The 100,345-nt window shown below is 72.7% G+C and carries 88 protein-coding genes and 4 pseudogenes; 46 read left to right on the plus strand and 46 right to left on the minus strand.

What is annotated here, in order from left to right; genetic code table 11:
- Positions 1–122 (minus strand): annotated as a pseudogene (locus tag ACIGG8_RS29505) (acyl-CoA dehydrogenase); the annotation flags it as partial.
- A gap of 258 nt (positions 123–380) precedes the next feature.
- Between ACIGG8_RS29505 and ACIGG8_RS29510 the strand changes: the two are divergent.
- The 3 genes from ACIGG8_RS29510 (at position 381) to ACIGG8_RS29520 (ending at position 2,806) form a co-directional block, all read left to right on the plus strand.
- Complete coding sequence (locus tag ACIGG8_RS29510) at positions 381–1,718, plus strand: UDP-glucose dehydrogenase family protein (RefSeq protein WP_396551818.1); 1,338 nt, start codon at positions 381–383, stop codon at positions 1,716–1,718.
- A gap of 144 nt (positions 1,719–1,862) precedes the next feature.
- Positions 1,863–2,327, plus strand: coding sequence for a hypothetical protein (locus ACIGG8_RS29515; protein WP_396551819.1), 465 nt, complete (start codon positions 1,863–1,865; stop codon positions 2,325–2,327).
- A 65-nt stretch (positions 2,328–2,392) separates the two neighbouring features.
- Positions 2,393–2,806, plus strand: a complete 414-nt coding sequence (locus ACIGG8_RS29520) for a CoA-binding protein (RefSeq protein ID WP_396551820.1) — start codon at positions 2,393–2,395, stop codon at positions 2,804–2,806.
- A 25-nt stretch (positions 2,807–2,831) separates the two neighbouring features.
- Here the strand turns inward: ACIGG8_RS29520 and ACIGG8_RS29525 are convergent, their stop codons facing one another.
- The 3 genes from ACIGG8_RS29525 to ACIGG8_RS29535 are packed head-to-tail and all read right to left on the minus strand — an operon-like array spanning position 2,832 to position 5,740.
- The gene (locus tag ACIGG8_RS29525; protein ID WP_396551821.1) at positions 2,832–4,046 is read right to left on the minus strand and encodes a dipeptidase; all 1,215 of its coding nucleotides are present in this window, start codon (positions 4,044–4,046) and stop codon (positions 2,832–2,834) included.
- Positions 4,047–4,079: 33 nt separating this feature from the next.
- Positions 4,080–4,604, minus strand: coding sequence for a 5-(carboxyamino)imidazole ribonucleotide mutase (purE, locus tag ACIGG8_RS29530; RefSeq protein ID WP_396551822.1), 525 nt, complete (start codon positions 4,602–4,604; stop codon positions 4,080–4,082).
- Complete coding sequence (locus tag ACIGG8_RS29535) at positions 4,601–5,740, minus strand: 5-(carboxyamino)imidazole ribonucleotide synthase (protein WP_396551823.1); 1,140 nt, start codon at positions 5,738–5,740, stop codon at positions 4,601–4,603. The genes purE and ACIGG8_RS29535 overlap by 4 nt, the downstream gene beginning before the upstream one ends.
- A 258-nt stretch (positions 5,741–5,998) precedes the next feature.
- Here ACIGG8_RS29535 and ACIGG8_RS29540 point away from each other — a divergent pair, with 258 nt between their 5' ends.
- Positions 5,999–6,559: a GtrA family protein gene (locus ACIGG8_RS29540; RefSeq protein ID WP_350520048.1), complete on the plus strand. Its 561-nt coding sequence runs from the start codon at positions 5,999–6,001 to the stop codon at positions 6,557–6,559.
- Positions 6,560–6,722: 163 nt separating this feature from the next.
- Complete coding sequence (locus ACIGG8_RS29545; RefSeq protein WP_396551824.1) at positions 6,723–7,418, plus strand: ester cyclase; 696 nt, start codon at positions 6,723–6,725, stop codon at positions 7,416–7,418.
- Positions 7,419–7,466: 48 nt separating this feature from the next.
- Here the strand turns inward: ACIGG8_RS29545 and ACIGG8_RS29550 are convergent, their stop codons facing one another.
- On the minus strand, positions 7,467–8,714 hold the full coding sequence (locus ACIGG8_RS29550; protein ID WP_350520046.1) for an ATP-binding protein: 1,248 nt from the start codon (positions 8,712–8,714) through the stop codon (positions 7,467–7,469).
- 63 nt (positions 8,715–8,777) lie between these two features.
- The gene (locus tag ACIGG8_RS29555) at positions 8,778–9,452 is read right to left on the minus strand and encodes a response regulator transcription factor (RefSeq protein ID WP_030058577.1); all 675 of its coding nucleotides are present in this window, start codon (positions 9,450–9,452) and stop codon (positions 8,778–8,780) included.
- A 329-nt stretch (positions 9,453–9,781) separates the two neighbouring features.
- Here ACIGG8_RS29555 and ACIGG8_RS29560 point away from each other — a divergent pair, with 329 nt between their 5' ends.
- Positions 9,782–11,302: a peptide MFS transporter gene (locus ACIGG8_RS29560; protein ID WP_396551825.1), complete on the plus strand. Its 1,521-nt coding sequence runs from the start codon at positions 9,782–9,784 to the stop codon at positions 11,300–11,302.
- 271 nt (positions 11,303–11,573) lie between these two features.
- Here ACIGG8_RS29560 and hutI read toward each other — a convergent pair whose 3' ends face one another.
- The 4 genes from hutI to hutU form a co-directional block, all read right to left on the minus strand.
- Positions 11,574–12,749 carry an imidazolonepropionase gene (gene hutI / locus ACIGG8_RS29565; RefSeq protein WP_396551826.1) on the minus strand — a complete coding sequence of 392 codons (1,176 nt, stop codon included), beginning with the start codon at positions 12,747–12,749 and terminating at the stop codon, positions 11,574–11,576.
- A 74-nt stretch (positions 12,750–12,823) separates the two neighbouring features.
- On the minus strand, positions 12,824–14,176 hold the full coding sequence (locus ACIGG8_RS29570) for a formimidoylglutamate deiminase (RefSeq protein WP_396551876.1): 1,353 nt from the start codon (positions 14,174–14,176) through the stop codon (positions 12,824–12,826).
- Positions 14,173–15,354 (minus strand): allantoate amidohydrolase, encoded by a 1,182-nt coding sequence (locus ACIGG8_RS29575; protein ID WP_350520100.1) that lies wholly within the window; start codon positions 15,352–15,354, stop codon positions 14,173–14,175. Before ACIGG8_RS29575 ends, ACIGG8_RS29570 begins: the two co-directional genes overlap by 4 nt.
- Positions 15,355–15,374: 20 nt before the next feature.
- Positions 15,375–17,045, minus strand: coding sequence for a urocanate hydratase (gene hutU, locus ACIGG8_RS29580; RefSeq protein ID WP_396551827.1), 1,671 nt, complete (start codon positions 17,043–17,045; stop codon positions 15,375–15,377).
- 172 nt (positions 17,046–17,217) lie between these two features.
- Here hutU and ACIGG8_RS29585 point away from each other — a divergent pair, with 172 nt between their 5' ends.
- Positions 17,218–17,790 carry a Uma2 family endonuclease gene (locus tag ACIGG8_RS29585; RefSeq protein ID WP_396551828.1) on the plus strand — a complete coding sequence of 191 codons (573 nt, stop codon included), beginning with the start codon at positions 17,218–17,220 and terminating at the stop codon, positions 17,788–17,790.
- Between the two features lies 1 nt (position 17,791).
- On the opposite strand, the gene ACIGG8_RS29590 is transcribed toward ACIGG8_RS29585, so the two are convergent.
- The gene (locus ACIGG8_RS29590) at positions 17,792–18,112 is read right to left on the minus strand and encodes a hypothetical protein (RefSeq protein WP_396551829.1); all 321 of its coding nucleotides are present in this window, start codon (positions 18,110–18,112) and stop codon (positions 17,792–17,794) included.
- An 89-nt stretch (positions 18,113–18,201) separates the two neighbouring features.
- A complete protein-coding gene (locus ACIGG8_RS29595) occupies positions 18,202–19,071 on the minus strand; it encodes a MurR/RpiR family transcriptional regulator (RefSeq protein ID WP_396551830.1) in 870 nt (289 codons plus the stop codon).
- A gap of 262 nt (positions 19,072–19,333) precedes the next feature.
- On the opposite strand from ACIGG8_RS29595, the gene ACIGG8_RS29600 reads away from it, so the two are divergent.
- On the plus strand, positions 19,334–19,756 hold the full coding sequence (locus tag ACIGG8_RS29600) for a hypothetical protein (protein WP_396551831.1): 423 nt from the start codon (positions 19,334–19,336) through the stop codon (positions 19,754–19,756).
- A gap of 28 nt (positions 19,757–19,784) precedes the next feature.
- Here the strand turns inward: ACIGG8_RS29600 and hutH are convergent, their stop codons facing one another.
- Both hutH and ACIGG8_RS29610 read right to left on the minus strand, forming a co-directional pair.
- Positions 19,785–21,362, minus strand: coding sequence for a histidine ammonia-lyase (gene hutH / locus ACIGG8_RS29605; RefSeq protein ID WP_396551832.1), 1,578 nt, complete (start codon positions 21,360–21,362; stop codon positions 19,785–19,787).
- Positions 21,363–21,502: 140 nt separating this feature from the next.
- Positions 21,503–21,781: pseudogene (locus ACIGG8_RS29610) on the minus strand (glycosyl transferase); the annotation flags it as partial.
- A 20-nt stretch (positions 21,782–21,801) separates the two neighbouring features.
- Here ACIGG8_RS29610 and ACIGG8_RS29615 point away from each other — a divergent pair.
- Positions 21,802–22,002, plus strand: coding sequence for a TetR/AcrR family transcriptional regulator C-terminal ligand-binding domain-containing protein (locus ACIGG8_RS29615; RefSeq protein ID WP_396551877.1), 201 nt, complete (start codon positions 21,802–21,804; stop codon positions 22,000–22,002).
- Here ACIGG8_RS29615 and ACIGG8_RS29620 read toward each other — a convergent pair.
- A complete protein-coding gene (locus tag ACIGG8_RS29620; RefSeq protein ID WP_396551833.1) occupies positions 21,999–22,349 on the minus strand; it encodes a hypothetical protein in 351 nt (116 codons plus the stop codon). The two genes, ACIGG8_RS29615 and ACIGG8_RS29620, sit on opposite strands and share 4 nt — an antisense overlap.
- A 358-nt stretch (positions 22,350–22,707) precedes the next feature.
- Here ACIGG8_RS29620 and ACIGG8_RS29625 point away from each other — a divergent pair, with 358 nt between their 5' ends.
- Together ACIGG8_RS29625 and ACIGG8_RS29630 are read left to right on the plus strand one after the other, a co-directional pair.
- Positions 22,708–23,142 carry a Pycsar system effector family protein gene (locus ACIGG8_RS29625; RefSeq protein ID WP_396551834.1) on the plus strand — a complete coding sequence of 145 codons (435 nt, stop codon included), beginning with the start codon at positions 22,708–22,710 and terminating at the stop codon, positions 23,140–23,142.
- On the plus strand, positions 23,139–23,849 hold the full coding sequence (locus tag ACIGG8_RS29630; protein WP_396551835.1) for a Crp/Fnr family transcriptional regulator: 711 nt from the start codon (positions 23,139–23,141) through the stop codon (positions 23,847–23,849). The genes ACIGG8_RS29625 and ACIGG8_RS29630 overlap by 4 nt, the downstream gene beginning before the upstream one ends.
- Before the next feature lie 10 nt (positions 23,850–23,859).
- On the opposite strand, the gene ACIGG8_RS29635 is transcribed toward ACIGG8_RS29630, so the two are convergent.
- The 9 genes and pseudogenes from ACIGG8_RS29635 to ACIGG8_RS29675 form a co-directional block, all read right to left on the minus strand.
- Entirely contained in the window at positions 23,860–25,464 is a 1,605-nt protein-coding gene (locus ACIGG8_RS29635; RefSeq protein WP_396551836.1) for a hypothetical protein, read from the minus strand.
- Positions 25,461–26,306 (minus strand): protein phosphatase 2C domain-containing protein, encoded by an 846-nt coding sequence (locus ACIGG8_RS29640; RefSeq protein ID WP_350520033.1) that lies wholly within the window; start codon positions 26,304–26,306, stop codon positions 25,461–25,463. Before ACIGG8_RS29640 ends, ACIGG8_RS29635 begins: the two co-directional genes overlap by 4 nt.
- A gap of 227 nt (positions 26,307–26,533) precedes the next feature.
- Positions 26,534–27,211 carry a hypothetical protein gene (locus ACIGG8_RS29645; RefSeq protein ID WP_350520032.1) on the minus strand — a complete coding sequence of 226 codons (678 nt, stop codon included), beginning with the start codon at positions 27,209–27,211 and terminating at the stop codon, positions 26,534–26,536.
- Between the two features lie 62 nt (positions 27,212–27,273).
- The gene (locus tag ACIGG8_RS29650; RefSeq protein WP_396551837.1) at positions 27,274–29,016 is read right to left on the minus strand and encodes a hypothetical protein; all 1,743 of its coding nucleotides are present in this window, start codon (positions 29,014–29,016) and stop codon (positions 27,274–27,276) included.
- Entirely contained in the window at positions 29,013–31,190 is a 2,178-nt protein-coding gene (locus ACIGG8_RS29655) for a hypothetical protein (RefSeq protein ID WP_396551838.1), read from the minus strand. Before ACIGG8_RS29655 ends, ACIGG8_RS29650 begins: the two co-directional genes overlap by 4 nt.
- A 101-nt stretch (positions 31,191–31,291) precedes the next feature.
- Positions 31,292–32,068, minus strand: a complete 777-nt coding sequence (locus tag ACIGG8_RS29660; RefSeq protein ID WP_350520029.1) for a hypothetical protein — start codon at positions 32,066–32,068, stop codon at positions 31,292–31,294.
- Positions 32,069–32,892: 824 nt separating this feature from the next.
- Positions 32,893–34,050: pseudogene (locus ACIGG8_RS29665) on the minus strand (diguanylate cyclase domain-containing protein); the annotation flags it as partial.
- A gap of 347 nt (positions 34,051–34,397) precedes the next feature.
- Entirely contained in the window at positions 34,398–35,522 is a 1,125-nt protein-coding gene (locus ACIGG8_RS29670; RefSeq protein WP_396551839.1) for an adenylate/guanylate cyclase domain-containing protein, read from the minus strand.
- Positions 35,523–35,695: 173 nt separating this feature from the next.
- A complete protein-coding gene (locus tag ACIGG8_RS29675; protein WP_396551840.1) occupies positions 35,696–36,589 on the minus strand; it encodes a biotin--[acetyl-CoA-carboxylase] ligase in 894 nt (297 codons plus the stop codon).
- Positions 36,590–36,831: 242 nt separating this feature from the next.
- Between ACIGG8_RS29675 and ACIGG8_RS29680 the strand changes: the two genes are divergently transcribed.
- The 6 genes from ACIGG8_RS29680 to ACIGG8_RS29705 all read left to right on the plus strand — a co-directional run bounded on the left by ACIGG8_RS29680 (position 36,832) and on the right by ACIGG8_RS29705 (position 42,516).
- Entirely contained in the window at positions 36,832–38,421 is a 1,590-nt protein-coding gene (locus tag ACIGG8_RS29680) for an acyl-CoA carboxylase subunit beta (RefSeq protein ID WP_350520026.1), read from the plus strand.
- A gap of 29 nt (positions 38,422–38,450) precedes the next feature.
- Entirely contained in the window at positions 38,451–38,672 is a 222-nt protein-coding gene (locus ACIGG8_RS29685) for an acyl-CoA carboxylase subunit epsilon (protein WP_350520025.1), read from the plus strand.
- A gap of 241 nt (positions 38,673–38,913) precedes the next feature.
- Positions 38,914–39,054 carry a morphogenic membrane protein MmpB gene (gene mmpB / locus ACIGG8_RS29690; protein ID WP_350520024.1) on the plus strand — a complete coding sequence of 47 codons (141 nt, stop codon included), beginning with the start codon at positions 38,914–38,916 and terminating at the stop codon, positions 39,052–39,054.
- Between the two features lie 48 nt (positions 39,055–39,102).
- The gene (locus ACIGG8_RS29695) at positions 39,103–39,705 is read left to right on the plus strand and encodes a nucleoside triphosphate pyrophosphatase (RefSeq protein WP_396551841.1); all 603 of its coding nucleotides are present in this window, start codon (positions 39,103–39,105) and stop codon (positions 39,703–39,705) included.
- Positions 39,706–39,769: 64 nt separating this feature from the next.
- Positions 39,770–40,504 (plus strand): hypothetical protein, encoded by a 735-nt coding sequence (locus tag ACIGG8_RS29700; RefSeq protein WP_396551842.1) that lies wholly within the window; start codon positions 39,770–39,772, stop codon positions 40,502–40,504.
- 236 nt (positions 40,505–40,740) lie between these two features.
- Entirely contained in the window at positions 40,741–42,516 is a 1,776-nt protein-coding gene (locus ACIGG8_RS29705; RefSeq protein ID WP_396551843.1) for an acetyl/propionyl/methylcrotonyl-CoA carboxylase subunit alpha, read from the plus strand.
- 102 nt (positions 42,517–42,618) lie between these two features.
- On the opposite strand, the gene ACIGG8_RS29710 is transcribed toward ACIGG8_RS29705, so the two are convergent.
- On the minus strand, positions 42,619–43,575 hold the full coding sequence (locus tag ACIGG8_RS29710) for a DeoR/GlpR family DNA-binding transcription regulator (RefSeq protein ID WP_396551878.1): 957 nt from the start codon (positions 43,573–43,575) through the stop codon (positions 42,619–42,621).
- Between the two features lie 237 nt (positions 43,576–43,812).
- A complete protein-coding gene (locus tag ACIGG8_RS29715; RefSeq protein WP_396551844.1) occupies positions 43,813–45,330 on the minus strand; it encodes an NAD(P)H-quinone dehydrogenase in 1,518 nt (505 codons plus the stop codon).
- A gap of 98 nt (positions 45,331–45,428) precedes the next feature.
- On the opposite strand from ACIGG8_RS29715, the gene ACIGG8_RS29720 reads away from it, so the two are divergent.
- A complete protein-coding gene (locus tag ACIGG8_RS29720; RefSeq protein WP_189916169.1) occupies positions 45,429–45,866 on the plus strand; it encodes a gamma-glutamylcyclotransferase in 438 nt (145 codons plus the stop codon).
- Between the two features lie 51 nt (positions 45,867–45,917).
- Here the strand turns inward: ACIGG8_RS29720 and ACIGG8_RS29725 are convergent, their stop codons facing one another.
- Positions 45,918–46,880 (minus strand): hypothetical protein, encoded by a 963-nt coding sequence (locus tag ACIGG8_RS29725; protein WP_396551845.1) that lies wholly within the window; start codon positions 46,878–46,880, stop codon positions 45,918–45,920.
- Positions 46,881–47,104: 224 nt separating this feature from the next.
- Between ACIGG8_RS29725 and ACIGG8_RS29730 the strand changes: the two genes are divergently transcribed.
- The 6 genes from ACIGG8_RS29730 to ACIGG8_RS29755 all read left to right on the plus strand — a co-directional run bounded on the left by ACIGG8_RS29730 (position 47,105) and on the right by ACIGG8_RS29755 (position 55,316).
- On the plus strand, positions 47,105–49,330 hold the full coding sequence (locus ACIGG8_RS29730; RefSeq protein WP_396551846.1) for a cache domain-containing protein: 2,226 nt from the start codon (positions 47,105–47,107) through the stop codon (positions 49,328–49,330).
- Between the two features lie 21 nt (positions 49,331–49,351).
- Positions 49,352–50,881 carry a poly-gamma-glutamate synthase PgsB gene (pgsB, locus tag ACIGG8_RS29735; RefSeq protein ID WP_396551847.1) on the plus strand — a complete coding sequence of 510 codons (1,530 nt, stop codon included), beginning with the start codon at positions 49,352–49,354 and terminating at the stop codon, positions 50,879–50,881.
- Positions 50,878–51,360 carry a poly-gamma-glutamate biosynthesis protein PgsC/CapC gene (locus ACIGG8_RS29740; RefSeq protein WP_189916166.1) on the plus strand — a complete coding sequence of 161 codons (483 nt, stop codon included), beginning with the start codon at positions 50,878–50,880 and terminating at the stop codon, positions 51,358–51,360. Before pgsB ends, ACIGG8_RS29740 begins: the two co-directional genes overlap by 4 nt.
- A gap of 17 nt (positions 51,361–51,377) precedes the next feature.
- Complete coding sequence (locus ACIGG8_RS29745) at positions 51,378–52,472, plus strand: C40 family peptidase (protein ID WP_396551848.1); 1,095 nt, start codon at positions 51,378–51,380, stop codon at positions 52,470–52,472.
- Between the two features lie 142 nt (positions 52,473–52,614).
- Entirely contained in the window at positions 52,615–53,436 is an 822-nt protein-coding gene (locus ACIGG8_RS29750; protein WP_350520014.1) for a purine-nucleoside phosphorylase, read from the plus strand.
- Positions 53,437–53,597: 161 nt separating this feature from the next.
- Positions 53,598–55,316 (plus strand): phospho-sugar mutase, encoded by a 1,719-nt coding sequence (locus ACIGG8_RS29755; RefSeq protein ID WP_396551849.1) that lies wholly within the window; start codon positions 53,598–53,600, stop codon positions 55,314–55,316.
- Between the two features lie 161 nt (positions 55,317–55,477).
- On the opposite strand, the gene ACIGG8_RS29760 is transcribed toward ACIGG8_RS29755, so the two are convergent.
- Positions 55,478–56,158, minus strand: a complete 681-nt coding sequence (locus ACIGG8_RS29760; protein ID WP_396551850.1) for a PH domain-containing protein — start codon at positions 56,156–56,158, stop codon at positions 55,478–55,480.
- Positions 56,159–56,264: 106 nt separating this feature from the next.
- Between ACIGG8_RS29760 and deoC the strand changes: the two genes are divergently transcribed.
- From deoC to ACIGG8_RS29785, 5 genes are all read left to right on the plus strand, one after another.
- Positions 56,265–57,251 (plus strand): deoxyribose-phosphate aldolase, encoded by a 987-nt coding sequence (gene deoC / locus ACIGG8_RS29765; RefSeq protein ID WP_396551851.1) that lies wholly within the window; start codon positions 56,265–56,267, stop codon positions 57,249–57,251.
- 5 nt (positions 57,252–57,256) lie between these two features.
- Positions 57,257–58,744 (plus strand): aldehyde dehydrogenase family protein, encoded by a 1,488-nt coding sequence (locus ACIGG8_RS29770; protein WP_396551852.1) that lies wholly within the window; start codon positions 57,257–57,259, stop codon positions 58,742–58,744.
- Between the two features lies 1 nt (position 58,745).
- Entirely contained in the window at positions 58,746–59,651 is a 906-nt protein-coding gene (locus tag ACIGG8_RS29775) for an aldehyde dehydrogenase family protein (protein WP_350520010.1), read from the plus strand.
- Positions 59,652–59,898: 247 nt separating this feature from the next.
- A complete protein-coding gene (locus ACIGG8_RS29780) occupies positions 59,899–60,300 on the plus strand; it encodes a hypothetical protein (RefSeq protein ID WP_396551853.1) in 402 nt (133 codons plus the stop codon).
- Positions 60,301–60,362: 62 nt separating this feature from the next.
- Complete coding sequence (locus tag ACIGG8_RS29785; protein ID WP_350520097.1) at positions 60,363–60,986, plus strand: ATP-binding protein; 624 nt, start codon at positions 60,363–60,365, stop codon at positions 60,984–60,986.
- Between the two features lie 180 nt (positions 60,987–61,166).
- Here ACIGG8_RS29785 and ACIGG8_RS29790 read toward each other — a convergent pair whose 3' ends face one another.
- Positions 61,167–62,141, minus strand: a complete 975-nt coding sequence (locus tag ACIGG8_RS29790; protein ID WP_396551879.1) for a SigE family RNA polymerase sigma factor — start codon at positions 62,139–62,141, stop codon at positions 61,167–61,169.
- A gap of 279 nt (positions 62,142–62,420) precedes the next feature.
- Here ACIGG8_RS29790 and ACIGG8_RS29795 point away from each other — a divergent pair, with 279 nt between their 5' ends.
- The 4 genes from ACIGG8_RS29795 to ACIGG8_RS29810 all read left to right on the plus strand — a co-directional run bounded on the left by ACIGG8_RS29795 (position 62,421) and on the right by ACIGG8_RS29810 (position 65,720).
- Positions 62,421–63,098: a response regulator transcription factor gene (locus tag ACIGG8_RS29795; protein ID WP_030257458.1), complete on the plus strand. Its 678-nt coding sequence runs from the start codon at positions 62,421–62,423 to the stop codon at positions 63,096–63,098.
- 56 nt (positions 63,099–63,154) lie between these two features.
- Entirely contained in the window at positions 63,155–64,702 is a 1,548-nt protein-coding gene (locus tag ACIGG8_RS29800) for an ATP-binding protein (protein ID WP_396551854.1), read from the plus strand.
- Positions 64,699–65,016: a hypothetical protein gene (locus ACIGG8_RS29805; RefSeq protein WP_396551855.1), complete on the plus strand. Its 318-nt coding sequence runs from the start codon at positions 64,699–64,701 to the stop codon at positions 65,014–65,016. Before ACIGG8_RS29800 ends, ACIGG8_RS29805 begins: the two co-directional genes overlap by 4 nt.
- Positions 65,017–65,096: 80 nt before the next feature.
- Positions 65,097–65,720 carry a VanZ family protein gene (locus ACIGG8_RS29810; protein ID WP_396551856.1) on the plus strand — a complete coding sequence of 208 codons (624 nt, stop codon included), beginning with the start codon at positions 65,097–65,099 and terminating at the stop codon, positions 65,718–65,720.
- Here the strand turns inward: ACIGG8_RS29810 and ACIGG8_RS29815 are convergent.
- Positions 65,690–65,911 (minus strand): annotated as a pseudogene (locus ACIGG8_RS29815) (PhzF family phenazine biosynthesis protein); the annotation flags it as partial. The gene ACIGG8_RS29810 and the pseudogene ACIGG8_RS29815 sit on opposite strands and share 31 nt — an antisense overlap.
- Positions 65,912–66,168: 257 nt before the next feature.
- On the opposite strand from ACIGG8_RS29815, the gene ACIGG8_RS29820 reads away from it, so the two are divergent.
- Positions 66,169–66,699, plus strand: a complete 531-nt coding sequence (locus ACIGG8_RS29820; protein WP_396551857.1) for a hypothetical protein — start codon at positions 66,169–66,171, stop codon at positions 66,697–66,699.
- 118 nt (positions 66,700–66,817) lie between these two features.
- On the opposite strand, the gene ACIGG8_RS29825 is transcribed toward ACIGG8_RS29820, so the two are convergent.
- Complete coding sequence (locus tag ACIGG8_RS29825) at positions 66,818–68,176, minus strand: hypothetical protein (protein WP_396551858.1); 1,359 nt, start codon at positions 68,174–68,176, stop codon at positions 66,818–66,820.
- A 366-nt stretch (positions 68,177–68,542) separates the two neighbouring features.
- Here ACIGG8_RS29825 and ACIGG8_RS29830 point away from each other — a divergent pair, with 366 nt between their 5' ends.
- The gene (locus ACIGG8_RS29830; RefSeq protein ID WP_350520002.1) at positions 68,543–68,728 is read left to right on the plus strand and encodes a PspC domain-containing protein; all 186 of its coding nucleotides are present in this window, start codon (positions 68,543–68,545) and stop codon (positions 68,726–68,728) included.
- A gap of 103 nt (positions 68,729–68,831) precedes the next feature.
- Here the strand turns inward: ACIGG8_RS29830 and ACIGG8_RS29835 are convergent, their stop codons facing one another.
- The 3 genes from ACIGG8_RS29835 to ACIGG8_RS29845 all read right to left on the minus strand — a co-directional run bounded on the left by ACIGG8_RS29835 (position 68,832) and on the right by ACIGG8_RS29845 (position 71,696).
- Positions 68,832–69,203: an ATP-binding protein gene (locus ACIGG8_RS29835; RefSeq protein WP_396551859.1), complete on the minus strand. Its 372-nt coding sequence runs from the start codon at positions 69,201–69,203 to the stop codon at positions 68,832–68,834.
- Positions 69,204–69,428: 225 nt separating this feature from the next.
- On the minus strand, positions 69,429–70,586 hold the full coding sequence (locus ACIGG8_RS29840; RefSeq protein ID WP_350520000.1) for an adenosine deaminase: 1,158 nt from the start codon (positions 70,584–70,586) through the stop codon (positions 69,429–69,431).
- 141 nt (positions 70,587–70,727) lie between these two features.
- Positions 70,728–71,696: a LysR family transcriptional regulator gene (locus tag ACIGG8_RS29845; RefSeq protein ID WP_396551860.1), complete on the minus strand. Its 969-nt coding sequence runs from the start codon at positions 71,694–71,696 to the stop codon at positions 70,728–70,730.
- A 100-nt stretch (positions 71,697–71,796) separates the two neighbouring features.
- Here ACIGG8_RS29845 and ACIGG8_RS29850 point away from each other — a divergent pair, with 100 nt between their 5' ends.
- A complete protein-coding gene (locus ACIGG8_RS29850; RefSeq protein WP_396551861.1) occupies positions 71,797–73,077 on the plus strand; it encodes an MFS transporter in 1,281 nt (426 codons plus the stop codon).
- A gap of 25 nt (positions 73,078–73,102) precedes the next feature.
- Complete coding sequence (locus ACIGG8_RS29855) at positions 73,103–73,657, plus strand: Uma2 family endonuclease (protein ID WP_396551862.1); 555 nt, start codon at positions 73,103–73,105, stop codon at positions 73,655–73,657.
- A gap of 30 nt (positions 73,658–73,687) precedes the next feature.
- On the opposite strand, the gene ACIGG8_RS29860 is transcribed toward ACIGG8_RS29855, so the two are convergent.
- The 8 genes from ACIGG8_RS29860 to ACIGG8_RS29895 form a co-directional block, all read right to left on the minus strand.
- On the minus strand, positions 73,688–74,965 hold the full coding sequence (locus tag ACIGG8_RS29860) for a thymidine phosphorylase (RefSeq protein ID WP_396551863.1): 1,278 nt from the start codon (positions 74,963–74,965) through the stop codon (positions 73,688–73,690).
- A 107-nt stretch (positions 74,966–75,072) separates the two neighbouring features.
- Positions 75,073–75,465 carry a cytidine deaminase gene (locus tag ACIGG8_RS29865; RefSeq protein ID WP_396551864.1) on the minus strand — a complete coding sequence of 131 codons (393 nt, stop codon included), beginning with the start codon at positions 75,463–75,465 and terminating at the stop codon, positions 75,073–75,075.
- Complete coding sequence (locus tag ACIGG8_RS29870) at positions 75,462–76,727, minus strand: ABC transporter permease (RefSeq protein ID WP_396551865.1); 1,266 nt, start codon at positions 76,725–76,727, stop codon at positions 75,462–75,464. Before ACIGG8_RS29870 ends, ACIGG8_RS29865 begins: the two co-directional genes overlap by 4 nt.
- Positions 76,724–77,878: an ABC transporter permease gene (locus ACIGG8_RS29875; RefSeq protein WP_396551866.1), complete on the minus strand. Its 1,155-nt coding sequence runs from the start codon at positions 77,876–77,878 to the stop codon at positions 76,724–76,726. Before ACIGG8_RS29875 ends, ACIGG8_RS29870 begins: the two co-directional genes overlap by 4 nt.
- 4 nt (positions 77,879–77,882) lie before the next feature.
- Entirely contained in the window at positions 77,883–79,406 is a 1,524-nt protein-coding gene (locus ACIGG8_RS29880; RefSeq protein ID WP_396551880.1) for an ABC transporter ATP-binding protein, read from the minus strand.
- Positions 79,407–79,752: 346 nt separating this feature from the next.
- On the minus strand, positions 79,753–80,811 hold the full coding sequence (locus ACIGG8_RS29885) for a BMP family ABC transporter substrate-binding protein (RefSeq protein ID WP_350519992.1): 1,059 nt from the start codon (positions 80,809–80,811) through the stop codon (positions 79,753–79,755).
- Between the two features lie 255 nt (positions 80,812–81,066).
- Positions 81,067–82,320 carry an amidohydrolase gene (locus ACIGG8_RS29890; RefSeq protein WP_350519991.1) on the minus strand — a complete coding sequence of 418 codons (1,254 nt, stop codon included), beginning with the start codon at positions 82,318–82,320 and terminating at the stop codon, positions 81,067–81,069.
- 212 nt (positions 82,321–82,532) lie between these two features.
- Entirely contained in the window at positions 82,533–84,122 is a 1,590-nt protein-coding gene (locus tag ACIGG8_RS29895) for a methylmalonyl-CoA mutase (protein WP_396551867.1), read from the minus strand.
- A 113-nt stretch (positions 84,123–84,235) separates the two neighbouring features.
- On the opposite strand from ACIGG8_RS29895, the gene ACIGG8_RS29900 reads away from it, so the two are divergent.
- From ACIGG8_RS29900 to ACIGG8_RS29930, 7 genes are all read left to right on the plus strand, one after another.
- Positions 84,236–84,991, plus strand: a complete 756-nt coding sequence (locus tag ACIGG8_RS29900; protein ID WP_350519989.1) for an SDR family oxidoreductase — start codon at positions 84,236–84,238, stop codon at positions 84,989–84,991.
- A 68-nt stretch (positions 84,992–85,059) separates the two neighbouring features.
- A complete protein-coding gene (locus ACIGG8_RS29905) occupies positions 85,060–86,706 on the plus strand; it encodes an alpha/beta hydrolase (RefSeq protein WP_396551868.1) in 1,647 nt (548 codons plus the stop codon).
- A 297-nt stretch (positions 86,707–87,003) separates the two neighbouring features.
- A complete protein-coding gene (locus ACIGG8_RS29910) occupies positions 87,004–87,489 on the plus strand; it encodes a 2-oxo-4-hydroxy-4-carboxy-5-ureidoimidazoline decarboxylase (protein ID WP_350519987.1) in 486 nt (161 codons plus the stop codon).
- A 297-nt stretch (positions 87,490–87,786) separates the two neighbouring features.
- Positions 87,787–88,167, plus strand: coding sequence for a succinate dehydrogenase, cytochrome b556 subunit (gene sdhC, locus ACIGG8_RS29915; RefSeq protein ID WP_033332398.1), 381 nt, complete (start codon positions 87,787–87,789; stop codon positions 88,165–88,167).
- A gap of 8 nt (positions 88,168–88,175) precedes the next feature.
- Entirely contained in the window at positions 88,176–88,667 is a 492-nt protein-coding gene (gene sdhD, locus ACIGG8_RS29920) for a succinate dehydrogenase, hydrophobic membrane anchor protein (RefSeq protein WP_350519986.1), read from the plus strand.
- 51 nt (positions 88,668–88,718) lie between these two features.
- A complete protein-coding gene (gene sdhA / locus ACIGG8_RS29925) occupies positions 88,719–90,461 on the plus strand; it encodes a succinate dehydrogenase flavoprotein subunit (protein ID WP_396551869.1) in 1,743 nt (580 codons plus the stop codon).
- Positions 90,461–91,234 (plus strand): succinate dehydrogenase iron-sulfur subunit, encoded by a 774-nt coding sequence (locus ACIGG8_RS29930; RefSeq protein ID WP_396551870.1) that lies wholly within the window; start codon positions 90,461–90,463, stop codon positions 91,232–91,234. Before sdhA ends, ACIGG8_RS29930 begins: the two co-directional genes overlap by 1 nt.
- Positions 91,235–91,306: 72 nt before the next feature.
- Here the strand turns inward: ACIGG8_RS29930 and ACIGG8_RS29935 are convergent, their stop codons facing one another.
- Together ACIGG8_RS29935 and ACIGG8_RS29940 are read right to left on the minus strand one after the other, a co-directional pair.
- Positions 91,307–92,602 (minus strand): hypothetical protein, encoded by a 1,296-nt coding sequence (locus ACIGG8_RS29935; protein ID WP_396551871.1) that lies wholly within the window; start codon positions 92,600–92,602, stop codon positions 91,307–91,309.
- Positions 92,603–92,697: 95 nt separating this feature from the next.
- Positions 92,698–92,955 (minus strand): SCO4848 family membrane protein, encoded by a 258-nt coding sequence (locus tag ACIGG8_RS29940; protein ID WP_030059128.1) that lies wholly within the window; start codon positions 92,953–92,955, stop codon positions 92,698–92,700.
- A 141-nt stretch (positions 92,956–93,096) separates the two neighbouring features.
- On the opposite strand from ACIGG8_RS29940, the gene ACIGG8_RS29945 reads away from it, so the two are divergent.
- On the plus strand, positions 93,097–94,293 hold the full coding sequence (locus ACIGG8_RS29945; protein ID WP_396551872.1) for a D-alanyl-D-alanine carboxypeptidase family protein: 1,197 nt from the start codon (positions 93,097–93,099) through the stop codon (positions 94,291–94,293).
- A gap of 27 nt (positions 94,294–94,320) precedes the next feature.
- Here the strand turns inward: ACIGG8_RS29945 and ACIGG8_RS29950 are convergent, their stop codons facing one another.
- Positions 94,321–95,331, minus strand: coding sequence for a YihY/virulence factor BrkB family protein (locus tag ACIGG8_RS29950; RefSeq protein ID WP_396551873.1), 1,011 nt, complete (start codon positions 95,329–95,331; stop codon positions 94,321–94,323).
- Between the two features lie 140 nt (positions 95,332–95,471).
- Positions 95,472–96,470 carry a glycosyltransferase family 2 protein gene (locus ACIGG8_RS29955; RefSeq protein WP_396551874.1) on the minus strand — a complete coding sequence of 333 codons (999 nt, stop codon included), beginning with the start codon at positions 96,468–96,470 and terminating at the stop codon, positions 95,472–95,474.
- A gap of 135 nt (positions 96,471–96,605) precedes the next feature.
- Here ACIGG8_RS29955 and ACIGG8_RS29960 point away from each other — a divergent pair, with 135 nt between their 5' ends.
- On the plus strand, positions 96,606–100,178 hold the full coding sequence (locus ACIGG8_RS29960) for a CDP-glycerol glycerophosphotransferase family protein (protein WP_396551875.1): 3,573 nt from the start codon (positions 96,606–96,608) through the stop codon (positions 100,176–100,178).
- The last annotated feature ends 167 nt before the right edge of the window (positions 100,179–100,345 follow it).

The following is a 100,345-nucleotide window of genomic DNA, read 5'->3' on the forward strand; positions in this document are numbered from 1 at the left end:
ACCTCCGCCGCGAACGGAGCGATCTTCGCCTCAGCCAGCGAACGCACCGCCTCACGGAGCATCTCGTGCTCCTCGGAGACACGGAAGAGATCGAAGTCAGCCGCCCCTGCGCTGCCCGCCATGTGATGCCTGCCTCGTCGTCCAGTGACCGAAGTCCAGTGACCGAAGTCGGATCCGGTCCGCTCGATCCGGTCCGATCGACGTCGAATCCGGGGTTAACTACCGTTCAGTAGAGATCCTAGGGCTCCGACCTGCGGCTGCCTAGCGCCCCGGGCGTGCGGGCGGCCCCTGCACGCCCGGACCGGACGGATAGCATCAGGGGCATCGGTACCGGTCGGATCCGCATCCTGACCGGTCGAGTCCGCCTCCAGGGAGAACCCGTGACCCTCCGCATCTCCGTGATCGGCACCGGCTACCTCGGCGCCACGCATGCCGCCGCCATGGCCGAGTTCGGCTTCGAGGTGCTGGGTCTGGACATCGACCCGGACAAGATCGCCATGCTCACCGCCGGCCGCGTCCCGATGTACGAGCCGGGCCTGTCCGAGCTGCTGCTCAAGCACGTGGCCGGGCACGAGGGTTCGACCGGGCGACTGCGCTTCACCACCTCCGTCGAGGAGGTCGCCGAGTTCGCCGACGTGCACTTCGTCTGCGTCAACACCCCGCAGCGCAAGGGCGAGTTCGCCGCCGACATGTCGTACGTGGACACCGTGATCGACGAGCTGGCGCCGCACCTGACCCGGCCCGCGCTGGTGGTCGGCAAGTCCACCGTCCCGGTCGGCTCGGCGGCCCGACTGGCCGAGCGGCTGACCGCCCTGGCGCCGGTCGGCGAGGCCGCCGAGCTCGCCTGGAACCCGGAGTTCCTGCGCGAGGGCTTCGCCGTCCAGGACACCCTGCGGCCGGACCGCATCGTGGTCGGCGCCCAGAGCGAGCGGGCCGAGCGGCTGCTGCGCGAGGTGTACGCCGAGCCGATCGCGGCCGGGGTGCCGTTCCTGGTCACCGACTACGCGACCGCCGAGCTGGTCAAGGCCGCCGCCAACTCCTTCCTTGCCACCAAGATCTCCTTCATCAACGCGATGGCCGAGGTCTGCGAGGCGGCCGGTGCGGACGTCACCCTGCTCTCCACGGCACTCGGCCACGACGAGCGGATCGGCCGCAAGTTCCTCAACTCCGGCCTCGGCTTCGGCGGCGGCTGCCTGCCCAAGGACATCCGCGCGTTCATGGCCCGGGCCGGCGAGCTCGGCGCCGACCAGGCGCTGACCTTCCTGCGCGAGGTCGACTCGATCAACATGCGGCGCCGCTCCCGGATGGTCGAGCTGGCCCGCGAGCAGTGCGGCGGCGGCTTCCTGGGCCGCCGGGTCGCCGTCCTCGGTGCGGCCTTCAAGCCCAACTCGGACGACATCCGGGACTCCCCCGCCCTGAACGTGGCCGCCCAGATCCAGCTCCAGGGCGCCCAGGTCACCGTCTACGACCCGAAGGCCGTGGACAACGCCCGCAAGATGTTCCCCTCGCTCGCGTACGCCGACTCCGCCCTGGAGGCCGCCGAGGGCGCCCACGTCGTCCTCCACCTCACCGAGTGGGCCGAGTTCCGCGAGCTGGACCCGGCCGAGCTGGGCGCGGTGGTCGCCGAGCGCCGCCTCCTCGACGGCCGCAACGTCCTGGACGCCGACGCCTGGCGCGCCGCCGGCTGGACCTACCGCGCCCTGGGCCGCCCCAGCTGATCCCCGCTTCCGGCGCCCGTCCCCGACCCCGGGGGCGGGCGCTTCCGTTTGCCCCGAAGCGATGATTTGAACGCGTTCAAGTCATGTGCGAGGATCCGGGTGCACCGGCGGTCGTGCCGGTACGGGGAGACCGGGGGGTTCTTCATGCACGCCGAACGCGTCGACCGGCACGCCGGACGGCACAGGTGGGTCACCTGGCTGTCGCTCGCCTTCCTGGGGGTCGTCCTGATCGCGCCGCTCGCCTTCCTCGGCTTCTGCGCACTCCTGCTGACCGAGGGCGGCAAGCCCCACGCGGTCGGCTGCTCGGAGGCGATGGAGTTCGCGGGCGGCTCGATGCCCGCCCAGGCCACCGGGGCCGTCTGCACGGACGACGGGGGCTGGCAGGACCGCGGCTACACCGTGGAGTTCCGGATGCCCCGGGACGAACTGGCCCAGCGGCTGACCGCCGCCTTCCCGCGGGTGAGGCCCGGGACCGACAACGCCTCCGGCCTGAGCTTCGGGAACGCCGACGCCTCCCGCCCCGACGGGCAGGCCATGTTCGTCCACCTGGACGCCACCTACGAGGCCGACGGCACCGCCCGCGTCAAGCTCCGCGCCTTCGACACCTGAGCCGGGCCGGAATCCCGCCGAGCCCGGGCCGGAATCCCGCGCCCGCGACCGTCGTTGGTACCGGCATGACGAGCTACGGCGACGACGCGACGGTCCGCGAGATCCTCACCGACACCGGAGACACCTGGGCCGTGGTCGGCCTCTCCACCAACACGGCCAGGGCCGCGTACGGGGTGGCCCGGGTCCTGCAGCGCTACGGCAAGCGCGTCGTGCCGGTGCACCCGAAGGCCGAGACGGTCCTCGGCGAGCAGGGCTACGCCTCGCTCGCCGAGATCCCGTTCCAGGTCGACGTGGTGGACGTGTTCGTACACAGCGCGCTGGCCGGCGAGGTGGCAGACGAGGCCGTCGAGGTCGGGGCGAAGGCGGTCTGGTTCCAGCTGGGGGTGGTGGACGAGGCCGCGTACGCGCGCACCCGGGAGGCCGGGCTGGCGATGGTGATGGACAAGTGCCCGGCCATCGAGATCCCGCTGCTGGACTAGGAGCCCGGACCAGGAGTTCAGCGGTTCAGGAGCGCTCGCCGTCCAGCTGCGCGATGGCCGCGATGGACGGCCGGCGGCTCGCCCGCAGCGTGGCGGCGACGGACTCGGCGTCGCGCAGCACGCGGACGGCGTTGTGCCAGGTGAGCTTGGCCAGGTCGGCCTCCGACCAGTGCCGGCGCAGGAGTTCGGCGACCAGGTTGGGGTAGCCGGCCACCGAGTCCAGGCCGTCCGGCAGGAAGGCGGTGCCGTCGAAGTCGCCGCCGATGCCGATGTGGTCGATACCGGCGACCTCGCGCATGTGGTCGAGGTGGTCGGCGACGGTGGCGGGGGTGGCGATCGGGCGCGGGTGCTCGGCCTCGAAGGCGCGCTGGCGCTCCATGGCCGGCGGGGTGGTGTCCAGTGGGTGGAAGCCGTGGGCGCTCATGTTCGCGTCGGCGGCGAGGGTCCACTCGATGGCGGCGGGCAGGATGAACTTGGGCACGAAGGTGGCCATCGCCACGCCGCCGTTGGCGGGCAGCTGGGCGAGCACGTCGTCCGGGATGTTGCGCGGGTGGTCGCAGACCGCGCGGGCGGAGGAGTGCGAGAAGACCACCGGCGCCTCGGTGACCCGCAGGGCGTCCCGCATGGTGTCGGCGGAGACGTGCGAGAGGTCGACCAGCATGCCGAGCCGGTTCATCTCCCGGACGACCTCCTCGCCGAAGCGGGTCAGCCCACCGGCGACCGGCTCGTCGGTCGCGGAGTCGGCCCACGGCACGTTGTCGTTGTGGGTGAGCGTCAGGTAGCGCACGCCCAGCTCGTACAGGGCGCGCAGGGTGGCGAGCGAGCAGTCGATGGAGTGGCCGCCCTCGGCGCCCATCAGGGACGCGATCCGGCCCTCCGCGCGGGCGGCCTCCATGTCGGCGGCGGTACGGGCGAGGCGGAGCCGGTCGGGGTAGCGCTCGACCAGGGTGTGGACGAAGTCGACCTGCTCCAGGGTGGCGCTCACCGCGTGGTCGCCGGCCAGCGAGGCGGGGACGTAGACGGACCAGAACTGCGCGCCGACCCCGCCCTCCGCGAGGCGGGCGAGGTCGGTGTGCAGGCGGTCGCTCTGGTCGGCGGCGAGGTCGAGCGCGCCGAGGTCGTACCCGGCCTGCTCGCGCATCGCCCACGGGAGGTCGTTGTGGCCGTCCACCACGGGGGCGGTGCGCAGCAGGGCGCGGGCGCGGTCCAGCGGGGCGGGGGAGTCCGTCGGAGAAGTCATACGGCCTGTTCTACCCCCACCCCACCAGCGGGATTACTTGCCGAAGCCGAAGGAGCCGGAACCGGCCACCTTGGCCCGGAGCTTCTTGCCCTTCTCGGTGGCCTGGCTGTTCAGCTCGGCCTGGAAGTCGGTCATCTTCTCGGCGAGTTCGGCGTCGAAGGCGGCGAGCATCCGCACCGCGAGCAGGCCCGCGTTGCGCGCGCCGGCCACCGAGACGGTCGCCACCGGGACACCGGCGGGCATCTGGACGATCGACAGCAGGCTGTCCATGCCGTCCAGGTAGCGCAGCGGCACCGGCACGCCGATGACCGGCAGCGGGGTGACGGAGGCCAGCATGCCCGGCAGGTGGGCCGCGCCGCCGGCGCCGGCGATGATCGCCTTGAGTCCGCGCTTGTGGGCGTTCTCGCCGTACGCGACCATCTCGCGCGGCATCCGGTGGGCGGAGACGACGTCCACCTCGTACGGGATCTCGAACTCGTCCAGGGCCTGGGCGGCGGCCTCCATGACGGGCCAGTCGGAGTCCGAGCCCATGACGATGCCAACGACTGGAGAGGTCATTCGGTGATCGTTCCTCGCAGGTAGGCGGCCGCGTGGCGGGCGCGCTCGCGGACGTCTTCGAGGTCGTCCCCGAAGACGTTGACGTGACCGACCTTGCGGCCGGGCTTCACGTCCTTCCCGTACATGTGGATCCGCAGCCCGGGGTCGCGGGCCATGCAGTGCAGGAAGGCGTGGTACATGTCCGGGTAGTCGCCGCCGAGGACGTTGACCATGACGGTCCACTTGGCGCGCGGCCGGGGGTCGCCGAGCGGGAGGTCGAGGACGGCCCGCAGGTGGTTCTCGAACTGCGAGGTGACGGCGCCGTCCTGGGTCCAGTGCCCGGAATTGTGCGGGCGCATGGCCAGCTCGTTGACCAGGATCCGGCCGTCGCGGGTCTGGAACAGCTCGACGGCGAGGTGGCCGGTGATGCCGAGCTCGCCGGCGATCCGCAGGGCGAGCTGCTGGGCCTCGTCGGACAGCGCCGGGTCGAGGCCGGGCGCCGGGGCGGTGACCTCGGCGCAGACGCCGTTCTCCTGGACGCTCTCCACGACCGGGTAGGCGACGGCCTGGCCGCTGGGCGAGCGGACGACGCTGGCGGCCAGCTCGCGGACGAAGTCGACCTTCTCCTCGGCCAGCACGGGGACGCCGGCCAGGAACGGGGCCTGGGCCTCCTGCTCGTCGTCGACGACCCAGACGCCCTTGCCGTCGTAGCCGCCGCGGACGGTCTTCAGGACGACCGGGTAGCCGGAGCCCTCCTCGGCGAACGCGGTGACGTCGGCCGGGTCGGCGACGATCCGGTGCCGGGGGCAGGGCACCCCGATGGAGTCCAGCTTGGCCCGCATCACGCCCTTGTCCTGGGCGTTGACCAGCGCCTCCGGGCCGGGGCGGACGGCGATGCCGTCGGCCTCCAGGGCCCGCAGGTGCTCGGTGGGGACGTGCTCGTGGTCGAAGGTGATCACGTCGCAGCCGGCGGCGAAGCGCCGCAGGGTGTCGAGGTCGCGGTAGTCACCGAGGACGACGTCGGAGACCACCTGTGCGGCGGAGTCCTGGGGCGTGTCGGCGAGGAGTTTGAACCTGACCCCGAGCGGGATGCCCGCCTGGTGTGCCATGCGGGCCAGCTGCCCGCCGCCGATCATGCCCACCACTGGAAAATTCACATTGCCCGGGGAAGTCACCCCGCCAGGATATCCGGGCCGGTGGGGGGTGGTGGAGCCGCCGGCGGACCTCGGGGAGCGGACGCGCGTAGATGTCAAGTGGGGGGCCTCGCGGCTGAGCCGTCCGGTGGAAGCGGGTAGCCTGGACGGCCAGGTCCTGGTCTACGCGGTCCGATCATGTGCGTGCACGCAGGGCTCAAGGGGCGGCCGCACAGTCGCGTCAGGCCCTTTCGTCCCGCAGGCACATGGAGGCAGTCCGGTATGGCGACGACCGCAGCTTCGAACTCCTCGCTCGCGCAGAAACTGCGCGGGCTCCAGGGCGAAGTCGTGAAGTTCGGCATCGTCGGCCTGAGCGGCGTGGTGGTCAACTTCGCCGTCTTCTGGGTCTGCATCAACGGCCTGGGGCTGGCCTCGGTGCGGTCGAACATCGCGGCGACGGTGATCGCGATCGCGACCAACTACCTGGGCTACCGCTACTGGCTGTACCGCGACCGCGACGCCGCCTCCCGCAAGCGGGAGATCACCCTCTTCCTCGTCTACAGCGGCATCGGCATGCTGATCGAGACCGGCGTGCTCGGCTTCTCGGTGTACGTGCTGAAGCTGGACTCGCACTACGAGCAGCTGGGCGCCAAGGTGATCGGCCTCGCGGTGGCCACCGTGTTCCGCTTCGTCTCGTACCGGACCTGGGTGTTCAAGGCCGACCCGGCGCCGGTCGAGCTGCCGGCCCAGCAGCCGGTGGGCGCCGCCGACGGCCAGGACCTGGCCGCCCAGGCCGAGCTGATGCTCGCCACCGAGCAGATCCGCTACGCGAAGGCCGAGTAGCCCCCTCCCCCGCGTACCACCGCAGCCCCGGCAGGCCGACCCGGCCGCCGGGGTTCGCCGTTTCCCGGGCTTGCCGCCCCCGCCACCGCCGGAGGAGAGTGGTTACCGAAGGCGAGCGCGGTCGGCGAACGATCACGGCCGAGGGGGGTCCAGGAGGCTCGCCATGACGTTCGTCCAGATCATCGACTGCAAGACCGACAGGCTCGACGACCTCAACCGGCTGATGGACACCTGGGTCGAGGCGACCAGGGGCAAGCGGACCGCCTCCCACGCGGTGGTGGGGACCGACCGTTCCGACACCAGGCACGTGGTGGAGATCGTGGAGTTCCCCTCCTACGACGAGGCGATGAAGAACTCCCGCCTGCCCGAGACCGACCGGATCTTCCGCGAGATGGTGGCGCTCTGCGACATGCCGCCGACCTTCACCGACCTCGACGTGACCCGCGATCTCGGTTTCGACAAGGCCACCGCGAGCCGGGTCCTGGAGGAGCTGTCCCGCGGCAACCTCGACGTCATCGACGAGTGCATGACCGCCGACTACCGCGACCACGACTACGGCAGCGAGAGCGACGCCGTCGGCCCGGCCGCGTTCCGGGAGCGCTGCAGCGGCTACCTGGGCGCCTTCGACTTCCGCTTCGACACCGAGGGCCAGATCGCCGAGGGCGACGAGGTGGCCACCCGGTGGACCTGGCACGCCACCCAGAAGGCCGACTTCATGGGCGTGCCGAACACCGGCAAGTCGGTGGTCGGCCGCGGCACGACCACCTTCCGCTTCGAGGACGGGAAGATCTGCGAGGGCTGGTGGCAGTGGGACGTGATGGGCCTGATGCGCCAGCTCGGCGTGCTCCCCGGCGCCTGACCCCGTCGGGGCCCGTCGGCACGGGCCGGAGGACGGGCCGGTGGCCCGTCAGTCCTCCTGGCTGCGCCCGAGGAAGAGCGCGAACACCGGGGGCTTCAGCGAGAGCAGTTCGAGCCGCCCGCCGTCCGCCTCCGCGAGGTCGCGGGCGACGGCGAGGCCGATGCCGGTGGAGTTGCGGCCGCTGACCGCGCGCTCGAACACCCGGTTGCCGAGGTCCGGCGGCACCCCGGCGCCCTGGTCCTGCACCTCGACCACCACCGAGGTGCCGGACGGCCGGACCCGCAGGGTGATCGTCCCGGCGCCGTGCATCAGCGAGTTCTCGATCAGGGTGGCCAGCACCTGGGCGACCGTCCCCGGGGTGCCGACCGCGGTGACCCCGTGCAGGCCCTCCAGGGACAGCACCCGGCCGGTCTCGCGGAGCGACGGCCCCCACTCCTCCACCTGCTGCTTGATGACCTCGTCCAGGTCGAAGGCGACGGCGGTGGGGCTGCGCGGGTCGCGCTGGGTGGTGAGCAGCCGCTGGACGACGTCGGTGAGCCGCTCGACCTGCTGGAGGGCGATGGTCGCCTCCTCCTTGACCGTCTCCGGGTCCTCGGCGAGGGCGATGATCTCCTCCAGCCGCATGGAGAGCGCGGTGAGCGGGGTGCGCAGCTGGTGCGAGGCGTCGGCGGCGAGCCGGCGCTCGGCGGTGAGCATCCGGGCGATCCGCTCGGCGCTGGTGTCCAGCACCTCGGCGACCCGGTCGAGTTCGGGCACCCCGTAGCGGCGGTCGCGCGGGCGCGGGTCACCGGAGCCGAGCCGTTCGGCGGTCTCGGCGAGGTCGGTGAGCGGCCGGGCGAGCCGCTTGGCCTGCCAGACCGCGAGCGCCACGGCGGCCTGGACGGCCAGCAGGGCGACCACGCCGAGCAGCAGCAGGTTGTTGGCGATCTCGTGGTCGACGTCCGCGCGGGACTGCTCGACGGTGACGGTCTCGCCGCTGTTGCCGCGCTCGACGGCCTTCAGCAGGTGGTCGCCGGCCGGGCGCTGACCGGCCGAGAGGACCGGCTGGCCGGGGACCTGCACCTCGACGTAGCTGCCCTCGGTGACCTGGCTCTCGAAGGCCCGCTCGTTGGTGACCGACTCGCCCGCCGCGATCCGGCTCTCGACCAGGGCGAGCACCCGGACGGCGGCTGCGTCGACCCGGTCCTGGGCCGAGTTGACGATGGTGCGCTTCTCCACCAGGGCGAGCGGCACGCAGAACACCACGACCACCACCAGGACGACGCCCAGCAGCGAGTTGATCATCCGGCGTTTCACGCTGCCGCTCCCCGAGGTCTTCCGCTTCACCGGCCGTGGCCCGGTCCTGGTGTCCGTACGGGGCTAATTCTTCTCGAACCGGAACCCCACCCCGCGCACGGTGGCGATGTAGCGGGGGTTCGCCGCATCGTCGCCGAGCTTCTTGCGGAGCCAGGAGATGTGCATGTCCAGGGTCTTGGTCGAGGTCCACCAGGTGGTGTCCCAGACCTGCCGCATGATCTCCTCGCGGGTGACCACCCGGCCGGCGTCCCGGACCAGGACGCGCAGCAGCTCGAACTCCTTGGCGGAGAGGGTGAGCTCCTCGTCGCCGAGCCAGGCGCGGTGCGACTCGATGTCGATCTTCACCCCGTGCGCGCCGGTGGTGAGCTGGTCGACGTTGCCGCGCCGGAGCAGCGCCCGGACGCGGGCCAGCAGTTCGGCCAGGCGGAAGGGCTTGGTGACGTAGTCGTCGGCGCCGGCGTCCAGGCCGACCACGGTGTCCACCTCGTCGGCGCGGGCGGTGAGCACCAGGACGGGGCAGCTCTTGCCGTCGGCGCGCAGCCGGCGGCAGACCTCAAGGCCGTCCATCTCGGGCAGCCCGAGGTCGAGGACGACGAGGTCGACCTCCTCGGTGAGGCCGGCGGCCAGTGCGGTCGGACCGTCCTCGCGGACGAGCACCTCATAGCCCTCGCGTCGCAGGGCCCGGGCGAGCGGTTCGGAGATCGCCGGATCGTCCTCGGCGAGCAGCACACAGGTCATGTGGTGATGGTAGTCCGCCGGGGTATGCCCGGACGCCCTGTGAGGTAGTTCACAGAGCGTGATCGTTATACAAGCATTCAAGTGATCTCAACAGGGCGTTGCAGTCCGCCGGTTCGGCGCAGATTCCCCTTCTCGATCTTGAATCCGAAGGAAGAGAACCCCATCTACCATGGATCGATCGGGAAGATCCGTTGATCCCTTTGCCATCGGCATACCTAATCCATGCCTTTTGTCATCTGATAGAGCCAAATATCGCCACGTAGAGTGGTTTCGTCCACGTCCGCCGCCACCCCCCTAGGCGGACGCTGTCAGGCAAGGAACCACTACACATGGCGTCTACCACCCGGGCTGCCGACCTCGCGTCGACCTCCCCCAGCGGCAAGACCTTCCTCGGGCACCCCCGAGGCCTCGCCACGCTGTTCATGACCGAGATGTGGGAGCGCTTCTCCTACTACGGCATGCGCGCCCTGCTCATCTACTACCTGGTCTCCGGCGGTGCCGACGCGGCAGCCGGCAGCCAGGGCGGCGGCCTCGCCATGAAGGCGACGATGGCGACGGCGATCTACTCCGTCTACGTCTCCATGGTCTACCTCATGGCCTACCCCGGCGGCTGGTTCGGCGACCGGGTCTGGGGTGCCCGCAAGACCGTCACCGTCGCCGGTTTCGTGATCATGGCCGGCCACCTCGCGCTGGCCGTCCCGGGCCAGGCGGCGTTCTTCGCCGGCCTGCTCCTGGTCGCGCTCGGCTCCGGGCTGCTGAAGGCCAACATCTCCACGATGGTCGGCCACCTGTACAACGGCCCCGAGGACCCGCGCCGCGACGGTGGTTTCACCGTCTTCTACATGAGCATCAACCTCGGTGCCTTCGCCGCCCCGTTCATCATCGGAACGGTCGGCAAGGAGTACAACTGGCACCTCGGCTTCGCCCTGGCCGCCGTCGGCATGGGTCTCGGCCTGCTGCAGTTCCTGCTGGGCACCCGCCACCTGAGCCCCAAGAGCAGCCTGGTCCCCAACCCGCTCATGCCCGCCGAGCGCAAGAGCCTGCTGCTGAAGGCCGGTGCGACCGTCCTCGCGATCGCCGTCTTCTACGGCGCCGTCGTCGCCCTGGGCGTCTACACGCTGAACTGGGCCCTGGTGCCGCTGACCATCGCCGGTCTGCTCATCCCGGTCGTCGTCCTGACCCGCATAAAGCGCGACAAGGACCTGAGCGCCGGCGAGCAGTCCAAGATGTCCGCGTACATCTGGTTCTTCGCCGCGGCCGCCATCTTCTGGATGATCTACGACCAGGGCGGCTCGACGCTCTCGCTGTTCGCGGACGGCAAGACCGCCGACACCCTGCTCGGCTTCGGCTTCTCGGCCACCTGGTACCAGTCGCTGAACCCGCTGTTCGTGATGGCGCTCGCGCCGGTCTTCGCCTGGCTGTGGCTGTGGCTGTCCCGCCGGAACAAGGAGCCCAACACCATCGTGAAGTTCGCGATGGGCCTGGTCCTGATCGGCGCCTCGTTCTTCATCTTCATCGTCCCGATGAACATGGCGGGCGACGGCAAGGTCTCCCCGATGTGGCTCGTCTCGATCTACATGATCCAGACCATCGGCGAGCTGTGCCTCTCCCCGGTCGGCCTCTCGGTCACCACCAAGATGGCGCCGCAGAAGTACGCCTCCCAGATGATGGGCGTCTGGTTCCTCGCCGTCACCGCCGGTGACTGCACCACCAGCCTGCTCTCGCTGGCCGGCGTCAACCTGGACGGCACCGGGATCATCGCGCTGCAGGCAGCGCTCGCTGCCCTGGCCGGCGTCGCGGTCTTCATGGGCCGCAAGCGCGTCCAGGCCCTCATGGGCGGCGTCCACTGACGCCCGCCTGACCGGCCCACCGCTTCCGGGGCCGCCGTGGATTCCTGAGATCCACGGCGGCCCCGGTCGTTCTTCCGCCCACGGTGCCGCGTGCGGCGGCGGGGCTCGGAGAACAATGGGCCGCGAACAGGTCTCGAAGAAGAACGGGCCCCGCGAACGGCGGGGGCCCGGGAACGGCGAAAGGCCCCCGCGAACAGCGGGGGCCCGAAGACGACGAAAGGCCCCCGCGCCCGCCACCCCGGGGGCGCGGGGGCCTCCCGCAGACCGTCGGTCAGACCTCGCGGACGCCCGCTCGCCAGACCGCGGCCGTCAGCGGCACGCCCGGCCGGTAGGCCAGGTGGACGTGCGAGGGTGCGTCGAGCAGCAGCAGGTCGGCGCGGGCGCCGGGCGCGACCACGCCGACGTCGGTGCGCCGCAGCGCCTGGGCGCCGCCCGCGGTGGCCGCCCGGACCGCCTCGTCCGGCGTCATCCCCATCTCCCGCACCGCCACCGCGATGCAGAACGCCATCGAGCTCGTGAAGCTGGAGCCCGGGTTGCAGTCGGTGGACAGCGCCACGACCGCCCCCGCGTCCAGCAGCCGGCGCCCGCTCGGGTACTCGGCCCGGGTGGAGAACTCCGCCCCCGGCAGCAGGGTCGCGACCGTCCCCGAGCCGGCCAGCGCCGCCACGTCCTCGTCCGTCAGGTGGGTGCAGTGGTCCGCCGAGGCGGCCCCCAGCTCGACGGCGAGCTGCACGCCGGGCCCGTACGAGAGCTGGTTGGCGTGGACCCGGGGGGTGAGGCCGCGCTCGATGCCGGCGGTCAGGATCGCCCGCGCCTGGTCGCCGTCGAAGGCGCCCTTCTCGCAGAACACGTCCACCCAGCGGGCGTGCGGGGCGCAGGCGTCCAGCATCTCGCCGGTGACCAGGTCGACGTACCCGGCCGGGTCCTCGGCGTACTCGGGCGCCACCACGTGCGCGCCGAGGTAGGTGGTCTCCGGGGTGTGCCGGGAGGCGATCCGCAGCGCCCGGGCCTCGTCCGCCACCGTCAGCCCGTAGCCGGACTTGCACTCGATGGTGGTGGTGCCCTGGCGCAGCGCCTCCCGGACGAACCGGTCCAGGTTGGCCTCCAGTTCGGCGTCGCTCGCGGCGCGGGTGGCCGCCACGGTGGTGCGGATCCCGCCCGCCGTGTACGCCTGCCCGGACATCCGGGCGTTGAACTCGGCGGTGCGGTCGCCGGCGAACACCAGGTGGGCGTGCGAGTCGACGAAGCCGGGCAGCAGGGCCCGGCCCTCGGCGTCGAAGCGCTCGTCCGCCGCCGGGGCCTGTGCCGCCGGGCCGACCCAGGCGACGGTGGCGCCGTCCAGCACCACGGCTGCGTCGGTCAGCAGGCCGAGCGGCCCGCTGCCCTGTCCGGGGTCGTTGGTGACCAGGCTGCCGATGCCCGTGATCAAGGTGGTCCTGGTGCTCAAGACAAGGCCTTCCGGAGGGAGGTGGACTGGGGTTCCAGCAGCGGACGGGGTTCGGCGGGGCGTTCGACGGGGGTTCAGCAGTCCAGCGCGCCGATGGCGGACCGCAGCGCGCCGGGCACGTCGGCCACCAGCTGGTGCACGCCGTCCCGCACGACGTGCCGGCCGCCGACCACCACGTGCCGCACGTCCGCCGCCGAGGCGGCGAAGACCGCGATCTCGGCGCCGAGCCGGGGCGGCGGGCCCGCGGTGCGGACCGAGTCCAGCGCGATCACCGTGAAGTCGGCGAGCGCCCCGGCCTCGACCCGGCCGGCCTCCGGCCAGCCCAGCGAGGCGTGGCCGTCCTCGGTGCCGGCCCGCAGCAGCGCGTTGGCCGTCCAGTGGCCGCGGGTCCGGGTGCGCAGCCGCTCGTCCAGCTCCAGCGCGCGGGCCTCCTCGAACGGGTCGATGACCGCGTGGCTGTCGCTGCCCAGGGTGATCGGGCAGCCCGCCGAGGCGAGCCGGCGGGCCGGGCCGATGCCGTCCGCGAGGTCCCGTTCGGTGGTGGGGCACATGCAGACGGTCGTGGAGGAGTCGGTGAGGAGCTTGACGTCCTCGTCGGTGAGGTGGGTGGCGTGCACGACCGAGGTGCGCGGGCCGAGCGCGCCGTGGTCGGCGAGCAGCCGGGTCGGGGTGACGCCGTGCGCGGTCAGGCAGGCGTCGTTCTCGGCGGTCTGCTCGGACAGGTGGACGTGCAGCGGCGCCTTGCGCATCGCCGCCCAGTGCGCGACGATGCCCAGCTGCTCGGCCGGGACGGCCCGGACCGAGTGGATGGCGGCGCCGATCCGGGCGTGCTCACGGGGCTTGAGCGCGTCCACGCGCTCGGCCCAGGCCTGCGCGTCGCCGTCGCTGAACCGCTGCTGCGGCTTGGTGGGCTCGGCGCCGAAGCCGGCCGACAGGTAGCAGGTGTCCAGCAGGGTGATCCGGATGCCGGCCCGGGCGGCGGCCTCGATCAGCGCCTCGCCCATCGCGTTCGGGTCGGTGTAGCGGGCCCCGCCGGGCGCGTGGTGCAGGTAGTGGAACTCGCCGACGGCGGTGATCCCGGCCAGCGCCATCTCGGCGTAGACGGCGGTGGCGAGCTCCAGGTAGGCGTCCGGGTCCAGCGCGCCGGCGAAGCGGTACATGGTGTCGCGCCAGGTCCAGAAGGTGCCGGAGCCGACCTGCACGTGCCCGCGCAGCGCCCGGTGGAAGGCGTGCGAGTGGGCGTTCGCCTGCCCGGGCAGCAGCAGCCCTTCGAGCCGGACGGCGCCGGGCGGGCAGGGCCCGCTGTCCGGCGTCACCGAGGTGGTCCGGCCGTCGGGGCCGGTGGCGATCAGCACGTCCCGCTCGACCACCGGCCCGTTGGGGTGCGGCAGCCAGGCGTACTGGGCCCAGTAGCTCACTGCGGTCACTGACACGCGAGGTCCTCCAGTACGTCGGCGAGGGCGGTGACCCCGGCCAGGCAGTCGGCCACCTCGGCGTGTTCGGCCGGGGAGTGGGAGACGCCGCTGGGGTTGCGCACGAACAGCATGGCGGTCGGGATCGCGGACGCCAGGATCCCGGCGTCGTGTCCCGCCCCGGTGGGCAGCACCGGGGCGTCCAGCAGCTTGGCGAGCCGGTCGCGCAGCGGCCCGTCGAAGTCCACCACCGGGGTGTAGGACTCGCGGGTCAGCTCGACCCGGACGCCGTCGCGCTCGCCGCGCTCGGCGGCGGCCTGCTCGATCTCGGCGACCAGCGCGGTGAGGGTGCGCTCGTCGGCCGCCCGGGAGTCCAGCCAGCCGCGCACCAGCGAGGCGATCGCGTTGGTGCCGTTGGGCTCGACCGCGACCTTGCCGAAGGTGGCCAGCGCGCCCGCCAGCTTCGCCTTCTTGCGGGCGGCGAGCACGGTGTTGGCGTAGGTCAGCATCGGGTCGCGGCGGTCCTCGATCCGGGTGGTGCCGGCGTGGTTGGCCTCGCCGTGGAAGTCGAACCGCCAGCGGCCGTGCGGCCAGATCGCGCCGGCCACCCCGACCGGCTGCCCCTCGGCGAGGTAGCGGCCCTGCTCGACGTGGAGTTCGACGAAGGCGCCGATCCGGGCCAGCCGGTCGTCGTCCGCACCGATCCCGGTCGGGTCGTAGCCGGCCTTCTCCATCGCGTCGGGCAGCCGGACGCCGGCGGCGTCGCGCAGCTCGTACGCGGCCTCCTGGGAGAGCACGCCGGCGGTCAGCCGGGAGCCGATGCAGGCCACGCCGAACCGGGCGCCCTCCTCGTCCCCGAAGTTGACGATCGCCAGCGGCCGGGTGAACTCCGTTCCCCGGGCGCGGAGTTCGTCCAGCGCGGCGAAGGAGGAGACCACCCCGAGCGGGCCGTCGAAGGCGCCGCCGTCCGGGACGGAGTCCAGGTGGGAACCGGTGACGACGGCGCCGCCGGCCTGCGGATCGCCCAGCCAGGCCCACTGGTTGCCGTTGCGGTCCAGCTCGTACGCCAGACCGCGGTCGCGGGCCTGCTGCTCGAACCAGGCGCGGCACTCGGCGTCGGCGGAGTTCCAGGCGAAGCGGCGGTAGCCGCCGGTGGAGGCGGAGCGGCCCACGGGGAGCAGCTCCGCCCACATCTCCTCGAAGGACGGGACCGTCACAGTTCACCCATCGGGACGCGCACGCCACGCTCGGCGGCGACCTCGTCGGCGCGGTCGTAGCCGGCGTCCACGTGCCGGATGACGCCCATGCCCGGGTCGTTGGTGAGCACCCGGCGGATCTTCTCCCCGGCCAGCGCGGTGCCGTCGGCGACGGTGACCTGGCCGGCGTGGATCGAGCGGCCGATGCCGACGCCGCCGCCGTGGTGGATGGAGACCCAGGAGGCGCCGGAGGCGACGTTGACCATGGCGTTGAGCAGCGGCCAGTCGGCGATGGCGTCCGAGCCGTCCAGCATCGCCTCGGTCTCCCGGTACGGGGAGGCGACCGAGCCGCAGTCCAGGTGGTCACGGCCGATGACGATCGGCGCGGACAGCTCGCCCGAGGCGACCATGTCGTTGAAGCGCTCGCCGGCCTTGTCGCGCTCGCCGTAGCCGAGCCAGCAGATGCGCGCGGGCAGGCCCTGGAAGTGCACCTTCTCCTGGGCCATCTTGATCCAGCGGTGCAGCGACTCGTTCTCCGGGAAGAGGTCGAGGACGGCCTTGTCGGTCTTGTGGATGTCCTGCGGGTCGCCGGACAGCGCGGCCCAGCGGAACGGGCCCTTGCCCTCGCAGAACAGCGGGCGGATGTACGCGGGGACGAAGCCGGGGAAGGCGAAGGCGCGGTCGTAGCCGGCCAGCTGGGCCTCGCCGCGGATCGAGTTGCCGTAGTCGAAGACCTCGGCGCCGCGGTCCATGAAGCCGACCATGGCCTCGACGTGCTTGGCCATCGACTCGCGGGAGCGCTGGGTGAACTCGGCGGGCTTCTCGGCCGCGTAGGTCGCCATGTCGTCGAAGGCGACGCCGACCGGCAGGTAGCTCAGCGGGTCGTGGGCGCTGGTCTGGTCGGTGACGATGTCGATCGGCGCGTCCATCGCGAGCAGCTGCGGGAAGAGCTCGGCGGCGTTGCCCAGCAGGCCGATGGAGAGCGGCTGCTTCTTGTCGCGGGCGGCGGTGGCCAGCTCCAGCGCGTGGCTGAGGTCCTTGGCCTCGACGTCCAGGTAGCGGTGCTCGATCCGGCGGGAGATGCGGGACGGGTCGCAGTCGATGCAGATCGCCACGCCGCCGTTCATGGTGACGGCCAGCGGCTGGGCGCCGCCCATGCCGCCGAGGCCGGCGGTGAGGGTGATGGTGCCCTCCAGCGTGCCGTTGAACCGCTTGTTGGCGACGGCGGCGAAGGTCTCGTAGGTGCCCTGGAGGATGCCCTGGGTGCCGATGTAGATCCACGAGCCGGCGGTCATCTGGCCGTACATGGTGAGCCCGAGGCTCTCCAGTCGGCGGAACTCCTCCCAGTTGGCCCAGTCGCCGACCAGGTTGGAGTTGGCGATCAGCACGCGCGGCGCCCACTCGTGGGTCTGCATCACGCCGACCGGGCGGCCGGACTGGACCAGCATGGTCTCGTCCTGCTTCAGGCCCTGCAGCGTCTTCACCATGGCGTCGAAGGAGCGCCAGTCCCGCGCGGCCTTGCCGGTGCCGCCGTACACGACCAGCTTCGACGGGTGCTCGGCCACCTCGGGGTCGAGGTTGTTCATCAGCATCCGCAGGGCGGCCTCCTGCTGCCACCCCTGCGTCGTGAGCCCCGTGCCACGCGCCGCGCGCACCTCGCGCGGCCCGCTCGCCTGCTGCTGCACCATAGTCCCGGCCTCCCTGCGGATGGATTCATTCAAGCTCTGTTCGACTGAATATAACTAAACAAGCGGGTTTCGACCAGACCCCGGAACAATCCGATCAAGGCGTGAGACAACACGGCCGCCCGCCATACGCTGGGGCCCCGAACACCAGCCACTCGGCCCATCAGAGGACCTCATGGCAACCACCCCCGTGCGCCCCGGCGCCCTGCGCCGAGCAGCGGAAGAGATCGAGCGCAGCACGGAGCTGCGAGTCGAGATCATCGGAGGCGCCCTGCTGATGTCTCCGCCCCGCCGAGGCAAGCACGCCGGAACCGTGCGACGACTCCGCGAACGGATCGGCTCACGACTGGCCGGAGGACTCGGCGTCTACGAGTCGGCGCCCGTCGGCCCGCCGGACGCCGAGGACGACTACGCGACTCCCGACCTGCTCGCACTGCCCATCGAGTGGGAGAACAACGACGCCTGGTTGGCCGAACCTCGCCGCACCGCCCTCGCCGTCGAGGTGGTTCCCACCCTGTCGCCCGTCAGCCACCTCGCGACCAAGACCAGCTGGTACGCCGTCGCGGGCGTGCCGACGCTCCTCGCGCTCGACCCGCGCGACGGCACCTGGACGCTCTACACCCACCCCCGCGACGGTGCCTACCAGGGCATCCTGCACGGCAAGTACGGCGAGCCCGTTCCGCTGCCCGCGCCGCTGCCCGCCGCCCTGGACACCTCCGACCTCCCGCTCTACGCGCCCCGCAGCTGAGTCAGGCCGCCGCGTCGCCGTCCCAGTCGATGCCGATCTCGGCGAGCCAGCGGCGGTCGTCGGCGTCCGGGGTGGGCGGGGACGGCGGGCGGGGGATGTTCTGGACGGGGCCGAGGCCGTACTTCTCGGCGGCCACGGCAGCGCGGGCGTCGGGTTCGATGACGCCGACGTGGACGGCGGACTCGTCGCCCGGGTCGAGGACGGTCAGTTCGGGTTCGGGCAGGCGCCGCAGGGTGACTCGGCGCCCGCAGGTGGGGCAGGACCATTCGTCGGCACCCGAGGCCAGGCGGGCGACGAACTTCATCTCATGGATCACGCGCATGGGTGACACCCCCTGCAGGAGGGGATGCCCGGGTTTGTGACGGCTACTCCCCCGCCGCTGCTCCAGGCCGCGTCCGTTCCGGGCTGCGGCTATTCCAAGAAGAGCCCGCGCGCCGCCGCCGACTGCTCGATCGCCTCCAACCGGGCTTCCGCGCCCGGGAGTTCGTCGCACATGGCCTGCAGCAGCACCCGGCCGAGCATCATCGGCGCGCACGCGGTGTCGAAGACCAGCCCGGTGCCGACGGCGGCCGGCAGCATCAGGTCGGAGAGCTTGGCGACCGGCGCGAAGGCGCTGTCGGCGACGGTGAGCACGGTCAGCCCGCACTCCCGGGCCACCGCCAGGGCGTCCATCAACTCCCGCGGGTAGCGCGGCAGCGCGAAGCAGAGCAGCGCGGTGGCCCCGGCCGCGGCGGCCTGTTCGAGGCGGTCGGCGAGCATGCTGCCGCCCTCGTCCAGGAGCCGGATGTCCGGGTGCACCTTGGCGGCGAAGTAGGCGAAGCCACGGGCCTGCGCCGAGGCGGCCCGCAGGCCGAGCACGGGCAGCGGGCGGGAGGCGGCGAGCAGCCGGGCAGCCCGGATGATCGGCTCCGGATCGGCGAGGAGTTCGGCGAGGTGGCGCAGGTGCGCGATCTCGGCGAGCACGGCCTGCTGGTGCTCGTTGCGCACCGCGTCGTCCGGGGTCTCCGGCGCGGCCGGCTCTCCCCCGCCGAGTTCGCGCAGCTGCTTGCGCAGCGCCGGGTAGCCGTCGTACCCGAGGGCGACCGCGAAGCGGGTGACGGAGGGCTGGCTGACGCCCGCGAGTTCGGCGACCTCGACGCTGGACAGGAACGGCGCCTCGGTGGCGTGCCGCACCAGGGAGTGCGCGATCCGGCGCTGGGTCGGCGTCAGCCGGTGGCCCTCGAAGAGCTGGAGCAGCCGGGCGGAGGGGCCGACGCTGCCGGTCTCGTCGGTGGCGGTCATCAGCGGTACCTCCGGGTGCGAGCGGTTCGGACGACGACTGTGCAGCAGCGGGCCGCGCCTGGCAAAGACGTCTCGTACGGCGGGACGCAACGTGAGACGTCCCGCGGATCGGACCGGATCGAACGGTATCCGGACACTTCCGAGCCGGGCCCGGACGGTCGCCGGGTCCGGCTCGGGGTAACCCTGATTTGTCCCTGAGCCCGCCCGGATTCCCCCCGCGAACGGATGGACCGGGCGTCACCGCGGGGCCAGGCTGGACCCCATGGACACTCGCCAGGACGATCTGCGGCGCGACCTCGACGCCACCCTGCAGGCCCGCAAGGAGCTCGGCAAGGAGTACGAGGACGAGCTCGTCGACTCCTTCATGAAGCGCCTCGACGCCCGCCTGGACGCGCGGGTCGAGCGCTCCGTGGCGCAGCGGATGGACGACCACGAGCCGGGTCCGTACCGCGACCGCCACCACCGGTCCCGCCGCCAGGGCTGGACCAAGCGCTCCGGCAGCGGGCTCGCGGTGGTCTCGATGGCCTTCGGCATCCCGTTGACCGCGATCGCCGGCAACCCCACGAACGGCGGCTTCGCCGGTCTGCTGGTCTGCTGGGCGGGCATCGTCGGGGTCAACTTCGCCGCCGCGTTCGGCGAGCGCCGCAACCGCGAGGACCGTCGGCCGCGGAGCGACTGGGACTGAGCCCCGGCCGCCCCGCGCCGGCGGTGCGTCAGGCCAGCGGGCCGGTGACCTCTTCGACCGCGCGCACCAGGTCGCCGGAGGCGACCAGCGCCGCGGCCGCCTCCAGGTCCGGCGAGAGGAAGCGGTCGCGGCCGGCGCCGCCGACCCCCGCCTCCCGGGCGACGGCCAGCGCGGCCGCGGAGGCCGGGGCGATCCGGCCGGCCGAGTCGGCCTGCTGACGGATCTCCAGCGCGCGGGCGGCGGCGGTGAGTTCGACGGCGAGGATCCGGCCGAGGTTGTCGACGGCCTGGCGCAGCTTGCGCGCGGCCGACCAGCCCATCGACACGTGGTCCTCCTGCATCGCGGAGGACGGGATCGAGTCGACCGAGGCCGGGACGGCGAGCCGCTTGTTCTCGCTGACCAGCGCCGCCTGGGTGTACTGGGCGATCATCAGGCCGGAGTCCACGCCCGGGTCGTCGGCCAGGAAGGCCGGCAGGCCGTGCGAGCGGGCCTTGTCGAGCAGCCGGTCGGTGCGGCGCTCGGAGATCGAGCCGAGGTCGGCGGCGGCGATGGCGAGGAAGTCCAGCACGTACGCGACCGGGGCGCCGTGGAAGTTTCCGTTGGACTCCACCCGGCCGTCCGGCAGCACCACCGGGTTGTCCACCGAGGCGGCGAGCTCGCGGGAGGCGACCAGCTGGGCGTGCGCCAGGGTGTCGCGGCCGGCGCCGGCCACCTGCGGGGCGCAGCGGATCGAGTACGCGTCCTGGACGCGCGGCGCGTCGTCCTGGTGGTGGCCGGTGAGGCCGGAGTCCTTGAGGACGGCCAGCATGTTGGCGGCGCTGAGCGCCTGGCCCGGGTGCGGGCGGATCGGGGCGTGCAGCTCGGGGGCGAGCACCTTGTCGGTGCCGAGCAGCGCCTCCAGGCTCATGGCGGCGGTGATGTCAGCAGTGGTGAACAGGCGCTGCAGGTCGGAGATGGCCATGACCAGCATGCCGAGCATGCCGTCGGTGCCGTTGATGAGGGCCAGTCCCTCCTTCTCCAGCAGCTCGACCGGCTCGATGCCGGCGGCGGCGAGCAGCTCGGCGACGGGCTTCTCCTCGCCGTCCGGGCCGGTGGCGGTGCCCTCGCCCATCAGGACCAGCGCGCAGTGCGACAGCGGCGCGAGGTCACCGGAGCAGCCGAGCGAGCCGAACTCCCGGACCACCGGGGTGATGCCGGCGTTGAGCAGGGCGGCCATGGTCTGCGCGACCAGCGGACGCACCCCGGTACGGCCGGAGGCCAGCGTCTTCATCCGCAGGAACATCAGCGCGCGGACCACCTCGCGCTCGACGGCCGGGCCCATGCCCGCGGCGTGCGAGCGCACCAGCGACCGCTGCAGCTGGGCGCGCAGCTCGGGGCTGATGTGCCGCACGGCGAGCGCGCCGAAGCCGGTCGACACGCCGTAGACGGGGCGCGGCTCGGCCGCGAGGGCGTCGATCCGCGCACGGGCGGCCGCCATCTCGGCGAGCGCGTCGGGACCGATCTCGACCCGGGCGTTGCCCCGGGCGACGGCCAGAACGTCCTCGGCGCTGACGTCGGCCTTGCCGACCAGGACCAGCGGAGCGTCGGGGGCCACAGCACTGTGCATATCCATATACACCATCACATCAGGTGAATGAAGATATGACAACAGGTGCTCGCCATTCGGATTCTCCGACCTCGGCGTCCACAGCGCACCCCGCAGCCCCCTCGCACCCCCGCCACCCCCACCGCCCCGCCGGTACTCCCCTACGACCCGAGCTCCGCCTCGATCAGGTCGACCGCCCGGCCGGTGCCGCCCTCGGCCCGTCCGGCGGCGGACAGCTCGCGCAGCCGCTCGGCCACCGCAGGGTCCCCGACCAGCTCCAGCAGCGCCACCCGCAGCGCCTCCGGGGTGGCCGCGTCGGTGTCCAGCCGGCGGGCGACGCCGAGACCCACCAGCGCGTCCGCCTTGGCGAACTGGTCGACGGCCTGCGGCACCGCGATCATCGGCACCGCGTGGAACAGCCCCTCGGTACCGCACCCGCCTGCTGGACCCCCTGCTGGAGATCACCCGCGACCGCCTCCGCAGCGCCCGCGAGGCCGGCCAGCTCGCCCCCGACGCCGACCTCGACCTGGCCCTCGAACTCCTCTACGGCCCGCTGCACTACCGCTGGCAGTACCGGCTCGGCCCGCTCGGCCACGACCACGCCGAACGCCTGGTCGACGCCGCACTGCGCGCCCTCGGACCGCGGCCCGCGGACCGCTAGCGGCGGTTCGAGCGCCTGACCCAGAGGACGACCAGGACCGTCACCAGCAGGGCGATCAGCAGCGCCGTGGTCAGCCACCCGAGGAAGCCGTGGAAGAACCCGTGGAAGAAGCCGCGCTTCACCTTCTTCTTCGTCTTCGACTTCGACTTGGACCCGGCGAGCCGGGCGATCCGGTGCGCCCCGGCCCCGTCCCGCGCCTGCGGCACCTGCTCCGGCGCCGTACGCGCCGCTCCCGCCGCCCCCGCCGTCCGCACCACCGGCACCGCCGACGCCGGAGCGGCCACCGCCACCCCGCTGCCGAGCACCAGCACCCCGGCCACCGCCGCACCCGCCAACCGTCTGCCCACGCCACGCCCCCCGTTACCGCTCGACCGGCCACCCACCATCCCACCGCCGCGCCCCCGGTGACAGCCCCGGCCCCCGACCGCGACCCACCCGCGACACACCGGTCACCGAACCGGAACACGCCCGGGAGCACCCGGCGTCCGGGCCCCTTGCACCCCGCACCCGACGGAAGCAGTGGGCCGGGTCCGGGTCGAGGCAATCCCGGCCCCCGGCGACCGCCGCGCGGATATGCTGCAACGGCGGAGTCCGGGGCCGGAACCGGCAAGCCGGGGGAACCGCGCAGAACGGTCGTCCGGGGGGCCTGTGTCGAACGAAGAAGCAGTCAAAACCGCCTGGCAGATCCATGGTTCGCTGACAGAGGTGACCGGAAGGGTCGATTCCAAGGCATCCTTCGCGCTCACCATCGAGTCCGCCGCGCTCGGCGCGATCGTCGCCCTGTCCGGCACCGGTACCACCCTCGGCCGCACCTCGGGAGCGCTGCCCGCAACGGCCTTCTGGCTCGGGGTGGCCATCCTCGCCCTGGCAGCGATCGCCGCCGTGTCGGTGGTCGTACCGCGCGGCGGGGGCAAGCACGAGAGCGACGCTCCGAACTTCGTCTACTACGGCCAGCTCCGGCACTGGACGCCCGACCGGCTCGCCACCGAGCTGGACGGCGCGGACCTGCTCCCCCTGCTCAGCAGGCAGTTGGTGGAAATGAGCCGGATCATCTGGATCAAGGACCGCCGGGTACGGCAGTCTCTTCTGCTCGCCATCGCCGGTTGCTGCCTGGTCGCGCTGGCGGGGCTGCTGGGATGAGACCCGCCGGATCGGCGTCGGGCGGACGCGTTCCGTTCTGGCACCTGCTGGACGCCCCGGCCCGGGCGGAACTGGCCGCCGTCGCCCGCCGGGTCCACTACCCGGCGGGCGACTCACTGCTCCAGCAGCACGAGCTCTCCGACCACCTGCTGGTGGTCGAGCGCGGCTGCGTCAAGGTCCTGGTCGAGTCGGGGGCCGGCTACCGCGCGATCCTCGCCATCCGGGGCGACGGCGACCTGCTCGGCGAACAGGCGGGCCTCGACGGCGGCTCCCGGTCGGCCACCCTCCACGCGCTGACCGACGTCATCGCGCTGCACATCCCGCTCAGCCGGTTCGGCCCCATCAAGCGGGACAACCCCGTCGTCGCGCAGGCCCTTCAGCAGGTGCTCTCCGGCCGGCTGCGGGAGGCCGACCAGCAGCGGGCGGCCACCGGCTCCGGCGTCGTCCGCACCCGCCTGGCCGCCCTCCTGCTGGAACTCGCCGAACGCTACGGAGATTCGACACCCACCGGCGAGGTCAAGATCTCGCTGCCGCTTTCCCAGGACGACCTGGCCGGCCTGGTGCTCAGCTCCCGACGAACCGTCAACCGGCTGCTGGAGGAGTGGCGGGACGCCGGGTGGCTGCGAACCGGGCGCCGGGTGATCGAACTGAACCGGCCGGAGGAGCTGGCGGAGCTGGCCCGCCCCGAGGGCCGGATCCCCCCTTAGCAGTCGGGGTTCAGATGGCGTCCGGGTCGCAGCGGGCCAGCCCGTAACGGTCCGCCACCGGGTTCCACGCCTCGGCGAAGGCCTTCTTGGCGGCGGTCGCCACCTGACTCTGACCGTATCCCTCGTCCCAGTCCGCAGTGTGCGGCGCGTTGCCGTCGCATCCGGCCACGTCGTCCGCCCACCTCGCGAACGCCCGGTCGGCTGCCGCGGAGGCCTTCCAGGCCGAGGACAGCTGGGCCGCCAGGGTCGCGCCACCGGGCAGTGCCGAGGTGTCGACGGCCTGCAGCCGGTTGACCAACGAGTCCCGGCCGACCGCCGCCTGGCGGAGCTGGGACGCCCGGTACCTCACGTCCGCCGCGCTCCCGCAGCCGTCCGCGGCCTGGACCGCGGACGTGACGACCTTGCGCGTGCCGTCGTTCCGGTTCAGCAGGGCGTCAATGGCCTTCGCCTGGTCCGCGGAGGTGCCCACGGACGTCCCGCTACCGCCGGTCGCACCTCCTGTGATGCCGTAGCTCCCGTTCGGCGTCGTCCCGTCCATGGGCGCGACAGCCGGCCACGACTGCCCGGTCGACGCGGAGTCGGTTCCGGAGCGGTCCCCGAGCACGGACACCCCCTTGATGCCCGCCCACACGAGCAGGCCCGCCACCAGCATCGCCAGCAACACCCGGCCCGGGCCGGGCGGGGTGGCGGAGGGCGGAGTGGCGGGCACCGTGGCGGACACCGTGGAGACATCCGGCCTCCGCCGGGCGGACGGCCCCGGCCCGGCCGTCGGCGGCGCCCGCAGCTCCTCGATCGCCCGGAGCAACGGCCTTTCCCAGTCGGCCAGTTCGGGCCGCCGCCGGGGGTCCGTGCCGAGCGCCGTCGCGGCTAGCCGGCCGAGGTCCGCCGAGAGCATCGCGACCACTCCGGTGTCCCGGCTGTCCTGCTCTCCGGCGAGCAGACGGACCACCAGCAGGCCGAACTTGTAAGAGTCCCCACGTCCGGTCGCCAGCGGTTCGCCCTCCGGCAGGCTCCAGTCCGGGGTCTCCCGCTGGTCGAGCGCGTCCCGGCCGTCGACCCGCATCGCGTCGCAGTCGATCAGGAAGCAGCTCGGCTCCGTTCCCAACCTGAACAGCACGTTCTTGGGCGAGAGGTCGCCCACCACCACGCCCAACCGGTGCAGGCCCGCGAGTGTCCGGGAGAGGTCGAGCAGCAGCTGCAGCCGCTGCTCGTCGCTGATCGAGATCCCGACCCGGCGCAGGTAGCCCTCGTCGTTCAACAGGAACTGGAAGCCCGCGAGGTTCCGCCCCGCCTGTGGCGAGGTGATGAAGAAGCTGTCCGGCACCAGGCGCATCAGGATGCCGCAACGGCCCTGGCCGTCAGACACGACGGCGGCCGGCCAGGCCAGCCGCTCGCACAGCCAGAGGCCGGTCTCGGTGGGCAGCCCGGGCACGAACTCCACCATCGCGTCCAGGGCCGGGCCGTCCAGTTCGTTCCGGCAGGCTGCGGAGTACTCCTTGTACGCCACCGGCCATTCGCCGTTGATCTTCCGGTCGGGCAGCGCCCAGACCGTGCCCTGGCCACCCTGGCCGAGCTTGTCACCCCTGGTCAGTCGTTCGACCCGGACCTTCGTCACGGTTGTGCCTCCACGGCGGAGGCGGGCCAGACCACGAGCAGGGTGCGGTCGTCGTCGAAGGTCTCCCGGGAGAAGTCCAGCAGGTGGGCGAGCCCGCGGGGCTCCAGGGAGGGCGCCAGGTGCTCGGCGAACAACCGGCCGACCGGGCCCGTACCGTCGCCCAGCGGGCCTCCGAAGCCGTCCGTGCCGACCAGCAGCCGGTCCGAACCCGACACGAGCGCGGAGTGCGATCGGACGTCGCCGGGCACCCGGGGCAGTGCCACCACTGCCGAGGAGGCCACCGGCCCGCCGCTGACCGGTTCGCGGATCACCGACATGAACCGGCGGCCCCCCGACAGCAGCCAGGCCCCCGAGTCCCCGACGGACACCAGGTGGACGTCCAGCCCCAGCGAGGAGGGCACCACCACACCCGTCACGAGCGTGGTGGCCATCAGGCGCTCGGCCGCCGCCGCGTCCTCCCGGGACAGGCCGAGGATCTTCGCCGTTTGCGCGACCAGTTGGTAGGCGGCGTGGTTGAGCACCTCGGCCCAGGCGAGTTCGTCCGGGCGGCGGCCCTCGTCCAGCTGCCTGGTCACCGTGTCCACTGCCGTCCGACAGGCGAGGGTGGCTCCCAGGTGCGACTGCGCGGCGCCGGAGACGCCGTCCGCGACCGCGAAGACCAACGCCCCGGATCCGTGCAGCCCCACCGCGACGTCGTCCTCGCGGGGCCGCCCGTTACCCCGGTGCGCGTACCCCCGGACGGAGGCGAGCCGGACCCGTACGTGCTCGCTGGACCAGCCGTCGAAGATCGTGTCCGGCCGGTACGAGGAACCCGACGGCGGCTTGGGCTCGAACCGGTCCACCGGACGGTCCAGTTCGACGGGCGCCCACCGAGAGGGGGGCGCCGCGTACACCGAGTCGCCGACCGGGCGACCGGGCTCCGCCGGCGGGTGCGACGGCCTGGCCGGGGCGGGCAGGAAGCCGGCCGGACCCGTCCGCGACGGCCCTGCGGCCCGCGGTACGAACGGCGGTACGGTCGGCGGCGCGGCCCGGCCGTCGGGGCCGGCCGCGCGGTGCTCGGGGCTCATCGTCACACCACGTCGATCGCCATGCGGAAGCCCTCCGGCTTGTCCACCACCAACTCCGCGTTCCCCGCCGCGAGTGACATCCCGGACGCGACGATGCTCGTCGTCAGCGCCGAGCAGAACTTGGTGATCGCCGCGCCGATGTCGGCGCCCGGGATCTGCACGAAGGCGTAATTCCGGTCGGTGGCGACGTTCAGGATCGTGGCGGCATCGGCGGCGCCGATGCCGAACGCCGCGATGTTCGGCGCCACGCCCCGGGACCGGTCGGTCAGCTGCCGGTGCACGCTCGCCCAGTCCTCGTTGCTGTTGGGCTGGCCGTCGCTGAGGAAGAACACCGCGGGCCGGTAGACCGTGTACCCGGCGCTCTTCAGCTCCTGCACGTCCTGCGGGATGCGGGTGAGCAGCGCCGTGAACGCTGCCCGGTAACTCGTCCCGCCGCCGGTGCTGGACAGGACCGGCAGCTCGTCCTCGTGCCGCAGGTCGGCCAGGCTCATCCGTACGTCGACCCCGTTCGAGAAGCCGAGCACGGAGAATCTGACTTTCGCCGCCGCCATCGGTTCGGCCAGCAGCGCACGGTGCAGCGAGGCCAGTCCGGCGTTGAGTTCGCCGAGGACGGGTGTCATCGAGCCGGACTCGTCCGCCACCACGTACATCGGGATCAGGTTGCCGCGGTTGTCGGCCATGGTCGGAAATGCCTTTCGGTTCCGGCGCCGTGGGCGCCTCGTCGGGATGGGTCGGGGGTGGCTCAGCCGGTGCCGCCGAGCCGACGCAGGCCGGGCGGGCACTCGATGAACAGGTCCAGTCGGCCGCCGGCCAGGCCGCGGCTCAGGTAGAGCACGGAGTCGCGCAGCAGCGAGGCGAAACGCTCGGCGGCGGTGGCCAGGTCAAGTCCGGGCTCGGCCAGGAACGCGAGTTCCGGGTAGCGGGCGATCGCTCGGATCTCGGCCTCGTCGGCCCGGCCGATGCCCACCGAGATGACCGTCGGATAACGGGGGTTGGTCGCCGGGTCGGTCAGCGCCCTGACCGCTTCCCGCCATCGCACGCCCTCCTCGCAGACCCCGCCGAACAGCACGAACAGCACCGGGCGGTGGACCACCGGGTGCTCGGCCTTGAGCCTCGCCAGGTCCTCCGGGAGCTGCTTGCCCAGACGCTCGAACGCCAGGTCGTGCCGCGCGCCCGCGCGCACCGTCAGCTCCGGCATCACGGTGGTCCACTCGACCGCCGACATCGGCAGGTGCGCCGTGGTCTGCCCGGCCGCGCCGAGCACCGCGATGCGCAGTCCGGTGGCCGTCTCGGGCGGGGTCAGCAAGGCCGAGTGCAGGCCGCGCAGCGCGTTGTTGAGGCCGTCGAGGCAGCCGGCGACGGCCGCCGACTCGTCGATCAGGAGGTAGACCGGGAGCACCCCGCTCGCCGGGCCGCTCCCCTGCGCGTCCGCGACCACCGTCCCCACCAGTGCGGACGGCGCGGACGGGCCCGCCGGGCCGGCCGGACCGCCCCACCGTACGGGCCGCAGCGCCGTGGCCGCCCCGCCCGCGAGCGTCGAGCCCTGGACCCTGTTCAGCGCCTGCTGCCGGATCACCTCGACATCGGCCGGCTGGATGAGGTCGTTCGCGACCATGAACTTGAAGACCTCGACCGAGCGTTCGTCGAACTGCTCCTGTCGGCCGACCAGTGCCGTCTCCCAACGGCTGCGCATCTCGACCGCCTCGGCGATCCGGTCCGGGTGCTCCAGCACGAACAGCCGGATCAGGCCGCCGATGTCGAGGTCGCCCTCGCCCAGGAGCCTGCGCCGCTCCGTCTGCAGCTCCAGCTTCGCCGTCTGTTCCAGCTTCTCCCGGGCGATCCGGCCGTCCAGCTTGATCCGGTCGACCACTTGCTCGCCCCGGGCCTCGGCCTCGGCCCGCACCTGCGCCGATTCGGCCAGCCGCAGCTCCCGGTCCGCCCTGGTCAGACTCGTGATGTACTCGCGCGCCGCCTCGTCGGGGCGCAGGTCGACCACGCAGCGGTAAATGGTGATGCCCTCCGGCAGCACCATCTCGTGGTCGCAGTCCTGGTTCATCCGGTGCTCGGCCAGGGCCGCCTGGTGGATCGGGAAGCCGCGGGCGATCCCCCGGAGCACGGCGGCGATGTGCCCGTAGACCACGATCAGGGCGTCGGTCACGTTCCGGCGGACCACCTCGACCGGGTCGTGGACCCGGAAGCCCACGTCCACGACCGCATCGAAGCAGTGGGCCTGGTCCTGGGAGGGCAGCGGCCAGCTCTTCAGGTGCGCGGTGCGTCGGTGGTCGCTGAGGTCCACCTCGTACCTGGTGCGGTACTTGCCGAGGAACTGCTGCGACCAGCTCAGCGGCTTTCCCTGGAACCACGCGAGTTCGCCATCGTAGGAGGCGTACACCGCAGCGGCGCTCGGCTTCAGTGCCTTCACCGGGCCGGACAGTCCCCGTGGCACCGGCTCCTCGCTGATGATCAGCGGCAGGGTGGGGGTCATCTCGGATTCTCCAGTCGGTCCAGTTCGGCCGCGACCGCGGCGGCGGTCCTCGGCAGTGGGGCGATGCTGTGGGCGCCCGACCAGTCGGCGGCCTGGCGGCGCAGGATGGTGGCGGTCCGCGGGTCGCCGTCCGCCAGCGCACCGGCCATCCGTACGAAGATCACCCGCAGTCCGGGGTCCCCCTCGGCCAGCCGGGCCCACAACTGGAGGACGTACTCGGAGGCCGATCGCTGGACGGCCTCGTTCAGCGCCGCGCGCCACAGCTCGACGAACGGGGCGCGCAGCACCGGCTCCCGGTCCGTCCGTACCAGCAGGGCAGGCCAGTTCGGCATCACGGCCGGCTCCGCGAGCGTCTCCGTCTCCACCACCAGCTGGGCGCCCACGGCCAGGAAGGCCAGCAGGACCGAGGGACGGGCCCGGTGGTCGGCCAACGCCGTGCACAGCCTGCCGAGCACCACGGCGGTCAGCCGGTCGTCGTCGGCGAGGATGTCGGCCAGACTGTCGCCGACCGCGATGGCGACCTGGATGTGGTCGACCACGCAGAGTCGGGCCAGGGCGTCGACAGCGCCCAGCGGCCCGGCGCCGCTGAGGCTCAGCGCGAACACCCGGGCCGCGGTCGCCTGGACCAGCGGGCGGGCGGTGTCGCCGAGCCAGCCGGCCGCCAGGGTCCTGACCATGCCGCTCAGTTCGGGGTTCTTCGCGCTCACCGACAGGGCGTGAGCCACCGCGGTCCGCCGACGACGGTCCGGGCTGGCCGCCCAGGAGTGGAGGACGTGGTCCAGCACGTACTGGAAGGACTGGTCGGCGAGCACTCCGAGGGCCACCCCTGCGTGTGTGCGGACCTGTTCCGACGGGTCGGCGACCAGCTCGCCGAGCCAGTCCAGCAGCACCTCGTGCAGCGGGTACTCCGTCCAGACGTGCTGGATCAGCCGCCGCGGGTAGCCCGGGTCCTTGTACTCCAGGGCCTCCGCGGGTACCCGCCCGGTGGCGCTGAAGAACCGCACCGGCACCGTCCGGGCGCGCAGCTGGGCGAGCCGCCGCCGACGCGGCACCTGGTACGGCTCGCGCACCCGCGGCAGGTGACCGTCCGCGGCGGCCAGCACGGTGTAGTCCTCCGTGCCCAGGCGGCGGTGGAGCGCCCGGGCCGCCGCGACGACGTCCTCCTGCGGGAGGCCGTTGAGCACCGCCAGGGCGACGGCGTAGCAGCGCAGGAAGGGCTCGTCCAAGTTCTCGGCCCAGATCTCGAAGTCCTCGACGCCGCGCCGGGCCAGCTTCTCCCGGACCGCCGCGAGGTCGGGCAGCCCGGTGGCCGAGGACTCCGCGGACTCGCCCAGCGCGGAGGCGAGTCCGGCCGCCGCCGAACACGCGCCGTCCGCGCCGAGGCACTCAGCGAGGAACGCCGGTACGCCCGATCGCTTGAGCAGCAGCGTGGCGGCCGGCTCGCCGAGCCGCCAGTCCAGGTGGTGGCGGACGATCCGGGAGGGCTCCGGCGGGCCGGACAGCTCGATGACGTGGCCGAGGACCTCGGAGTCGACCAGCCCGCTCTCTTGGCCGACCGTCAGGACCAGACGGGCCCCGGCGCGGTGGAGGGCGCCGTCCAGACCCTGGAGGAACGGGCCGTCCAGGATGGAGCAGTCGTCCGGCTGGTCGACCAGGAAGCCGACCGGCTCGCCCGGGCCCTCCTGGGCGTCGGCCTCCAGCCGCTCGACGAGCGCTCCGAGATCGGAGGTGCGGTCCAGGCGGTAGATCCGGTCGACCGAGCGGCCGAGCAGGAGCCGCAGCGCGGCCGTGGTCTTGCCGGAACCGCTCGGGCCACGCAGGATCGCGAGGTTCCGCTTGCCGAAGTCGGCCCGCAGCTCGTCCCAGCCGACCGGATCCGCGAAGGCGCTGCGCACCTGCTCCAGGACCAGCGGGGAGACCAGGCGCAGCGGCGCCCGGCCGCCGCCGACCAGGAAGACGTTCTTGTCCCCGGCGACCATGTCGCCGTCGATGCTCGCCAGCGCGTGGCGGACGGTGTCCCGGCGCAGCATGCCCTGGGCGAACTGGGTGGCCTCCGCGCTCTCCCGGGCCGCTCCGCTGCGGGCGGAGCCGCCCTCCGGCGGCTCCCCGCCGACATCGCCGGACGACCCGCCGTCGGCACCCTCGCCGGCCGGCGGGCCGTCCGCGGGAGGCACGTCCGGCCCGGCCCCGGGCGGTGCCGCCGGGCCGGACGAGCCCCCTCCCCCGTCGGCCGGCGGAACCCCCGTCACCGCCGGCCCCGCGTCCCCGGGCGTGGTCATCGACGACCCGGGGCGTTCGGCGCGTGGTACACGTTCTTGTCACCGGCCACTTGGTCCCCGTGCACCACCCCCGCGTGGAACACCACACCGCCCTTCGGACCGGTGTCCGGGCCGCCCTTCGGCCCGCCGACAGGACCGGAGGCGGGGCCGGGTCCGGCATCGGGACCGGGGCCGGCGACCAGCCCGGGCGGAGCCGGATAGCCGGGCACGGTGATCCATCCCCGCGCGGCGATCCCGTGCTTGGCCTCGAAGTCGACGGGCAGGTAGGCCGCCGGGTCGACGGTGCGGTACTCGTGACGGACCACGGCCTGGTAGACCTCGTCGGAGACGATGAACGCCAGGTTGGCCCTGGCCGCCCGGGCCAGCACCTCGCGCAGCGGCACGGCGTCGACCAGCCGGAAGGTCCAGTTCACCGCGTCCCCGGACCAGCCGTCCGGGTCGCGGCTGACCAGCCCCTGGTGCAACGCCACCCTGAAGCGCAGGGCGTGCGCCTCGTTGAAGATCCGCGCCTTCTCCGCGAGGCAGTCCTCCAGCGCCCGGACGAGCGCCCCGGCCAGCAGCACCGGCGAGACGTGTGGCTGCACCAGGAGCAGCACGCCGTCCCCGCGGTCCTCGGTGGCGACGGCCGCGCCCGGCAGGCCGGTCTCCGCCAGCGCCTCCCGGAGCACGTCGTACATCGCTTCGCGCAGCGACCGCTGGACGGGGTTCGGCCGCGCGCTGAACCCCTCGATGTCGAGCACCACGATCCAGTGGTGCACGGCCGCCAGTGTCATCCCGGCTCCTCCCGGCTCGACGTCGACCACGACCCCATTGGTACGCCGCCTGGAGGCGCGCTTCTGCGCCAAATGGCGCACAGCACAAACTTTCTGACTTCTGGACAGGCGGCAGGTCGCGGGCATCGGCCAGGGTACGAAGGGCGTCCGGGCACCGGCTCGGCGTTGTCCGGATCGTTACTCCGGCCCCTCCGTACGCGCCTGCGAATGCGCCCCCGCGTGCGCCCCACCGCGCGCAGGAACCGCCGTCCGCGCGCTCACACCACCGGGGGCGAGGCCGCGCCCGCCAGGGCGACGGCGGCCAGCGCGCGCATCGCGCAGGCGGCCTGGCCGAGGGGGAGGGTGGCGTCGTCGGCGAAGAGTTCGACGAGCCAGCCGCCGGCCGCGTTCTGGCCGCCGGCCGCGACCATGCCGCGGTAGCCGGAGACGACGAGCATGGCCTCCTCCGCCGGGTCGTTGCCGGCGGCGCCGGCCCGCAGGGCGAAGGCGCCGCCGCGGACGGCGCGGCGGGTCATCGGGTAGTGGCGCAGGTCGAAGACGGCGTCGGGGGCCTCGATCTGGGCGCGCTGGGTCTCGGCGCGGGTGCTGCTGGGGCCGCTGGTCATCCGGTAGACGGCGTGCTGGGCGGTGCGCATGAGGTGGGAGCCGGGCGGGACGTACGAGACCCACCAGCCGACGGCGTCGAGCAGCCGGGCCGAGGTCTCGGCGACGACGACGAGCTTGCCGAGGGTGTCGGCCGGGTGGACGGCCCGCGCCGCGGCGGCCTGGTCGAGGGCGGCGAGGACGGCGGTGAGCAGCTGGCCCGGGTCGGCGCTGTGGGCGGCGCCGCGGAACCGCCGCCGGTCGCCCGTGCCGGCCCGGCCGTTCGGCCCGCGCCGCCCGTCGGCCCGGTGGTGCGGGTCGGCGGCGTCGGCGAGCAGCACGGTGGGGTCGGGCGAGAAGCCGGGGCCGTGGCTGCGCCCGGCGACCACCGGGTGGGCGGCGCGGGCGGCCTTGGCCCGGTACTGGGCGGCGTCGGCGAGCCGGAAGAGCCGGTCGGGGGTGGTGACCGGACCGATGGAGTCCCCGGTGGAGGCGACGCCGCAGGCCACGCCCTCGCCCTCGGACAGCGCGAGCGCCCGGGCGCACAGCTCCTCGGCGACGGCGACCACCTCGTCGGCCTTCTGCCCCTCCACCAGCAGGCAGAACTCGTCGCCGCCGAGCCGGGCGGCGAGGCTGCCGGGAAGCTTGGCGGCGGCCAGTGAGAGCTGGTGGGCGAACCGTTCCAGCAGCCGGTCGCCCATCTCGTGGCCGAGCTGGTCGTTGACCCGCTTCAGCCCGTTGACGTCGCAGACGACCAGCGAGACCACGGTGTTGTGCCGGTTGTGCGCCTCCAGCGCGCTCTCCAGCCGGGCGTCGACGGCGCGCCGGTTGGCGAGGCCGGTGAGCGGGTCGGAGAAGGCGAGCTTGCGCAGGTCGGCGAGGCGTTCGGTCTGGGCGAGCCCGGCGGAGACCTGGGCGGCGAGCAGGGTCGCGTAGTCGGCGTCGGCCTCGGTGAACTCGGGCATCCCGACCGACCGGGCGAGGTACAGCTCACCCCAGGCCTGCCCGTGCAGCACGATCGGCGCGACCACGCAGCAGGCCCGTCCGCGCCGGCGCAGCGCCGCGGCGCGTTCCCGGCAGTACGCGCCGGCGGTCGGGTGGGTGTGACCGGCGTGCGGTTCGGTGTTCTCGGCGCTCTGCAGCCAGGCGCGCGGCAGCCGCCCGGTGGTCCAGCGCTCCTCCAGATAGGTGACGATCTCGGGGAAGTCGGCGACCGGGTACGACTCGTCCTCGGGCAGTTCCTCCTCGCCCGGGGCGAGGTCGCCGTGGTTGACCAGCACCCGCAGCCGGCCGGACTCGCGGTCCCAGACCGAGACGGCCGCCATGGTGGCGCCGAGCGCCTCGGTGGCCCGGGTGGCGGCGGCCCGGACGGCCTCCAGGGGGGTGAGTGCGCCGGCCATGTCCTGGGCCAGCTCGACCACGGACTGCAGCCTCAGGTCGGGCAGCGGGTCGCGGTGCCGCGAGCCGCCGCAGTCGCAGCCGCGGTCCGTCATGATCGCCTCACTGCTCACCGGCTCGCCTCGCTCCCTGTGCTCGGTCCTGCCAGACCCCCGTCGCCCGGTCGCACCCGACCGGCCGCTTGCACCAAGACTATGGCGGTTTCGTTCGGTTATGCCCCGTTTGCCCGGATGGACCATCTCAGAACCGTACGGGTTTCAACCGTTCGACACCCGCAGAACAGCAGCCGAACCCCTCCCGTCGCCGCCCACTCCGTCCTCCCGGCGCCGTGCCGCACAGCGCGCCGCCGCTACTCCGGCTTCAGCCGCCGGGTGAGCAGCCACGGCTCCACCAGTCCGAGCCCCCGCACCGGCCGCCGCCACATCGGCTGCAGGTGGAAGCGGGCGCCGGCGTCCGGCCCCGGCATCGGCAGCCCGGAGGCGGGCATCCCGGCGGCGGCCGACAGCGCCTCGGCCAGGCCCGGCCCCTCCGAGTCGGCCGGGGCGACGCTGCCGTTCTGCTCCAGCGCGGCGGCGAACTCGCCGTCGATCAGCACCGCGTCCTTGGGCGCGATCGACGTGAGCCGGCTGGCCAGGTTGACGGTGGTGCCGAAGACGTCGCCCATCCGTGAGGTGACCGTGCCGAAGGCCATGCCGACCCGCAGCGGCGGGATGGCGTCGTCCCCGGCCAGTGCCTCGATCAGGCTGAGCGCGATCTCGGCGGCGGTCGCCGGGTCCTCCGAGACGTAGAGGATCTCGTCGCCGAGGGTCTTGATCACCCGGCCGCCCTGCCCGGCGATCAGGTCGGAGCAGGTGTTCTCGAAGGTCTCGACGAGCTCGCCGAGCTCCTCCTCCTCCAGCCGCCGGGACAGCCGGGTGAAGCCGACCAGGTCGGCGAAGCCGACGGCGAGCCGTCCGCTGGTGATCTCGTGGTCCTCGGCGGCCTGCACCACCCGGCCGGTGACGGCGGCCAGCTGGCGCCGCCAGACGTACACCAGGAACTGCTCCAGCTCCGGCAGCAGCAGCTCGACCAGCGGGTAGGCCACGTCGGCGCGGGTCAGCCCGGGTTCGACGGACTGGGTGAGGTTCTCCAGGAAGGTGTCCATCTGCCAGCCGGCCAGCCGGGCCGTGGTCTGGCCGGTGGAGCGGGCCACCTGGATCGCCATGGACTCGCTCAGCAGTCCGGACTCGACCAGGCCGGCGAGGCGCCGCAGCGCGATCACGTCGCCGTCGGTGAGCGCCCTGGACTGGCCGATGTCGGGGAAGCCCATGGCCCGCCAGAAGCGGGTGGCCAGCTCCATCGGGACGTCGGCGGCGCGCGCGGCCTGGTACGGCGTGTAACGGCGCGGCGCGTCCAGGATCAGGCGTTCCAGTTCGAGCGCGACCGTGGGGTCGTGGCTGCCCGCCGTCGTGCCGCTGCTGCCGTCCTCTGCCACCGGTCCGTCCCCGTGCGGTCGCCGCACTCGCCTCGTGTCCTACCTGTCCGGGCGCACCGCCCGCCACCCAGGCGGGCAGTGGCGCGCCTCACACCGCTGCCAGGTGGAATGTTCGCACGGAATCGCCGGATCCGGGGCATCAGCCCGGGTCAAGGAGAGGTGAAGACTGCCGTTCAGCGGGGCTCGGGGCGCACGTGGACGACGTCGCCCGCGCCGACCGCCCGGCGTGCGCCGTCGGGCGTACGAACCACCAGCCGCCCGTCGCCGTCCACCGCCACCGCCTCGCCGGCCAGCTCGGTGTCGCCGGGCAGGTGGACCTTCACCTGGCGGCCGAGCGTGGTGCAGCGGTCCACGTAGGCGCGCAGCAGGTCACTGGCGTGCGGGTCGCCGGCGGCGGCCGTCCACTCGCGGTACAGCTCGGCGAGTTCGCGCAGCAGGGCCCGCAGCAGGGTGCCGCGGTCGGTGGTGGCGGCGCCGGCCAGCGCGAGCGAGGCGGCGGTGGGGACGGGCAGCTCCTCGGCGCGCAGCGAGACGTTGAGGCCGAGGCCGACCACCACGGCGCCGCCGGCCAGCTCGGTGAGGATGCCGCCGACCTTGCGCTCCGCGCCGTCGATCTCCACCTGCAGGTCGTTGGGCCACTTCAGCCCGACCTCGACCTCGGCGATCCGGCCGAGCGTGCTGGCCGCGGCCACCCCGACCAGGATCGGCAGCCAGCCGTAGCGCTCGACCGGCACCTCCTCGGGGCGCAGCAGGACGGACAGGAACAGCCCGGAGCGGGCCGGGGCGGTCCACTGCCGGTCCAGCCGGCCGCGCGCGGCGCTCTGCGCCTCGGCCACCAGCACCGCGCCCTGGGCCGCGCCGGCCTTGGCCCGGGCGGCGAGGTCGCTGTTGGTGGAGCCGGTCTCGGTGACGACGTCCAGGGAGGTCCAGAGCTCGCCCGGCACGAGCAGGTCGTGGCGCAGCGCCTCCTCGTCGAGCGGCGGACGGTCCAGGTCGGTCCACGGCGACGGTCCGGTGTGGCCGAAGCCGCGCAGTCCGCTGCGGCGGGGGGTGTCGGAGGCGTTCATGCGGGAAACCCTAGGGCGTGAGCGCAGCCGGGGGGCGTAGGCCGCCCCATCGTCCCGCAGAACGGCCGTCAACAAAACTGTGTCGATGGCCATAACGCCAGGACGTGCCGGATCGCCCTCTGCGCTGGCTACGCTACCCAGCGGTAGTTCGTAGCGCCGCCCTGCCCTCATGCGCGGGCCCCATCCACCCGGTCCGCGCGCACTCGAACAGGTCGCGGCCATGGATCAGGGAGAGCCACCGGATGACCGAGGCGCCGTACGACCCCCACACGACCGCCGGCAAGCTCGCCGACCTGCGGCGCAGGCTCGACGAGGCGGTGCACTCCGGCTCGGCCAAGGCCGTGGAGAAGCAGCACGCCAAGGGCAAGCTGACCGCCCGCGAGCGGGTCGTGGAGCTGCTGGACGAGGACTCCTTCGTGGAGTTCGACGAATTCGCCCGGCACCGCTCGACCAACTTCGGCCAGGAGAGGAACCGCCCGTACGGCGACGGCGTGGTGACCGGCTACGGCACCGTCGACGGCCGCCAGGTCGCGGTCTTCGCCCAGGACTTCACCGTCTTCGGCGGTTCCCTCGGCGAGGTCTTCGGCGAGAAGATCGTCAAGGTGATGGACTTCGCGCTGAAGACCGGCTGCCCGGTCATCGGCATCAACGACTCCGGCGGCGCCCGGATCCAGGAGGGCGTGGTCTCGCTCGGCCTGTACGGCGAGATCTTCCGCCGCAACGTGCACGCCTCGGGCGTCATCCCGCAGATCTCGCTGATCATGGGCCCCTGCGCCGGCGGCGCGGTGTACTCCCCCGCGATCACCGACTTCGTGGTGATGGCCGACAAGACCTCGCACATGTTCATCACCGGCCCGGACGTGATCAAGACCGTCACCGGCGAGGACGTGGGCATGGAGGAGCTGGGCGGCGCGCGCACCCACAACACCAAGTCCGGCAACGCGCACTACCTGGCCGCGGACGAGAAGGAGGCGGTCGAGTACGTCAAGAGCCTGCTCTCGTACCTGCCCTCCAACAACCTGAGCGACCCGCCGTCCTACGCCGAGCAGGCCGACCTGTCGGTCACCGACGAGGACCTCGAACTCGACACGATCGTGCCGGACTCGGCGAACCAGCCGTACGACATGCGCAAGGTCATCGAGCACATCGTCGACGACGGCGAGTTCCTGGAGACCCAGCCGCTGTACGCCGGCAACATCATCACCGGCTTCGGCCGGGTCGAGGGCCAGTCGGTCGGCATCGTCGGCAACCAGCCGATGGACCTGGCCGGCTGCCTGGACATCAACGCCAGCGAGAAGGCCGCCCGCTTCATCCGCACCTGCGACTCGTTCAACATCCCGGTGCTGACCTTCGTGGACGTGCCCGGCTTCCTGCCCGGCACCGAGCAGGAGTGGGACGGCATCATCCGCCGCGGCGCCAAGCTGATCTACGCCTACGCCGAGGCCACCGTCCCGCTGATCACCGTGATCACCCGCAAGGCCTTCGGCGGCGCCTACGACGTCATGGGCTCCAAGCACCTGGGCGCCGACCTCAACCTGGCCTGGCCGACCGCCCAGATCGCCGTCATGGGCGCGCAGGGCGCGGTCAACATCCTGCACCGCCGGGAGATCGCCGAGGCCGAGGCGGCCGGGAACGTCGAGGAGAAGCGGGCCGAGCTGATCGCCTCGTACGAGGACACCCTGCTGAACCCGTACCTGGCGGCCGAGCGCGGCTACGTCGACGCGGTCATCGCGCCGAGCGAGACCCGCCGGCACATCGTCCGGGGCCTGCGGGCGCTGCGCGGCAAGCGCGAGGTGCTGCCGCCGAAGAAGCACGGCAACATCCCCCTGTAGGCCCCATCCCTGTCGGGAGAGAACCAGCCATGTCCCCGATCCACGTGCTGCACGGGCAGCCGACCCCCGAGGAGCTGGCCACCGTCCTGGCGGTGGTCCAGGCCCGGGCCGCCGCCGCGCAGGCCGCCGCCGAGGCGGCGCGTCAGGCCGGCGCCGGCCCGGCCTCCCCCTGGAACGACCGCTCGCGCCTGCTCCGCCCCGCCCTCCGCCCGGGCGTCAACGCCTGGCGGACGTCGGGCTGGGCGCACTGAGCCGAACCGACCGCACGCGGAGCAGGAAGTCGGCCCGTCCGACGTCCTGCTCCGCCGTCGTCGACCGTCCGTCCACCCCCGGCGCGCCGGAGCGGAGGGGCGCGCCGGGGGCAGCAGGCGCACCGGGGCAGCGCGCACGCCGGAGCGCGAGGCGCGTCCGGGCGGCGGATGCGCCCGGACGGCCGTCAACCTGAGTACGGATACTCAGGCGTCCGGGCCCGGCGCGGCGCACTCTGGACGGGTGCTCTGGTCAGACCCCCGTGACGAGCCCTCGCCCGAGGCCCGTCGAATGCAGGAACGGATGCAGCGGGCCGGCAGGGTGCTCGCCGCCATCGTGCTGGTGGGCTCCGTCCTGATCATGATCGCCCGACTGTTCACCTGAACGGCGGACACCGGCACCCCCGGAACGGCACCCCCTACGCTGGTGGCCATGACCGACCAGCGCACCCTCGTCCTCGCCTCCGCCTCCCCCGCCCGCCTCGGGCTGCTGCGCCAGGCGGGTCTCGACCCGCGCGTGGTGGTCAGCGGCGTCGACGAGGACGCGATCAGCGCCGCCTCGCCCGCCGAGCTCGCGCTCGTCCTGGCCGAGGCCAAGGCGAAGGCCGTCGCCGCCGACCTCGCCGGCGGCGAGCTGGTGATCGGCTGCGACTCCGTCCTGGAGCTGGACGGCCGGGCGCTCGGCAAGCCCGCCGACGCCGCCGAGGCGGTGGCCCGCTGGCAGTCGATGCGCGGCCGCGCCGGGGTGCTGCGCACCGGCCACTGCGTGATCGACACCGTCACCGGCCGGCAGTCCTCGGCCGCCGCCTCCACCACCGTCCGCTTCGGCACCCCGGACGACGACGAGATCGCCGCCTACGTGGCCTCCGGCGAGCCGCTGCACGTGGCCGGGGCGTTCACCCTGGACGGCCGCTCGGCGCCCTTCGTCGAGGGCATCGACGGCGACCCGGGCAACGTCATCGGCCTCTCGCTGCCGCTGCTGCGCCGCCTGCTCGCCGACCTCGACGTCCGGATCATCGATCTGTGGACCAACTGACCTGCCGCATCAGGCCGTCGGACCTCTAAGCTGACCGCCGTCCGGACGGGGAGGGAACGCGGCGATGACCGACAGCGTGCTCAACGTGGTGCTCGGACTGGTGGCCAGTGCCATCAGCGCCGGGCTGGGCTGGCTCGCGCAGAACCTGCGGCGGAGACGGCGGGTCGAGCGGGTGCGGGAGTTCCTCGGACTGCCCGCCGACAGCGAGTGCCTGATCGTGGTGCCGCGCAGCATCGGCGCGGGCTCGCACGCGCAGACCGTGACCCGCCGGGACGCCTACGCCCTGATGTGGCTGGCCGGGCTGGTCGAGGAATGCGGGGCGCGGCCCGAGCTGGTCGCGCACGACGCCGCGCACCGGGGCCTGGGCGCCAAGACCGAGCTCTGCCTGGGCGGACCGGTCAGCAACGAGCGGATGGCCGCCCACCTGGCCTGGGGCCTGCCGGGCGTGCTGGTCACCTCCGGCCCGGGCCCGGGCAGCAACGTGCTCGTGGTGGGCGAGCGGGACTACACCGCGGACCAGGACCAGGCGCACACCCTGCTGGCCCGGATCGCCACCCCGGACGGCGGACGCCCGGTGTTCCTGATCTCCGGCCAGACCGGCACCGCCAATCAGGCCGGGGTGCGCTACCTGGTGTCCCACCACCGCGAACTCGCCCGCCGGCACGGCCGCAACGGCACCTTCGCGCTGGTCCTGCGGGTGGTCAATCCGGAGGCGTACGGGCCGGACATGGTGGAGCTGGTGGCGGACGTGACGGCCCAGGCGGTCCAGCGGCCCGCCGCCCGCTCAGGCGTCGCTTGAGCGGTCCGGGCGAGAGTGTGGCCCATGCCACCGTCCCGCCACGCCGCCGCCCCGTCACCCCCCGTGGCCCCCGGCGCTCCGGCCCCACCCGGCGCGACCTGCGGAGTCTCCGTACCGGCCGGTATCCGGGGGTCGAAACCCATCACCGAGCGTGTGGGATAGTTCACAACCCGGGGCTACTCGCCGGTACTGCCCAGGAATCCATAAACTCATCGAGGTTCAAGAAGGGAGCCACAGTGCGCAAGGTGCTCATCGCCAACCGCGGGGAAATCGCCGTCCGCGTCGCCCGGGCCTGCTCGGACGCCGGTATCGCCAGCGTCGCCGTCTACGCCGAGCCGGACCGGGATGCGCTGCACGTCCGCGCGGCCGACGAGGCTTACGCGCTGGGCGGTGACACCCCCGCTACCAGCTACCTGGACATCGCCAAGGTCCTGAAGGCGGCCGCCGACTCCGGCGCCGACGCCGTCCACCCCGGCTACGGGTTCCTGTCGGAGAACGCCGACTTCGCCCAGGCCGTCCTCGACGCGGGTCTGATCTGGATCGGCCCGCCGCCGCAGGCCATCCGCGACCTCGGCGACAAGGTGACCGCCCGGCACGTGGCGCAGCGCGCCGGTGCCCCGCTGGTCGCCGGTACGCCGGACCCGGTCGCGGGCGCCGACGAGGTCGTCGACTTCGCCCGGGAGCACGGCCTGCCGGTCGCCATCAAGGCGGCCTTCGGCGGCGGCGGTCGCGGCCTCAAGGTCGCCCGCACCCTGGAGGAGATCCCGGAGCTGTACGAGTCCGCCGTGCGCGAGGCGGTCGCCGCCTTCGGTCGCGGCGAGTGCTTCGTCGAGCGCTACCTGGACAACCCGCGGCACGTCGAGACCCAGTGCCTCGCCGACAAGCACGGCAACGTGGTGGTCGTCTCCACCCGTGACTGCTCGCTGCAGCGCCGCCACCAGAAGCTGGTCGAGGAGGCGCCCGCGCCGTTCCTGACCCCCGAGCAGAACGCCGAGCTGTACCGGGCGTCCAAGGCCATCCTGAAGGAGGCCGGCTACGAGGGCGCCGGGACCTGCGAGTTCCTGGTCGCGCTGGACGGCACGATCTCCTTCCTGGAGGTCAACACCCGTCTGCAGGTCGAGCACCCGGTCACCGAGGAGGTCACCGGCCTCGACCTGGTCCGCGAGATGTTCCGGATCGCCGACGGCGAGGAGCTCGGCTACGGCGACCCGGAGGTGCGCGGCCACTCCTTCGAGTTCCGCATCAACGGCGAGGACCCGGGCCGCAACTTCCTGCCCGCGCCCGGCACCGTGACGCTGTTCGCCCCGCCGTCCGGCCCGGGCGTGCGCCTGGACTCCGGCGTGGAGACCGGCTCGGTCATCGGCCCGGCCTGGGACTCCCTGCTGGCCAAGCTGATCGTCACCGGCCGCGACCGCAAGCAGGCCCTGGAGCGGGCCCGCCGCGCGCTGACCGAGTTCAAGGTGGAGGGCATGGCCACCGCCATCCCGTTCCACCAGGCGGTCGTCACCGACCCGGCGTTCGCGCCCGAGGTGCACGGCAGCGACGAGCCGTTCAAGATCTTCACCCGGTGGATCGAGACCGAGTTCGAGAACACCATCCCGCCGTTCGCCGGTGCGGCCGGCGAGGGCGAGGAGGCCGAGGGCCGCGAGACCGTCGTGGTCGAGGTCGGCGGCAAGCGGATCGAGGTCTCGCTGCCGTCCTCGCTGGGCGTCTCGACGGCCCCGGCGGCCGGTGCGGCGGGTGCCGCCAAGGCCAAGCGCCGGGTGGGCGCCAAGAAGGCCGGTTCGGCCGTCAGTGGTGACACCCTCGCCTCGCCGATGCAGGGCACCATCGTCAAGGTCGCCGTGGAGGAGGGCCAGGTCGTCGCCGAGGGCGAGCTGATCGTGGTCCTGGAGGCGATGAAGATGGAGCAGCCGCTGAACGCCCACAAGGCGGGCACCGTCGTCGGCCTCAAGGCCGAGGTGGGCGCGAGCGTCAGCAGCGGCGCCGCGCTCTGCGAGATCAAGGACTGACCCTGATCGAGGTCTTACCCGCCCTGTCGGGCCACGACCGGTCCGTACGCCCCTCGGGGTGTGCGGACCGGTCGCTTTCCGTACGCGGCCCGGCCGGGCCGCTCAGCGCCCGCGCGGCAGGCCCATTTCGGCCAGCCGGACCGGCATCCCGCCGGGGCCGACCGGGCCGCCGTGGGCACCGGGGCGGCGCTGGCCGGGCAGCGGGGCGCCGCCGGGCGGCGGGCCGGCGCGGCGGGCCATCGGTCCGGGCTGGGTCTGGTGGACCGGGCCGCTGCCGGTGCCGTGCACCGGGGCGTCGCCACTCGGGGCCGCCCCGATCGGTGCGAGGTCGATCTGCACCCCGCAGTCGGCGAGCGCGTCCAGTTCGCGGGCGGTGGCGTCGTCCGCGGTGGCCTGCTCGTCGGTGACCAGGCGGGTGATCGTCTCGGTGGCGACGGTCTGGAACATGCCGGCCGCGCCGAGCTTGGTGTGGTCGGCGAGGACGATGACCTCGGCGGCCGCCAGCACCATGGCCCGGTCCACGCTCGCGGACAGCATGTTCGCGGTCGACAGCCCCCGGTCGGCAGTCAGCCCGCTGCCGGAGATGAAGGCCTTGGTGACCCGCAGCCCCTGCAGCGACTGCTCGGCACCGCTGCCCACCAGGGCGTAGTTGGAGCCGCGCAGGGTGCCGCCGGTCATCACCACCTCGACCCGGTTGGCGTGCGCCAGCGCCTGGGCGACCAGCAGCGAGTTGGTGACCACCGTCAGACCGGGCACCCGCGCCAGGCGGCGGGCCAGCTCCTGGGTGGTGGTTCCGGCCCCCACCACGACCGCGTCGCCCTCCTCCACCAGGCCGGCGGCGAGGTCCGCGATGGCGCTCTTCTCCGCCGCGGACAGGTGGGTCTTCTGCGGGTAGCCGGGTTCGCGGCTGAAGCCGCCGGGGAGCACCGCGCCGCCGTGCCGGCGGTCGAGGAGCCCTTCTGCCTCCAGCGCCCGCACGTCACGGCGCACGGTCACTTCGGAGGTCTGGACGACGCGGGCCAACTCCCGGAGCGAGACGGCTCCGTTGGCGCGCACCATTTCGAGGATCAACTGGCGACGTTCTGCAGCAAACACAGAACCGACGGTAACCTGCGTGACCGTCTGCTTTCAGGCGTTTGCAGCTAGTAGCGGGAATTGCTCGCGCACGAGCGGCGCGTGACCGTACAATACGCGCCGTCAATAGCCCGGGACTGCGCCCGCCGTCCGGGTGACGGTCGATCATGCGCGAGGGGCGGTCGCCGATCGGCGACCGCCCCTCAACTGTGCGCCGGACGCTCAGGATTCGCCGTCGGCCCGCTTGCGGATGTGCAGCTGCCGGGCGGCCTCGGCGGTCGAGCCGGAGACGGACGGGTAGACGGTGAAGGCGCTGGCCACCTGTTCGACCGTCAGATTGGCGTCCACCGCGAGCGAGATCGGGTGGATCAGCTCGCTGGCGCGCGGGGCGACGACCACACCGCCGACCACGATGCCGGTGCCCGGACGGCAGAACAGCTTCACGAAGCCGTCCCGGATGCCCTGCATCTTCGCCCGCGGGTTGCCGCGCAGCGGGAGCTTGACCACGACGGCGTCCATCTTGCCGCACTCCACGTCGGCCGCCGTGTAGCCGACGGTGGCGATCTCCGGGTCGGTGAAGACGTTGGAGGCCACGGTCTTGAGGTTCAGCGGCTGCACCGCGTCACCGAGCGCGTGGTACATGGCGATCCGGCCCTGCATGGCCGCCACCGAGGCGAGCATGAAGACGCCGGTGCAGTCGCCGGCCGCGTAGACGCCGGGGGCGGTGGTGCGGGAGACCCGGTCGACCTGGATCTGACCCCAGTCGTTGAGCTTGACCCCGGCCTCCTCCAGGCCCATCTCGGCGGTGTTGGGGATCGAGCCGACCGCCATCAGGCAGTGCGAGCCCTCGATCACCTTGCCGTCGGCCAGGGTCACCTCGACCCGGTCGCCGATCCATCCCTCCTCGCCCGCCTCCGGCGAGGAGGGTCCCTGCGCGCCTTCTGTCCGTGCGGAAATCCTCTTGACCGTTTCGGCCCGCGAACGGCTCATGACGTTCATGCCGCGCCGGCGGAAGACGTCCTCCAGCACCTCGGCGGCGTCGGGGTCCTCGCCCGGCAGCACGCGGTCGCGGCTGGAGACCAGGGTGACCTTGGAGCCGAGCGCCTGGTACGCACCGGCGAACTCGGCGCCGGTCACACCGGAGCCGACCACGATCAGCTCGCGGGGCAGCTCCTCCAGGTCGTACACCTGGGTCCAGGTCAGGATCCGCTCGCCGTCCGGCTGGGCGTCCGGCAGCTCGCGCGGGTGGGCGCCGGTGGCGATCAGCACGGCGTCGGCGCGCAGCGAGTGCACGGTGCCGTCGGGCGCGTCCACCAGGACCTCGCGGGAGCCGTCCACGGCCTGCCCGCCGGTGCCGAGCCGGCCGCGGCCGCGCAGCACGGTGACGCCGGCCCGGGTGACGGACTGGGTGATGTCGTGGGACTGCGCGATCGCCAGGCGCTTCACACGGCGGTTGACCTTGCCCAGGTCCACGCCGACGACCCTGGCGGCCTGCTCGTCGGGGGGCGTGTCGTCGGCGACGATGATGCCGAGTTCCTCGTACGAGCTGTCGAAGGTGGTCATCACCTCCGCGGTCGCGATCAGCGTCTTCGACGGAACGCAGTCCGTGAGCACCGCCGATCCGCCCAGACCGTCGCGGTCGACGACGGTCACCTCCGCGCCGAGCTGTGCGGCGACCAGAGCCGCCTCGTAGCCGCCGGGTCCGCCACCGATGATCACGATCCGAGTCACGCTCACCATTGTCCCGCACGCCGGGAGCGCCGCCACGCCGGGGTCCGGGCTTCCGTACCTTCGTCCAGTAGCCCGGTCCGGGCGCCGCCCCGGCTACGCTGGCCCCCATGCCCCTTTACGCCGCGTATGCCACCAACCTCGATGCCCGGCAGATGACCCGCCGAGCCCCGCACTCCCCGCTGCGCGGCACGGGGTGGCTGGACGGCTGGCGGCTCACCTTCGGCGGCGAGCAGCTCGGCTGGGAGGGCTCGCTGGCCACCGTCGTCGAGGACGAGAAGGACCAGGTCTTCGTCTCGCTGTACGACGTCTCGCCGATGGACGAGGACGGCCTGGACCGCTGGGAGGGCGTCCAGCTCGGCATCTACCGCAAGATCAAGCTGCGCGCGCAGACCCTGGACGGCTCCATCCCGGTCTGGACGTACGTGCTCAACGACTACGAGGGCGGCCTGCCCGCGGCCCGCTACCTCGGCCTGATCGCCGACGCCGCCGAGAGCGCCGGCGCCCCGCACGACTACGTCATGGACCTGCGCCGCCGCCCCTGTTAGAGCTGCGGTCGAGGGTCCGAAGAGGGGCCCCGCAGAACTCCTGGGGGTCCGTCAGGGCTTCGCGCCCCAGCTGCGCGCGGTCTCGGCCAGCACCCCGGCCACCGCCGCGCGGCGGGCCGGCTCGGTGCGCAGCCCGTTGCCCAGCTCGACGTGCAGCCACGGCACCCCGACGCCGGACGCGAACCGGCCCTCGACGTTGGTGGTGCCCTCCAGCTGCCCGCACCTGTCCCGCCAGGCCCGGCAGACCGCGTACCCGGCCCGGCCCAGGCCGGCGGCGGTGAGCTCGGCGGCCGGTCCGGCCTGCCCGGCGCCGCTGGAGACCACCGCGTCCTGGCCGGGCAGGCTGCCCTCGTCGAAGCCGTGCACCTGGATGCCGGGCAGCCCGCGGCCGGTGAGCGCCTCGACCACGGCGGCGAAGACGGTGTCGGAGCGGTGCGCGACATCCGAGGAGCCGTCCGCCCCGGCCCGGCGGTGCGCCCCGGCGAGCACCAGCACGCCGCCCGGCGCGGCCCGGAACAGCTCCACGCCGAGCGCCTCGGTCCGGGCGTCCGACACCGGGTGGGGCACCTGCACCGTCCAGTTCGGCCGGGCCGAGAGGTCCAGGTAGATCCGGCCCCAGCCGCGGGTCCCGTCCGCGGTGCCGTCGGCGATCTCGGCGACCCGGCGGCCGGTCGCGGCCTCGGTGAACTCGGTGAGCCGGTAGCCGACCCGGGCCAGCGCCCGGCCGGCCTGCTCGGACTGGCCGTCCAACTCGCCGAGCACGCCGTCGGCCACCGCGCGGCGCTGTGCCGCGTCCGGCGCGGTGTACGGACCGTCCGAGGTGAACTCGGCGGTGTACTCGTCCACCCGGGCCGCCAGGTCGACCGGCGCCGGGCCGGAGGGCCCCGACCGGACCGCCCGCGGCTGCCCGGCATCGCCGCGCGCGGCGAGGGTCAGCACCCCCGCGAGCACCGCCAGTACCAGCAGCACTGCCGCCGGCAGCAGCAGTGAGCGTCGCGAACCCCGAGTCTCCATGGCGGACGAACCTACCGTGCCCGCCACCGCGGCCATGATCCACGCCGGGACCGGCCGGATCGACACCCAAGCGGCACCGGATCGACACCGATACGTGACAGGTTTCGGTGAACCGCTTCGTACGCTGGTTCGGCTTGACCTGTTCTTGATCATTGCTTGACCGGGAAGGCCTGCCGCCGCCTCCCGGAGCCGGCACGGCGAGCCGGAGGAGAACGAGGCCCCTCGTGAGCACGGCACCCAACCCGCCGCGGCAGCACCGCTACCGCCGCCGGGCCGACATGCCGCTGCTCGGGGGCATCCGCCCGCCCATCGTGCTGCTGCTGCTCCTGCTGCTCGCGGTCGCCGCGATCACCGCCCTGGCCGTCGGCGGACTGCGCGTCGACGACACCCCGCAGGCCGTCCGCGAGTCCCACCAGTACGCCGCCGAGGACACCGCCGCCTCGCTGCGGGCCGGACTGCACGAGAGCGCCACCGACCTGCGCCGGGCCGCCGCCCGGTACGAGAGCACGCCCGCCGAGCCCGCGGCCGTGCTGACCGCGCTCGGCCAGGCGTACCACAAGTGGCGCGGCACGGTGGTGGTCCGCCCCGACACCGGCCGGCTGCTGGCCGCCCGCGGCGAGACCGTCCCGCTGGCCGGCCTGGACCTCACCAAGGTCACCGACACGGCGCCCGCGCCCGTCCTGGTGCCCTCCACCGCCGGCACCCGGCTGCTCACCTTCGCGCTGGTCGCCACCAAGGCCGACGGACGCGCCCTGCTGGTCGCCTCCGACAACCTGCGACTGCCCGGCATCGCCACCCGCAAGGAACAGACCATCCAGGTCCTCGACGCCGGCGGCGCCGTCCTGGACACCACCGGCGCGGCGCTCACCGCGGACGGCGACCGCAAGCTGGTCACCGCCGCCCGCGAGCGCGCCGCCCGCCGGCACCCGGCCCCCGGCGAGACGGCCTCCGGCAGCCTGGCCGGCAGCCCGGACGCCAAGGGCGAGCGCCGGGTCGCCGGCTGGGCCGCCGTCGCCACCCCCGGCGGGCACGATCCGGCCACCCCGCTCGGCCTGACCGTGGTGTCCACCAGCACCGTCGACGGCAAGCCCGGCAACCTGCGCCACCCCATGCTCGGCCTGGCCGCCGCCGGCGCCCTGATCGGCCTGGCCCTGCTGCTCGCCTGGTACCTGAACCGCAGCCTCCAGCGCCCGCTGCTGGGCCTGTTCCTGGAGTCCCGCCGGCTCACCCGCGGCGACCGGCTGGAGCAGCCGGTCCGCGGCCCGAAGCGGGGCGAGGCCGGCCGGATCGCCCGCGCCCTGGAGGAGCTCCGGCTCCAGCTCCTGGACCCGGCCCGCCCGCCGGCCGACGCCCCCGCCCGCGGACGCCGCCCCGGCACCGCGCTGCCGCTCGCGCTCTGCGCCGTCCTGGTGCTCGGCTGGTCCGGCCCGCTGCTGTTCCTCGGCGGCAACGACCCGACCGTACGGGTGCCCACCCAGGTCGTGGCCGGTCAGCGCGACCGCACCGACACCGCCGCCGACCGGATCCGCCAGGCGCTCAACGAGGGCTACGCGGACCTGCGTTCGATCGCCCCCTCGCTCACCGAGGCGTCCGTCGGCAAGGCCGAGACCCAGCTGCGCGACACCCTCGCCGAGCACGACCGCTACCGCTCGCTCTACGTCCTCGGCGCGAACGGCGAACTCCTCGCCCACGCCGGCGAGACCCCGCACCGCACCGGCCCGCAGGCCCTCGGCCCGAGCGGCGTGCTGCTGCTCAACAGCTCCGGCAAGGAGCCCCGGATCGCCGCCCGCGCGGCCCTCACCGCCGCCCCGGCCGACGCCGAGGCGGAGGGCGCACCCGAGCCCAAGGGCCCCGTCCTGGTCGGCGAGTTCAAGACCGACTTCCTCAGCGGCCTGCTGGTCCGCCCCGGCCTCGGCCGGGTCTGGCTGGTCGACGACCGGCAGCGGGTGCTCGCCGCCAACGAGGGCTACAGCTCCTTCGGCGAGCTGCCCGACGGCCGCGGCCGGACGATCCTCGACGGCGCCAAGAAGTCCGCCGCCGCCGACGTGCTCCGCGACGGCGGCGACCCGGCCCTGCTCGCCGCCGCCCCGCTCGGCGGCAACGGCAGCGTCGCCAAGCTCGGCTGGTCCGTCGTCACCGCCAACCCGGTGGCCTGGCTGCACCTCGACCAGAACCGGGCCGACCGGCGGGCGATCCTGGCCGGCATGCTCGGCCTGGCCGCCGCCGCGCTCTGCCTCGGCTGGCTGTACATCGCCGTCGGCCTGCCGCTGCGCCGCCTCGCCGCGAGCGCCGAGGCGCTGGCCGCCGGGGACCGCCGCACCGTGCTCTACCCCGTCCACCACGACGAGGTCGGCGCCGTCGCCCGCAGCCTGGAGCTGATCCGCCAGGAACTGGTGCGCGCCGAACTCGCCGAGCGCGCCGTCCGCCGCACCCCCGCAACCGCTCGCTGAGCCCCGCCCGAAGGACCTCCCGTGCTCTTCCTCTACGTCGTGCTGCTGGTGTGCTGCACCGTGCTGCTGGTGGCCGGCATCGTCGAGCAGCGCCGGCACTTCACCGCGCTGGAGCAGATCCCGACCCGGGTCCTGGTCAACGGCATCCGCGGCAAGAGCTCGATCACCCGCCTGTGCGCGGGCGCGCTGCGCGGCGGCGGGCTGGTGACGGTCGCCAAGACCACCGGCACCGCGGCCCGGTTCATCCACCCGGACGCCACCGAGGAGCCGGTCTACCGCAAGTTCGGCATCGCCAACGTGGTGGAGCAGATCGGCATCGTCCGCCGCGCCGCCACCTACCGGCCGGACGCCCTGGTGATCGAGTGCATGGCCGTCATGCCGGCGCTCCAGGAGGTCAACCAGACCAAGCTGATCCGTTCCACCATCGGCGTGCTGTGCAACGTCCGCGAGGACCACCTGGCCGAGATGGGCCCGACCCTGGACGACGTCGCGCGCTCGCTCTCCCGCTCGATGCCGGTCGGCGGGGTGTGCGTCACCGCCGAGCAGGAGCGCGCGCACATCCTGCGCGAGGAGGCGGCCAAGCGGGACTGCCGGCTGATCGTGGTGGACCCGGAGACGGTCACCGACGAGGAGCTGCGCGGGTTCAGCTGGTTCACCTTCAAGGAGAACGTGGCGATCGCCCTCGCCGTCGCCGAACTCCTCGGCGTGGAACGGCAGACCGCGCTGCAGGGCATGTGGGCGGCCCCGCCGGACCCGGGCGTGCTGTCGGTCGAGCGCTACCGCACGGCGGACGGCAAGCGGCTGCGCTTCGCCAACGTCTTCGCCGCCAACGACCCCGAGTCCACGCTGATGAACGTCCGCCAGCTGGAGGACCTCGGCGCGATCCACCGCCCGCTCAACGTGGTGATCAACTGCCGACCGGACCGGGTCGAGCGCAACGGCCAGATGGGCCAGATCGTCCCGGACCTCGACCCGGACACGGTCTTCCTGATCGGCCACCCCACCAAGAGCGCCCGCGACGGGATCCCGGCCGGCTGGTCGGGCCGCGTCGTCGACCTCGGCGGCGACAAGCGGGACCCGGAGCGGCTCACCGCCGAGCTGCTGGCCGAACTCGGGCCGGACTCCTCGCTGGTGGCGGTCGGCAACATCCACGGCCAGGGCGAGCTGTTCCTGGAGGAGCTCGCCCGGCTCGACGCCGACGCGGCCCCGGACGCGCCGGAGACCCCGGAGTACGCGTACCACGAGCCCGAGCCGCTCTACCCGGAGCCGGACTACCCCGAGCCCGCGTACGACGCCGACCCGGAGCCGTACCCGCACCCGTACCCGCACCAGCACCAGCACCAGCACCAGCACCAGCACCAGCACCAGCACCACTACCAAGGCCAGTACGCCGACCCGGAGCCGTACGCCGACCCGGACCCGTACGCCGACCGGCACGCCTACCCGGCCCGGGCCCCGCGCACCGAGCCGGTCTACCGCCCCGAACCGCTCCCCGACTCCTGGTACGACACCCACCACCGCACCACCGCCCCCTACGGAGACCAGCAGTGATCCCCACCGAGCTCACCCCCGAGATCGCCGCCATCGGCATCGCGCTCGGCCTGGTCTTCTCCCTGGTCTGCTACCTGACCACCAACCTCTCCCCCGGCGGCATGATCACCCCCGGCTGGCTGGCCCTCACCCTGGTCGAGTCCCTCCAGCGGGTGGCCATCGTGATCGGCGTGACGGTGCTGACCTACCTCGCCATCCGGGTCGTCCAGAAGCTGGTGATCCTGTACGGCAAGCGGCTGTTCGCCGCCGTGGTGCTGATCGGCGTGCTGCTGCAGGCCACCGTGATGCTGGTCCTGCAGCGCGAGCTGCCCACCCTGTACGCCAACCAGACGCTCGGCTTCATCGTCCCCGGCCTGATCGCCTACCAGCTGGTCCGCCAGCCCCGGGCGGCCACCCTGATGGCCACCAGCACGGTGACGCTCGCCAACTACGTCGTCCTCACCGCCGGCGTCCTGCTCGGCGCCCTGCCCGGCACCTGATCCTGACGGGAACCCCCATGCCAGTGACCCGCAAGTCCCTGCTCAGCGGCGGCCTCGCCGTGACGCTGCTGGCCGCCAGCGGCTACCTCACCGTCCAGTTGCGGGACCGCGACCGGCAGCCGGCGGCCGGCAGCAACGCGCCGCTGATCACCGCCGCCGTGCCGTCCCCCACGGCGGACGCCGGCACCGCCAGGGCCGCCGCCGCCCAGTACCGATACGAGCGGCTGGCCGGTCCGGACCGCACGGTGGTCCGGGACGCCCGCGGCGGCGTGGTCGCCACGCTGACCGACAGCGCCCGCACCGCCGTCCTGGCCGGCCCCAGCCGCACCTTCGCCGAGCCGGGCACCACCGCCGCGACCGTGGTGACGGACAGCTGGGTCCGCCTGATGCCGCAGGCCTGGAAGCAGGGTGCCGAGCAGGAGGCCTGGTTCCGCACCTGGTTCCAGCAGGCGCTCGGCTCCACCGCCGACGACGTCCTGGCCGCGGCCGGCCAGTACGTCGCCGGGGCGCCGGCCGAGAAGGACGCCAAGGGCGTGCGCTTCAAGGGCGACGCCTCCTTCGGCCCGCTCAACCCCAGCGGTTCGGTCGGCAACGACCTTCGGCTGGAGCAGACCGACTTCTTCGACTACCTCGGCGTGCCGTACACGTTCGCCGACAAGGTCACCCGGCAGCCCGACAAGACCCGCTACGGCTCCTTCGACTGCTCCGGCTTCGTCCGGATGGTCTACGGCTACCGCTCCGGCTACCCGCTGCTCTCCAAGGACGCGGCCGGACCGGGCCTGCCGCGCACCGCCAACGGCCTGGCCCGGCTCGGCCCCGGTGTCCCGGTGATCCCGCTGACCACCGCCGCCGGTTCGGAGACCACCCTGCGCCCGGCCTCGATCGACCCGCTGCAACCCGGCGACCTGGTGTTCTTCGAGATCGACGCCCGCACCGGCGCCCGCCTCGACCACACCGGCATCTACCTGGGCCTGGACACCGACGGCCACCCCCGGTACATCTCCAGCCGGGAGGAGGCGGACGGCCCGACCTTCGGCGACAAGGGCGGCACGGCACGGCTGGACGACAACGGCATGTACGCGAAGGGACTGCGCAGCGCGAAGCGGCTCTGATCGGCCGTGTGTGTGGAAATCGACAAGGGGCGTCACCCGGACAGCCCCACCCAGCTGTGCTTTCGGGTCAACCGGGTAACGATCCGGCATGCCGCGCCGGATTTTCTACGCGCGTAGTCGATTCCCGTCTATCCTCGGACCCGTGAACGCTTCTCCTCAGTCGGTCGTCTCCACCGACCCCTATGCCGCCGCCCAGGCCGCCGCCGAGCGCCTGCGCGAGCTGACCGGTGCCGAGCGGCACGACGTCGCCCTGGTGATGGGCTCCGGCTGGGTGCCGGCCGCCGACGCCCTGGGCGAGACCGTGGCCGAGTTCCCGGTCACCGACCTGCCCGGCTTCCCCGCGCCCGCCGTCGCCGGCCACGCCGGCAAGATCCGCTCGGTGAAGATCGGCGACAAGCGCGCCCTGATCTTCCTCGGCCGCAACCACTACTACGAGGGCCACGGCGTGGCCACCGTCGTCCACGGCGTGCGCACCGCCGCCGCGGCCGGCTGCGGCATCATCGTGCTGACCAACGGCTGCGGCGGCCTGCGCCAGGGCTGGACCCCGGGTCAGCCGGTCCTGATCAGCGACCACATCAACCTGACCGCGGACTCCCCGATCGTCGGCGCCAACTTCGTCGACCTGACGGACCTGTACTCCAAGCGCCTGCGCACGCTGTGCCGCGAGGTCGACCCGACGCTGGACGAGGCCGTCTACGTCCAGTTCCGCGGCCCGCACTACGAGACCCCGGCCGAGGTCAACATGGCCCGGGTGATCGGCGGCGAGCTGGTCGGCATGTCCACCACGCTGGAGGCCATCGCCGCCCGCGAGGCCGGCTCCGAGGTGCTCGGCATCTCCCTGGTCACCAACCTGGCCGCCGGCATGACCGGCGAGCCGCTCAACCACGAAGAGGTGCTGGAGGCCGGCAAGGCCTCCGCCGAGCGCATGGGCGAGCTGCTGGCGAAGGTCCTTGAGCGGATCTGACGCCCACCAGGCGCAGAATCATGAGTGACGGGGCCCGCAGGCGGTCGTGATCCGCTGATCACACCCGCCTGCGGGCCCCGTCCGCATGTGCACACCTCTTCTCCCTTCGCGCGGAACCATCCGGCCGACACACCGACGCACTTCCCGATGGAGCAGGCACTATGACGCAGGCACCCACCACCGACCTCCTCGCCCGGGCCCGGACCTGGCTGGCCGAGGACCCCGACCCGCAGACCCGCGAGGAGCTCGCCGCGCTGCTGGCCCGCGCCGAGGGCCCGGAGGCCGAGTCGGACAGCAAGCTCGCCTGGGCGGAGCTGGCCGAGCGCTTCGCCGACCGCCTCCAGTTCGGCACCGCCGGCCTGCGCGGCGAACTCGGTGCCGGCCCGATGCGGATGAACCGCGCCGTGGTGATCCGGGCCGCCGCCGGCCTGGTCTCCTACGTCAAGCAGCAGGGCCTGGGCGACCTCGTCGTCATCGGCTACGACGCCCGCCACAAGTCGTACGACTTCGCCCGCGACACCGCCGCCGTGGTGGTCGGCGCCGGCCTGCGCGCCGCGCTGCTGCCGCGCCCGCTGCCGACCCCGGTGCTCGCGTTCGCCGTCCGCCACCTGGGCGCGGCCGCCGGCGTCACCGTCACGGCCAGCCACAACCCGCCGCAGGACAACGGCTACAAGGTCTACCTGGGCGACGGCTCGCAGATCGTGCCGCCGGCCGACGCCGGGATCGCCGCCGAGATCGACGCGATCGGCTCGCTGGACGACGTCCCGCGCGCCGAGGACGGCTGGGAGGTGCTCGGCGAGGACGTCGTCGAGGCCTACCTGGCCCGCGCCGTGTCCATCGTGGACCCGCACAGCCCGCGCGATCTCGACGTCGTCTACACCCCGATGCACGGCGTCGGCCGCGACACCCTGGTCGCCGCCTTCCGGCAGGCCGGCTTCCCCGCGCCCACCGTCGTCGCCGAGCAGGCCGAGCCCGACCCGGACTTCCCGACCGTGGTCTTCCCCAACCCGGAGGAGCCGGGGGCGATGGACCTCGCCTTCCGCACCGCCGCCTCGGTCGGCCCGGACATCGTGATCGCCAACGACCCGGACGCCGACCGCTGCGCGGTGGCCGTGCCCACCAACGGCAACGCGGCCGGCAGCGGCAGCGACGCCGTCGGCTGGCGGATGCTGCGCGGCGACGAGGTCGGCGCGCTGCTCGGCTCGGCCCTGGTCGCGAAGAAGGCCGAGGGCACCTTCGCCACCACCATCGTCTCCGCCACGCTGCTCGGCCGGATCGCCGAAGCGGCGGGCCTGGGCTACGCCGAGACGCTGACCGGCTTCAAGTGGATCTCCCGCGCCGAGGGCCTGCGCTACGGCTACGAGGAGGCGCTCGGCTACTGCGTCGACCCGCAGGGCGTCCGCGACAAGGACGGCATCACCGCCGCCCTGCTGGTCGCCGAGCTCGCCGCCACCCTCAAGAAGTCCGGCCGCACCCTGTCCGACCTGCTGGACGACCTGGCGCTGGAGCACGGCCTGCACGCCACCGACCAGCTGTCCGTCCGGGTCCAGGACCTCTCGCTGATCGCCGACGCCATGCGCCGCCTGCGCGAGCAGCCGCCGACCGTCCTGGCCGGCCTGACCGTCACCCGCGCCGACGACCTCGCGGCCGGCTCGGCCGAGCTGCCGCCCACCGACGGCCTGCGCTACTACCTGGCGGGCGAGGCCGTCCGCTCGGCCCGCATCGTGGTCCGCCCCTCCGGCACCGAGCCCAAGATCAAGTGCTACCTGGAGGTCGTCCTCCCGGTCGGCTCGGCCGCCGACCTCGCCGCCGCCCGGGAGCGCGCCGCCGGCCTCCTCGCCGGCATCAAGCAGGACCTCGCCGCAGCCGCCGGCATCTGATCGCGGCACACGCGAACGGGCCCACCGGTCAACCGACCGGCGGGCCCGTCGTCGTACGGGGGTGCGGGCTCAGGCCGCGCGGGGGTGCGGGCTCAGGCCGCGCGGGGGTGCGGGCTCAGGCCGCGCGGGGGTGCGGGCTCAGGCCGCGCGGGGGTGCGGGCTCAGGCCGCGATGACCGCGACCAGCGCCACCAGGCCGACCACGGCGGGGGCGATCACCCACCAGCACCAGCGCACCTCGATCGGGCCGGCGGCCTCGGGCCGGCGGGCGTTGCGCTCGGCCATCTGGGTCAGCACGTCGGTCACCTGGTCGGACCAGGCGCGGGTGGGGTCCGGGGAGCCCTGGACGACCGGGTTGGTCCGGCTCGCGAGGCCCATCCCCAGTCCGGTCCGGGAGGCGTGCTCGGCGTTGCTGCGGCTCTGGGCGCGGTTCGCGCGCTTGCGCTGGCGCAGCGACACCGGCACCGCCCAGACCTGGTACTTCTTGTCGCCCGCGAGCAGTTCGACCGAGTACCCGGCGCGCAGCGCGTCCACCGAGGCCCACGGCGCGGTGATGGTCCGCCACGGGTTGCGCACCACCAGCCGGCTGCTCGACGCGCGCACCACCGGGCGCAGTGTGTAGGCGATCACCGGGAAGGCGAACACCGGGAGGGCGGCGAGGGCGACGTACGGGGTCTTCCCGGTACCGGTCACCGCCGCGTCGCCGATCAGCCAGGTGGCGAGGGCGAGCAGGAACACGCCGGAGATCACGCCGGGGACGGAGCGGTACACGCGGTCCGCGTACTCGGGTTCCCCGTCGGGGGCGGCCGGGCCCCGGTGGGGCGTACCGTCGGAATCGGTCATGGCGTCGATTCTGCCCCATGCCCCGTGCGCCGAGGTCTCGGTCCGGCCACGAAAGGTGGCCGCTCTGGCGCACTACTACGCGCGTAGATATGCTGGTCTGGTGACTATGTCCACTGTTGCAGCCAATGCCCTCGGCGTTGCGGGCAGCGGCCTTCAGGACGTTGCGGCGTCCGAGGCCTCGCTCCGCCGCTTTCTGCACGGCCTGCCCGGCGTCGACCAGGTCGGCCTGGAGGCGCGTGCCGCCACCCTCGGTACCCGCTCGATCAAGACCACGGCGAAGGCGTACGCCATCGACCTGGCGATCTCCATGATCGACCTGACCACGCTGGAAGGCGCGGACACGGTCGGCAAGGTGCGCGCGCTGTGCGCGAAGGGCAGGACCCCCGACCCGACCGACCCGAGCACCCCGCGCGTCGCCGCCATCTGTGTCTACCCGGACATGGTCGCCACCGCGAAGGACGCCCTGCGGGGCACCGACATCCAGGTCGCCTCGGTGGCCACCGCCTTCCCGGCCGGCCGTGCCGCCCTCCCGGTCAAGCTCGCCGACACCGCCGACGCGGTCGCCGCGGGCGCCGACGAGATCGACATGGTGATCGACCGCGGCGCCTTCCTCTCGGGCCGCTACTTCGACGTCTACAACGAGATCGTCGCCGTCAAGGAGGCGTGCAAGCGCGCCGACGGCAGCTACGCCCACCTCAAGGTGATCTTCGAGACCGGCGAGCTGCAGACCTACGACAACGTCCGCCGGGTGTCCTGGCTGGCGATGCTGGCCGGTGCCGACTTCATCAAGACCTCCACCGGCAAGGTCACCGTCAACGCGACCCCGCCGGTCACCCTGCTGATGCTGGAGGCGGTCCGCGACTTCCGCGCGGCCACCGGCGTCCAGGTCGGCGTGAAGCCCGCGGGCGGCATCAAGACCACCAAGGACGCCATGAAGTACCTGGTGATGGTCAACGAGACGCTCGGCGACGACTGGCTGACCCCGCACTGGTTCCGCTTCGGCGCCTCCAGCCTGCTCAACGACCTGCTGATGCAGCGCCAGAAGCTGGCCACCGGCCGCTACTCCGGCCCCGACTACGTGACGGTGGACTGATCACCATGGCCAAGAAGAAGAACATCGAGGAGCCCACGGCCAAGCCCGCCGGCGGCCTCTTCACGTACGCTCCGGCCCCCGAGTCCCCCGCCGCCGCGGGCGACATCGCCACCTCCTACGGCCACTTCATCGGCGGCGAGTTCGTCGACTCCTCCGGCAGCGAGGCCCTGAAGACCGTCAACCCGGCCACCGAGCAGGTGCTCGCCGAGTTCGCCCAGGGCACCGACGAGGACGTGGACCGCGCGGTCGCCGCCGCCCGCAAGGCCTTCGCCGACTGGTCGGCGCTGCCGGGCAGCGAGCGCGCCAAGTACCTCTTCCGGATCGCCCGGATCATCCAGGAGCGCGGCCGCGAGCTGGCCGTGCTGGAGTCGATCGACAACGGCAAGCCGATCCGCGAGACCCGCGACTTCGACATCCCGACCGTCGCCGCCTGGTTCTTCTACTACGCGGGCTGGGCGGACAAGCTGGACTACGCGGGCTTCGGCCGCAACCCGCGCCCGCTGGGCGTGGCCGGTCAGGTCATCCCGTGGAACTTCCCGCTGATGATGCTGGCCTGGAAGATCGCGCCCGCGCTGGCGACCGGCAACACGGTCGTCCTGAAGCCGGCCGAGACCACCCCGCTGACCGCGCTGCGCTTCGCCGAGATCTGCCGCCAGGCCGGTCTGCCGAAGGGCGTCGTCAACATCGTCACCGGTGACGGCCGCACCGGCGCCGCGCTGACCGCCCACCCGGACGTCAACAAGGTCGCCTTCACCGGCTCCACCCCGGTCGGCCGGGCGATCGCCAAGCAGCTGGCCGGCAGCCGCAAGAAGCTGTCGCTGGAGCTGGGCGGCAAGGCCGCCAACATCGTCTTCGACGACGCGCCGATCGACCAGGCGGTCGAGGGCATCGTCAACGGCATCTTCTTCAACCAGGGCCACGTCTGCTGCGCGGGCTCGCGCCTGCTGGTCCAGGAGTCGATCCAGGACGAGCTGCTGGACGCCCTGAAGCGCCGGATGTCCACCCTGCGGGTCGGCGACCCGCTGGACAAGAACACCGACATCGGCGCCATCAACTCGGCCGCGCAGCTGGCCCGGATCACCGAGCTGACCGACGCCGGCGAGGCCGAGGGCGCGGACCGCTGGTCCCCCGAGTGCGAACTCCCGGGCACCGGCTTCTGGTTCAAGCCGACCATCTTCACCGGCGTCAGCCAGGCCCACCGGATCGCCCAGGAGGAGATCTTCGGCCCGGTCCTGTCGGTGCTGTCCTTCCGCACCCCCGACGAGGCGGTCGCGAAGGCCAACAACACCCCGTTCGGCCTCTCCGCCGGCATCTGGACGGAGAAGGGCTCGCGCATCCTCTGGACGGCGAACCGGCTCAAGGCCGGCGTGGTCTGGGCCAACACCTTCAACAAGTTCGACCCGACCTCGCCGTTCGGCGGCTACAAGGAGTCGGGCTACGGCCGCGAGGGTGGCCGCCACGGTCTGGAGCCCTACCTGAATGTCGAGGCCTGAGATGTCTGACACGACCTTCGCGCGTCTTGACGTCCTCAAGACCTACAAGCTGTACGTCGGCGGGAAGTTCCCGCGGTCCGAGAGCGGGCGGGTGTACGAGGTGACGGACTCGAAGGGCGACTGGCTCGCCAACGCCCCGCTGGGCACCCGCAAGGACACCCGGGACGCCGTCCTGGCCGCCCGCGCCGCGGTCAAGGGCTGGGCCGGCACCACCGCGTACAACCGCGGCCAGGTGCTGTACCGGGTGGCCGAGATGCTGCAGGGCCGCCGCGAGCAGTTCGCCGCCGAGGTCGCCCTCTCCGAGGGCATCGGCCCGAAGAAGGCCGCCGCGCTGGTGGACGCCGCGATCGACCGCTGGGTCTGGTACGCGGGCTGGACCGACAAGGTCGCCCAGATCTCGGGCGGCGCCAACCCGGTCGCCGGTCCGTACTTCAACCTGTCGACCCCGGAGCCGACCGGCGTGGTCGGGATCGTCGCGCCGCAGGCCGGCTACGGGCACTCGCTGCTCGGCCTGGTCTCGGTGATCGCCCCGGCGATCGCCACCGGCAACACGGTCGTGGTCGCGGCCGCCGCGGACGCCCCGCTGCCCGCGCTGTCGCTGGGCGAGGTGCTCGCCACCTCGGACGTCCCGGGCGGCGTGGTCAACATCATCTCGGGCCGGACCGCCGACATCGCCCCGACCCTGGCCTCGCACCAGGACGTCAACGCGCTGGACCTCACCGGAGCCATCGCCTCCGACGGCCCCGGCGCGGCGCAGGCGCTGGAAGCGTCCGCCGCGGATACCCTGAAGCGGGTGGTCCGTCCGGAGCTGGACCCGTTCGCCCAGGACTGGACCAATGCGCCCGGTACGGAGCGGCTACTCTCCTTCCTGGAGACGAAGACGGTCTGGCACCCGATGGGTATCTGACCCACCCCGCCCCTCGGGGCGACAACTCCACAGACTGGCCGTCCCCAGTGCCCTCTCCCCCCCAGGGCCCGGACGGTCATTGGACGGACCCGCGCCTCTCCCCCCCTGGCGCGGGTCCGTCGGTGTTCCGGCACCCCTCCGCCGCCGTTCCGTCGACTTTCGTCACCCGCGCCGCCGACTTTCGGCGCTCCCGCGCACCCGTCCGGTCCGGCGAGGATCGCCGTGACGGGGCGATCGAGGGGGGCGCATGGGCGAGTTCATCGGCGAGCTGACGGCACTGTTCGCGGACGGCCTGTACCGCAGGTACCACGTGGCCCGCACCACGCGCCGGCTGGCCGCAGGGCGGCCGGTCCGGCTGCCCTGCTCGGCGCGGACCGGCCGACGGACCGAGTACGTCGACGGCACCCTGCACCTCACGCCCGGGGCCGACACCGCGGCATTCGTCCCGCGCGGCGCCGACCGGCTCGAACTGCCCACCGGGGGAACCTTCCACGAGCCCGAGCCCGACACCTGGCACAGCCAGGACTGGGCCGCCACCGCCTATCTGCCGCCCTGCGCCGAGGACCCGGTCCACCTCCAGGTCGACAGCCGCTACCTGCCGGTGGTCCACGTCGCCCTCGCCGGCCCGAAGTCGCAGCAGAAGGTCTGAACCGACCGGTTTCGGCAACGGGCCGGGATGCGTCAGACTGGTGTCCCGTGAGTGACTCCCCCATGAACCCCGCACCGGCCGCGCATGCCCGGGTGATCCTGCTCTCCGGACCCTCCGGGTCGGGGAAGTCCTCGCTCGCCGAGCGCAGCGGACTGCCCGTGCTCCAGCTCGACGACTTCTACAAGGACGGGGACGACCCCACGCTGCCGCGGCTGCCGGACGGCGCCGTCGACTGGGACTCCCCGCTGGCCTGGCACCGCGGCCAGGCCGTCGCCGCCATCCGCGCCCTGTACGAGCGCGGCCGCACGGACGTCCCGGTGTACTCGATCCCGGACAACGGCCGGGTCGGCACCCGCACCCTGGACCTGGACGGCGCCGGCGCGTTCATCGCGGAGGGCATCTTCGCCGCCGAGATCACCACCGAGTGCGCCGAGGAGGGCCTGCTCGGCGACGCCCTGTGCCTGCGCAACGGCGCGCTCACCACGGCCTGGCGCCGGCTGCGCCGGGACGTCCGGGAGGGCCGCAAGTCGCTGCCGGTGCTGCTGCGCCGCGGCTTCCGGCTGATGCGGGCCGAGCGGTCCATCGTCGGGCGGCAGGTCGCCCTCGGCTCGTACGCCTGCGCCGGACCGGAGGCCGAGCGGCGGATCCGCACCGCGGCCCGGCCGGCCGAGCTCTCCGCCGCCTGAGCCGGACCGCAGCCGCCGCCGCGGCGGCACGGACAGCACGACGACGGGCCCGGTGCGTCTCCCCCGCACCGGGCCCGTCGCCTTTCCGAACGGTCCTCGGCTCCCCCACGGACATGCTCCCCCGAGCCGCTGTCCCCGGACCGTGACCGTCCGATTCCCGTCCCCCGACGGGAGTCCTCGTTACGCGACCAGCTCGCCGAACGCCCGGACGGTGTCGCCCGACTTGTTCAGGTGCTCGTCGTCGCGCAGCCGGCGCAGGGCGCGCCAGATGCTGCTCTTGACGGTGCCGACGCTGATCCCCAGCACGTCGGCGATCTCCGGGTCCGTCTTGCCCTCGTAGTACCGCAGCACCAGCATGGTGCGCTGGTTCTCCGGCAGCTTCGCCAGCGCCTGCCAGAGCACGGTGCGCAGCTCGGTGCCGCCCATCGCGTCGGTGTCGCCGGCCGTCTCCGGCAGCTCCTCGGTCGGGTACTCGTTGACCTTGCGGCGCCGCCAGGCGGAGATGTGCAGGTTGGTCATGGTGCGGCGGAGGTAACCCCCGACCGCGGCCTTGTCGGTGATCCGGCCCCAGGCCCGGTAGGTGCTGAAGAGCGCGCTCTGCAGCAGGTCCTCGGCCTCGTAGCGGTCACCGGTGAGGTGGTACGCCGTGGCGTACAGGGAGGCGCGGCGCTCGCGCACGTACGCGGTGAACTCCGTGATGTGGTCCTCCGCGGCGGCCGAGTGCTCCCCCTGCGCGCCTCCCTGTCCGGCCTCGGTGGTGCGGGCCGCGGCGGGGTTCAACCGCAGCAGCGTCGCACCGGCGGCCTCGCGACCCGCCGACTCCCCCGAGCCGACCGTCCGCAGACCGTTCCCCCCGGCCCCCCGGTTCCCCCCGGGGGCCTCCGTGCCCTCGACGCGGACGGGGAGGATCCCCCGCAGCGTCAGGGTGGTGCCGGAGTCGACCGAACTCCCCAGTCGGCCGATCCCGTACAGCTCCCCCGTCCTGCCTCCGCCGCTCACCCGGCGGGCGACAGGGTTTCCACCGGTGCTGTGCGCGCACCCCCGTACGGTCACGGCACCGGAGTTCTCGTCGGTCCTGACCTCGTACCGGGTCCGGTGGGTGGTCGCTGACGAACGCGCGGTGCGGACAGCCGGGTTGGTCCGGGTCTGAAGCATGGCGGTCATCGTGCGCCCCCTTGGATCGGTACGAGCGGTTCCGGTAGCCGCCCTCCAGCCGGCCTTCCGGCCCGCTGTCCTGCGGCGACATGGAAAATCCTGCCCGCCGGTTGTGATGGCGCTGTCCGCCGACTGTCACAGGGGTGTCACAGGCGGGGGTCTTTCGTCCCGGTCCGCCTCCCTCCGTACCGGACGCCGGTGGCGGTCCTTCCGGTTCCCGTACGGTCCGTGAGCGGTCCGGGGGGTGATTCGGGGCTGCGGGTGGGCCAAAATGGGGCCGTGCCTTTCCTCCTACTCATCGAGGACGACGACGCCATCCGGACCGGCCTCGAACTCGCCCTCACCCGCCAGGGCCACCGCGTGGCCACCGCCGCCTCCGGTGAGGACGGTCTGAGGCTCTTCAAGGAGCAGCGGCCCGACCTGATCGTGCTGGACGTCATGTTGCCCGGGATCGACGGCTTCGAGGTGTGCCGCCGGATCCGGCGCACCGACCAGCTGCCGATCATCCTGCTGACCGCACGCTCGGACGACATCGACGTGGTGGTGGGCCTGGAGTCCGGCGCGGACGACTACGTGGTCAAACCGGTGCAGCCACGCGTGCTGGACGCCCGGATCCGGGCGGTGCTGCGGCGCGGCGAGCGGGAGAGTTCGGACTCCTCCGCGTACGGCAGCGTGGTGATCGACCGCGCGGCGATGACCGTCACCAAGGACGGACAGGACCTCCAGCTCACCCCGACCGAGCTGCGGCTGCTGCTGGAGCTCAGCCGCCGCCCCGGGCAGGCGCTCTCCCGCCAGCAGCTGCTGCGGCTGGTCTGGGAGCACGACTACCTCGGCGACTCGCGCCTGGTGGACGCCTGCGTGCAGCGGCTGCGGGCCAAGGTCGAGGACGTGCCGTCCGCGCCGACGCTGATCCGCACCGTGCGCGGGGTGGGCTACCGGCTGGACCCGCCGGCCTGAGCCCTCCCCTTCCCCTGCCCTCCGACCGCTGACCTCCCGTACCACGACAGGCTCTTGTGACTGACCATCAGACGACTGCCCGGCGTTTCCCGGCGGGCCGGTGGCGACGGCTGCGCTCCCTGCGCGTACGGCTGATCGCGGTGTTCGCGGCGGTCGCGCTGCTCGCCGCCGTTTCGGCCTCCGGCATCGCGTACTGGCTGAACCGCGACGCGGTGCTCAAGCGTGCCCAGGACACCGCGCTGAACGACTTCCGGGTCTCGCTCAGCCGCAACGTCTCCGAGCTGCCGCTGAACGCGGCCTGCCCGGAGCTGGCCACGCTGGCCTCCAACGTGGCCAGCTCCGGGCTCAGTTACGACGTGGTGGTGGTCGACCCGGCGCACCCGGAGTGCCCCGCGGCCTCCTCCGACCCGACGCGCTTCACGCTGGCCGACGTGCCGACCGCGCTGCAGTCCACGGTCGCCAAGCCGCGCGAGGTCACCGAGAGCAACCCGTACCCGTACCACCTGTACTGGCAGCGGCAGAACCTGGAGGGCCGGCCGTTCGTGATCGGCGGCACCAAGGTGGTGCCGAACGGCCCGACGGCGTACATGTTCAAGTCGCTGGAGAACGAGCGGGCCGACCTGAACACGCTGGGCTGGTCGCTGGCGATCGCCACCCTGCTCGCGCTGATCGGCTCGGCGCTGCTCGCCCAGGCCGCCTCGGCCACCGTGCTGCGGCCGGTCAAGCGGCTCGGCGACGCGGCCCGGCGGCTCGGCGAGGGGCACCTGGACACCCGGCTCGAAGTCGACGGCGCGGACGAACTCGCCGATCTGGCGCGGACCTTCAACCGGACCGCGGAGCAGCTCCACGAGCAGGTCGAGGAGCTGAGCGCGCGCGAGGCACAGAGCCGGCGGTTCGTCGCCGACATGTCGCACGAGCTGCGCACCCCGCTGACCGCGATGACCGCCGTCACCGACATCCTGGAGGACGAGGCCGAGTCGCTGGACCCGATGATCGAGCCGGCCGTCCGGCTGGTGGTCAGCGAGACCCGGCGACTGTCCGACCTGGTGGAGAACCTGATGGAGGTGACCCGCTTCGACGCCGGCACCGCCAAGCTGGTCGCCGACGAGATGGACATCTCCGACCTGATCATGTCCTGCATCGACGGGCGTGCCTGGTACGACGCGGTCGAGGTGGACGCCCCGCGCGGCATCCTGGCCGTGGTCGACCCGCGCCGGCTCGACGTGGTCTTCGCCAACCTGATCGGCAACGCGCTCAAGCACGGCGGCTCGCCGGTGCGGGTCAGGGTCCGGCAGTCCGAGGACTCGGTGGTGGTCGAGGTCAGCGACAGCGGCCCGGGCATCCCGGAGGACGTGCTGCCGCACGTCTTCGACCGCTTCTACAAGGCGGACCGGGGGCGGGCCCGCTCGGAGGGCAGCGGCCTGGGGCTGTCGATCGCGATGGCCAACGCGCAGATACACGGGGGGACGATCACGGCGGCGAACGGGGAGGTCGGCGCGGTGTTCACCCTGACACTGCCGCTGACGCCACCGCCTCCGCCGTCCGCGGGCGGGGCCGAGAACGGCCCTGCGCGCGACGCCGTCGAGGACAAGGACGCCACGTGACCGCCCCCACCCGCACCGCCCTGCGCCGCACCGCCGGCGCGCTGCTCCTGCTCGCGCTGGCCTCCGGCTGCGGCATCCGGCCGACCGCCGTACCGGTCGACGCCGGCGCCCCGGCCAGCCGGACGGCGTGCCCGACCACCCCGCACATACCCACCGCGCTGGCCACCCCGACCGGCCCCGCACCGGCCGTGACCGCCGCTCGCGGCGCCAAGGGCGCCGCGAGCCCGAGCCCGTCGCCCACGCCGGTGGTGCCCGGCAGCCCGCCGCCGGACAACGCGTTCAGCGCGGTGCCGACGGCCTCGCCCTGCAAGTAGCGGAGGGCGCCGGGGGCGCGTTCGGGAATGTTCACGCCCGACGTGGAACCGCCGCGCCACCGGCTCACGTCCTTCCTCCCGTGCAGCGACATGGCACCAGGACACGCGAGGAGCGTTCCGGCGCGGGGACCGAGAGCAGCCCGGCGGCGGCCGTCCACCGTTCCCTCCGGCCGGCCGGACTGACGGGCCTGGCCCTGTACCTGGCGCTGGTGCTCTGGGTGGTGCTGAGACCGCTTCCGGTGGCGTGGGTGTACGACGCCAACCTGACGCCGCTGGCCTCGCTGCGCTCCTCCACCGGCTGGCAGGTGGTCGGCGAGCTGCTGCTGCTGGCCCCGCTCGGCGTCCTGCTGCCGCTGGCCGGCGGACGCCTGCGGGCCCCCTGGCTGCCGTCCTTCCTGCGCACCACCGGCGTCTCCGCGCTGCTGGCGACCGGGCTGGAGTTCCTGTCCTCCTGGACGCCGGGGCACGTCCTCAACGTGGACCACATCCTGTTCGCCGTGATCGGTGTGGCCACCACGCACGTCGCGCTGGTCCCCGGCCTGCGGCACCTGCTGCGGGAGCGTCGGCCGCGGGCGCCCCGGGTGTCCGTCCTGGCCGTCCCGCCGGTGACCGCGCGCGGCCGGGTGGCCGCCGTCGCGCCCGCCCCCCGGCCGTCCGTCGCCCGTCCGCGGGCCTACGCGGAGCCGACGCCGCCCGTCCGCTGAACCGGCGCCACCCGACCGCCCACCTCGACCAGTCCGCCCGGGCGCAACCCGGTCGGCAGCTGCGAGCCCCGGCCCTGGGTCACGGTCAGCGCCCGGCCGAGCCGGGCGGTCAGCAGCAGGGCGGCCGCCCCGGTCGCCTCGTCCTCGTCGATCCCGTCGCCGCGCCCGGGGAAGGCCCCGTGCGCGATCCGCTGCCGGTCGGCGCGCTCCGGGACGGCGGCGCCGTCCCGCACCACACCGAGCTCGTTCCCGTACCGGCCGTCAGGTCCGCAAAAGACCCCGCAGCACCTCATACTCAGTCATTTCCCACCTCGTCAATTGCCGCTCCGGCAGAGCGCAACGACACCGTGACGTAAAGGCCGCGACGAATGTCAGCCGCCTCCAGTACTGTGCGCTCTCGTCCCCAAACGGTTCCGCCGTTGTTTCTTCCCTCCCACAGGAAACCCCCTTGAACAATCTCGACTTCAGCGCCGAACCGCTGTTCTCCTGGTACGTCGTCCTGCTGGCGCTCAGCGGCGTCCTCATGCTGCTCCTCGGGGCCTTCGCCGGCGGGCTGAAGGTCGGCCTGCGGATCCTCAACGTCGTGGTCGCCCTCGGTTTCCTGGGGTACGCCTACTACCTCGCGTTCGTCTTCGAGGGCGGCACGTACTACATCTTCTTCAAGGTGTTCATCCTGCCGGTCGCGCTGATCGCCGGTTCCGTGAAGGCGATCGTCGAGCGCAGCAACGCCAAGAACCAGCCGGCCCCGCAGGCCGCCGCGTTCAACCCGAACGCCCCGCAGGCGCCGTACAACCCGAACGCGCCGCAGGCGCCGTTCAACCCCAACGCGCCGCAGGCCCCGTTCAACCCCAACGCCCCGCAGCCGGGCGCGCCGCAGGCCGCCACGCCGTACCCGCCGGGCGTCCCGCCGCAGCCGGTGGCGGACAACCCGTACGCGCAGCCCGCGCCGCCGGCCCAGCCGCCGCACCCGGCCGGCTGATCCGGACGCACCCGTCGCACGAACGCCGGAAGGCCCGTCCGTCACCGCTCTGCAGCGGGTGACGGACGGGCCTTCCGGCGTCTGCGGGGTCGCTCCCCGGCGCCGCCCGTGGGCGGCCCTACCCGTTCCTGCGGCGGCGCGCCACGACCAGGGTGCCCACGCCGAGGGCTATCGCGACCGCACCGGTGATCGCCATCGGCGCGGAGCTGGGGCCGCCGCCGGTGGAGGCCAGCCGGGTCTCCGGGGTCGGCGCCGCGGTGGTGACCACCTGCGGGAGGCCGGCCGCCGGGCTCGGCGCCGCGCTGGTGGTCCGGACGACCGGGACGACCGCGACGGCGGACGGCGCCGGTGCGGTCGGCGTCGGGGTGGCCGACACGGTGGGCACCGGCGTCGCGGTGGAGCCCGCCGCGGCCACGATCGTGAAGTCGGCCTTCGGGCTGGACGCCTCGCTCCCGCTCTCGCCGTCGCCGGGCAGGCTGCCCGCGAGGGCCGCCAGGGACTGGGCCATGGCCGGGGTGTCCCTGGTGAAGGACAGCCGGACGTCGATCGTCCGGGTCTCGCCCTTCGCCAGCGCCATCACGTCGGCGCTCTTGTCACCGGTGCGCAGCCCCAGGTAGAGCCAGCCGGGGTGCTCCGAGCTGCCTGCCGGGGTCCCCTCCAGCCAGGCCCCGTCGGCCGTCCTGAACTCGAACACGACGGTCTCGGAGGGGAGTTCGGTCGCCCCCCGGAAGACGATCGCGGGCAGGATGCGGAGGTCCTTGCCGCTGGTGTTGGCGAAGACCAGCCTGAACGCCTTCGCCTCGCCACCCGCCGTGAAGGCGGCGGGCACGCCGTCGAGCCTGACGTCCGCCGTGGCGGCGGGCCTGGGCGCCGCGGTCGTCGGCGTGACCGCCGGGGCGATGACCAGGTCCGAGAAGCCGATCGCGGAGGAGACCCGCTGCTCCGGCGGCAGGGCGGGGTCCGAGACGACGGCGCTGAACCCGGGCGTCACCCGGCCCGCCGGGGTGTCGGCGGCGACGGTGAGCCGCAGCCGGTAGACGGCCTCGGTACCGGGCGCCAGGTGCAGCTGCGCGGGCTGGTCGAGGTCCCAGAGGCCGCCGCTGTTCGTGGCCCGCACCTTGGCGTCCTGCCACTGCGTGCCGCCGGGCGACCGGTACTGCAGCGTGAACTGGCTCGGCTTGGTGGCGGTACCGGTGTCCCCGATGACGACGGAGGACGCGGGCACGTCCATCTGGTGGTCGGCGGTGTTCCTGAGCGTCACGGTGAACTCCACCGGCGCGCCGCCCGCCTCGACGGTGCCGGGCAGGCCGCCGAGGGCGACGGTGACCGGCGAGGGCTGGGCCTGGGCGCCCTGGGTGGCCGCGACGGCCCCCGGGGCGGCGAGGACGGCCGGAGCCTCGACGACGGCCAGGCCGGAGGCCAGGGTGACGGCGGCGGTCGCGGCCAGGAAGCTGCGCTGTGGAATGCGCAATGTCAACCTCACGAGAGAATTCGGACAGAGCCCAACAGAACGTGAAATCGCTTGCGTGAGAGGCCATTTCCTGGCGATGGCGCGCCGATGTTCCGCCCCCCGGCCAACAGCGACTGCGGCATCATATCGAGCCCATTCCACGCGCCCGCGGCGGGAGGTCACGGGGCATTCGGCCCGGGCCGGAGGGTGGTGCTCCTCAGGGTCACCCTGAGGACGACCCCGACGTCCGGCTACGCCTCCCCGGTGAACGTTCGGGGTGCGGAATCACCTGCCGGGCTGAGGCTTTCGCGCCGGCGACGGCGGAGCATGGAAGTACGCCCGCCGGACCGGCCGGACCGGGTCGCACCGTGCGGACCAGATCAGGAGTACACCATGAGCGCGCGCCTTGCCCGTCCCCGCCACAACCGCGTCATCGCCGGCGTCTGCGCCGGGATCGCCGCCCGCTTCGGGCTGACCCCGGGGACCGTCCGGCTGATCTTCCTGCTGTCCTGCCTGCTGCCCGGCCCGCAGTTCCTGCTCTACCTCGCCCTCTGGCTGCTCCTCCCCCAGGAGCCGTGAGCCGTCGGCCGCGAGCTGTGAGCCGTCACGGCGGAAACGCGGACGGGCCGCCCGCCCCGGTGCTCCGGGGCGGGCGGCCCGTCCGTGTGTCGGCGGCTGCGGATCAGCCGCCCAGGCCCGGCAGGCCCGGAAGGGCGCCGGTCAGCCCGCCGAGGGGGGTCTTGTCGAGACCCGGGACGGAGGGCACGGCGGCGCGCTGCTGGGTGACGCCGGCGAGCGGGGCCTCGGCGGCCGGGGCTGCGTGGCCGACGCTCGGGGCGAGGGTGCCCAGCGTGCCGGTGACCTTGTCGCCGCCGGGCAGCTTGGCGGCGGTGTCGGTGACCGCCCCGGTCACCGCGGGGTTCGTCACCGCGCCGGTGGGCAGCCCGAGGCCGCCGGGCGCCGGGGCGGCGTCGGCGGAGGCGGTGCCGGCGCCGACCGCCGCGATGGCGATGCCGAGCGCCGCGGTGCCGGCGGCCTTGAGAGCCTGCTTCATGGTTCGTCCCCTTGGGTCCTCGTCGGAGGCCGACGACGCGTACGGCTTCCGGCGGACGGGAGGCCGCCACCGTGCCTGGTCGGCAATGACTGGCACACCGTAGTGAGCCGGTCGCGCGAGAACCAAGGAGCGTTCACTCACCCGAGTGAGTAGTCGGATGAACGCCAACTTCCTTGCGGAAGAAGGCCGTTCATCCGACCGAAAGGAGCGCGTCAGCGCTACGGCTCAGTTGCCGCCGGTGCCCGCGCTGAACAGCCACTCGGCCTTCAGCTCGGCGTAGCCCGGCTTGATCACGTCGTTGATCATCGCCAGTCGCTCGTCGAAGGGCAGGAACGCGGACTTCATGGCGTTCACGGTGAACCACTCCATGTCGCCCAGGGTGTAGCCGAAGGCCTCGACCAGGTGCCCGAACTCCTGGCTCATGCTGGTGCCGCTCATGAGCCGGTTGTCGGTGTTCACCGTGACCCGGAACTTCAGCCGGCTGAGCAGCCCGATCGGGTGCTCGGCGTACGAGGTGGCCGCCGCGGTCTGGAGGTTGGAGGTGGGGCACATCTCCAGCGGGATGCGCTTGTCGCGCACGTACGCGGCCAGCCGGCCGAGCTCGACGCTGCCGTCCTCGTTCACCGTGATGTCGTCGACGATCCGCACGCCGTGGCCGAGCCGGTCGGCGCCGCAGCACTGCAGGGCCTCCCAGATCGACGGCAGGCCGAAGGCCTCGCCCGCGTGGATGGTGAAGTGGTTGTTCTCGCCCTTGAGGTAGTCGAAGGCGGCCTGGTGGCGGGTGGGGGGGTAGCCGGCCTCGGCACCGGCGATGTCGAAGCCGACGACGCCCGAGTCCCGGTGGCGGTTGGCCAGTTCGGCGATCTCCTGCGAGCGGGCGGCGTGCCGCATCGCGGTGATCAGGGTGCCGATGCGGATCCGGTGGCCGGCCGCGCGGGCGTTGGCCTCGCCCAGGCGGAAGCCCTCCTGGACGGCCTCGACGACCTCGTCGAGGGTCAGGCCGCCCTCCAGGTGCTGCTCGGGCGCGTACCGGACCTCGGCGTACACGACGCCGTCGGCGGCCAGGTCCTCGGCGCAGTCGGCGGCGACCTTGATCAGGGCCTCGCGGGTCTGCATCACGGCGCAGGTGTGCGCGAAGGTCTCCAGGTAGCGGACCAGAGAGCCGGAGTCGGCGGCCTCGCGGAACCACTCGCCGAGTTCCTTGACGTCGGTGGTGGGGAGTCCCTCGTAGCCGACGGCGGCGGCCAGCTCGACGACGGTCTCCGGACGCAGCCCGCCGTCCAGGTGGTCGTGCAGCAGGACCTTGGGCGCGCGGCGGATCTGGTCGGCGGCGGGGATGCGCGGGCCGGTGCCCGCGGTGGTGACGGGGATCTGCTTCTCCATTGCGGAAATATAGCCCCTACGCGCGTAGACCCACCACTGCGAACACCACCGAATGGTCCAAACTCCGCCCGGAATTCCACCGACCGGTCCATAGGATCCGCCAAACCGCCCTGGCCGTTCCGGAATACCGCGACGGCCGTTTCAGTCGTGCTGGAGCAGCCGTCCGCGCCGGGACAGCACGAAGTCCCGGAACGCCTTCGCCGGCGGCGTCAGCGGCCGCCCCGCCGCCCAGGCCAGTCCGACCGCCCGCCGGGTGCGCGGCGCCGTCACCTCCAGCTCCACCACCCCGGGCCGCGGCACCAGGGCCGGCGGCAGCAGCGCCACCCCCAGCCCGGCCGCCACCAGCCCGCGCAGCGTCTCGGCCTCCTCCCCCTCGAACGCCAGCCGGGGGACGAACCCGGCCTCCGCGCAGAAGCCGTCCGTGATCGCGCGCAGCCCGTACCCCTGCTCCAGCCCGACGAACGGCTCCTCGGCCACCTCCGCCAGCCGGATCCGCCGGCGCCCGGCCAGCCGGTGGTCCGCCGGGACGACCAGGTGCAGGCGCTGCTCGTCCAACGGGCGGGCGGTGAACGCCGGATCCTCCGGCAGCGGCGCCACCAGGCAGAGGTCCAGCTCGCCGGCCCGCAGCCGCTCCAGCATCGCCGCGCCGTAGTCCTGCACCAGCTGGAACCGCACCCGGGGGTGCGCCGCCCGGAAGCCGCGCAGCAGCGCCGGCACCGCGTCCGGCCCCATCGTGTGCAGGAAGCCGAAGGCGACCAGCCCCGCCTCCGGGTCCGCCTCCGCCCTGGCCGCCTGCGCGCCCCGCTCGACCTCGGCCAGCGCCCGCTCCACCGAGGCCAGCAGCAGCCGGCCCGCCCTGGTCAGCCGGACCGTACGGCCCTGACGGGCCAGCAGCTCCACCCCCAGCTCCTCCTCCAGGCGCACCACCGCGCGCGACAGCGTCGGCTGCGGCACCCCGAGCACCGCGGCCGCCTGCGTCACGTGCTCCAGCCGGGCCACCGCCGCGAACTGCGCCAGCCGGGGCGCCAGCAGGACGGCCGGCTCGTCCGGCCCCAACTCGGCCGCCCGGTACCGCTGCTCCCCGCCGTCCACCGGCTCCGGCCCGGCCATCCCGCCACCACCTCGACACCTCGACTCATACGCCAGTGCATCGATCATGCCTGCTTCATGCATTGGACGCATCAACGACACCAGGCCTACGGTCAACGGCATGCAGCCCTCAAGTACCAGGGCATCCGCGCCCGCCCCGGATGCCCCCGCCACCGCCACCGCCACCGCCCCGGACGACCGCCTCCGCCCCGGACGGCCCGCCTTCCGCCGCGCCAACCTCGCCCTGTTCGCCGCCGGGGTCGCGACCTTCGTCCTGCTCTACTCCACCCAGGGCCTGCTGCCGGTCCTCTCGGCCGACCTCGACCTCACCCCCGGCCAGGCCAGCTGGACGGCGTCCGCCGCCACCCTCGGCCTCGCCCTCGGACTGCTCCCGGCGAGCGCGCTCTCCGACAGGTACGGCCGCACCGCCGTGATGACGGCCTCCACCCTCGCCGCCTCCGTCCTCGCCCTGGCCTTGCCCTTCGCACCGGACCTGACCACCCTCGTCGTCCTGCGGGTCCTCCAGGGCGCCGCCCTCGCCGGGCTCCCGGCCACCGCCATGGCCTACCTCGCCGAGGAGGTCCACCCCAGCGCCCTGGCCTCCGCGATGGGCCTGTACGTGGCCGGCAACAGCATCGGCGGCATGGGCGGCCGGCTGCTCTCCGGCTGGACCGCCGCCGCCCTCGGCTGGCGCTGGGGCCTCGCCGCCTCCGCCGCCCTCGCCCTGCTCGCCACGCTCGTGTTCCGGCTGCTGATCCCCGCCGCCCGGCACTTCACCCCCGCCCCGGTGGACGCCCGCGCGCTCGCCCGCACCGTCGGACGACACCTGCGCAACCCGCTGCTGGTCCGGCTGTACGCGCTCGGGATGCTGTTCATGGCCGTGTTCGGCGCGGTCTACAACACCGTCGGCTACCGGCTGATCTCCGCGCCGTTCCACCTGCCGGAGTCGATCGCCGCCTCGATCTTCGTGGTCTACCTGGTCGGCACCGGCACCTCCGCCGCGGCCGGCCGCCTCTCCGGCCGACTGGGCCGCCGCGGCGCCCTCTACGTCTCCGTCGGCGTCACCTCGGCCGGCCTGCTGCTCTCGCTCGCCGACTCCCTGCTCTGCGCGCTGCTCGGACTGGTCCTGATCACCGCGGGCTTCTTCGCCGGCCACGCCACGGCGTCCTCAGCGGTCGGCCGCACCGCCACCGAGGGCCGCGCCCAGGCCTCCGCGCTCTACCTGATCGCCTACTACCTCGGCAACAGCCTCGGCGGCACCCTCGGCGCCGACGCCTACCACGCCACCGGCTGGCCCGGCGCCGCCACCGTCGGCCTCACCGCCATGACCCTCGCCGCCGCCGTCACCCTCTACGCCACCCACAAGGCCCGTACCACAAGGCGAGCGGTCGCAGACGCTTGACGGCCGCCGTCGATAGACTCCGGATATGAGCATCGATCCTGCTGTGTACACCAGGCTGCTTGAGATCGCGGATCAGCTGCCGAAGGTGTCAGGGATAGGGAAGATTGAGATCGCCGACGGTCAGATTGTCATGATGATGTCGCCAGTGAAGCGCCACGAGCTCGCCGTGCTGCGCATCGCCCGACAGCTCAACGCCCAGCTGCCCTCCACTCACCCAGGCCACATCGCTTACCACGGTGCGGACTTGCAGGACGCCGGACTCGGTCAACTGCGCAACCCGGATCTGATGGTCTTCCCCGAGGCAACCTTGGAGGGCGAGCAGCGAGCGGTTCTCCCGCACGAGGTAGTGCTCGTGGTGGAAATCGTGTCCGCCTCCAATCCCGAGAACGACTACCACAACAAGGTCCGCGACTACTCGGCCATGGGTATCCCGTTCTACCTGATCGTCGATCCCCGCACCGGCACCGGCACCGTGCATTCCGAGCTGGGCTACGAGTCCCGCGAGAAGTTCGTTTTCGGCGACAAGATCACCGTCGGCCCCTGGACTCTCGACACCAGTGGTCTGCTCACGTACGCCTGACCCGGCGTACGTGAGCAGACCTCAAATCCCTCAGGCGATGCGGTCGAGCACGATCGGGTTCGGGGTGAACGCCGTGCCCTCGGGGGCGACGGTGATGCCGCCGGCCAGGGCCTCGATGGCGTAGTCGTAGCGCTCCGGGGTGTCGGTGTGGAGGGTCAGCAGGGGCTGGCCGGCCACGACGGTGTCACCCGGCTTGGCGTGCATCTCGACGCCGGCGCCGGCCTGCACCGGGTCCTCCTTGCGGGCGCGGCCCGCGCCCAGGCGCCAGGCGCAGACGCCGACGGCGTACGCGTCGAGCTCGGTGAGCACGCCGGAGGCCGGTGCGGGGATGACGTGCTGTTCGCGGGCGACCGGGAGCGGGGCGTCCACGTCGCCGCCCTGGGCGGCGATCATGCGGCGCCAGTGGTCCATCGCGGAGCCGTCGCGCAGCGCGTCCGCCGGGTCCTTGCCGTGCACGCCGGCCGCGGCGAGCATCTCGCGGGCGAGCGCGAGGGTCAGCTCCACGACGTCGGCCGGGCCGCCGCCGGCCAGCACCTCGACCGACTCGCGGACCTCCAGCGCGTTTCCGGCGGTGAGGCCGAGCGGGGTGGACATGTCGGTGAGCAGCGCGACGGTGTTGACCCCGGCGGTGGTGCCCAGGCCGACCATGGTGCGGGCGAGTTCGCGGGCGTCGTCGATGTTCTTCATGAACGCGCCGGAGCCGACCTTGACGTCCAGGACGAGCGCGCCGGTGCCCTCGGCGATCTTCTTGGACATGATCGAGGAGGCGATCAGCGGGATCGCCTCGACGGTGCCGGTGACGTCGCGCAGCGCGTACAGCTTCTTGTCGGCCGGGGCGAGGCCGTCGCCGGCCGCGCAGATGACCGCGCCCGCGTCGCGCAGCACGTCCATCATCTCGTCGTTGGACAGCAGGGCGCGCCAGCCGGGGATGGACTCCAGCTTGTCCAGGGTGCCGCCGGTGTGGCCGAGGCCGCGGCCCGAGAGCTGCGGGACGGCGGCGCCGCAGGCGGCGACCAGCGGGGCGAGCGGGAGGGTGATCTTGTCGCCGACGCCGCCGGTGGAGTGCTTGTCGCTGGTGGGCAGCGGCAGCGAGGAGAAGTCCATCCGGACGCCGGAGCGGATCATGGCGTCGGTCCAGCGGCTGATCTCGCGCGGCTGCATGCCGTTCAGCAGGATCGCCATGGCCAGGGCGGACATCTGCTCGTCGGCGACCTCGCCGCGGGTGTAGGCGTCGATGACCCAGTCGATCTGAGCGTCGCTCAGCTCTCCGCGGTCGCGCTTGGTCCTGATGACGGAGATGGCGTCCATGCGTGCTCCAAGAGGGGTTTCAGAAAGGCATGAAATGCGAAGAGTGCCGCGAGATGACCGGGTTCCGGCCCACTCGCGACACTCTACGCGCGTAACAAACAGAGAGGCTAGAGCCGCTCCGGCCCGAACGCATCGGGCAGTATCTCGCTCATCGGCTTGACGCCCGAGGCCAGCTCGACCAGCAGGTCCGGCCCGCCGTGCTCGTACAGCAGCTGGCGGCAGCGCCCGCAGGGCATCAGCAGCTCACCGGCACCGTCCACGCAGGTGAACGCGGTCAGCCGCCCGCCGCCGGTGGCGTGCAGCGCGGACACCAGCCCGCACTCGGCGCACAGCCCGAGCCCGTACGAGGCGTTCTCGACGTTGCAGCCGGTGACCACCCGCCCGTCGTCCACCAGCGCGGCCGCACCGACCGGGAACTTGCTGTACGGGGCGTACGCGTGGCCCATCGCCTCGCGCGCCGCCTCTCGCAGCCGCTCCCAGTCGACCACGGGGGCGGTCACTTGCCCTGACCCTTGCGGTAGATCTGCCCGTCGGCCTTCGGCGGACGCAGACGCTGCGAGGCCAGCGAGAGCACCACCAGGGTGATCACGTACGGCGTGGCGACGATCAGCGGACGCTGCACCTCGTCGGTCAGCGAGTACCAGGCGATCATGCCGCCGGCGATGACGAGCGAGATCACCGTCGCGGTGTACTTGCGCCGGTAGAGCTGCCACAGGGCGAGCAGCACCATCGCGATGCCCACGATCAGGAGCAGCACGTGCACCGACCCCGGGTCGCGCAGCTGGAGACTGTCGGTGAAGCCGAACAGGCCGGCGCCCATGGCGAGGCCGCCCGGCATCCAGTTGCCGAAGATCATCGCGGCGAGGCCGATGAAGCCCCGGCCGAGGGTCTGGCCGTCCTTGTAGAAGTGCGCGGCGACCAGCGAGAGGTACGCACCGCCGAGGCCCGCGAAGGCACCGGAGGCGATGACCGCGATGTACTTGTACTTGTAGACGTTGACGCCCAGCGACTCGGAGGCCGTCGGGTTCTCACCGCAGGAGCGCAGCCGCAGGCCGAACACCGTGCGCCAGAGCACGAAGTAGCTGACCACGATCAGCGCGGCAGCCAGGACCACGACCACCGAGATGTTGGTGACCAGGCCGGCGAGCACGCCCGCGACGTCCGAGACGAAGAACCAGTGGTGGCCCTCGATGTCCTTCAGGCCCGAGGACAGCCCCGGAACCGTGATGTAGGGCAGCGGGTCCGCCGGCGGGGACTGGTTCTGGCCGGCACCGACCGAGACGTAGTCCTTGTAGTAGATCCGGTTGACGTACGCGCAGATGCCGGGGATCAGCAGGTTGATGCCGACGCCGGAGACGATGTGGTCGACGCCGAAGGTGACGGTGATGACCGCGTGCAGCAGACCGCCGAGCGCGCCGCCGGCCATGCCGGCCAGCAGGCCCACCCACGGGTTGACCAGGTAGCCGGCCCAGGCGCCGCAGAAGGTACCGGCGACCATCATGCCTTCGAGGCCGATGTTGACCACACCGGCCCGCTCGGACCAGAGACCACCGAGACCGGCCATGCCGATCGGCACGGCGGCGCTGAGCGCGGCGGTGACCTGACCGGAGGAGGTCAGCGAGTGGTTGCCGGTGGCCATGCCCACGGCGGAGAACAGCACCAGGGCGCCCGCGATCAGGAGCAGGACGACCGGCCAGGACAGCTTGTGCTTCTTCGCAGGCGCGCCGGGCGCCTTGGGACGAGCAGCGGTAGCCGTGCTCACGCCGACACCTCCTTCTTCTCAGCGGCCGCGAGCTGGGCGGCGAGCTGCTCGCCGACCTTCTTCTGCTGGCGGGTCAGGCCGTAGCGGCGCACCAGCTCGTACGCGACGACGACGCAGATGACGATGGTGCCCTGCATGACCGAGACGATCTCGGACGGGAAGCCGCCCTGGAGCGGCAGCTGGGCACCGGTGGCGTCCAGGAAGGCGAACAGCAGGGCCGCGAAGGCCATGCCGATCGGGCTGTTGCGGCCCAGCAGGGCGATCGAGATGCCCAGGAAGCCCAGGCCGGGCTGGAAGGTCTGCCCGTAGTAGAAGGAGTTCTGCAGCAGCTCGGGCATGCCGATCAGACCGGCGATCGCACCGGAGACCACCATCGAGATGACGATCATGCGCTTGACGTTCACGCCGGAGGCGGTCGCCGCGGACTCCGAACGGCCGGTGGCACGCAGGTCGAAGCCGAAGCGGGTGCGGGTCAGCACGAACTGGAAGACCACACCGACCAGGACGGCGATGAAGATGAAGCCCCAGAGCGGGCCGCCGTCCGTCTGGATCGCGAAGAAGTGGCTCGACCGGGAGATCGGCTCGGTCTGGATCGAGTTGCTGGTGCCGCTGACCTTCGGCGCGAAGATGCCCGGGACGAGCAGCAGACCGACGATCGCGATCGCGATGGCGTTCAGCATGATGGTCGAGATGACCTCGCTGACGCCGCGGAAGACCTTCAGCAGACCGGCGATGCTCGCGTACAGGCCGCCGACCAGCATGGCGGTGACCAGCAGCAGCGGGATCTGGATGAAGGCCGGCAGGTCGACCTGCGCGCCGATGTAGGCCGCGAACAGCGCCGCGACCTTGTACTGGCCCTCGACGCCGATGTTGAACAGGTTCATGCGGAACCCGAAGGCGGCGGCCGCGGCGGCCAGGTAGTACGTGGTGGAGCGGTTGAGGATGGCCACCTGGCCGTCCGACTTGGTGGCGTACGTGATCATCACGTTCCACGCGTCGAACGGGTTCTTGCCCGAGGTCGCCAGCAGGACGGAGCAGATCGCGACGGAGAGCACGACCGCGAGCACCGGCGCCGCCAGTGCGAGCACGATCCGCTCGACGCTGATCCGCTGCGCCAGGCTGCGCTTGGCGGCGGGGTTGGGACTGGTCATGTGGTTACTCCCCCGCCTGCGGGTCGTCGGCGGTGTCGGACGGGTCGGTGCCCTCGGCCTCGGTGCCCTCGGCGGCGACGGCGTGCGCCTCGGCGACGGCCTCCGGCTCGGACTCGATGTGGCCGCTGGCGGCACCGGTCATCGCGGTGCCCAGGTCCTCGGCGGTCACGGTCGCCGGGTCGGCGTCGGCGACCAGGCGGCCGCGGTAGATGACCCGGATGGTGTCGGAGAGCCCGATCAGCTCGTCCAGGTCGGCGGAGATCAGCAGGACGGCGAGGCCCTCCCGCTGGGCGCTCCGGATGTGCTCCCAGATCTGGGCCTGCGCGCCGACGTCGACACCGCGGGTGGGGTGCGCGGCGATCAGCAGCTTGGGCTGGTGGCTCATCTCGCGGCCGATGATCAGCTTCTGCTGGTTGCCGCCGGAGAGCGAGGCCGCGGTGACCTCGATGCCGGGGGTGCGGACGTCGAACTCCTCGACGATCCGCTGGGTGTCCACCCGCGCGGCGGACGGGTTCAGCAGCACGCCGGTGGAGTTGGGCGCCTCGGTGACGTGGCCGAGGATGCGGTTCTCCCAGAGCGGGGCCTCCAGCAGCAGGCCGTGCTTGTGGCGGTCCTCGGGGATGTAGCCGATGCCGGCCTCGCGGCGGGACCGGGTCAGGGTGCCGGAGAGGTCCTTGCCGTCCAGGGTGACGGTGCCGCCGTCCAGGGGCAGCATGCCCATGATGGCCTCGACCAGTTCGGCCTGGCCGTTGCCCTCGACACCCGCGATGCCCAGGATCTCGCCCTTGTGGATGCGCAGCGAGATGTCGTCCAGGACGACGCGCTCGATGCCCTCGGCGTCGGTCTTGGCGATCCGCAGGTCCTTGACGTCGAGCATCTCGTCCGTGGTGACGGTCGATGCGCGGCTCTCCGGGGAGGGCAGCTCGGCGCCGACCATCATCTCGGCGAGCTGGCGGGCCGTGACGGCCGTGGGGTCGGCGTCGCCGACCGTGGTGCCGCGCCGGATGACGCTGATCGCGTCGGCCACCGCCAGCACCTCGTGCAGCTTGTGCGAGATGAAGATGACGGTGACGCCCTCGGACTTGAGCTCGCGCAGGTTGTCGAACAGCGCGTCGACCTCCTGCGGGACGAGGACGGCCGTGGGCTCGTCGAGGATCAGGATCTTGGCGCCGCGGTAGAGCACCTTGAGGATCTCGACGCGCTGACGGTCGGCGACGCCGAGGTCCTCGACCAGGACGTCCGGGCGCACGCCCAGGCCGTACTGGTCGGAGATCTCCTTGATCTTCGCCTTCGCCTTGGCACCGATGCCGTGGATCTTCTCGCCACCGAGGACGACGTTCTCCAGGACGGTGAGGTTGTCGGCGAGCATGAAGTGCTGGTGCACCATGCCGATGCCGCGCTCGATCGCGTCGCCGGGCGTGTTGAACTCGCACAGCTCGCCGTTGATCGCGATGGTGCCCTCGTCCGGCTTCTGCATGCCGTAGAGGATCTTCATCAGCGTCGACTTGCCGGCGCCGTTCTCGCCCATCAGGGCGTGCACGGTGCCGGTGCGGACGGTGAGGTTGATGTCGTGGTTGGCCACGACACCGGGGAAGCGCTTGGTGATGCCGCGCAGTTCGACGGCCGTTGTCGCCGTCCCCGCGCTGGGGGTGCCGTCCTTGCGCAGGGGGACGGGGTCGGATGCGGTGATGGCGGTCTCCTGGTGGTCTGGAGGCGCGACGTTGCGCTCGGAGGGCCAAGGTGGGGAACCTGGAGACGGAACGGGGCCCGGGGGTACGCGTTGAGCGCACCCTGCCGGGCCCCTCCCGTGACTGTGTCGATCATCGCGCTGCCGGGCAGTCGGCAGGCGCTGTCGCGTCCGAGACGCGCGGTCCTTACTGGGCCGGCGCGGTCGGGATGGTGGTGGCGCCGCTCTTGATGGCGTCGGCGGCGGCCTTCAGCTGCGACTGGATGTCGTCGATCTTGCCACCGGTCGTGGCGAGCGAGACACCGTCGGCCTTCAGGTCGAAGAGCTTGATCCCGGTCGGGTTCTGGCCCTTCTTGACCGAGTCGATGTACGAGAACACCGCGTTGTCGACGTTCTTGACCATCGAGGTCAGGATGCTGTTCTTGTACTTCGCCAGGGCCGGCTGGTTGGCCTGGTCGGAGTCGACACCGATGGCCAGCTTGCCGGCGTTGGCGACGGCCTCGATCGAGCCGTTGCCCGAGGAACCGGCGGCGGCGTAGATGACGTCCGCGCCCTTGTCGAGCTGGCCCTGGGCGGCCTCCTTGCCCTTGTCGGGGGAGGAGAAGCCCGAGAAGTCCGGCGGGGTGGTGAGGTACGTGGTCTCGATCTGGATGTTCGGGTCCACGGACTTGGCGCCCGCCTTGTAACCGGCCTCGAACTTCTTGATCAGCTCGGACTGCACACCACCGATGAAGCCGATGTGGTGGGCCTTCGACTTGTTCGCAGCGGCGACACCGGCGAGGTACGAACCCTCCTGCTCGGCGAAGAGCAGCGAGGTGACGTTGGCCGGCTGGTCCTTGTCGTTCGAGTCGATGATCGCGAACTTGACGTTCGGGTTGTCCTTGGCGACCTTGTTGACCGCCGGCTGGTAGACGAAGCCGACCGCGATGATGGTCTTGTAGCCGGCGTCGACCAGGTTCTTGAGGCGGGTCTCCTTGTCGGCCTCGGCCTCGCCCTGCTTGGCCTCGGCCTCGGTGACGGAGACACCGAGGTCGGACTTGGCCTTGTCGAGACCACGGGCGGCGGAGTCGTTGAACGACTGGTCGCCACGGCCACCGATGTCGTAGGCCATACCGACCTTCAGCGAACCGTCGCCGGAGCCGGAGGAGGAGGTGGTGTCGTTGCTCTTTGCGCCGCAAGCGGCGAGCGAGGCCATGCCCAGGGAACCCGAGAGCACAACCGCGGCGAGCTTCATTGAACGGCGCAAGGGAGTATCTCCTTCTAACACGCAACCGTTTGGCGTGGTCGGACGCCACCGTAACGCGCGTAGAACACGGTTGTGTTACGGGGTGCCAGAGCATTCGGGTTGTTATCAAACCGTGGTCTGAGGCCCATCCCGAGGCCCTTTCCCGTGACACGGACGGTGGTCCGAGGTTGGTGGGGCCCAGTTTACGGAACCGCCACCGAACCCCGAATCCCGACAATCCGCCCACATGTCGGCTGCCGCCCCGCGGCTGCGCCCTCAGTGGCCGTCCGCCCCCAGTGCCAGCGCCGCGAACAGCTCGGCCCCGATGCCGATCGCCCGCTCGTCCACGTCGAAGCGGCCCTGGTGCAGGTCGCGGACGGTGGTGTCACCGGGGGCGCGGACGCCGAGCCGGGCCAGCGCGCCCGGGGCGTGCTCCAGGTACCAGGAGAAGTCCTCCCCGCCGAGGCTCTGCTCGGTGCCCTCGACCACCTGCCGGCCGTCCCGGCCGAACCGCGCGTTCATCACCTCGTCCAGCAGGGCGACCGAGACCGCCTCGTTGACCACCGGCGGCACCCCGCGGTGGTAGTCCAGCGTCCACTTGGCCCGGTAGGTCTCGCTGAGCTTGGCGATCAGCTCGTGGAGCAGGTCCGGCGCCTCGCGCCAGCCGTCCAGCTCCAGGCAGCGGACGGTGCCCTCCAGCTCGGCGTGCTGCGGGATGACGTTGGGCGCGGAGCCGGAGGCGATCCGGCCCCAGACCAGGCTGACGCCCCAGCGCGGGTCCATCCGGCGGGCCAGGGCGCCGGGGAGGTCGGCAGCCATCCGGGCCACCGCGGTCACCAGGTCGGTGGTCAGGTGCGGGCGGGCGGTGTGCCCGCCGGGGCCGTCCAGGTGCAGCACCAGGCGGTCGCAGGCCGAGGTGATCGCGCCGGTGCGCAGGGCGATCCGGCCGACCTCCACCTTCGGGTCGCAGTGCACCGCGAAGATCCGGCCGACGCCGTCCATCCCGCGGGCCTTGATCACGTCCAGCGCCCCGCCCGGCATGACCTCCTCGGCCGGCTGGAAGACCAGCCGGACCGGGCGGCGCAGCTCGCCGGTGCGGGCGGCCTCGGCCAGCACCAGTCCGGCGCCGAGCACCACCGCGGTGTGCACGTCGTGGCCGCAGGCGTGGGCCCGGCCGGGGACGGTCGAGCGGTACGGCACGTCGGTCTTGGCGTCGTCGATCGGGAGTGCGTCGATGTCGGCGCGGAAGGCCAGGAACTCGGCGCCCGGGGCGGTGCCGGCCGGGACGATGTCGACGAGCAGGCCGGTGCCGCCCGGCAGCACCCGGGGTTCGAGTCCGGCCGCCACCAGCCGGTCGCGCAGCAGCCCGGTGGTGCGGAACTCCTGGCGGCCAAGCTCCGGGTGCCGGTGCAGATCACGGCGGAAGGCGATCAGCTCGGGCTCCAGCGCCCCCACCCGGTCGCGCAGGTCGGCGGCGGGGCGTGCGGCAGCGAGAGTGGCGCCCGGCTGAGTGGGCTCAGGACGGTTCATCTCGCCAATCGTAGGCCTGCTGGGGGGTTTTGGCCCGACTTCCGGAAAATTAGTCCCCGGATGGGCGCATACCGGCCGGACAGGTGGGTATGACATCTCGTTTCAGCCGCCTTCCCCGGGTTGCTTGCCCTGTGCAACGATCCCCCGGGCCGGTGGTCACGGCCGCCACTTCCCTGACGGCACCCGGACGTTGACGTCCGTTCAGACGGTGCTCAGAAGCGCTCCACCGGGGCGTACGTCCCCCACACCCCGCGCAGCGCGTCGCACACCTCTCCGACGGTGGCCCGGGCGGCCAGCGCCTCCTTCATCGGGTACAGCACGTTCCCCGTCCCCTCGGCGGTGCGGCGCAGCCCGTCCAGCGCCCGGGTGACGGCGCCGGCGGAGCGCTCGGCCCGCAGCCGGGCCAGCCGCCCGGCCTGCTGCCGCTCGATCGACGCGTCCACCCGCAGCGGCTGGTACGGCTCCTCCGTGTCCGCCCTGAAGCGGTTGACGCCGACCACGGTCCGCTCGCCGGAGTCGGTCTCCTGCTGGACGCGGTAGGCGGTGCGCTCGATCTCGGCCTTCTGGAAGCCCTGCTCGATCGCGGCCACCGCACCGCCCCGGTCCTCGATCCGGGCCATCAGGGCCAGCGCGGCGGCCTCCACTCCGTCGGTGAGCGACTCGACGGCGTACGACCCGGCGAAGGGGTCGACGGTGGCGGTCACGTCGGTCTCGTGGGCGAGCACCTGCTGGGTGCGCAGGGCGAGCCTGGCGGCCTTCTCGGTGGGCAGCGCGATCGCCTCGTCGTAGCTGTTCGTGTGCAGCGACTGGGTGCCGCCGAACACCGCGGCGAGCGCCTGCACGGTGACCCTGGCCAGGTTGACCTCGGGCTGCTGGGCCGTGAGCTGTACCCCGGCGGTCTGGGTGTGGAACCGCAGCATCTGCGAGCGCGGATCCCGCGCACCGAACTCCTCGCGCATGATTCCGGCCCAAATCCTGCGTGCGGCCCGGAACTTGGCCACTTCCTCCAGGAGCGTCGTGCGGGCCACGAAGAAGAACGAGAGCCGGGGGGCGAAGTCGTCCACGGCCATCCCGGCGGCGAGCGCGGTACGGACGTAGGCGATGCCGTTGGCCAGGGTGAAGGCGATCTCCTGCGCGGGATCGGCCCCGGCCTCGGCCATGTGGTAGCCGGAGATGGAGATGGTGTTCCAGCGCGGGATCTCGGCGCGGCAGTACCGGAACAGGTCGGCGACCAGCCGCAGCGAGGGCTGCGGCGGGAAGATGTACGTGCCGCGGGCGATGTACTCCTTCAGCACGTCGTTCTGGACGGTTCCGGTGAGCGACGCCGGCGCGACGCCCCGGGCCTCCCCGACCAGCTGGTAGAGGAGCAGCAGCAAGGCGGCGGGCGCGTTGATGGTCATCGAAGTGGACACCTCGCCGAGCGGGATGCCGTCGAACAGCACCGCCATGTCCTCGACGCTGTCCACCGCCACCCCCACCTTGCCGACCTCCCCGGCCGCGAGCGGGGCGTCCGAGTCGTAGCCCATCTGGGTCGGCAGGTCGAAGGCGACCGACAGGCCGGTGCCGCCGCCCGCGATCAGCTGCCGGTAGCGGGCGTTGGACTCGGCGGCGGTGCCGAAGCCCGCGTACTGGCGCATCGTCCAGGGGCGGCCGGTGTACATGGTCGGGTAGACGCCCCGGGTGTACGGGTACTCCCCCGGGCGGCCCAGCCGGGCGCCGGGGTCCCAGCCGGCCAGTGCCTCGGGGCCGTACAGCGGTTCGACGTCGAAGCCCGACTCGGCGCGGCGCGGCTCGGCTGCCATGGGTCCCTCCAGGGATCGGCGGGCGCTGTCCTCGCAATCTATGGCCTGCCCGCCGGGGCGCCGACGCGGTTGAGATGATCGGGTGAACGACCGATGAGCCCCAGGGAGTGGCAATGACCGAGCAGAAGGTGGCCGTGGTCACCGGTGCCAGCAGCGGAATCGGCGCGGCGACCGCCCGCCGGCTGGCGGCCGAGGGATTCGACGTGGTGCTGACCGCCCGCCGCACCGAGCGGATCGAGGCGCTGGCCAAGGAGATCACCGACCGGGGCGGTTCGGCGCGGGCGGTCACCGTGGACGTCACCGACCGGGCCGCCGTGGACGCCTTCGCCGCCGAGGTCGGCCGGGTGGACGTCCTGGTGAACAACGCGGGCGGCGCGATCGGCGCCGAGACGGTCGAGCACGGCGACCCGGCCGACTGGCGGGCCATGTACGAGGTGAACGTGCTCGGCGTGCTGCACGTGACGCAGGCGCTGCTGCCGGCCCTGCGGGCCACCGGCGACGGCACGGTGCTGGTGCTCTCCTCGACCGCCGCGCTGGCCGCGTACGAGGGCGGCGGCGGGTACGTCGCCGCCAAGCACGCCGCGCACACCATCGCGGCCACGCTGCGGCTGGAGCTGTGCGGGGAGCCGATCCGGGTGATCGAGATCGCGCCCGGCATGGTGAAGTCCGAGGGCTTCGCGGTCACCCGCTTCCGCGGCGACGAGGAGAAGGCGGCCGCGGTGTACGCGGGCGTGGCCGAGCCGCTGACGTCCGAGGACATCGCCGACACCGTGGCCTGGACGGTCACCCGGCCCTCGCACGTGAACATCGACCTGCTGGTGGTCCGCCCCCGGGCGCAGGCCGCCAACCACAAGGTCCACCGGAGCTGATCCGGGCCGGGCGGGCGGCCCCGGGGCCCCTGGTCGAACGCGTCACCACCCAGTGGTACACACGTCCGATGAGAACCTTCCGGGCCGCCCGCCCACGAGTCCTGCTGACCGCCCTGGCGGCAGGCACCCTCCTCCTCGCCACCGCCTGCGACCGCACCGCCGAGCCGGCCCAGGACCACGCCGCCGGCACCTCCGCGCCCGCCACCGGCGTCGGGGGCGGCGCGGCGGCGACCGCGAGGACCACCGGCGAGGCCGACCCGGCGCTCAAGCCCTTCTACGGCCAGCAGATCACCTGGGCGGCCTGCCCGGCCGACCCCCAGGCCGAGAAGGCCAAGATCGACACCTCCGGGATGAAGTGCGGCAAGCTGCACGTCCCGCTCGACTACGCCACCCCCGCCGCCGACGCGATCGACCTCGCACTGATCAAGTACCCGGCCGCCAAGCCGGACCAGCGGATCGGCTCGCTGATGGTCAACCCGGGCGGCCCCGGCGCCTCCGGCGTCGAGATGGTCGAGTACGGCGCCAAGGACTTCACCGGCACCCTGCACAACCGCTTCGACGTGATCGGCTTCGACCCCCGCGGCACCGGCGCCAGCTCGCCGGTCGTCTGCTACGACGACAAGCAGCACGACGCCGCCAACCAGCTGGACGAGCCGCTCGACCCGGCCGAGCGCAGGGCCGCGCACGTCAAGCAGTCCACCGACCACGCCGCCGCCTGCCAGGCCAGGTCCGGCAAGCTGCTGCCCTTCGTCGGCACCCGCAACACCGCCCGCGACCTCGACGTGCTGCGCGCCGCCGTCGGCGACAAGAAGCTCGACTACCTGGGCATCTCCTACGGCACCTACCTCGGCGCCCTCTACGCCGAGGAGTTCCCGCAGAACACCGGCCGACTGGTCCTGGACGGCGCCGTCGACCCCGCCCAGGACACCCTGGACCACGGCGTGGACCAGCAGGTCGGCTTCGAGAAGTCCTTCGAGCGCTTCGCCGCCGACTGCGTCGAGAACCACCCCGACGAGTGCTCGCTCGGCAAGGACAAGGCCACCGCCGCCAAGAAGGCCGCCGACTTCCTGGACGGCCTGCACGACAGCCCGCTGACCGCCAAGGACGGCCGCAAGCTCGGCCGCGACCTGGCCTGGCCCGGCACCATCCAGATGCTCTACGGCGACGAGAAGACCTCCTGGAAGTACCTGCGGGTCGGCCTCGGCATGGCGATGACCATGCAGCGCGGCGACCTGCTGCTGGCCTTCGCCGACGACTACAACGGCCGCGACGAGAACGGCCACTACAGCCCGATCGAGGAGGCCAACGACGCGATCAGCTGCGCCGACGCCGTCCGCCCAGCGCCCACCCCCGAGCACGCCAAGGCCGCGGTGGACCGGCTGCTCGCCGAGGCACCGCTGCTGTCCAAGGGCGTCACGGTGGACGACTACAGCGAGCCCGGCTGCGCCTACTGGCCGTTCAAGACCCAGGAGAAGCCGCACACCGTCCGGGCCGAGGGCAGCGCCCCGATCCTGGTGGTCGGCTCCACCGGCGACCCGGCCACCCCGTACGCCTCGGCCGAGTCCCTGGCCAAGGGCTTCGCCAACGCCACCCTGCTCACCCGGGTCGGCGAGGGCCACGGCGCCTTCGGCAAGGGCAACACCTGCATCGACCGGGCCCTGGAGGCCTACCTGACGGAGGGCACCGTGCCGGCCGCGGGCACCCGCTGCACCTGATCCCGACCTGCCGATCAGCAGATGAACGCGGGGAGGGCGCTGACGCGAAGGTGTCAACGTCACAACTTGATAGCTCGTCCGGATGAATTCGGCGTGCGCCCTCCCCAACTGATGACGGCTCAACTACCTTTGAGGCGCTGCCCGACCGGCGCCCGAGCGCCTCTCCGCAGCCCCATACTTCATCTGCCCCACCAGCCCACTTCACCGGCACCTTCCCGCCCTCACGAGGAGGACCCGCTGGCCAGCGACATCCCGTCACAGCGGCTCGACGTCAGAACAGAGCCGACCCTCCTCGGGTTGCACCGCTTCAACGAGGCCGACGCCGGCGCCGCCGAGGAGGCCCTGCTGGCCTGCTGCGGCAGCCACCGCTGGGCCCTGCGGCTCACCGCGCACCGGCCGTACCCCGACATAGAGTCCCTGCTGGCCGCCGCCAGCGAGGCCTCCTACGACCTCCGCCCGGCCGACCTCGCCGAGGCCCTGGCGGACGAGAGCTGGATGCCGCAGCCCCTGCTCGGCATGCGGGCCCCCGGCAGCCAGGCCGCGCACACCGCGCTGCGGGCGGCGCACGCCGCCTACGAGGCCCGGTTCGGCCACGTCTTCGTGGTCTGCCTGGAGCGCGTCGCCCCGGAGGAGATGCTCGACACCGTGCTCTCCTCCATCCGCACCCGCCTGGCCAACGACCCGGACGAGGAGCGGCTGATCGCGGCGGACGAGCTCCGCCGGATCGCCCTCACCCGGCTGGAGCACCTGGTCGCCACCCACTCGGAGGCCGGAGCGCGCTGAAGCCGGCCCCCGCCCCTCTTTCATCCGTGCGGGTGAATCACCCGTACGGATGAACCCGAGCCGCCCGCCCCGCGTCCTTCGACGCGGGGCGCGGTCATTCGGTGACCCAGAGTGGCGAACCGCTCCTTGGTTCCCGCCCCACTAGGCCAGAAGTGCCTGATTGATCACACCTGGGGCCCCCGGAGGCGGTACGCGAGAAGGCGTCGATAGGATGCTCGCGGCCGGTGGACCGTACCCGGCCGGGCTGACCGACACCGAAGCCGGCCGAGCCCCCAATCGCTTCCGGAGGGTTTTTCCGTGCCGGCTGGAACGCTGTACCGCGGCCGGGAAGGCATGTGGAGCTGGGTGGCTCATCGAGTCACCGGCGTCCTCATCTTCTTCTTCCTGTTCGCCCACGTCCTGGACACCGCTCTGGTGCGAGTGTCGCCGGAGTCCTACGACACCGTCATCCAGACGTACAAGACTCCCCTCGTGAACCTGATGGAGTACGGCCTGGTGGCCGCCATCCTGTTCCACGCCCTCAACGGCCTGCGCGTCGTCGCCGTGGACTTCTGGTCCAAGGGCCCGAAGTACCAGAAGCAGATGCTCTGGACCGTGGTCGGCGTCTGGGTGGTGCTGATGGCCGGTTCCTTCTACGGGATCCTGCAGCACACGCTGATCTCCTGGTTCGGGAAGTGAGCTGAGACATGAGCACGGAAATCTCCGACGCCGTCGTCGTCCCCTCCAAGCAGGCGCACACCGGCAAGGGCCTCGGCACCGGTAACCCGGCCGACGCGTTCGTCATCGAGCCGCCGCGCCAGCGGACCAAGAAGACCCCGCGCCGCACCCGCACCAACTTCGAGATGCTGGCCTGGCTCTTCATGCGCCTGTCCGGCATCGTCCTGGTCGCCCTGATCATCGGCCACCTGATCATCATGCTGATCCTCGACGGTGGCGTCTCCAAGATCGGTTTCGCCTTCGTGGCCGGCCGCTGGGCCTCGCCGTTCTGGCAGGGCTGGGACCTCCTGATGCTGTGGCTCGCCATGCTGCACGGCGCCAACGGCATGCGTCAGGTCATCAACGACTACGCCGAGAAGGACTCGACCCGGCTCTGGCTCAAGGGGCTCATGGGTACCGCCACGGTCTTCACCGTGCTGCTGGGCACCCTGGTGATCTTCACCTTCGACCCCAACATCTGAGCCGCGAGCACCATCGACCATCGGCAGAGGCCAGAGGCGAGTTAACCCCCCATGCAGATTCACCAGTACGACACCGTCATCGTCGGCGCCGGCGGCGCCGGCATGCGCGCCGCCATCGAGTCCACGCAGCGCACCCGCACCGCCGTCCTCACCAAGCTCTACCCGACCCGGTCCCACACCGGCGCGGCCCAGGGCGGCATGTGCGCCGCCCTGGCCAACGTCGAGGAGGACAACTGGGAGTGGCACACCTTCGACACGGTCAAGGGTGGTGACTACCTGGTCGACCAGGACGCCGCCGAGATCATGTGCAAGGAGGCCATCGACGCCGTCCTCGACCTGGAGAAGATGGGCCTGCCCTTCTCCCGCACCGAGCAGGGCCGCATCGACCAGCGCCGCTTCGGCGGTCACTCGCGCAACCACGGCGAGGCCCCGGTCCGCCGCTCGTGCTACGCGGCCGACCGCACCGGCCACATGATCCTCCAGACGCTGTTCCAGAACTGCGTCAAGCACGGCGTCGAGTTCTTCAACGAGTTCTACGTCCTCGACCTGCTGATCAACGACGGCAAGACCGCCGGCGTCGTCGCCTACGAGCTGGCCACCGGCGAGATCCACGTCTTCCAGGCCAAGTCCGTCGTGTTCGCCTCCGGCGGCACCGGCAAGTTCTTCAAGGTCTCCTCCAACGCCCACACCCTCACCGGTGACGGCCAGGCCCTGGTCTACCGCCGCGGCCTGCCGCTGGAGGACATGGAGTTCTTCCAGTTCCACCCGACGGGCATCTGGCGCATGGGCATCCTGCTCACCGAGGGCGCCCGCGGCGAGGGCGGCATCCTGCGCAACAAGGACGGCGAGCGCTTCATGGAGCGCTACGCCCCCGTCATGAAGGACCTCGCGTCCCGTGACGTCTGCTCCCGCGCGATCTACACCGAGATCCGCGAAGGCCGCGGCTGCGGTCCGGACGGCGACCACGTCTACCTGGACCTCACCCACCTGCCGCCGGAGCAGCTGGACGCCAAGCTCCCGGACATCACCGAGTTCGCGCGCACCTACCTCGGCATCGAGCCCTACACGGACCCGATCCCGATCCAGCCCACCGCGCACTACGCCATGGGCGGCATCCCGACCAACGTCGAGGGTGAGGTCCTGCGCAACAACACCGACGTCGTCCCGGGCCTGTACGCGGCCGGCGAGGTCGCCTGCGTGTCCGTGCACGGCGCCAACCGCCTGGGCACCAACTCGCTGCTGGACATCAACGTGTTCGGCCGTCGCGCGGGCATCGCCGCCGCCGACTACGCCAACGCGCACGAGTTCGTCGAGCTGCCCGAGAACCCGGCCGAGAAGGTCCAGGCCCTGGTCGACGGTCTGCGCGAGGGCACCGGCACCGAGTCCGTGGCGCAGATCCGCAAGGAGCTGCAGGAGACCATGGACGCCAACGCCATGGTGTACCGCACCGGCGCCACCCTGAAGCAGGCGGTCGAGGACATCGCCGCGCTGAAGGAGCGCTACAAGAACGTCTCCATCCAGGACAAGGGCTTCCGTTACAACACGGACCTCCTGGAGGCCGTCGAGCTGGGCAACCTGCTCGACCTGGCCGAGGTGCTGGCCGTCTCCGCGCTGGCCCGCGAGGAGTCCCGCGGCGGTCACTACCGCGAGGACTTCCCGACCCGCGACGACGTCAAGTTCATGCAGCACACCATGGCGTACCAGGAGGTCGCCGCCGACGGCAGCACCTCCATCCGCCTCGACTACAAGCCGGTCGTGACGACCCGCTACCAGCCGATGGAGCGTAAGTACTGATGAGCACTCCGACTGTGGAGAAGCACTCGGCCGCTCTGGACGCGGTCGAGGCCGGTGGCACGCAGCTGATCACCGTCACCTTCCGGATCCGCCGGTTCAACCCGGAGGAGCACCCGGACCCGGTGTGGGTCGACTACCAGCTGGAGATGGACCCGAAGGAGCGCGTCCTGGACGCGCTCAACAAGATCAAGTGGGAGCAGGACGGCACCCTCACCTACCGCCGTTCCTGCGCGCACGGCATCTGCGGCTCCGACGCCATGCGGATCAACGGCCGCAACCGGCTGGCGTGCAAGACCCTGATCAAGGACGTCGACCCGGAGAAGCCGATCACGATCGAGGCCATCAAGGGCCTGACGGTCCTCAAGGACCTGGTCGTGGACATGGACCCGTTCTTCCAGGCGTACAAGGACGTCATGCCGTTCCTCATCACCAAGGGGAACGAGCCGACCCGCGAGCGCCTGCAGTCCGCCGAGGACCGCGAGCGCTTCGACGACACCACCAAGTGCATCCTGTGCGCCGCGTGCACGTCGTCCTGCCCGGTGTTCTGGAACGACGGCCAGTACTTCGGCCCGGCCGCCATCGTCAACGCGCACCGCTTCATCTTCGACTCGCGCGACGAGGGTGCCGAGCAGCGCCTGGAGATCCTCAACGACCGTGAGGGCGTGTGGCGTTGCCGCACCACCTTCAACTGCTCCGAGGCCTGCCCGCGTGGCATCGAGGTCACCAAGGCGATCCAGGAAGTGAAGCGGGCGCTGGTCACCCGCCGCTTCTGATCCCCGCCTGACAGCCCGGAGGCCCCCGCCCGATCCCCGGATCGGTCGGGGGCCTCCGGCGTTCGCCGGGCCCTAACGCAGGGCGCCGAGGTCCTTCGGCGCGGACCAGCCGCCGAAGGTCATCAGGTGCCGGTCCGCGGTGACGGCCCACAGGTCGGGCCCGCCGTCCCCGTCCCCGTCGCCCGAACTCCCGAGCGTCGGGTAGGCGGCGGTGGTGAAGCCGGTGGCGACCACGTGCCCGGACGGGTCGGCGAGGGCGGAGAAGTCGGGGGTGCCGTCGGCCCTCTTCGGGACCGGGTACGCGTGCAGCTCGCCGGTGGCCCGGTCACGCGCCCACAGGGCGAGGTCGCCGGCCGCGTCGGGGCCGGGGGCGATCAGGTCGTAGCCGTTCCAGGCACCGGAGGTGGTGAGCTTGCGGGCCTGCTGGTAGCCGTAGGCGAAGTCGCCCCCGGAGTGCAGCCAGAGGTTGCCGCCCTCCAGGGTCACCAGCGAGGGCTCGGTGCCCCCGTCGACCGGACCGAAGGCGACCAGCTGGTCGGCCTTGGACCAGTCCTTGGCGAAGTCCGCGGGGCAGGCCACGACCGTCGCGGTGTCGTCCACGCACTCGGTGGAACGGTCCGCACCCGTCCACGTCTGGCCGAAGGAGCCGTAGTCGACGTTCCGGTACAGGTAGAGGTAGCCCTGGCCGGGCTTGTGGACGAAGAAGTCGTCCGCCGACGGTGCGTGGTCGTTCGACCAGCCACGGTGCGCGACCTGGTACGACGCCCAGCCCGTCCGGTCGGGCGCGACGGCCGCCCGGACCGTCGAACCGGGCACGGTGCCGGTGGCGTTCACACCGAGGTACTGGAGGTTGCCCTGGGCGTCCGGCACCAGGATGTCCGCGACGCCGTCCCCGTCGACGTCGCCGAGAGTCCTCGGCGGGTTCGGGTTCGAGGGCGCGTAGAAGGTGTAGCCCGCCCGGCCGACGTTGCCGGCGCGGTCCGTCACCTCGACGGTGAGGGTGTTGGTGCCCCAGTTCACGACCTGGAGGTTCAGCGTGACCGTGCCGTCGCCGTCCGGCCGGACGGCGCCCGGTCCGTCGCAGCCGGAGGAGACGCCGAGGTAGTCCCAGCCGTACCGGACGCACGCGACCCCGGAGGCCGTCCCGCCGGGCGGGGCCGGGTCGGCGGTCCTCAGGACGAAGGTCCCCTTCTGCCCCGCGTACCTGGTGGCCGGGCCACCCGCCGGGAAGTCGGGCGAGGAGACGGTGACGGTCGGACTCGTGGTGTCCGGCGCGGTGTCGGCCACCGCAGCGGGAGCGGCGATCAGGCCGGCGACCACCGTCGCCGCGGCCGACCACCCGAGCCTGCGGGCGTGTCGAAGTGTCATGGATATTTCCCACCCCTGTGTCTGCAGATCTTTTCGATACGTGCACGAGCGGTGGGGATCCTGCCAGCAGGCACTGACAGCGGCAACGGGAATTCTCAGTCGGTGGCCGGGGTGCGGCGGGTGGCGCGCAGGCCACGGAGGCCGATGGTGCCGACGGCGATGCCGAGGGCGAAGGAGGTGACGGCGAGGAGGAGGTGGACCCAGAAGAAGGCGGTGGGCTGGGAGTGGTCGCCGTTGGTGAAGGCCTGGCCGCCGGAGTCCTTCCACAGGTTCTTGACGAAGGTGGTCCAGATGATGATCGACCAGACCCCGAAGGCGGTCAGGAACCAGGAGGTGCGGCGGCTGAGCTTCATGGGAGGTCCTCGGCGGGGGTGTGAAGAGGGTGTGCGTCCCCAGTATGCGCGGGCCGCCGATCGGCGTACGGCGGGCCCCTCCTGCGGAGGACGGGCCCGGAGTGGCGGACGTCCGGGGCCCGGAATGGGTACGGTCTGCTGGTGCCCACTCCCCGTCACACGTTCGCACGCCTGTGCGCCGCGGTCACCGCGGCCCTCCCGGTCCTGCTCGCCGCCCCGGCGGCGGTCGCGGCCCCGCAGCAGCCGCCCCCGTCGGCCGCGGTCGGCGGCGAGCGGCTGGGGAACCCCGGGGTCCAGGTGGCCCCGCTGGCGGGTGCCCCGGCGCTGCCGAGCGGTCTCACCGGCCAGTCCTGGATAGTCTCCGACGCGGCGTCGGGCGAGGTGCTGGCGTCCTACAACCCGCACCTCAAGCTGCCCCCGGCGAGCACCTTGAAGATCCTCTTCGCGGACACCGTGCTGCCCAAGTTCGACCGCAACGCGGTGCACCGGGTCGCCGACGAGGAGATCCAGGGGATCGGCGCCGGCAGCAGCCTGGTCGGCATCAAGGAGAACCTGGAGTACCGGGTCGAGGACCTGTGGCGCGGGGTGTTCCTGAGCTCGGGCAACGACGCCGTGCACGTCCTGTCGCACATGAACGGCGGCATCCCGCAGACCGTCGCCGAGATGCAGGCGCGCGCCGAGGCGCTGCAGGCGAAGGACACCAGGGTGGTCTCCCCGGACGGCTACGACATGGACGGCCAGGTCTCCTCGGCCTACGACCTGTCGCTGTTCGCCCGGGCCGGCCTGCGCAACACGGACTTCCGTATGTACTGCGCCACCCGGGACGCGATGTTCCCGGGCGCCGTGGACAAGAACACCGGCCAGCGCGGCAGCTTCGGGATCGCCAACACCGACCGGCTGCTGGGCAAGTACCCCGGGCTGATCGGGGTGAAGAACGGCACCACCACCAACGCCGGCTCGACCTTCGTCGGCGCCGCCGAGCGCGACGGCCGCACCCTGCTGGTGACGGTGATGCACCCGGCGAGCTACCAGAAGGTGTACGACGAGACGGCCGCCCTGCTGGACTGGGGCTTCGCCGCGGCCGGCAAGGTCCAGCCGGTCGGCAAGCTGGTCGACGAGGCACCGCCCGGCGGCGACGAGCCGACCGGCCAGGCCGGCGGCACGGCCGGCACGCCCGCGCCGCCGCCGCACCCCTCCCCCGCCGCCGCGCCCGCCGCGGCCCCCGCGCCGGCCGGGGACGACGGACTCGGCCTCGTCGGCTGGGCGGCCGTCGTGGTGGCCGGGACCGGGGCCGGGTACGGCGCTCTGGTCCTGCGACGGCGCCGTTCCGCCGGCTGACCACCCGTCGGACGGCCCGGCCCGGCCTCAGTCCCGGGGCCGGGCCCCGCCGTTCCCGGCGGCCTTCTCCGCCTGCGCCCGGGCCTTCCCGGCCCGGGCCTCGGCCCGCTCCTCGGCCTGCGCCTCGGCCTGCGCCTGCGCCTTGTCGGCCGCCTCCAGCAGCGCCCGTCCGTGCGCCCTGGTCCGTTCCCGGGCGGCCTCCGGGTCGGCCGTCGCCGTCCAGGCCACGCAGTACATCAGCAGCCGGCAGACGAAGTTGATCCACAGCAGCAGCGCGACCGGGGTGGCGAAGGCGCCGTACAGGCTCCGCCCGGCGACCGAGCCGAGGTAGGAGGCGAGCAGGATCTTCAGCAGTTCGAAGCCGACCGCGCCGATCAGCGCGCCCCGCAGGACGTCCCGGCGGCGCTGGCCGGTGATCCCGGGGAACGGCGCCAGCAGGTAGGCGAACAGCAGGGTGTCGCACCCTATGGCGATCAGCACGCCGACGCCGGTCAGCAGGTAGCCGCTGCCGAGGCCGATCGCCTCGGCGATCCGCCCGGCCAGGGTCGTCCCGGCGGCGGAGGCGGCGAGGGAGAACAGCGACACCAGGCCGAGGCCGCCCAGCACCACGACGTCCCAGGCCTTGCGCAGCACCGCGTTGCCCTCGTCGTCGGGCAGCTGCCACAGGTCCCGGATCGAGGTGCGCATGGTGTCCACCCAGCCGAGCCCGGAGATCAGCAGCAGCGCCCCGCTGACCAGTCCGACCGTGCCCGCGCTGGCCACCAGGGACGGCAGGTCGAGCGCGTCCGAGATGCCCGGCAGCTGGTCGGAGATGCGCTCCTGCAGGTCGTGCACCCGGCTGTCGCTGAGGGTCGCGACGGCGATCGCCAGGCCCACCGTGAGCAGCGGGAACAGGGCCAGGAAGCCGAAGAAGGTGACGGCGCCGGCCAGCCGGTTGCCGCGGGCCGCGGAGAAGTACTCGTACACCCGGTACGCCCGGGTGCGCAGCACCCTGGAGACGAGCGGGCCGATGACCGGAAGGCGGGTCAGGAAGTCCACCCGACCGGTTATACCGGCCCGTCCCCCGAACGGCCGTCAGGCACGGGGCCGGCTCAGGGTTTCCGGGTGTCCCGGATGCCGTGGGTGTCCCGGGTGTCCCGGGTGTCCGGGGTGTCCCGGGTGTCCGGGGTGTCCCGGGTCTACCGCCTGACCAGCCGGCGGGCCTTCGCCACCGCACGGACGGCCTGGTAGGCGGCGTAGCGGCCGCTGCCGAGCAGTTCGGTGCGCAGGCCGTCCACGCCGGCCGGCGGGCGGTAGCCGGCCGGGCGCAGCCGGGCGCAGTGCGCGGCGGCGCGGCGGAAGTACTCGCGGCGGTCGCCGGGCGGGACCCTCCCGGGCTTGGAGACCACGGTGTTGAGGTGGTGCAGCATCCGGCCGTAGACGACCGGGCGCCAGCGGTCCAGGTCGGGGCGGCGGTCGAGGAAGGCGAAGACCAGGTCGTACTGGGCGAAGACGTCGAAGTGCTTGCGGCTGGCGGTCGCCAGGATGTTGCCGCCCTCCTGGCGCTGGCGGTAGTGCACGCCGACCAGGTCGAGCAGGGTGATCCGGCCCGCGGCGAGCAACGCCGGGTACGTCCAGGGGGTGTCCTCGTAGTAGCCGGCCGGGAAGACCAACTGCTGCCCGGTGACGAAGTCGCGGCGGTAGGCCTTGTTCCAGACGACCTGGAGCAGGTCGAGCAGGTCGGGGCGGGCGTCGAGGTCGAAGACGTCCGGGGAGGCGGCGCCGAAGACGTGCGCGGAGGCGGCCCGGGTGATCCGGCCGTCGGCGTACGTGCGGGCGTAGTCGTAGACCAGGACGTCCGGGTCGTCGGTGGCGGTGAGCCGCTCGTCGACGGCCTTGAGCAGGCCCGGGGTGAGGGTGTCGTCGCTGTCGAGGAAGACCACGTAGTCCCCGCCGGCGACCTCCAGGCCGGCGTTGCGGGCCCGGCCGAGGCCGACGTTCTCCGGCAGGTGCAGCACCCGGACCCGGGGGTCGGCCGCGGCGGCCTCGTCCAGCATCGCGCCGCAGCCGTCCGGGGAGCGGTCGTCCACCGCGATCAGTTCGAAGTCGGGCCCGTCCTGGCCGAGGACCGAGTCGAGGCACTCGGCGAGGTAGTCCTGGACCTGGTACACGGGGACGATGACGCTGAAGCGGGGCACGGGGCCCAGCGTAGTGGCCCCCGGGGAGGCCCCGGCCCCGGAGGTAGGATCGGGACGCACGTACGCACCGTTCGAAGTGCGGTCAGGCCCCCAACGGGCTGCCTCGCTCCTTCCCCAGAAAGGCCTGCGTAGCCGATGGCTCCCCGCCTCTCCATCGTCGTTCCGATCTACAACGTCGAGCGTTATCTCGTCGAGTGCCTCGACTCGATCGCCGCCCAGACCTTCACGGACTTCGAGTGCGTCATGGTCGACGACGGGTCGAAGGACGACAGCGCGGCGCTCGCCGAGGCGTACGCGGCCAAGGACTCGCGCTTCCGGCTGGTCCGCCAGGTGAACAAGGGCCTCGGCGCGGCCCGCAACACCGGTATCCGGCACATCGACCCGGACGCCGAGTTCCTGTGCTTCGTGGACAGCGACGACTCGATGCCGCCGAGCGCGTACGAGCTGATGATCAACACGCTGGAGGAGACCGGCTCGGACTTCTGCACCGGCAACGTGCTGCGTTTCCGTGCCGTGGGCTACTACCAGTCCGGCGGTCACGTGAAGCCGTTCAAGGAGACCAGGCTCAAGACCCACATCACCGAGGTCCCGGCGCTGGTCACCGACCGCACCGCGTGGAACAAGGTGTACCGCCGCTCGTTCTTCGACGCGGCCGACCTGCTCTACCCCGAGGGCATCCTGTACGAGGACGCGCCGGTCAGCGTCCCGCACCACTACCTCGCCAAGAGCGTGGACGTGCTCTCCGAGCCGATCTACCACTGGCGCGAGCGCGAGGTCGGCGAGATGTCGATCACGCAGATGCGCACCAACCCGAAGGGCCTGATCGACCGCGTCGCCTCGGTCGAGCTGGTCCGCGGCTGGCTGAAGAAGCAGACCGAGCCGCGCTTCGCCCAGTACCTGCAGTCCTACGACGAGAACACCCTCGTCGAGGAGATCCCGATGTTCTTCTGGTCCGTCGTGGACGGCGACAAGGAGTACCGGGACGCCTACGTCCAGCACGTCAGCCGGCTGCTCCGGGCGATCGGCCCCGAGCAGGTCCGCAAGCTGCGCGCACCGCTGCGGCTGAAGTACCACCTGACCCTCGCGGGCCGGGTGGACGAGCTGGTCGAGCAGATCAAGTACGAGGGCGAGAGCGGCGGCGGCGTCCAGGCCCGCGGTCTGCTGCGCCCGTACGCCGACTACCCGTTCCTGCGCGGCGGGCGCAAGAGCGTGCCGTCCGGCGTGCTCAAGCTGGACAACTCGCTGGTCATGCGCAGCCGGCTGTACGAGAGCGCCTGGGTGGGCGGGAAGCTGCAGCTGACCGGGCACGCGTACCCGGAGCAGCTGGGCGCGGCCAACAAGCACGACATGGTCCGCACCCTGGTGGTGCGCGAGACCAAGGGCCGCCGGGTGCTCGCCGTCCCGATGAAGACCACGTACAGCCCCGAGGCCACCGCGAGCTGCAACCACGACCTGTACAGCTGCGACTGGTCCGGCTTCACCGTCTCGCTCGACCCGAAGAAGCTCAAGCACCGCGGCCAGTGGAAGGACGGCCACTGGCGCCTCCTGGTCGCCGGTGCGGGCAAGGGCGGGGTGTACAAGGGCCGGATCTCGGCCGGCTGGAGCGACACCGCGCTGTACGTGCCGTCGCACTGGGTCGAGCCGGACGTGCGGATCGTGCCGTGGGTCCGGGACAACTTCGTCTTCCTGCGGGTGGAGACGGTCAAGGCGCGGGTGACCGGCCTGGCCGCGCACGCCGGCCGGGTGGAGGTCTCGGGCGCGGCCCGCTCCGGCCCGAGCTTCGCCGGGGCGCTGCTGCGGCTCACCCACGTCGAGTCGGACCGCACCGTGGACGTCCCGCTGGAGCTGGGCGCGCCGGTCGGCTCGCTGCAGCCCTTCACCGCCTCCTTCCCGACCGCCGAGCTGACCGCCGTCCGCGAGGCCTGGGCCGAGCTGGACCCGGTCGCCGACGAGCGCGCCCGCGACCGCTGGGACACCGCGCTGCTGCTGGCCGACGGCAGTGTCGTCCCGGTGGCCTGGGACGAGCGCAACGCGCCCGAGCAGCTGCACGTGCCGCTGAACCCGCAGGCCCCGGCCGGCCTGCGCCGCTCGCTCTACTCCAAGCCCTCCCCGGGCGGCTACCTGCAGTTCTCCGACCAGCTGCTGCAGCCGCTGGTGGACGAGGTGTCCGCGCGCGGCGCCGACGGCTTCCTGCTCAGCGGCTCGTTCCCGCTGCCCGGCGCGCACCGCTGGGAGCTGGTGGTCCGTCACCACTGGCGCGAGGAGGAGCACGTCTACCCGGTGGAGATCTCGGAGGGCCGCTTCCGCACCGCGCTGCCCGCCGTGCCGACGGCCTCCTTCGCCGGCCGGGTGCCGTTCGCCAAGGGCACCTGGGACGTCTACTTCCGCCAGGTCGGCGCGCCGGTCGAGAAGCTGTCCGACGCCTCCGCTCAGGTGACCCCGGTCTGCTTCGCCGCGCTGCCGCTGGAGGTGGAGTCCCGCGGCAAGCGGATCGTGCTGGAGCGCCGCTACCACGACGGCCTGTCGCTGGAGTCGCACGCGGCGCTGCTGCCCGAGGAGCGGTCCGGCTACCGCCAGCGCCAGCTGCGCAGCGCGGACTACCCGGCCGCCCGTCGGCTGCCGGTGCGCGACACGGTGCTGTACAACGCCGGCAACGGCAGCATGTACGCCGACTCGCCGCGGGCCGTCCACGAGGAGCTGGTCCGCCGCGGCCTGGCGCTGGAGCACCTGTGGGGCAGCGACGACATGCAGGTCGAGCTGCCGCAGAGCGCGACGGCCGTCCGGCTGTGGAGCCCGGAGTGGTTCGAGGCGCTGGCGACCGCCAAGTACATCGTCACCAGCACCCACCTGCCCGACTTCTTCGTCCGCCGCCCCGGCCAGGTGGTCCTGCAGACCTGGCAGGGCACCCCGCTGAAGCAGGTCGGCTTCGACTTCGAGAAGGTCTGGTTCACCGACTCCAACTACCTCAAGGGCCTGGCCCGGGAGGTGCCGAACTGGAACCTGCTGGTGGCGGGCAACCGCTGGTCGGCTCCGGTGCTGCGGCGCGCCTTCGACTTCAAGGGCGAGATCCTGGAGAGCGGTGCGCCCCGCAACGACCTGCTGTTCGCGGCCGACCGGGAGAAGACCGCCGAGCAGGTCCGGGAGCGGCTCGGCCTGCCCGAGGGCAAGAAGGTCGTGCTCTACGCGCCGACCTGGCGCGAGGACCGTCGCCGGCCGCAGGGCGGCTACCAGATCGACCTGCGGATCGACCTGGAGGCGGCCAAGGCCGCGCTCGGCGACGACCAGGTGCTGCTGGTGCGCCGGCACAACGTGATGTGCGGCCAGATCCCGGGCGCCGGCAACGGCTACATCTGGGACGTCGGCAGCTACCCCGACATGGCGGAGCTGCTGCTGATCGCCGACGTGCTGGTGACCGACTACTCGGCGAGCGTGTTCGACTTCGCGTCGACCGGCAAGCCGATGTTCTTCTTCACCCACGACCTGGAGCACTACCGGGACAACCTGCGCGGATTCAGCCTGGACTTCGAGGCCGAGGCGCCCGGCCCGCTGCTGGCCACCTCCGAGGAGCTGGTCGCCGCGCTCGGCCGGATGGACGAGGTCGCCGCCGAGTACGCGGACAAGGCCGCCGCGTTCCGTGAGGCGTACTGCGACCTGGACGACGGCCAGGCCGCCGCCCGGGTGGTCGACGCGATGCTCCGTACGGAGTAGTCACCGCGAACGGTCCTGGAGGCGCCCGACACCACCGGTGTCGGGCGCCTCCGCGTTTTCCCGGAAACCCCGGGCCGCGGAATCCCCGGAACCTCCCGAAACCCTCGGGACCTCCGGGAACGGCAAATATCCGCACAGCCGATCCAGTTCCGAACCGGCGTTCCCGG

Origin of the sequence: Kitasatospora sp. NPDC085464, assembly GCF_044541955.1 — a bacterium.
In the GTDB taxonomy this organism is placed as follows: domain Bacteria; phylum Actinomycetota; class Actinomycetes; order Streptomycetales; family Streptomycetaceae; genus Kitasatospora.

What these genes read in the sequence shown, in the direction of transcription:
- ACIGG8_RS29515 (WP_396551819.1), top strand. Translation starts at nt 1,863, where the DNA reads ATGCACGCCGAACGCGTCGACCGGCACGCCGGACGGCACAGGTGGGTC.
- ACIGG8_RS29520 (WP_396551820.1), top strand. Translation starts at nt 2,393, where the DNA reads ATGACGAGCTACGGCGACGACGCGACGGTCCGCGAGATCCTCACCGAC.
- ACIGG8_RS29525 (WP_396551821.1), bottom strand. Translation starts at nt 4,046, where the DNA reads ATGACTTCTCCGACGGACTCCCCCGCCCCGCTGGACCGCGCCCGCGCC.
- purE (WP_396551822.1), bottom strand. Translation starts at nt 4,604, where the DNA reads ATGACCTCTCCAGTCGTTGGCATCGTCATGGGCTCGGACTCCGACTGG.
- ACIGG8_RS29540 (WP_350520048.1), top strand. Translation starts at nt 5,999, where the DNA reads ATGGCGACGACCGCAGCTTCGAACTCCTCGCTCGCGCAGAAACTGCGC.
- ACIGG8_RS29545 (WP_396551824.1), top strand. Translation starts at nt 6,723, where the DNA reads ATGACGTTCGTCCAGATCATCGACTGCAAGACCGACAGGCTCGACGAC.
- ACIGG8_RS29555 (WP_030058577.1), bottom strand. Translation starts at nt 9,452, where the DNA reads ATGACCTGTGTGCTGCTCGCCGAGGACGATCCGGCGATCTCCGAACCG.
- ACIGG8_RS29560 (WP_396551825.1), top strand. Translation starts at nt 9,782, where the DNA reads ATGGCGTCTACCACCCGGGCTGCCGACCTCGCGTCGACCTCCCCCAGC.
- ACIGG8_RS29575 (WP_350520100.1), bottom strand. Translation starts at nt 15,354, where the DNA reads ATGTGGGCGGAGCTGCTCCCCGTGGGCCGCTCCGCCTCCACCGGCGGC.
- hutU (WP_396551827.1), bottom strand. Translation starts at nt 17,045, where the DNA reads ATGGTGCAGCAGCAGGCGAGCGGGCCGCGCGAGGTGCGCGCGGCGCGT.
- ACIGG8_RS29585 (WP_396551828.1), top strand. Translation starts at nt 17,218, where the DNA reads ATGGCAACCACCCCCGTGCGCCCCGGCGCCCTGCGCCGAGCAGCGGAA.
- ACIGG8_RS29590 (WP_396551829.1), bottom strand. Translation starts at nt 18,112, where the DNA reads ATGCGCGTGATCCATGAGATGAAGTTCGTCGCCCGCCTGGCCTCGGGT.
- ACIGG8_RS29595 (WP_396551830.1), bottom strand. Translation starts at nt 19,071, where the DNA reads ATGACCGCCACCGACGAGACCGGCAGCGTCGGCCCCTCCGCCCGGCTG.
- ACIGG8_RS29600 (WP_396551831.1), top strand. Translation starts at nt 19,334, where the DNA reads ATGGACACTCGCCAGGACGATCTGCGGCGCGACCTCGACGCCACCCTG.
- hutH (WP_396551832.1), bottom strand. Translation starts at nt 21,362, where the DNA reads ATGCACAGTGCTGTGGCCCCCGACGCTCCGCTGGTCCTGGTCGGCAAG.
- ACIGG8_RS29630 (WP_396551835.1), top strand. Translation starts at nt 23,139, where the DNA reads ATGAGACCCGCCGGATCGGCGTCGGGCGGACGCGTTCCGTTCTGGCAC.
- ACIGG8_RS29645 (WP_350520032.1), bottom strand. Translation starts at nt 27,211, where the DNA reads ATGGCCGACAACCGCGGCAACCTGATCCCGATGTACGTGGTGGCGGAC.
- ACIGG8_RS29650 (WP_396551837.1), bottom strand. Translation starts at nt 29,016, where the DNA reads ATGACCCCCACCCTGCCGCTGATCATCAGCGAGGAGCCGGTGCCACGG.
- ACIGG8_RS29660 (WP_350520029.1), bottom strand. Translation starts at nt 32,068, where the DNA reads ATGACACTGGCGGCCGTGCACCACTGGATCGTGGTGCTCGACATCGAG.
- ACIGG8_RS29675 (WP_396551840.1), bottom strand. Translation starts at nt 36,589, where the DNA reads ATGAACGCCTCCGACACCCCCCGCCGCAGCGGACTGCGCGGCTTCGGC.
- ACIGG8_RS29680 (WP_350520026.1), top strand. Translation starts at nt 36,832, where the DNA reads ATGACCGAGGCGCCGTACGACCCCCACACGACCGCCGGCAAGCTCGCC.
- ACIGG8_RS29685 (WP_350520025.1), top strand. Translation starts at nt 38,451, where the DNA reads ATGTCCCCGATCCACGTGCTGCACGGGCAGCCGACCCCCGAGGAGCTG.
- ACIGG8_RS29695 (WP_396551841.1), top strand. Translation starts at nt 39,103, where the DNA reads ATGACCGACCAGCGCACCCTCGTCCTCGCCTCCGCCTCCCCCGCCCGC.
- ACIGG8_RS29700 (WP_396551842.1), top strand. Translation starts at nt 39,770, where the DNA reads ATGACCGACAGCGTGCTCAACGTGGTGCTCGGACTGGTGGCCAGTGCC.
- ACIGG8_RS29710 (WP_396551878.1), bottom strand. Translation starts at nt 43,575, where the DNA reads ATGGTGCGCGCCAACGGAGCCGTCTCGCTCCGGGAGTTGGCCCGCGTC.
- ACIGG8_RS29715 (WP_396551844.1), bottom strand. Translation starts at nt 45,330, where the DNA reads ATGGTGAGCGTGACTCGGATCGTGATCATCGGTGGCGGACCCGGCGGC.
- ACIGG8_RS29720 (WP_189916169.1), top strand. Translation starts at nt 45,429, where the DNA reads ATGCCCCTTTACGCCGCGTATGCCACCAACCTCGATGCCCGGCAGATG.
- ACIGG8_RS29725 (WP_396551845.1), bottom strand. Translation starts at nt 46,880, where the DNA reads ATGGAGACTCGGGGTTCGCGACGCTCACTGCTGCTGCCGGCGGCAGTG.
- ACIGG8_RS29745 (WP_396551848.1), top strand. Translation starts at nt 51,378, where the DNA reads ATGCCAGTGACCCGCAAGTCCCTGCTCAGCGGCGGCCTCGCCGTGACG.
- ACIGG8_RS29755 (WP_396551849.1), top strand. Translation starts at nt 53,598, where the DNA reads ATGACGCAGGCACCCACCACCGACCTCCTCGCCCGGGCCCGGACCTGG.
- ACIGG8_RS29760 (WP_396551850.1), bottom strand. Translation starts at nt 56,158, where the DNA reads ATGACCGATTCCGACGGTACGCCCCACCGGGGCCCGGCCGCCCCCGAC.
- deoC (WP_396551851.1), top strand. Translation starts at nt 56,265, where the DNA reads ATGTCCACTGTTGCAGCCAATGCCCTCGGCGTTGCGGGCAGCGGCCTT.
- ACIGG8_RS29770 (WP_396551852.1), top strand. Translation starts at nt 57,257, where the DNA reads ATGGCCAAGAAGAAGAACATCGAGGAGCCCACGGCCAAGCCCGCCGGC.
- ACIGG8_RS29775 (WP_350520010.1), top strand. Translation starts at nt 58,746, where the DNA reads ATGTCTGACACGACCTTCGCGCGTCTTGACGTCCTCAAGACCTACAAG.
- ACIGG8_RS29780 (WP_396551853.1), top strand. Translation starts at nt 59,899, where the DNA reads ATGGGCGAGTTCATCGGCGAGCTGACGGCACTGTTCGCGGACGGCCTG.
- ACIGG8_RS29785 (WP_350520097.1), top strand. Translation starts at nt 60,363, where the DNA reads ATGAACCCCGCACCGGCCGCGCATGCCCGGGTGATCCTGCTCTCCGGA.
- ACIGG8_RS29790 (WP_396551879.1), bottom strand. Translation starts at nt 62,141, where the DNA reads ATGCTTCAGACCCGGACCAACCCGGCTGTCCGCACCGCGCGTTCGTCA.
- ACIGG8_RS29830 (WP_350520002.1), top strand. Translation starts at nt 68,543, where the DNA reads ATGAGCGCGCGCCTTGCCCGTCCCCGCCACAACCGCGTCATCGCCGGC.
- ACIGG8_RS29835 (WP_396551859.1), bottom strand. Translation starts at nt 69,203, where the DNA reads ATGAAGCAGGCTCTCAAGGCCGCCGGCACCGCGGCGCTCGGCATCGCC.
- ACIGG8_RS29840 (WP_350520000.1), bottom strand. Translation starts at nt 70,586, where the DNA reads ATGGAGAAGCAGATCCCCGTCACCACCGCGGGCACCGGCCCGCGCATC.
- ACIGG8_RS29845 (WP_396551860.1), bottom strand. Translation starts at nt 71,696, where the DNA reads ATGGCCGGGCCGGAGCCGGTGGACGGCGGGGAGCAGCGGTACCGGGCG.
- ACIGG8_RS29850 (WP_396551861.1), top strand. Translation starts at nt 71,797, where the DNA reads ATGCAGCCCTCAAGTACCAGGGCATCCGCGCCCGCCCCGGATGCCCCC.
- ACIGG8_RS29855 (WP_396551862.1), top strand. Translation starts at nt 73,103, where the DNA reads ATGAGCATCGATCCTGCTGTGTACACCAGGCTGCTTGAGATCGCGGAT.
- ACIGG8_RS29860 (WP_396551863.1), bottom strand. Translation starts at nt 74,965, where the DNA reads ATGGACGCCATCTCCGTCATCAGGACCAAGCGCGACCGCGGAGAGCTG.
- ACIGG8_RS29875 (WP_396551866.1), bottom strand. Translation starts at nt 77,878, where the DNA reads ATGACCAGTCCCAACCCCGCCGCCAAGCGCAGCCTGGCGCAGCGGATC.
- ACIGG8_RS29880 (WP_396551880.1), bottom strand. Translation starts at nt 79,406, where the DNA reads ATGGGCGAGAACGGCGCCGGCAAGTCGACGCTGATGAAGATCCTCTAC.
- ACIGG8_RS29890 (WP_350519991.1), bottom strand. Translation starts at nt 82,320, where the DNA reads ATGAACCGTCCTGAGCCCACTCAGCCGGGCGCCACTCTCGCTGCCGCA.
- ACIGG8_RS29895 (WP_396551867.1), bottom strand. Translation starts at nt 84,122, where the DNA reads ATGGCAGCCGAGCCGCGCCGCGCCGAGTCGGGCTTCGACGTCGAACCG.
- ACIGG8_RS29900 (WP_350519989.1), top strand. Translation starts at nt 84,236, where the DNA reads ATGACCGAGCAGAAGGTGGCCGTGGTCACCGGTGCCAGCAGCGGAATC.
- ACIGG8_RS29905 (WP_396551868.1), top strand. Translation starts at nt 85,060, where the DNA reads ATGAGAACCTTCCGGGCCGCCCGCCCACGAGTCCTGCTGACCGCCCTG.
- sdhD (WP_350519986.1), top strand. Translation starts at nt 88,176, where the DNA reads ATGAGCACGGAAATCTCCGACGCCGTCGTCGTCCCCTCCAAGCAGGCG.
- sdhA (WP_396551869.1), top strand. Translation starts at nt 88,719, where the DNA reads ATGCAGATTCACCAGTACGACACCGTCATCGTCGGCGCCGGCGGCGCC.
- ACIGG8_RS29930 (WP_396551870.1), top strand. Translation starts at nt 90,461, where the DNA reads ATGAGCACTCCGACTGTGGAGAAGCACTCGGCCGCTCTGGACGCGGTC.
- ACIGG8_RS29935 (WP_396551871.1), bottom strand. Translation starts at nt 92,602, where the DNA reads ATGACACTTCGACACGCCCGCAGGCTCGGGTGGTCGGCCGCGGCGACG.
- ACIGG8_RS29940 (WP_030059128.1), bottom strand. Translation starts at nt 92,955, where the DNA reads ATGAAGCTCAGCCGCCGCACCTCCTGGTTCCTGACCGCCTTCGGGGTC.
- ACIGG8_RS29960 (WP_396551875.1), top strand. Translation starts at nt 96,606, where the DNA reads ATGGCTCCCCGCCTCTCCATCGTCGTTCCGATCTACAACGTCGAGCGT.